The organism is Pseudomonas sp. BF-R-26, from assembly GCF_019947395.1.
GTDB classification, from domain to species: domain Bacteria; phylum Pseudomonadota; class Gammaproteobacteria; order Pseudomonadales; family Pseudomonadaceae; genus Aquipseudomonas; species Aquipseudomonas farris.
In genome coordinates, this window is record NZ_JAGYGK010000006.1 from 229749 (window position 1) to 342225 (window position 112477).

Consider the following 112477-nt stretch of genomic DNA (forward strand, 5'->3'; position numbering starts at 1 on the left):
TCGGCCAAGTCGCGCCAGACCACCACGTTGACGTTGCCGAACTCGTCTTCAAGCGTCACGAAGGTCACGCCGCTGGCGGTACCCGGGCGTTGCCGGCCGGTGACCAATCCGGCGACGCTGACCGGTCGGCCGTGCTCGACATCCATAAGTTCTTTCGAGCTGCGACAACGCCGGGCTTTCAATTCACCCCGCAGCAATGCCAGCGGATGCGGGCCGAGGGTGGTGCCGACACTGTTGTAATCGGCTTGCAGGTCTTCGCCCACGGTGGGTTTGGGCAGAGACACCGCCGGCTCTTCCTGGCTCGGCAAACCGGCAAACAAGCCGAGCTGCTTCTGTACCCCCGCCACTTCCCAGCGCGCCCGATGCCGGTCACCGGCCAGCCCGCGCAACGCTCCGGCATCGGCCAGTTGCTCCTGGGCGCGAGCATCGAGTCGCGCCCGTTCGCCAAGGTCGGCGATGTCGGCAAACGCCCCTTTCGACCGTGCGACTTCAATGCGCCTGGCATCGTCCTCGCGAAAGCCTTTGATCATCCGCAACCCCATGCGAATGGCCGGCTGCGCGCCGGTGATCGGTTCCAGGCTGCAATCCCAGTCACTGGCCCGCACGTCCACCGGACGAATCTGCAAATGATGCCGGCGGGCGTCCTGAAGAATCTGGTCCGGGCTGTAGAAACCCATGGGCCAGCTGTTGATCAGCGCACAGGCGAAGGCCGCCGGCTCGTGGCATTTCAACCAGCAACTGGCATAGGTCAGCAAGGCGAAACTGGCGGCGTGGGATTCGGGAAAACCGTAATTGCCGAAGCCTTTGATCTGCTCGAAGATCTGCGCGGCGAACTCCGCCGTGTAGCCGTTTTTCTTCATTCCGTCCGCCAATCGCTCCTTATGCGGTTCCAGTCCGCCGTGGCGTTTCCAGGCGGCCATGGAACGGCGCAATTGATCGGCCTCGCCGGGGCTGTAGTCGGCGGCAACAATCGCTATCTGCATCACCTGTTCCTGGAACAGCGGCACGCCCAACGTACGCTTCAGCACCGCTTCAAGTTCTTTCGACGGGTAGATCACCTCTTCTTCGCCCTTACGCCGCCGCAGATAGGGATGCACCATCCCGCCCTGAATCGGCCCCGGACGAACGATCGCCACCTCGATCACCAGATCGTAGAAATTCTTGGGCTTGAGCCTCGGCAACATCGACATCTGTGCCCGGGATTCGATCTGGAACACCCCGATGGTGTCCGCATGGCCAATCATTTCGTAGGTTTGCGGATCTTCGGCCGGCACCGTCGCCAGGCTCAGGTCACGGCCACGGTGCCGACGCAGCAGATCGAAACAACGACGAATCGCGCTGAGCATGCCCAGCGCGAGGATATCGACCTTGAGCAACCCGACCGCGTCCAGATCGTCCTTGTCCCACTGGATGATGGTGCGCTCGGCCATGGCGGCGTTTTCCACCGGTACCAGGCTGTCCAGGGGCTGTTCGGAAATCACGAAACCGCCAGGGTGCTGGGACAGGTGCCGGGGGAAACCGATCAACTGCCCCGTCAGGCTCAGCACCCGGCGCAACACCGGGCTGTCGGGATCGAAGCCTCCTTCACGCAGGCGCTCTACGGGCGGCGCCTGATCACTCCAGTGACCGCAACAGTCGGCCAGGGCGTTGACCTGATCCGGCGGCAAACCCAGTGCCTTGGCCACATCGCGCACGGCGCCGGCACCATGGTAAGTGCTGACCACCGCCGTCAGTGCCGCACGGGCGCGACCATAACGCTGGAATACGTACTGCAGGACTTCTTCACGCCGTTCGTGTTCGAAGTCCACGTCGATGTCCGGCGGCTCGTTGCGCTCTTTGGAGAGAAAACGCTCGAACAGCAGCGTGCTCCGCTCCGGGTCAATCTCCGTGATGCCCAGCACGTAGCACACCGCCGAATTGGCGGCAGAACCGCGCCCCTGACAGAGAATGTGTTGCTTGCGGGCGAAATTCACAATGTCGTGAACCGTCAGGAAATAACTTTCGTACCCCAACTCGGCAATCAGCTGCAGTTCCTTGTCGATCTGCGCCAACACCTCGGCTTTAGGACCTTTTTCCCAGCGCCACCGAACACCCTTTCCTGCCAACTCCCGCAGCCAGGACGTGGCCGTGTGACCTTCAGGCACCAGCTCCCGGGGATATTGATAACGCAACTGACCGAGGTCGAACGTGCAGCGCCGGGCGATGCTCAGCGTTTCGTCGAGCAGTGCCTGCGGATAGAGATCGCGCAAGGCGTCGAGGCTGCGCAAATGCCGTTCGCCGTTAGGGTGCAGACGCAACCCGGCCTCGGCCACCGATAGGTGATGGCGGATCGCGGTCATGGTGTCCTGCAAGGCACGCCGGCCGCGGGCGTGCATGTGCACATCGCCGCTGGCCACCGCCGGGATTCGCAGTTCCCGCGCCAGGGTCAGCAGCGCCGCCAGTCGCCGGATGTCATCCTGCCCGCGATGTAACTGAACGCTCAGCCACAGGCGCTCGGCGAAAGCCTGCTTCAGCCAGTGACCCTGCTCAAAGTCATCGACGGCGTCCGGCACCCACAACGCCAACAGCCCCGGCAACGGCTCGCCGAAATCCTCCCGCAGCACCTGATACTGGCCTTTCTGCGTGCGGCGTCTGGCGCGAGTAATCAGGCGACACAGGGTTTGGTAACCCTCGAGGTTTTCCACCAGCAGCACCAGTTTCGGGCCGTCTTCGATGCGTATTTCACTGCCGATGATCAGCGGCAATTCCACGGCCTTGGCCGCCTGCCAAGCGCGGACGATGCCCGCCAGGGTGCATTCGTCGGTGATCGCCAACGCTTGATAGCCCTGCTTTTTCGCCCGTTGAAAAAGCTCAAGCGCACTGGAAGCACCGCGCTGGAAACTGAAGTTCGACAGGCAGTGCAGTTCGGCATAATCGACACTCATGCGAACCAGCCTTGCAGCCACAACGGACCGCCCTCACCCACCGCCCGATAGGCCCAGCCCTGCTGACCGGAGCGAGTTTCGATCAGGTAGTAATCGCGGCGCACGTCGTCGCCGTCCCACCAGCCCGACTCGATGCGTTCCGGCCCCATGAGGATGCGCGTCGAACCTTCGTGTACTGCCTGCGGTTCAGTCAGTAACCAGCCCGGACGTTGCACGGCAGGCAGCACCCCACAGGCCTGGCTGTCGACACTGGCCTGCCACGCGCATTCCGGCCGGTGATCGGCCTGGAACCGCAAGCCTTGCACCGCGTCATCTCCCAATCGCGCGCGCAAGCGTTCGCGCAGTTGCTCCCAAGGCAAGGATTGCTGCGGACGATCATCGAACAGTTCCTGGTACTGGGGCACAAAGGCCGGTAGCTCTTCGGCGCGCAGACGAAAACCGCGTACCGGCGCCTCCACCTGAACTTGCTCCAGCCTCCCTCGGGCCAGTTCGAACAGCATCGCCGGATCGCGCTCGGCGCTGAGCAGGCCGACCTTGATCAGCGTGTCTGGCAACCCGGCGTGCTCCAGGTGCAGGTCAAACCGCTGCACACCGCTGTCCCGCCCGCAGAGGAAGGCCGCCAGATCGCCGGTCAGCCTGCGCAACGGAAACAGCAATGCCTGATGGGATTGCACATCGAAATTAAGCTCGATGCGCACATCGAAACGGTCCGGCGGCAGGTAAAACGCCAGCGCCAGCCGTCGCTCGCCGAACAGGGTGTCCAGATGCTTGAGCACCTGAGCCTCGAAACGCCGGGCCAGGCTATGTCGTGGCAGCGCCTGCACCTGACTCAAGGTGCGCAGCCCCATGCGCGACAATGCCGTGGCAACGCTTGGCTCCAGAGCGATCCGGTCGACGGGCAACTGCCCAAGGTGGTACTGCAAGGCTGCATTGTCCGGCACCACCAGACCGTCATAAACGTTGGCCAGCACCCGCGCCGCCACCGGATTGGGCGCGGCGACAATCCGGTGACGAAACCCCAGCTCGCCAAGTTCGGCCCGCAACCGCGTCTCGAACTGCGGCCAGGGCCCGAACAAGCCCAGGCTGGATTCGATTTCAAACACCACGGCTCGCGGGTAATGCACGCTGACCTGGGAACTGAACCGATAGGCCCAGGCAGCCAGGAACTGCTGCCAGTGTTCGATCTCCGTTGCGTCGTATTCGGCGGTGACAAAACCTTTGCTCAAGGCCTGAGCGGCGGTCATCGACTGGCCGGGCCGCAAGCCCAGCGCCCGCGCCGAACCGTTGACCGCTTGCAGCACCCGACGCTGGGCCGGGCCAGTCAGCAGCGCCAGCGGTTCGTCGGGGTCGGGGCGCTGGCGCAGTACCGCGTCCAGTGCCAATTGCGGGAAGAGAATGCAAACCCAGCGCATGGCAACCTCAATGCCCGACGGCAAAGGCAATCGGCGCCGAACGGGCCAGCCCGCCCCGGCACTTGAGCACCCGCAATTGCGCAGGTTTGGCGTCGATGGCGATGCGCAGGGCCGCTGGCGACGGGTTGATGGCTTCACTGATCGAGCGATAGGCGAACGCCAGGGTCTGACCCGTTTCCGCTGCCACCTGCAAACGTCGCAACGCCCGATCGTCGGCCTTGTGCGGCCAGCACAACACCGCCCCGCAACTGCCCGAACGCAGGCATTGTTCCGCCGCCCACAGCGCATCACGCTCGCTGGCCTGGATGATCGACAGTTGCCGCAGATCGACCCCGGCATTCTGCCAGGCCTGGGGATACGGCACGTAAGGCGGCGCCACCAGCACGATGCGCTCCCCCGCCGCCGACAGCCGCGCCAGCGCCGGCCACACCAGTTGCAACTCACCCACACCCTGCCCGGCCAGCAGAATTTCAGTCAGCGCCGCTTCCGGCCAGCCGCCCGTGGGCAATGCCGCATCCAGCGCCGCATGCCCGGTGGGTTGCGGGCTGACGGCCGGTGGCGCAGGCCGGCCCTTCCAGACCTGGCCGCCATTGAACAGCGTATCCAACGCAACGACGGCGCCCATCACCCTTGCCTCACCAGACCGCAGAACACGCCTTCGATGGCCAGATCCTGATCGGCTCGAACAATGATCGGCTTGTAAGCCGGATTGCGTGGTAACAGACGAACAGAATCGCCGACCCGCTCGAAACGCTTGATGGTGACTTCGCCGTCAAGTCGCGCCACAACGATCTGGCCGTTGACCGCTTCGGGATTGCGCCGCACGCCCACCAGATCACCGTCGAGAATGCCGTCCTCAATCATCGAATCGCCCTGCACCCGCAGCATGTAATCCGGCACCCGCGAGAAGATCGACGGATCAAGCAGCAAACGGCTGTGGACCTCGGCATCGGCACCGATCGGCGCACCGGCCGCCACTCGACCGAGTACCGGAACGTCCAGCAACTCGGGTCGCGGCGGTTGATTCAACAGCCGGATACCTCGCGCCTGATGCGGATTGACCTCGATAAAACCGGCCTCGGTCAGCGCCAACACGTGCTTGCGCGCCACGCTGCGGGAGGCGAAGCCAAAGGCCTCGCTGATTTCAGCGAGGCTCGGAGGCTGACCGTGTTCGGCGATTCGATCGCGGATGAAGGTCAGGATGGCGGTACGGCGGGGAGTTAAAGTCGTCATGGAGTACATTTGTACTCTTTTGGGTTTTTCCTGACAAGGACCGCCAGTCAGCTCAACCCGCGGCAGGGGCGCTAAGTGTCAGCAATCCTCTGACCGCTATTGCTTCCTGTGGGAGCGGGCTTGCCCGCTCCCACAGGGATATCAGTCGTTTTCGGGGGCGAGGTTTGCCAAGTAGGGCCACGGGTAGATGCCGCGTTCTATTTCTTCAATCGCGCTTGAGGATCTGGTCCATCACCCAATCGGTTTTCAACGCCTGTTCGGCCAGCGCCGGGTGCTGAGCCTCACCACGGATGTGGGCGTTCATGCCCAGCACGTGGTGCCACTGGATGTGTTCGTGATGTTCGATGTGCAGGCTGAGGTGTTCATCGGCTTCCAGCTGTACCGGGTGTTCGTCGAACACCGAAAAGCTGATCCGGCCTTGGCTGCCGATTACTTCGACCCGGTCCTCACGACGGTCTGCCACGAAATTCCAGCAGCCCATGCCCAGCGCCCCCGACGCAAATCGCCAACTGGCGCTGACGGCGTCTTCAGCGGCGTACAACCCAGCCTGATGCGCGGTGAAACCGGCGACCTCAACGATGTCACCCAGCAGGTACTGGAACAGGTCGAAGCCATGGCTGGCGAGGTCGGCGAAGTAACCACCGCCGGCAATCGCCGGGTCGGTTCGCCAGTTGTCTGTGCCGCCAAGGTCGCTCGATGAAGGCGCTTTGGTCAGCGTCCAGGTCAGGTGCCGGACTTCGCCGATCCGCCCTTCCGCAAGCCATTGCCGCACCTGCTGGAAGCGCGGCAACGAGCGTCGATAATAAGAAACGAACAGGTGCAGTCCGGCCTCGGCAAAGACCTTTTGCATCTCACGGCTTTGCCCGGCATTCAGCGACATCGGTTTTTCGACGCAGCAATGTTTGCCGGCGGCAGCCACTTGCAGGCTGTAAGCGTGATGGCTGTCGGGAGGCGTGGCGATGTACACCGCGTCCACCTCAGGGTCATTGATCAGCGCTTCGGCGTCGGTGTAGGCCCGGGCAATGCCGTGGCGCGCGGCGTAATCACTCACCGCTTCCAGTCGCCGCCCCATCACCGCCACCAGCGCCGAGCCGGGCGCCTTGTAGAACGCCGGCCCGCTCTTGCGCTCGGCCACACTGCCGCACCCAATCATGCCCCAGCGCACCACGCTCATAGACACTGCGGTTCAACCGATGCGCAGTGCGCGCAGGTCGAGGCGACCGTCCTTGAGCGGTGGGCACCAGTAGTAGCCGCCGGTGATCGGTCGGCTGATGCGATACAGACCGTCGGTGATGCCGTCTTCCAGACCGCTCATGCGCCGCAGCTGGGATTCGAACGCGTCGAGGGAAAAACCGAAAGCCAGGAACATCAGGCCGGCACGATCGCCTTCGATCCACGGCATCGAGCGACGGACCACGAAGGCTTCCGGTGTGAAGCTTTCCTGGGCGGTGCGTTTGACGTGGGCAGAGATTGGCGCGTCGTCGAGTTCTTCGTTGTCGCTCAGGCGACGGCCCATGATGTTGTCTTTCTCATGGGACGGCATCGCGTGAAAGCCTTTCAAGTCATGCTGCCATTGCTGGATCGCGGCGAAGCTGCCACCGACCAGACCCTCAGCGCCCTCGCCCAACAACGCGGCGGCCACAGCAGCTTCATCGTGAGGGTTTTCGGTGCCGTCTTCGTAACCGGTCAGGTCATGGCCGCTCATGTGGCGGAAGGTTTCGTTCATCTGCACCAGTCGCAGGGCCGGTGCCAGCGCGGCTTCGATCGCATGACTGCGATTGAGCAGTTCGCCACGGTCAACACCGTGCAGCCAGCACCAGAGCGCGTGTTGGGTCGACGGGTTGTCGACGCCGACACCGACCAGCGCAGGAAAGGCACGCAGCCCGTCGATCTGCGCGTGCAGCGCCTTGACCAGGGATTCACCGAAACCGACGACCGCCGACTTTCCGTCCACCAGGCGCATCAGGTTATCCAGCGCAGCCGGCAGTGCCTCGGCGGATTCAAGGGCGAAGAACATATGACGAGCTTGAGGCGGAACAGGGGTGGCGAGAATGCCCGGCTGGTAATAACTCATATGAACTCCTTCAGAAAGAGCGTGAAGTTTAACCGGGGGATGCTCAGTTGTGTGCGCTCAGGTCAAAAGATCAGCGGGTCATGACAATGTGTTGCGATCTTGGTAAAACGATTCAGCTATGCTGATCAGGCCTTGACCTAATAACGGAACGTAGCGATAACACCTTATCCGCATCACCCAATCCAGACGGGGTAGCGACATGACCACAGCACAAATCCTTGGCAACCTGTTTCCCACCGCCGACAACGTCCCGGAAAAGTACCGCCTCAACGGCCAGACCGAACAGCGCGAATATCTGGTCGACGGTGAACTGAAAACCTGGTCCGGGCCCCTCGCCCAAGTCCGCAGCCCGGTGTACCTGAGCGGCGCGAATGGCGACGAACAAGTGATCCTCGGCAGCACGCCGCTGCTCGATGCCGAGACCGCATTGACCGCTCTCGACGCCGCCGTCCGCGCCTATGATCGCGGCCAGGGCCTGTGGCCGACCATGCGCGTGGCCGAGCGTATCCAGCACGTCGAAACCTTCCTGGCTCGCATGCGCGAACAGCGCGAGGCGGTGGTCAAGTTGCTGATGTGGGAGATCGGCAAAAACCTCAAAGACTCGGAAAAAGAATTCGACCGCACCTGCGACTACATCGTCGACACCATCAATGCCCTCAAGGAGCTCGACCGCCGCTCCAGCCGCTTCGAACTGGAACAGGACACCCTCGGCCAGATCCGCCGCGTTCCGTTGGGCGTCGCGTTGTGCATGGGGCCTTACAATTACCCGCTGAACGAAACCTTCACCACGCTGATTCCGGCGCTGATCATGGGCAACACTGTGGTGTTCAAACCGGCCAAGCTTGGCGTGCTGTTGATTCGCCCTCTGCTCGAAGCGTTCCGCGACAGCTTCCCGGCCGGAGTGATCAACGTCATTTACGGCAGCGGCCGCGAAACCGTCAGTGCGCTGATGGCCAGCGGCAAGATCGATATCTTTGCGTTCATCGGCACCAACAAGGCCGCCAGCGACCTGAAAAAACTCCACCCAAGGCCTCACCGCCTGCGCGCGGCGCTGGGCCTGGATGCGAAGAACCCCGGCATCGTTCTGCCGGAGGTCGATCTGGACAACGCGGTCAATGAAGCCGTCACCGGTTCCCTGTCGTTCAACGGTCAGCGCTGCACCGCTCTGAAAATCCTCTTCGTCCACGAAGATGTGGTCGAGGCGTTCATCGAGAAATTCAACGCCAAACTCGCCAGCCTCAAACCCGGCATGCCGTGGGACAGCGGCGTGGCCCTGACGCCATTGCCGGAATCAGGCAAGGTCGATTACCTGCACACGCTGGTGGCGGACGCGGTCAGCAAAGGTGCAGCCGTGGTTAACCCCAACGGCGGTGAATCCCGCGCATCGTTCTTCTACCCGGCCGTGTTGTACCCGGTGACACCGCAGATGCGCGTCTACCAGGAAGAACAGTTCGGCCCGGTCGTACCGATCGTGCCTTACCGTCATCTGGACACCGTGATCGATTACGTCCTGGAATCCGATTTCGGCCAGCAACTGAGCATCTTCGGCACCAACCCGGTGGCGGTCGGCAGACTGGTGGATACCTTCGCCAATCAGGTCGGCCGGATCAACCTCAACGCCCAGTGCCAGCGCGGTCCGGACACCTATCCGTTCAACGGCCGCAAGAACTCCGCCGAGGGCACGCTGTCGGTACATGATGCGCTGCGAGTGTTTTCGATTCGGACCCTGGTGGCGACCAAATTCCAGGAGAGCAGCAAAGAGCTTCTCAGCGAGATCATCAGCGGACGAAACTCGAGTTTTCTGACCACCGACTACATCTTCTGAGGACACCGAGCCTGAGCATCATCAGAAGCCTTCGACTGCCACCGCTGTTGCGCCGGATACTGCGTCCGTTGCTGGACCCGTACCGGCGCTACCGCCACGCCAAACTGATCCATGCGGTGCGGGTTTCGTTGGGATTGCTGGCGACGATCCTGCTGACCACGGGTATCAACCTGCCCCACGGCGAATGGGCGTCGGTGACCATGCTGGTGGTGATCGGTGGCTTGCAACACCACGGTAATATCGGCAAAAAAGCCGCCGAGCGGGCCATCGGCACCTTGATCGGGGCCGGAGTCGGCTTGTTGCTGGTGGCGCAACAGGCCTGGCTCGGGATGCCGTGGCTGACCTATTTCGCGATGTCGGTGGTGTGCGGATTCTTCTCGTACCACGCCATCGGCAAGGGCGGTTACACGGCGCTGCTGTCGGCGATCACCGTGTTTATCGTCGCAGGACACGGTGACAACCCGGTCACCGATGGCCTGTGGCGCGGGGTGGATATTCTGATCGGCATCGCCTTGGCGCTGGCCTTCTCCTTCGCCCTGCCGCTCTATGCGGTGTACTCCTGGCGCTACAACCTGGCCGATGCGTTGCGCGACTGCGCGGCAATCTACGGCCGCATTATCAAGGGTGAGTCCGTCACCGCTGACGAACACCTGAAACTGATGAATCGCTTGAACACGGTAATGGTGCAACTGCGCTCACTGATGCCCTCGGTATCCAAGGAAGTGCGAGTTTCCATGACCGAACTCGATGCAATTCAGCGCAATCTGCGGATGTGCGTGAGCATCCTGGAAATCCTCGGCAATAGCCGACCGAATGCCGATGACTCCGAGGCAATGGCCCATCTGCAATCGGCATTGAAAGCCGAACACCGACAGATTCGGGTGCAACTGATCGGTATGGCTCGGGCGTTGAAATCGGGCGCTTCGCAACGGCTCAGCCGGCCAGCCGAATCGCCATCGGACTCAACGCTCGATGCGTCGGTCTACAGTCCGCTGGATGCCTATCGATTGCTGACCCGACAATTGACCGCGAACATCGGCGAGATGCGCCAGCGTTTGGCGAAGACCGCACCGCGCTGGAACATCTGAGCCGCTGTTTATTGTGTAGCCACCCGCCGAAGCTTCAAGCCCCAACCCTGTTGCATCCCGGCGGCGGCCAACAGAATCGCGGCAACACCGATCCATTGCAGCGGCTCCAGGCGATGGCCGAAGGCGAACCAGTCAACGAAAATCGCCGCAATCGGGTAGATGAACGACAGCGCGCCGGTCAGCGCTGTCGGCAGTTTTTGAATCGCGCCGTAGAGCAACACATACATCAGACCGGTATGCACGATGCCCAGGGTCACCAGGCTGGCCCAGGCATCGGGCGTTTGCGGTATCGCCGAGAAATGCGCAAAGGGCGCGAGCAACAGCACGCCGGTGCAGACCTGGATCAACGCAATCAGATGCGGTGGCGTACCGGTCAGGCGTTTGATGATCAGCGCGGCAATCGCATACAGAAAGGCAGCCCCCAGCGCCAGACCAATCCCCATCAGGTAATCGTTGCCGCCCTCGCCCTGCCCGCCATGTGCGCTGACAATCGCCAGCATCCCGATAAACGAAATGCCCAGCCAGAACAGTTTTTGCAGGGTGATCTTCTCTCCCAGAAACAGCGCGGCCAACCCCACCAGCATGAACGGCTGGACGTTATAAACCGCCGTGCCAATGGCAATCGAGGCGCGGGAGTAAGACGCGAATAACAGCACCCAGTTACCGACAATCGCCACGCCGCTCAGCACGGCCAGGAGGAAAGTGGTGGACGTCAAAATGCCAGGGCGCAGAAAGCCGAACGCTGCGCAGATCAGCAATAAGGTGGCGGCACCGAACACGCAGCGCCAGAACACCACGTCCAGCACCGGTTGCCCGGACACGAGCACGAACCAACCAATGGTCCCGGAAATCAGCATGGCGGCGGTCATCTCGAATGAGCCGCGACGTAGTGTTTTGTCCATCATCAACCTCCTGTGTTTGAGCCCAAAGTATGCCAATCCACCTGGGGGCTTCTCCAGCGCAAAAAGCAGGCTAAACTCGGCTTCTGCCTTTTTTATCAAGGCTTATTCAGCCGATTGCCTAACAGGGGATTCGCCATGACCGACGACATCGACCAAGTGCTGATCAGCGCGTTGATGGAAGACTCACGCCGCTCGCTCAAGGCCCTGGCACAGATCAGCGGCCTGTCCTCACCCAGTGTCGCCGAGCGCCTGCGCCGCCTCGAAGAACGTGGCGTGCTCAAGGGCTATACCGTCGAGATCGACCCCAAATGCTTCGGTTATCAACTCCAGGCCATCGTCCGCATTCGCCCGCTGCCGGGCCAGTTGCAGGAAGTAGAGCGACAGATTCAGGCCATCCCCGAATTCACCGAGTGCGACAAAGTCACCGGCGACGACTGTTTCATCGCCCGCCTGCATGTGCGCTCGATGGAACAACTGGACACCCTCCTCGATCGCCTTAACAGCCACGCCGAAACCAACACCGCCATCGTCAAGAAGACCCCGGTCAAACGCCGGCTGCCGCCGATGGCGTGAGTGCTGTTTTTGTTGAAACCAACGAGCTGAGCCAAATCACAGACAATAAAAAACCCGCCGAAGCGGGTTTTTTACTCAGGGCTGGCGATCAATCATCGCGGCTCATGATGCCGAACAGTTGCAACAAGCTGACGAACAGGTTGTAGATCGATACATACAGGCTGATGGTCGCCATGATGTAGTTGCGCTCACCGCCGTGAATGATGGCGCTGGTCTGGAACAGAATGCACACCGACGAGAACAGCACGAAACCTGCGCTGATCGCCAGTTGCAGACCGCTGATCTGGAAGAACAAGCTCGCCAGAGTCGCGCCCAGCAGCACAAAGAAACCGGCTGTGATGAAACCACCGAGGAAGCTCATGTCCTTGCGGGTGATCAGCACATAAGCCGACAGGCCACCGAACACCAGCGCGGTCATCGCGAAGGCCGAACTGACCACTTCCGCGCCGCCCTGCATACCCAGGTAACGGTTGAGGATCGGGCCGAGCAGGAAACCCATGAAACCGGTCAGCGCGAACGCAGACACCAGGCCCCACGCCGAGTCACGGAGTTTGTTGGTGAGAAAGAAAAGGCCGTAGAAGCCGATCAGCACCACGAAGATATTCGGGTAGCCGACACGCATCTGCTGCGCGACAAACGCCATCACGCCGCTGAATGCGAGGGTGAGAGCGAGTAAGCCATAAGTGTTGCGCAGGACGCGGCTAACCTCTAGCTGCTCAGCCTGCACGCTGTTATTAACTGCGTAATCCTGTTCGCGCATGGCGACACTCCTGTTGGGTTTGAAACGTTCAGTCGCAAAGATCATAACAGACGCTCTGTAACAAGCCATGCAGAGAGTTTGACAGTGTGTTTCATTCAGGTATTATGGCGCCCGCAACGCAAACGGAGGTGTGGCCGAGTGGTTTAAGGCAACGGTCTTGAAAACCGTCGACTGTAACAGGTCCATGAGTTCGAATCCCATCGCCTCCGCCATATTTGTACCGACAAAGCCCTGATTATTCAGGGCTTTGTCGTTTCTGGCTTTTGGCAAAACCTGCCAGCCCACACTTCAGCCCACACCCTGGATGAAGTATTGCTTTTCGACCGGCCGTTAGTTTTTCGAATGGCCTATTGCCTACACCTACATTCCTGAAAAACAGGCTCAGGGGGTAGTTTTCGCAGAAAACGCCGGAACGAATGTAGAGATCGCGACTTCTCCTCGACGCAGCCCAACAAATTACACACAAACAAAAACGCCGCTCCGTGCAGACTGTGTGAAAACCTAGCAATCTGCTGGCCGGTTAAAGAAAATGCCCGTATCGCAAGATACGGGCATTTTTCATGCGCTATATCCAAGGTGAAAACCGCTCCCAGACCGCGCTGTTTCCACTCTCGCTGGACGAACTCATTCCCGGGGATCATCTGGTTCGGGTCACCGAAGCCTAATTTCCCTTCTGGACTTTGAGCAGTTGGGCTTCGACAAAGCCAGATCCAAGGCCACGGGACGCCCTTCGTACGATCCCGCCGACCATTGATAATAATTGGGCGGAGAACCAGATCCGGCCTTGAGCTCTTGGACGCAAGAACTGGCTCTTCGCAGGATCGCTACGCAGCGGAAAACGGGCGGCGGCGATCATGAGCTTGATCCAGTCTGCGCGGCTGAATGGTCATGATCCGTATGCCTACCTCAAAGAGGTTCTGACGCGGCTGCCGACGCAGCGGGCGAATGAGATTGAGCAGTTGCTGCCGCACCGGTGGCAAAGTTCCCCCCCCCTTCTTGCCCACAGCCGGTCTATTGCCTAACTCGTTTGCTCGCATAGCAATTTTCTGCCACTCCGTTTGGCTAGAACCATAAGCGTCAGCCCGACGAGAATAGGCGGAATGCTCAATAGTTGGCCAACGTTTAGTGACAAGGAATAGTCATAGCTGGCTTGGGGCATCTTGGTGAATTCAAGCAGGAATCTCGCCGAGAAGACTGCTGACAAAAACAACCCGCTCAGGAACCCCGGTTCCAGGGGGGGGCGGCGTTTCTGGTACAGCAAGAACATCAGCAAAAACATTGCTAGATAGACGCATGCTTCATAGAGTTGTGTGGGGTGCCTAGGCAGCGTATCAATTCGGGAAAATACAATTGCCCACGGAATATCGGTCGGAACACCGGCGATCTCAGAATTGAAGAAATTGCCCACTCTGATCAGGCAGCCGCCCAAAAGAGCAACTATGGCAATCCTGTCCAGCAGCCAGAGATAGCCAATGTCGGAACGACGTCGGCAGAATAGATAGAGGCTAAGGGCGAGTCCAATAGCGCCGCCGTGGCTTGCTAGCCCGCCTTTCCAGATGGCTAGGATTTCCGCAGGATTGCTGAAGTAAAACGCTGGATCGTAAAACAGCACGTGCCCAAGTCGGGCGCCGAGCACTGTACCCAAGCCGAGATAGATCAACAGAGCGTCCAGGTCACCCTCAGGCTTACCTTCTCGTTTGAAGATAAACCTCATGATTGCCATACCGAAGCCAAACGCGGCTGCGAACAGGACACCGTACCAATGGATATCGAGCACTCCGAACCGCATCAGTACAGGGTCGGTGTTCCATACAAAATACTGCTCCATCGCGCAATCTCTCCTTGTCTAGCAGACGCTTCCACTTGCAGTTATCCCTTTCCCTGTAAATCAATGCGCTACAGATGAAGCCTCGTTGCCGCAGGCTCTGTCACAGGAATCAGTTCGCAACCATATCAGTTCATCGGCCATGGAGCTTAGCCGCAGGGATCAGGGCATATGGCATAGAGGTGATTGATAGCTCTGAGTCACGCGATGCGAGTTGGGCGGACGATACGTTTTTCGAAACGGTTTTTACCACAATAACGTCAGTTTGCAGCCCGTAGCCTAGCAATAGGTGATGGAAGTGACGGCACCGATGCCTGACAGCAAAGGCATCGGTGTCTCTTGCCTGCTCTGGCAGTCCGTCGGGGTCAACTCATCTCTGGAACGAGGTGACTCATGAACGTCAGGTTTTCAATAGCGTACATATACTCAGAGAATCTCGGATCTCCATCGTTGAACGCCTTTGCCACTTTTTGTGCGTTCTCAAGACTGTCCCACATTGCTAAATCCGCGAAGATTCGGTCGTCACTCATAGGGCAGTACGCGTGGTATTCGATCAAACCAGGAAAGGTCTTTAACGTTTCACGAAGCCCTGCGCGGAGCACAGGTACTTGCGCAACGCATTCCTGTTTGACCTTGAAAATGGCTAATTCGAGTACATGAGATGAGCGCTGCATAGGGATGACCTGCTGTGTGTTAGGAAGTCCCAATTATCAATAGCTCATACTGACAGCGTAGTGTCAGTAGCAGTGATCGCTTTCCACTGGTTTGCCTGGTGCTTCATATACGCTTGGAGATCAAGGGCAGGATTGTCGGGTGATGGTTGTTGAGCAATAGCGATGGAGGCTATGCGATCGACCCGAAAATCGCGGTAAGCCGCCCTGGTACTACACCAGCTTCCAACCGTCCACTTTCCTCCCCAGTAGAAAAGGCCAAGGGGAGAAATGAGACGTTGCGAAACCATACCGTCCAGGCTGGTATAAATTATCTTCAGCGCCTGGGTGTTTTCGATGGCATTTCGAAGGGTTGCCAGATGGCCTCGCGTCGAGGAAGGTGTTGTTCCAAGTGCCCTGATTTTTGCCGCGCCGGGGTCAACCTTGTGATGGACTATGGACGCTGAGATTTTGCTCAACAACATCCTCGCAGCTGCACTTAGATCGTTATCGGCGGAAGCTGACAGCATTTCCATCCCGAGCATCAATGCATCCAGTTCGAGCCTGTTCAACGTTAAAGGCGGCATCTCAAAATCGGCATCCAAGGCATACCCCACGCCAGCGGTACCATAGATTGGGATTCCACTGAAGGAAAGGTCGTCGATGTATCGATAGATTGAGCGAACGGAAACGCCAATTCGGCTAGCCAGTCGTTCAGCAGAGATTGGCTGATGGACACGAATCAGATTTACCAATTGAAATAAGCGATCAGCTTTACGCACTAGGTGTGCTCAACTGAGAGTCCTTTGCAAGCTCAATGGCCGCGTTAATGGCGGCCCGAGCTTGGGGGCTATTCTTCCAGCAAGTTGATCCCACCGCTGCCGATGCCTGAGCCAGGATGTCACAGGCATTCGCTTTGCTGAGCACAACTAGCGAGTCAATGCCCATCTGCTCAAGGCGAGCGATGACGGCTGGCCCTACGCCCTTTAAGGCCAACAAGGCATTATGTTCCGTCAGTGGAAATGGCATCCGTAAACTCCTGTTATCGGCCAATGAAGCAATCGGAGTTTGCCCGACGGGAGAGAGCATCTCAAGATATGGACTCCATCGCCCTAAGCGTAGGCATCAGGAAGATGGGTTCGGCAGACGCTTACCGAGATCGTGCATACGGTGCTAAAGCGCCCCGCTTTCACCCTAACCGAATCCGATCACTGCGGCGCTCGAAGAAAATCGTCTGCTACGCTCAGCGTCGGCTCGATAAGCATTGGAATTGCTTGAAAGCACGTGTTCATGAATGAGCCATCCCATCACTACAGGCCATACAAGGATGACAGCATGACCGACAGACGACCGTTCGCTAATAGCCGAACCTTCGGGCACGAGGATGGTAGTTTTGAGTACATTGCTGGCACAGAGGTGTCCAGCGTCGACAGTCTTCCTTCAGCTTTTAGGTACTTCAAAGTGCCTCAGCAAAACTATGTCGTGTTTCGACACCTGGGCCATATCTCGACAATCCATCAGACATTCTTCACCATTTTCAATCACTGGTTGCCTGAATCTGAATATGAGCTTGCCGACGCTGCTGAATTCGAGCAGTACAGCTCTGATTTCGAACCATCCCGAGGTAAGGGTTACGTGGATGTGTGGATACCGCTTGCAAGAGCCCAAGCATCCTAATTGTGGGATCGAAGCCTGCTATAAATCTATAAATCAGACCACTAGCTATGGAGTCTGCCCAATGAGTTTTAACTGGCACAGTGATCAGCTCACTAGAAATACGACAGTTTGCAAGAGTTATCGAAATACACAGAATGTTCGCAGATTCATGGTGGAGCACTGCGGCGTGGACTTTAAATTTGACAGGGATTTTATGGCCTGGATACGTAATGACGTGCCTAAAACTCTCGGAGAAGTCGTCGATGAGTGGTTGCACCAACATCGCGATACCAATTGAGCGAGCGGCAAGCATCAGGCCAACAACTCTTCAAACGGGTGCCTATTTGTGCGGCAACAAATCGCTAATCGCGTTCGCCCAATGAGTCGGCAATCGAGTCATCGAGTCAGCACGTCCTTTAAATAAACATGCGGATCATGTCTGTTGAGCCGTGCTGACTGGATCAAACTCATGATCGCCGCCACCCGTTTTCCGCTTCGTAGCGATCCAGCAAATAACCAGTTCGAGCGTCCAAGTGCCCAAGGCCGTATCTGGTATTCGACTTGGTTGTTGTCGATGGGTAAGTGTCCGGCAAACACGCCTTCCTGACGCCATCGCTTAGGCCGATGGTGTCCACCTATACGCGGACACCATCGCCCTTAATGCTGGTGTTCGGAAGGTGTGTTGGCTGGACGCTTACCCGCGACCGGCTGTCTATTTGGATCAATTGGTCACCGCAACGCACCCCGCCTGCACCGCAGGATGCGGCAATTACCATTTAGATGACTACAACTCTAACTAAATAGATTATTAGGTCACTGAGGGTGGTCAGAGCATCACTCACCATGCCAAAAAACCGACAAACGCAGACTCTTAGATAAAAACCTTATTAACTTCTTGTTAAAACGTGCAGGACAACTCTGCGCTAATAACAAGCGCAAAAAAGCATAAGCCGGCACCTTGCCACTATACTAAAGCATGCTTAACTGTGCTGCACCCGCAGCGCTAGCTCTTCGCATATTTGCGCCGGCTGCCTGAGGTTACGAAGGAGCGATTACTCAAGGATTAATCGTTCGTTCTATGCAGTTCCCCAATTGGTAACATCAGGAGATTTCACATGGACGCGCAAAAAAAGCTATTTTTCCCCTTCGCTCTGAAACCTGTACCGAACGTCACCAGTATCGCAAGTTTACTGAGCACGCCGGCTACTTTTACTGCCGGATCCAACGACCCGTTGCCGATCGATCAACAGCTTGCCAATGCTTTCAATGCCAATAATGCCGTCATGGCGTATGTGTTAGGTATCGGTAATACAAGACTACCGACTATCTCTCCTTCGCCAACGTGGTACAGCGCTTTCCAAACAGCTTTCAGCAACGCCCAGATCCATGCCAACGGGTGGTATCCGATTGCGGCTAACTTGGTCAGCATACCCAACTCCATTGCAGGATATGGCATTGCTTTCAATGTCAGCATGTCGACAATCAATTCATTGGTCACAGTGTTGCAGTCTGATCCCACCAACGCCAGTGCGATTGCAGCGTTGAAATCACAGTTCAGTGGCCTGATCTCTCAGATTCGTTCTTACACGCAGAGCGCTGTGACGGTCCAGCAGACCATTACCGATTTCAGCAATACCTTGGCATCTGATGCAACGGTGCTTTCAAAGGCAGTAAGTGACTCGACTAAGGAGCAGCAAGTAGATCAACAAAAAATCGCAGACTTCAAGGCACATATCGCTTCGCTACAGTCTGAAATCAGTCACTGGCAAACTGTTGAGACGGCAGCAGCAATCGCTGCTGGCGTTGCATTCTTTGCCGGTGCCGTTATCGCAATATTTACGTTTGGGATTGGGCTAGCCTTTGGAATCGTTTCTGCCGCAGCTTTGATTACAACGATGGTGATCGCTTCAAATAAAGTTCAAGCATTGAAGAGTCAGGTGGAAGCTGACAATAGCAATATGAATGCTGTGACGCAGCAGGCTGCAAGCCTAGCTGTGCTGAACGATCAAATCAATGCGTTGATCGCACTTTCCAAGGCCGCAAGTACCCAGATTGCTCTCGTTCTGCAGGTCTGGCAAGAGCTGGAAGCCGAGTTGAACACAGTACTGACGGATCTGAACAAGTGCAGCGGCAACGTCACTGACTTGAATCTCAGCGAGCTTCAGCAGAATCTGAACTCGGCCAATCAGGATTGGCAGACATTGGTCGGACTCTGCAATACGATTGCCTCTATCACCTACAATCAGGCAACTCCGCCCACCGCCAATATCTAACCAAATGCAAACGACAATGGATGATATAGAGCACTTTGTATAGCGATGTCCGGCTGGCTGCCGTGATCAGCAATTAATATACTCGGGCCGTTGAACAGAAGCTATTTATAGTCTTTTTAGCGGTCCGGCATATTACGAAACCTGATGAACACAAGCGCTCAGCTGCACGGAGCTTTCCCAGTCGTAAAATGAATACGGCCACTCCCCACGAAGTGGATGAGTGGCCGCAAAATAATTAAATCAACCAAACCATATTGAGACAATTGTGTCGTCACTGTTCAGTTCAATATTGCAACGTTCCGGCCTCCAATCTTTCGTCAGCCCGCCACCTGTTTTATATACTCGAAGAGAGTGGCCAACCAATTGAGCAACTGTGTGTGGTTGCGCCGAGGTGAGTGAGCCAATCAGCTGACCTATATTCAACTCCTCCGGCGACATTGATCTTACACACCCCTCTTCTAGTCGAAGAAACCCTTCTGACCCACGAAAACCATGTTGTAGTATGTACCAGCCCTCGGCCGTAATTTCAAAAGCGTTGTAACCTCCAGTAGGAAAATAGCATACTTCCGGAACGACCCTACTCCCGATTTTTCCCCCAATTATTTTGTTGGAACCGATCAAGCTACTTAGCTCGGCTCTCGCTTCGTCAAGTGGGATTTTCCGAGCTTCCTTATCGCATTGAATCGTGCCATCAAGCTTATAAACCCATAGGCTAGACATTACTTTCTCCTTCCCTAAGTTTGCTCCCTCATGAGAACACTTACCAAATAGCACACTATTAGGCTGCTAATGAAAAATGCAACACCAGCATGCTATTCAGCTGATTTAGCATAGCTGAAGAAATTCCGGGTTAAACTAACCATCAAGAATCAATCGATATAGCAGCAAGCACGAAGTCCTGCCTGTAGAAACTGAAATGGCGCCGGAACAAATCATTATCGTAAATGGCCAGTCGTATCACCGGCTGCAGGTGACCAAATACCAGCATGTATCCGCCTTATGTCTACCTTTGTGGCGAGCGAGCTTGCTCGCGCTGGGCTGCAGGTGGCTTGATGTGGTTACAGGCGTAATCGAAGCAGTACTCACCGTCGAGTGGAAGCCCTCAAATGCCCAGATTTGGATAGATACAGGGTTTGGCCGAAGCAAGTGGAAGGAGGGAGCCTTTGGGTTCGCAAACTCCAAGATTGCGGGCTACGGCTTACACGAGCGTTAGAGCGGGGCTTTTGAAGGCATGGAGCTTCGTGATCACGCACCTGTTGCTACGAAACCCACTGCCCCGAGGTCAACGAAAAACAGAGCCATTTCTCCAGAGCGACTCAATCCCATTGAAGTTATTGGAGCACCAACGGCCGGGCCAAAAGCTGGAGTTGTTTATGTCCTTAAGTCAGCCTACGGTTATACGGTGGGCAGAACCCGAAATGTGCCTGCTCGTATGAGAGCCTTTGGGGTTCACCTACCCATTACCTATACCATCCCGTTGTGTGCATGGTTTGAAGACTGCCACGTAGCGGAGCAACGCTACCACGACATGTTTGTGCACAAGCGGATCAATGGCGAATGGTTCGACCTCACAGACCAAGACGTGAAAAAATAAGGATGAGGGCCTAAAAGGCTCGCAACGCATCCGACGCCGGGAATGCAAGAACAAAATATTTGGTTACAGTTGCGATAATTGATACGTCAGATCCCGAATTACTGCGGGTTCAGCTTTGCTCCTGATATCAAAGACGACCTCCAGTCCCACCGTAAAATTCATGAGCAATTTCATGAAGCATGCGACTTTCTGGGTTACCGCCCTGGTAACTACACGCAGCGCGAGATTATGAAGCGCGACGGTCGGGAGCAGGCTGACAAAGGCGCTTCTAAGGAAGTTAAGATTGAGGGTGTCCTGATGTTGCTGCGCGGCTGGTTCGATCGTTCCTTGGTAGACGCCATTTATGGCAAATACTGGCGCAAGCACCCAACCTTCGAATCTTACGTGGCGATGATCCAGGATACTCTCGGAGGTAGCTACCAGGAGTTGCAAACTACGTTGAAGGAGCGTTACGGATACCTTCCCGGCGAAATTGAGCGTGGCAATAGCTATTGGTATCCAAAGCGCAACTAGTCAGTTGCTAGGGCGGTAGTGACTCTTAGGCTCTCGTCAGCTGTCTAGCTGAAAAATGGTGCTTCGTCGTTGCGATGGAGCTCCAAACCATTCAGCCAGCTTACGCCATCAGCTTCGATAGTCCTGAAGACTTGGGCCTCCAGGGCTATGGCGGATGATCAACCTGATGCAATCGGGTAAGCACCTAGCGAAGACACCTCCCTGATGCGTCAGCGGCGGTGCCCTTTTCGGCTTGTTAAATTATTCGAGGTGGTAATTCAACCAAATATGGTGCGTTCCATCGATGTCAATTGTGATCCCTCCTGACCCTGATATCCCTTTCAAACCATCCGTACCACTGCCTCCGACTATGCAGAAAAACTCATCTGCACGATCAATTCCGGTAGTGGAGGCGGAATGAATGAAGTTAAAGGAACCCTCTACCCCATTCACCGTACCCTTGAAGCTCTCCATCGCGATGTAGCTGCCCCTTCTTGACGCTTGGTCGAACGCCGCAGTAAAAGCTGTTGAAGAAATACCATCGATAGCCCCTGTATAGGACTTTTCCATAGAGCTGATCGACACTGGTAAGCCTGTTGTAATTTCGGGCGTGGGAGTCAGGTCAGTTGGTTTGAAATTCTTGGAGGAAAAAGTGGCTCGCGCTTCCATTCGGATCAGTCCTGTTCCATATGAGTTGAGGGGTCATTCTAATGCAAGAGCACCCTCACGTTGAGAACGTCAGGCCGAGACCCAATGCTGTGGCAGCAGTTGATCGATCTCACTCACTCACTCACTCACTCACTCACTCACTCACTCACTCACTCACTCACTCACTCACTCACTCACTCACTCACTCACTCACTCACTCACTCACTCACTCACTCACTCACTCGCTCGCTGCGTCGGCAGGCGCGTCAGCACATCTTTGAGAAACGCATAAGGATCATGCCCATTCATGCGGGCTGACTGAATCAAGCTCATGATCGCAGCTGCCCGCTTACCGCTGCGTAGCGACCCGGCGAACAACCAGTTCGAGCGTCCAAGTGCCCACGGCCCTGCTGCAGCCCAAATGAGCGAATTTACCCCTTACCTCAGCATAACCCCCAAGAGATCCAGCGGCTTGCCAAACGAAAAGTCAGGCACTAAGGTAGCGCCCTCTAACGACTGGCCCCGGACTTTGGGTGAGCGGTAGCGGCTACAGACAAAAAATCAGATGGCAGCGCACCCTCCTTTGGCGAGTAATTCACCGCACAAAGATAGCGCTGTCTCACTATCAAGGTGCCTGAGGCTCGATAGAGCTTTCCTTGAAAGTAACAATCACAAGAAAGAGGAAGCCCGTGATGACGAACGCTAGTGCTAGCGCGACTGTCACCAACAGTTTGGCAACACCCCACGCCCAACGGATGAGCACCTACGTGTTCGCGCTGTTTTTCATCCTCGGCAGCATCACCAGCCTTAACGATGTCCTGGTGCCAAAACTCAAGCACCTCTTCAGCCTCAGCTATACCGAGGCCATGCTTGTGCAGTCGTCATTCTTTTTTGCCTATTTCATTTTCGCCATACCCGCAGGCTTGCTCATTTCGCGAATCGGCTACATGAGAGCGGCCGTCCTCGGGTTGCTGCTGATGGCTGGTGGATGCCTGCTCTTCATTCCTGCCACCCAGTCCGCATTGTTTCCAGCCTTCCTCGGCGCCCTCTTTGTGCTTGCGATTGGCGTGACAACCGTTCAGGTCGTTGCGAACCCGCTGCTTTCACTACTCGGAACCGCCGCAATGGCCCCCAGCCGCCTCACCCTCGGCCATGCGTTCAATTCGCTGGGAACCACGGTCGCACCCTACCTGGGTGCCATACTGATCCTGGGCTCCCTCAATACGGTAGATACCTCCGCATTGTCGCCAGCAGAACTGACGTCCTTCCTGTCGCAGGAAGCCAGCGTGATCAGCAACACCTATGCAAGCATTACGCTTTTCATCTGCATCGTCGCCTTGATCGTCTGGCTGAAAAGAAATGAGCTGCAACCGTCAACAAGACCTGAACGTCTCAATCCACTCGCTGCGCTCGACCTTCTAAAGCAGCCGCGCTTTGCACTCGGCACCGTTTGCATATTTCTCTATGTCGGCGCCGAAGTCACGATTGGCAGCCTCATCACCGACTACCTCATGCTGCCGACAACCCTGGCCCTTCCCGCCGAAGCCGCAGGCAAGCATGTTGCCTTCTATTGGGGTGGCGCCCTGGTTGGCCGCTTTATCGGCTCGGCGCTGATGCGCACTTTCGCGCCCGGGAAACTGCTGGCCTTTGCCGCCACGGCAGTCATTGTGCTGTTGACGATCTCTGCCACCACACAAGGCGTTGTTGCCGGATGGTCGCTGCTGGCCGTCGGGCTGTTCAACTCCATCATGTTTCCGACGATCTTTACCCTTGCGACCGCAGGGCTCGGTCATCGCGCGGCGGAAGGTTCGGGCCTGTTCTGTTGCGCCATTGTTGGCGGGGCATTTATTCCTCCATTGACAGGGTATGCGGCCGACCTCTCGACGCTCGCGATGGCATTGAGCGTGCCAGCGACCTGTTATGCCGGCATCGCAATCTACGGTTGGTATGCCCGCGCTCCGAAGCACTAGCATTCCCTGGCGCGGCTAGCCCATTGGTAGAAGCTAACGATCAGATTCAACCGTTTGTTCGCCGTGCCAGGATCGAGCCCCAGCTCGCCTTGAGACCAGTCCCGGTAACGAGATAGGACGCTCAGACCGTTAGCAGGGCTCTCTTCATCCCGGGCCATTGGCTTCCAAGAAGGCGAAGTAGTCGTACAGACGACGTCCGTAGGCTTCCCAAGTCAGTTCGCTTCGTGCCTCACCGGACTCCACGAGAATATGCCTGAGGAAGGATTGCACGGGCTCAACAGGCCAGCCATCTGAGCCAACCAACAGCGGAAAACCTTCGAAAGATCGACCTGCTAACGACAGGTCTTTTGTTGCGAATATCAGTCTCATTCCACAGCCTTCAAACACCTTCCAGCGGACTCCCCATCAGTGGCCAGGATGGGAAAGGGGCCGGTGGCTGTGCCCTGAACGTTTACAGTCCCTAGGATTAGGGTTGAATTTTCGGTTTTGCTGGCTTCGACCAATGCCAAGTACATCGGGCTTATCGCAAACAGACCAATCGACAACAGGGGCCAGAGGGGAAAACACAAGTTCACATATCTACGGAGGGTGATCAAAGCAGTGCAGGAAGCGCTACACCAGGAAAAGCAGCAGGTGGCAACCTGACCAATCCTTCTTTTTCACACACTCTCCACAATCAGTTGATGCTTCGTAGTCTCGATACGCGTAATCGCAGGCACTTGGCCCGGCTGAGAATGGATCATTAAGTACTGTTGGGTACGCTCGGTGTCAAAGACCTGACCTGCTGCCTCCATCTCGTCAATCAGCTGCCGATCGACTGAGTAGTAGCCACAGTTCGAACATTTAAACTCATCAAAACTGCCTACTGGATAAGCTTTCTCGGCGCTATCGCCACATACGACGCAGACAGTGATGCTCATACGCACCTCCTTTTGAATCATCTATCAACTGTAGCTGATCTCGCCTCTATCAACCCTTCCACCGCCCGGGCATGACCCGGCATAGGACGCCCCATTACGAGTGCAGACCAGGCCGCGTGGAATACATACCAACTGGATCGCGCCGCATGAAACGCATCTACTTCAGTGCCGCCATGACCGGCTTCACCGATCTGAACTTCCCCACCTTCAAAGCTAGCGGCTAATCCCGGCACTCGTCATCACCTTTGCCTGAACCGCTTGCACGACTGCGAACCAGAAGAATCTGTTGCATTGCCAGTTGTGCATCAGGATCTCCGCATTCAGCCATGCACTCAAGACAATCGCCTCCGCAATCTTCGAGCTCTGGCGCGGTATCGAGAGGACGCTTGCAAATATTGCATGTACGCATTCTGGGCTCCTGCCTCAGTGTTCAGGCAAATCAGCAGTGCGGATGAGCAGCTATGACGGAAAGATTAAACACCAACCGAGCAGCCAAAGGTAACCGCAACCCGGCTACTGCTGCTCCCTCTTCCTTCAAAGTCAGCCGCTATAGCGGTAACGATCCAATGGCATCAGGGATAAGGGACAAAATCCCCTAAGCGTTCTCGGGCGATCGGGACAGCGTATTCAAGCAGCTCAAGCGCTAGGCCAACCACCGCCCCATGGCCTTCAAACTTGAGTCTGACCTTGGTCAGCATGGTTGATCTGGTTGGCATCGCAGGAACCTCTTTGATCGGTCCTGCTTGATCAGGGCCTTCGTGCAGCGATGAGTTTTGGGCCAAGGCAGCAGGACTTATCGATGCACAGATTACAATCATCGAGAGGCTCAACCACACAGTCGATCGAGCGTTTCTTTTTCTCATGTCGATACCCCATGCGCCGAGCCCTTCCTGATTTTGTCAGGCAGTCGCGTTCGACTCGGCAAGATGAACTTCAGTGGCATTGCGACCCGCTAACCAAGCGAGCGCAGACGCGGCGACCAATACGGCTGCGCTGAGCTCGAATGTGGCTTTGTAACCACTTAGATCAAATGCCAAGCCGCCGATAATTGCGCCGCCTGCGATAGCCAGTTGGACAATGGCCACAAGCAAGCCCCCTCCGGTTTCCGCATCATCAGGAAGAGTTTGAGCCAGCCATGTCCACCATCCAACGGGAGCAGCAGTAGCGACCAGCCCCCATAGACCGAGCAACACTGCGGTCAGCCACGGCGATGCGCCGAAGTTCACTAAAGCCAGCGCTATGACAGCCATTATCAGAGGGATAACCGTCAGCGTGCGGTAGAGGCTATTCCCGATGAATCTTTCGATCAGAAAGGTCCCGATCAAACCTGAAAGTCCCAGCCCCAGCAGCATGAAAGACAATGTTGAGACGCTAACACCGGTCACGACCTCAAGAAACGGGCGCAGGTAAGTGAACAGCATGAACTGCCCCATAAAAAATACGCTGACGGCGACCATCCCCAATGCGACTGGCAACTGCTTCATCAGCCGCAGAGCGTTGCCGCTACCTGTTTGGCGCTCGGCCTTGAAGGACGGAAGACTTATCAGCAGCCACACGGCCGCAAGTGCTGCGACAGGTACAACACAGAAGAATGCGCCGCGCCAACCTATCAGCGAGCCAAGGAAGCTGCCCGCCGGAGCTGCGATTACCGTAGCGAGAGCGTTACCACCATTGACGATGGCCAGCGCTCGGGAAACTTGATCAGCCGGCACCAGGCGCATTGCGGTCGCCGCCGACAATGACCAGAAACCACCGATGGCTATCCCGATCAAGGCACGCCCAAGCATGAATGAGGGGTAGCCCGGCGCGAGCGCGACGATCGTACCTGACCCGATCATTAGCAAGGTCAGACACAGCAGCAACTTCTTGCGTTCGACGCGAGCGGCGATCGATGCAATGACCAGGCTTGTGATCAATGCAAATGCACCGGACACCGAAATGCCCTGCCCTGCCTGGCCTTCCGTGATGTGCAGGTCTGCCGCAATGGGAGTCAGCAGGCTGACAGGCATGAATTCTGATGCGACCAAGGCGAATGCGGCCAACGACATGGCCAGCACGGCACTCCAGCCGCGTTTTTCTGTAGAAGGAAAAGTCATGGAAATTACCTGTGGTGCGAAAAGCGTGTTGGTGTGATGCGCAGGGGGGTCGAGCAGTTTGTCGCCCGCGTGGGCACTCCCCCTGTAACAGATCGACACATTCTCCCGGTCGATCTGCTTGAGCCCTAGTGCATTCCTCTTGAATGCTTGCCTGATCCTCTGAGGCTGCAGGGTGATGGATAGGAAACGTCTGTTCAGCGGATTAGAGTTCGGACAACAGGAGCGACCAACCATGATTCATATACCCCAGCGCCATGAATCACCTTTGGCGTTGAACATTGACCCGCGCGTGAGCGTACCGGGTGACTTCGCGACATCTATTCCCGGCCTGTCGCTGTTTCGTCGCGATCTGCCGGCGCCCCCCGCCGTGTGCATGATCGAGCCGAGCCTGACTCTGGTGGGCCGTGGTGAAAAACGGTTGCGGGTGGGTGGTGAGGGTTACAGCTACGGCCCTTCGCGTTTTCTGGTCACGTCACTGGATCTGCCAGCCAACTCCGAAGTGATTCTTGCCAGTCCCGAAAAGCCCTGTGTCGGCCTCGTACTGAAACTGGATGTCAGCATGCTCGCCGAGGTAATCACCAAAAGTGGCTTGCCTGCGAAGCGACATCAATCAACGGGTACGGGCGCTGGCATTGGCAACATGTCGTCCTCACTGCAAGGGGCGCTCGATCGCCTGCTGGCATTGCTCGATGAACCCGAGGTGATCCCGGTGCTGGCGCCGCTGATTCTGGCCGCCTGTTCGGTACCACGCCCAGTCGTGACATTGCGCTGCTGCGTGGACAGCCACTCGAAACAGAAGCGCTCGGCAACGCGGCAAGTTGAACGAAAGACAAGCTTTTCCGGTGATGCGCCTCGCAGCGTTTCACTACTAATAACAATGCAAGTCAACCGATGATCAAGCGGGTGAGCCATGGAACTACGAATCAACCAGAAGACCTATCAAGTCGATGCCGACGCCGATACGCCCTTGCTGTGGGTGATCCGCGATGATCTGGGCATGACCGGTACCAAGTACGGCTGCGGACTGGCGCAGTGTGGTGCCTGCTCCGTACTGGTGGACGGCAATGTGGTGCGCTCGTGCGTCACGCCGGTGGCTGGTGTGGTCGGCCGGGAGGTCACCACCATTGAGGCCATCGAGGCCGATGAAGTGGGCAAGCGGGTCGTCTCCACCTGGGTCGATCTTCAGGTCGCCCAATGCGGTTACTGCCAGTCCGGGCAGGTGATGGCAGCCACTGCACTGCTCAAACAAAACCCCAAGCCGAGTGACGCACAGATCGAGGCCGCGATGGTCAATCTGTGCCGCTGCGGCACTTACAACGCCATTCATGCCGCCATGCATGAGCTTGCCGGCAAGGGAGACGCATGATGAACGTTCGTATCGACCCGTCCCAGGAAGCATCAGCGCTTGATCTGCACGAACCGGTCAATTTGTCGCGCAGACGTTTTCTGACCGGTACCGCCGTGGGCGCACTGGTGCTCGGCTTCGGCCTGCCGCTCGGTTCGACACGCGTGCAAGCGGCGGCAGCTGCGACCGCCGAGCGTGGCACGCAGGTGCCGGCGTTTCTGGAAATTCGCCCAGACAACCGCGTGCGTCTGCTGTGCCCGTTCATGGAAGGTGGGCAAGGTACGTTCACCGCGATGGCGCAGATCGTCGGTGAAGAACTGGATGCCGACCCGGCGACCTTCCTGGTCGAAGCCGCGCCGCCCGGCGAGGCCTATGTGGTCATGGACAACGGCATGCGCATCACCGGCGGCAGCATGTCGGTGCGCATGAGTTACCCGGTCATGCGCCGCCTCGGCGCGCTTGCCCGCGCCATGCTGCTGCAGGCGGGCGCGGAGAAGCTTGGGGTGCCGGTGGGCGAATTGACCACCGAACCTGGCAAAGTGGTGCATGCCGCGTCGGGCCGTTCGTTGGCGTACGGTGAATTGGCCGAGCGCGCGATGGATCTGCCGGTTCCCGCCCCTGACACAGTGCAACTTCGTGATCCGAGCCAGTTCCGCTGGATCGGTAAGCCCGTGAAGCGCGTCGATGCCTATGACAAGTCCACGGGCAAGGCGCTCTACAGCATCGATCTGAAGGTCGAAGGCATGCTGCACGCCGCCGTTCAGCATGCCCCACGCTTGGGTATGACAGTGGGCAACGTGCGCAACGAAGACCAGGTCAAGGCCATGAAAGGCGTTCACTCCGTGCATCGTCTGCCGGGTGCCGTGGCAGTGGTCGCCGAGCGCTGGTGGCACGCAAAACGTGCGGTAGAAGCGATTCAGGTCGACTGGCAAGAGCCAACGGTCGACAGCAAAGTGCGGCCGATGCCCGCAGATTTTTCCAGCGATGACTGGCTCAAGCGACTCGCTGAAGAAAAGGGCCCAGCCAGGGATGACGAGAATGAAGGGAACGTTGCTTCGATTCTCAGTGATGCCAAGTCTCGAGTCGACGCCACCTATCACAACCAATATCTGAACCACGGGCAATTGGAACCGCCTTCTGCGCTGGCCAGATTCAATCCGGACGGTTCGCTGGAAGTCTGGCTGCCTAATCAGGCGCCGGACATGTTCCGTGCGGATATCGCCAAACGCACGGGGCTGGATCCGTCGCGCATCACATTGCATTCACCACTGCTGGGTGGATTCTTCGGTCGGCATTTCCTGTACGACTCAGCCAGTCCTTATCCCCAGGCGATCGAGCTGTCCAAGGCGGTTGGCCGCCCGGTCAAACTGATCTGGAGTCGAGAGGAGGAGTTCCTGCGTGACGTGCTCCGTCCCGTTGCAGCGGTGAATTTCCGAGCCGCGCTGGATAACGACGGCTGGCCGCTGGCAATCGAAGCGATCAGTGCCACCGAAGGTCCTACTGAGGCCATCGCCGGCAAACAGGGTGAAAAGCTAGACCCCACAGCACTTGAAGGGTTGTCGGGCAAGTCCTATGCGATCCCCAACAAGCGGATCGCGCAGATCTATGTCAAAGGTCCGGCGATGTTGGGGTACTGGCGTTCGGTGGGCAATTCGCTCAACGACTTCTTCTATGAATCGTTCCTTGACGAACTGGCCGACAAAGGCGGCAAGGACCCGTTCGAACTGCGCCTGCATTTGCTGCGTGACAACAAGCGCCTGACCACACTGCTGCAGGCGGTGGGTGAGCTGTCGGGAGGCTGGAAGCGTGGGCCGTTTACAGCCGAGGACGGCACCAAACGCGCGCGAGGCGTGGCGATGGCTTCGCCGTTCGGTACACAGACGGCGGTGATCGCCGAGGTATCCATCGAGAACGGTCAGGTCAAGGTGCACGACATCTGGCAGGCGATTGACCCCGGCAGCATCGTCAATCCGGCGATTGTCGAGGCTCAGGTTAATGGCGCCGTTGCGCTGGGGCTGTCTCAGACACTGGTAGAGGAGTCAGTGTGGGTTGATGGCAAACCTCGGGCTCGCAACTACGACCTGTATCCGATCCTGCCGCCTGCGCGGATGGCACGGGTACACGTTCGTGTCGTCGAGAGCGGGGAAAAAATGGGTGGCATCGGCGAACCGCCGTTGCCGGCCGTGGCGCCAGCCGTCGCGAACGCGGTGGCAACGCTGACCGGGCAACGGGTTCGAAGCCTGCCCATGAGCCGACACACCTTCACCTGATCAACGCCGGAGCGTCCATGAATAACAGCCGATTCGCAAGAACCGCTGGCTGGCTGGCGGTGCCGTGCCTGGTAGCGGCAGGCCTGCTGGCCTGGTATGTCACTCGCGAGCCCGCCTCGCCTTTTGAAAACCACCACATAGCCGTGGCCGACATCGACCCTGCGCTGGTCGCCCGTGGCGAATACGTCGCCAGGCTCAGCGATTGCGTGGCTTGCCACAGCGTGCCAGGCGGAGCACCGTTCGCCGGCGGCCTGGAAATGGCCACACCGCTGGGAGCGATCCATGCGACCAATATCACACCGGACACTGAAACCGGCATCGGCCATTACAGCCTGACGGATTTCGACCGTGCCGTCCGCCACGGTGTGGCACCCGATAGCCGCCGTTTGTACCCGGCAATGCCCTACCCGTCTTACGCAAAGCTCAGTGATGACGACGTGCGTGCGCTGTATGCGTTCTTCATGAAAGGCGTGGCGCCGGTCAAACAGGCGAACATCCAGAGTGGAATTCCCTGGCCACTGAACCTGCGCTGGCCGATTGCACTGTGGAACGGTGTGTTTGTTGACGCCGAGCCCTATGTTGCAAGACCTTCGCAGGATGAAATGTGGAACCGCGGTGCTTACCTGGTTCAGGGCGCCGGGCACTGCGGCAGTTGCCATACGCCACGCGGCCTGGCGTTCAATGAGAAGGCACTCGACGAATCCGGTGCGCCGTTCCTCGCCGGCGCCTTGCTGGATGGCTGGTATGCGCCGAGCCTGCGTGATGACCACAACACGGGTCTGGGCAGATGGAGCGAGCCGGAGATCGTGCAGTTTCTCAAGACTGGGCGCAACAGACACGCGGTGGTCTACGGCTCGATGACCGAGGCGTTCAACAACTCCACGCAGTTCATGACCGATGACGATCTGACGGCCATTGCCCACTACCTGAAATCGCTGCCCGGGGACCCTCAGCGCGATGGAGCGCCCTGGCAGTATCAGAAGGCATCTGCCGCTGAGTCTCTGGACACTGCCGGTGCCCACACCTACGTGACGCGGTGTGCGTCATGCCATGGTCTGGACGGCAAAGGGCAGCCCGAATGGATGCCGCCACTGGCCGGAGCGACCTCCGCATTGGCCAAAGAGAGTGCATCGGCGATCAACATCACCCTCAACGGCTCGCAGCGTGTCGTGGCCGCCGGCGTGCCGGACGCCTATCGCATGCCCGCCTTCCGCGAGCAGCTGTCGGATCAACATATCGCCGAGGTCCTGACATTCATGCGCAGCGCCTGGGGCAATCAGGGTAGTGCTGTCGATGCGCAGGCGGTTGGCAAGCTGCGTGAACACACCGATCCGGCTAGCAGCAGCCCGACCATCCTCCACATGCGCTAGAGGAGAGTTTGATGGAAAGCATCGATTTGCTGGTACTGCGCACGGCGCGGGACTGGCTCGCGGCCGGAGAGCGCGTGCTACTGGCCACCGTGGCGCGAACCTGGGGCTCCTCACCGCGCCCGACAGGGTCGATGATGGCCTTGCGTAACGACGGTCGGGTGGTCGGCAGCGTGTCCGGTGGTTGCATTGAGGATGACCTGATCCATCGCTACACCACGGCCTATGGTGGGAGTGGCTTGAAGGACGGCGCACCGGAAGTGGTGCGCTATGGCGTCAGCGCCGATGATGCGCATCGATTCGGCTTGCCCTGCGGCGGTACGCTTGAGCTGATTCTCGAGTTCAACCCGTCTTGGCAGTCGCTTGATGAACTGCTGGCCCATCTGGATGACGGGCGGCTGGTGCGCCGCTGCCTGGCAGTAGCGTCCGGTCAAGTCACGCTCCAACCCACCGCGACACCGGAGCAATTCAGTTTCGACGGCAAGCATATGCTCAATACCTTGGGGCCAGGGTATCGAATGCTCATGATAGGTGCCGGCGCACTGGCCGAGTATCTAGCCACCATGGCGTTGTTCAACGGCTTCAAGGTATCGGTTTGCGATCCACGTCCGGAATACATCGAGACTTGGGCGGTGACCGGCGTGGAGCGAATCGTCGGCATGCCCGATGATGTTGTCCGCGACTTCGCGGTCGATCTGAGAACCTGCATCGTCGCCTTGAGTCATGATCCCAAACTCGACGATCTCGCATTGCTCGAAGCCCTCCATAGCCCGGCGTTTTACATCGGCGCAATCGGCTCGCGGCGCAACAGCCAGCTGCGCCGCGAACGCCTGATTGAGCATTTTGGTGAGACCCAGGCGTCACTTCAGCGTCTGCACGGGCCGATCGGCATCTACATCGGCAGTAAGACGCCTGCAGAAATCGCCGTCAGTGTGATGGCCGAGATCCTTGCGGCCAAGAATGGTGCCAGCTTGCCGAGTGAGTTCAGTGTCGCCCAAGCTAAACACTCCATTGAATCTGTGCCCTCATCACCGTAGACCTATGCTTGGTTGAAAACCTCCAGGGGCCCCGCCGGTTGTCAGCTCTTCCCCGAATACGGTTCTTCCAGTAACGGCCTCCGCACCCTACTGCCTTCGTGTAGGTCGCGGACTTAAGCGATCCGGATTTCATTTTGGCTGGCCGACAAGCACTCCCAGCTCGGAGCAATGGGTGTGGTGCCCAATGGGTGTTCATCGAAAGCCGAGGCCAGCGCCCGCTAGTTGGCCGGATGTACGCCCAATACAGGAATACCCATACAGCACGGTTATGGGAATACCGACTTGCAAGGGTATGGGAGCGCCCGTAATACTTCGCGGATGGAATTTAAAGAAAGACTCAAAGCCGCCCGTCGCCATGCAGGTCTAAACCAGACCGAGCGTGCTGAGCCCGCAGGTCTCACGCAGACGATATCGTCGACGGCGACATGTACGCGATCAACCACAACGGCCAGCTCCGCGTGAAGCTGGTCTACCTGAAGAAGGGTTGATCAATGCCAAAGAAACATCAGGAAAGCAAAGCAGCGACGGCTGCTGACATTGAGCGCTCTATCCAGGCGCTGAACAAAATGGCTGAACGCCTCTGGGGCGATGGCCGGGAAGCTGAGGCGAAAGCCCTCCTCGATGCCTTGGATGCGTTAAACAGGGCACTCGATCGGATCAGGATTGGAGAGAGCCGCAGGGTTCTTCATTGAAACGTACACGTCCCGGCTGAAGGCTGGGAGTATAAACAGCAAGGTAGATGGCTGATGGGGCTGCTCGAGTTTCCACCGGCAACCAGCGGAACGGAGTGCAGCCGAGTGATTTTGGATCAGGTCACGATCTGAATGCACGACTGGAAATGCTGACATTATTTTGGTCTGGATCTTTGGCATTGGAAAAACTGTATCCCTCTGCCTCGTGTGTCGGGCCAAAAAGCAGCCCCTTTTCTGCAGAGGTCTCCTTGAAAACCTGAACGTCATCCACGTCAAAAACGATTTTGACGCATGCCTGACCGTTCTTTAGGCCTTTGGCCGCCTTGTGCAGAAGTAGCTTGGCGCCACCTGCTGACGAAGTCAGTTCCGTGATGCCATTGAGCTCCGGCAATGCGGAAAACCCAAAATGCCGAGTGTAGAAATCAGATGTCTTCGCGACATCCTTCGCATAAATGATCACCGCATTGATTGCTGGCTTCATATCACCCTCCCTGGTTGGTCACTCAAATCAGCTAGCCATCTTAGACGTAAATCCTCAACACGCCACATCCAACTCATCCCGCCACCCTGGAGGCGCCCATGTCAGCATAATGCAAGGCTCAGTTCCAATTCTGCCGCCTCCGGTGAGCCAAGACGACCTGACTGAGGTTGATTGGCTGGAAGCGAAGGCGGAAAACCTGATGCGGCTTCGTCGTCAGTTGGGGTATCCGTGCAGATGAGCGTCCAAGCCTATAAAGTAGCCACCTCCAAACAAGGAGGATGGAATATTGCTCATCAAAATTGAGCTGCTGGACGAGCTGCTTCAGCGCTATGCCGGATACCTCGGCAATGACTTCACCGGATACCGGAATCATGTGTACCGAGTCATCAACTTTTGTTGCTCGCTCAACGTGCTGGATGCTGTAGGCCTGGAAAAAATAGTTGTGGCCGGGGTATTTCATGACCTTGGCATATGGACGGCCAGGACGTTTGATTATTTGCCCCCGTCAGAGCAATTGGCAAAAGACTTCCTTCGGGAAATCGATAAGCTGGGTTGGACGGAAGAGATTATCTCGATCATTCACAACCACCATAAAATAACTCGGTCTCATACCGATCCACAGAACCTTGCAGAGGTTTTTCGGAAAGCCGATTGGATCGACGTATCCCACGGAGCGGTTACTTTTGGACTCTCACGACAGAAGCGACGTGAGGTGTTTTCGACCTTTCCTGATGCAGGATTTCACTTTCGCTTAGTTCAGCTTTCGCTCAAGCGACTGCTGACGAACCCGCTGAGTCCACTGCCAATGATGCGGCTCTGAATGTAGTAATTCACTCGTCACCCACCCTTGATAGCAGCAGAGCTGCTTTATTGGCCAAAAATTACTAGCAGCGCTATTTGCTGAAATATCATACTCTTGTCGCCATGAAAACACGCCGCCCCCTTACCCCTGAAGAAGTCGCCGAAAGCACCAGGCTCAAGGCTATTTACGACCAGCGAAAGTCTGCTGCCAAAGCGGCTGGATCAAATCTCACTCAAGCGGATGTGGCTGAGGCCTGCGGATGGTCAGGCCAAAGCGCCTTCAGTCAGTACGCAACCGGCAAGGTTCCACTGAACGTCGAGGCACTCCTGAAACTGGCAAAAGCCTTGCGCTTCGATGCCAATGAAGTGAGCCAGCGCCTGATGTCGACCGTTGCCAGCGTCCAGTCTTCCGAGCGCATCCAGCCCAGCGTATTGATGTCGGACATCCAGCCTTGGGATGACGACACGCCCCTGGATGACGATGAGGTCTACGTTCCCTTCTTGCGCGAAGTGGAACTGGCGGCCGGATCAGGCCGTTTCGTGATTGAGGAAAGCGACAGTGCCCGGCTGCGCTTTTTCAAGAAGGACCTTCGCCATAACGGCGTTCAGTTCAGCAACGCGAAGTGCGTGGTTGTCAGCGGCAACAGCATGCTGCCAGTGCTGCGTGACGGCGCAACCGTGGGCATCAACGTCGGCAAGAGCTCACTGGGCGATATCGTTGACGGCGACATGTACGCCATCAACCACAACGGTCAGCTACGGGTGAAGCAGGTTTACCGCCTACCGACGGGCATCCGCCTGCGCAGCTTCAATCGCGACGAACATCCGGATGAGGACTACACCTTTGCCGAGATCCAGGAACAGCAGATCGTGATCCTCGGCCATGTGTTCTGGTGGGGGATGTTTGCCCGCTGATTGAGTCAAACCGTAGACCCGTTTTTTACCAAATGAAGCCCGCCTGGCGCGGGCTTTCTTATGTCCGCGGAAAATATTATTAGCAGCGCTATTTACTTAAAATATAAGCACTGCTACTTTTACCTCGAGCCAAGACAACACCACCCGCATCAAAAGTCGCGGCGCGAGCAATAACGAAAGCATCACTTCTGCCCATTCATCGAGTGGGCAGTGGGATGTAGGCCTACATCAAAAGCGAAAGGCTCAATGGAGCAAAAGGTGACATCAATGAACTGAGGTAAATAACCATGACCGTAGACATCAGCAACTACACAATCGCTACACCGCTTCCTATCTCCGACACCAACCCCATTGCACTAGAGCTCATCGGCTGGCGGGCACTGCTTGAATGCCCGGAAGTCGTTACGATGCTTCCAGATGGCTCGCTGCAAATGACGGCGCCGACGCTCGGCGCTTCGAGCAAAAGCACGCACCGCACCCGCTGCGAGTGGAAGGAGCCGGGTTATTGGCTGTTCGCCAGCGCTGCCGACCACTGGAACCGACAAGAAATGCGGCTGACGAAAGTCAACTCGCTGCAGAAGGTCGTGATCAGCCAGATTCATGTGCAGGGTTCAGAGCGACCACCTGTAAAGGTGTTTTGGAACAAAGGCCGGATCACCATGGGGTTCCGGTCGAGTTATCTTCAAGAAGACCCGGTGAACACGACGGTTCTGGAAGACGTGCCGCTCGGGGCACTTTTCAAAATCAACATTCACGCCAATTCGAGCGGCGCCGTCTCCGTTTCGGCGAGCTGTAACGGCGTCAAATCGACCTCCGCAATCATGCGCCTCGACAACACCTGGGACACGAAAACGCTGGCCTTCCACGGCGGTGTGTACAACCAGATTGATTACTCCGACACCACCGACCCCGAAGACGGTTCGGTGTGCATCATCAGCGACCTTTCCATCACCCACGCTTGATATCGCCTGAGTAAAACGGACCTGTAGGAGCCAGGCTTGCCGGCGAAGGCGTCCTTACGCGCGCCTTCGCCGGCAAGCCTGGCTCCTACAAAAGCGCATCATCGGGCAGCGATTGGAAGTCATCCACCACCTTGTCTGTCGTAATGACCGCATCAAGGCCCCAGTCGCCAGGCACGTGCCAATCCTCTCCAAACATCTCCGCCGGATGCATCGTCCGTTCGGAACCATTGCCGCACGCCAGGGACTTCGCCGGACAATACAGGTCACATCCCCAACAGATCCGTTCGGGGTGCTTGGGGTTGACGGGGAAGTTCTTGGCCATGAAGATCTCCGATCATTGAGTGGCGTCGTTCCAACCTACAGCCCTTGCGCAACGCCAGCCTTGATACATATCAAGAATCGACATCAAGCGACTTCCCTCCCCCATCGCGATCCTGCAGCTAAGCTTCTAACGGCTGAACAGACTTGGAGACGTCGCTCATGCTCAATAAAAATCCTTTCCCAAGCGTTGGGGTCCCGGACCATCCAACCCTGTCGACATGGGACGATCAAAACGCCGCAACATCCATCGATGGCGACGCGTTTACCGCCCCGCCCGCCTTGACCAACGCCGAACTGGTTCACTTGCGTGTCCGGGTAATTGCCTTGGAAAACCTGGTCATCGCGCTGCTGGCAGAAGGTTCGGAACGTCAGCTCGCCATTGCCCGGGAAATGGCCGACTACATAACCCCCAGACCCGGTTTTACCCAGCATCCCTTGACCGTTCATGCGGCGGCACAGATGACCCACAGCGTTGAGCGCGCCCAGCGATTTCGCCAACGTGACGAGCCATCCGTTTAATTGCGCAAAACTTGATAACAATCATTATTGTTCGCAGCAAAGCTTCCTAGACTCGGGCTCCTACTCGTCAGTGTTCAGGAAGCTATTATGCGTACCCCTTTTTCGCTATCACTCGCCCTGCTCTTGCTCACACCTCTGGCTCACGCCAAGGAATACCCGATCGGGGAACCACAGTTGTGTCCCGGGCTGGAAGTCGGGGCGGTGTATTTGCAGCCGATAGAAATGGCACCTGCGGGGATGATGCGCGCCACTGCGGATTCCGACGTCCACCTGGAAGCTGACATTCGGGCCACCGCGGACAATCGGCAGGGCTTTCAGGAAGGTAGTTTCGTGCCCTACCTGAACGTCTCTTTCAACCTGAAAAAACACGGCAGCGACCCCGAGATCAAAGGCGATTTCCACGCCATGGTGGCCAATGACGGTCCGCACTATGGCGACAATGTGAAGCTGCTTGGCCCCGGAAAATATCAGCTGACGTTCACCGTCCTGCCACCCGGCGGCCATGGCTCCCTCGGGCGCCACACCGATAAGGAAACCGGTGTCGCTCCCTGGTTCGAACGCTGCGAACTGCACTACGAATTCATCTACGCCGGCATCGGTAAAAAAGGCGGCTATTGAATGAAGCGCCTGCATCTTGCCTGGCTGATTGTGGCCGGAACAGTTGCACCGTTGACGGCCCATGCCGAGTTGCCGAGCTTTGAGCTGATCCTGCGCGATGGCCACTTCACACCGGCCTTGCTGGAGGTGCCGGCCGGACAGCGCTTCAAGATTGTTCTGAAGAACGTCGGCCAAGGACCGGCCGAGTTCGAGAGCACGCCGTTGCGGGTTGAAAAAGTCCTGTCGCCGGGCGTGACGACCTTCGTGGTCATTCACCCCCTGAGGCCCGGTCACCACCCCTTTTTCGACGAGTTCAATCCGCAATTGCCCGAAGGCGGCATCCTCGCGAAATAACCTGTTAGCGCACGGAGCTTCCATGAATCAATCAATGTTCATCGTCTGGCGCGAAAGCGTCGAGGCGTTGCTGGTGATCGGTATTCTCCAGGCCTGGGCCAGCCAGCAAGGCCAACGTAATCGTCTGGTCAAATTCCTCTGGGCGGGTGTGGTGCTGGGGTTGATGCTCTCGGGCCTGCTGGCGGTGTTGATTCTGTTTGCCGGTGAGGCCATGAGCGGGTCGGCCAGCGAATGGTTCCAGGCTGCACTCGCGCTGGTTGCAAGCCTGTTGATGGTGCAAATGGTGGGCTGGATGCATCGCCACGGACGCAGCCTCAACCACGATTTGCGACGACACGCCGATAGCCACCTGGCTCGACAAGGTGGCGCTGGTCTATTACTGCTGGCAATGCTCGCGATCAGCCGCGAAGGCAGTGAAACCGTGGTCTTTCTCTATGGCGCCGGCGCCCGGTTGCGAGGTCCGCAGCTCGGTTTGTTTGCTGTTGGCGGCGTATTGGGACTGGTGCTGTCGGCGCTGACCATTACGCTGCTGCACAGCAGTCGCCGATTCATTTCATGGCAACGATTTTTTGCCATCAGCGAAGTCATCTTGCTCATGCTCGGCGCGGCGTTGCTGGTCAGCGGCACCGAGCGAATCGGCGGCCAATTGCTCGCTCTGGATTTGCCGGACGTGGTTTACAGCCTCTTTGGCGAAGCGCTTTGGGACAGCAGCACGTTGCTGAACGACAGCCACGGATTGGGTGGCTTTCTTGCCGGGTTCGCCGGTTATCGGGCAAGCCCCAGTGGCCTGACCTTGTTGGTGTGGATCGGTTATTGGCTCGCCGTCGGCGGCTGGCTGCGGCAACGAACTGCGGAAAACCTGCCATGCCCGACCTGAGCCGGTGCAATCGATGGCTCCAACGACTGGGTGAGGGGATGCGTCGTCATGCGCCCGTCATCCGTGCGGTGCAGTGGGCTGTTGTAGTGTTTTATGCGGTGCTGTTGGTGACCCCGGCGCTGTTGCCGCTACCGCACAGCCAGGCACGGATACTCGACAACCTGACCTTGCTCGCGCAGTTTCTATTCTGGGGGATCTGGTGGCCGTTCGTGTTGCTGTCGATGGTGTTCTTCGGTCGACTCTGGTGCGGCGTACTGTGCCCGGAAGGCTCGCTCAGCGAATGGGCCAGCCATTACGGTAAAGGCCTGGGTGTGCCGCGCTGGTTGCGCTGGGGCGGCTGGCCAACCTTGGCGTTCTGCCTGACGACCCTCTACGGCCAGTTGATCAGCGTCTATGACTACGCCCAGGCCGCTCTGTTGATTCTGGGCGGTTCGACGGTGGTAGCGGTTATCGTCGGGTTGTTGTTCGCCCGAGGCAAGCGGGTCTGGTGCCGTTACCTGTGCCCGGTCAGCGGCGTTTTCGCCCTGCTCGCCCGGCTTGCCCCTGTGCACTTTCAGGTCGATGAACAACGCTGGCTAGAAAATGCCGCACCGCGCCTGCCGCCGCCCAACTGCGCTCCCCTGCTCGATATCCGCCGCCTGCAAGGCGCCAGTGATTGCCACGCCTGCGGACGCTGCAGCGGGCAACGCGGTGCCGTTCAACTGATCGCCCGCTCCAGCAATCAGGAGATTCTTCACGCGACGGCGCAGACGCTGTCCCCTTGGGATACGCGCTTGCTGCTATTCGGCGTGATCGGCTTGGCCATGGGCGCATTTCAGTGGACGGTCAGCCCATGGTTTGTCGCCCTCAAACAACACCTGGCCGAGTGGCTGGTCGAACACAACCGACTCTGGGCCCTGCAGGACAATGCTCCCTGGTGGCTGCTGACCCATTACCCGCAGCTCAACGACAGCTTCAGCTGGCTCGACGGTTTCAGCATCGTCGCTTACCTGAGTTTGAGTTCAATCGTGTTCGGCACGGCGTTGATGCTGCTTCTGCGTCTGACGGCCCGACTGGCGCGAGATCGCACTTTGTATCAGCCCTTGGCGCTGACACTCACGCCTCTGGGGGCTGCCGGACTGTTTCTCGGGCTGTCGGCCACCACCGTCAAATTACTGCGTTATGAAGGTCTGCTGCTGGAATGGGTGCAACCGGCCAGGGCCTGTCTGTTATTGGCGGCGATGAGCTGGAGCCTGCTACTGGGTTGGAAACGGCTGAGTCGCGAAGGTCTTTCCCGAGTGCGACGCGGGTCCGCTATCGCTTGCCTGCTCCTGGCCGAAGGTATGGTGGGATTTGGCTGGTGGTTGCAATTCTGGGGCTGGGCTTGAGTTCCCCAGCCCCCGTTACCCTCGCAACACGAAGGCTGGAAACAACTCGCGCATGGCCTCCCACAACTCTGGCAGCAAGGCTTGTGCGGAAACGCTCGGCAACAGCGGATCGAACATCCGCTCGGTGCGAACCAGTTGCACGGCGAAGCGTTTCACGCCAAGCGCATTCAAGCGTTTGGCCAGGATCAGAAGACGCGCCGGTTCGAACAGATGCCAATGCACGGTGGTGCGACATTCGTAGTCGACACCACTGGCCAGCAGATGCTCGAGACTGCGCCAGTTGGCGGTCCCGCTGCCTTCGACCCGGGTGATGGCCTGGCAATCCTCGGGCAACGCCTTGACATCGAAACCGACCCAATCCGCGCCGGTCAGTGCCTTGGCGAATGCAGCAGGCTTGATGCCGGCGCTGTGCAAGCCGATGCGAAATCCCATGTCCCGCACTTCGTCCATGGCGCTAAGCAAGCCGTCCTGCAGAGTCGGTTCACCGCCGCTGAACACCACGGCATCAAGCAGATCCTGACGACGTTGCAGAAACGCCAACACCCGCCGCCAATCCACTTCCTCACTGCCACGAGGGGGAATCAGCTGCGGGTTATGACAGTAACGACAACGCCAGGCGCAACCCTGGCAAAACAGCACGCAGGCGAGCTGTCCCGGATAGTCGATAGTGGTCAGGGGCACCATGCCCCCGACCCGAAGCATTCGACTCATTGGCGTCCGGCCAGTGCCGCGCTTTCAGTGAAGTGCACCCGCTCACGGTGCTCCGACTGTTTACCCGGATTGAACGCCGACACAGGACGGTGATAGCCCATCACCCGGGTCCAGACTTCGCAGCGTTGACGTTGAGCCTGGGGCAGTGTTTGCGATGCAGTCATGGTGAAGCTCCTTGCGGTTGAGTGGATCGAAATCAATGAACGGCGCCGGCTTTCTGTTCTTGCAGCAGCAGGACCTCGTCGCATTTGGGGCAGAACTCATGTTCGCCATCGAGGTAGCCGTGCACCGGGCAGATGGAGAACGTCGGGGTCACGGTCAGGTACGGCAGGCGGAAACGTCCAAGGGCTTTTCGCACCAGTTGCTTGCAGGCCTGGGTCGAGGAAATTCGCTCGGCCATGTACAGGTGCAGGACCGTGCCGCCGGTGTATTTGCATTGCAGTTCGTCTTGAAGTTCCAGGGCTTCGAAGGGGTCTTCGGTGTAGCCCACGGGCAGTTGCGAGGAGTTGGTGTAATACGGCGCCTGCACACTGCCGGCCTGGAGAATGTCCGGATAGCGCTTGAGGTCTTCCTTGGCGAAGCGGTACGTGGTGCCTTCTGCCGGTGTCGCTTCCAAGTTGTAGAGATGACCGGTTTCCTCCTGGAAACGCAGCAACGTGGCGCGCACGTGGTCCAGCATATTCAAGGCAAACTGCCGGCCATGCTCGGTGTGCATGCCCTCCTTGTCGCCGGTGAAATTGCGCAGCATTTCATGCAGGCCGTTGAGGCCGATGGTGGAGAAATGGTTGCGCAAGGTGCCCAGGTAACGCTTGGTGTACGGGTACAAACCGGCGTCCATGTGGTGCTGAATGACTTTGCGCTTGACCTCCAGGCTCTCCATCGCCAGTTCCATCAGCGTGTCCAGGCGCTGCAACAAACCACTGGTGTTGCCCTTGAACACATAGCCCAGACGCGCGCAGTTGATGGTCACCACGCCGAGCGACCCAGTCTGTTCCGCCGAGCCGAACAAACCGCCGCCGCGCTTGAGCAACTCGCGCACATCCAGCTGCAAACGGCAGCACATCGAGCGCACCTGATTGGGCTGCAGATCCGAATTGAGGAAGTTCTGGAAGTACGGCAAACCGTAGCGCGCCGTCATCTCGAACAGACGGTCGGCGTTTTCACTGTCCCACGGAAAATCATGGGTGATGTTGTAGGTCGGGATCGGAAAGGTGAACACTCGCCCTTTCGCATCGCCAGCCTGCATCACCTCGATGTAGGCGCGGTTGAGCAGGTCCATTTCGACTTGCAGGTCGCCATAGGCAAACGGCATTTCCTCCCCGCCGATGACGGGTATCTGCTCACGCAAATCCTGCGGGCAAACCCAGTCGAAGGTCAGGTTGGTGAACGGCGTCTGAGTACCCCAGCGTGACGGCACGTTGAGGTTGTAGATGAACTCCTGAATCGCCTGGCGCACCTCTTGATAACTCAACTGGTCCTTGCGCACATAGGGCGCGAGGTAGGTGTCGAACGAGCTGAACGCCTGGGCACCGGCCCATTCGTTTTGCAGGGTGCCGAGGAAATTCACCATCTGCCCCAAAGCGCTGCTCAAGTGCTTCGGCGGACCGGCTTCGACACGCCCCGGCACACCGTTGAGCCCCTCGTGCAACAGGGTGCGCAGCGACCAGCCGGCGCAGTAGCCGGCGAGCATGTCGAGGTCATGCACATGCAAATCCGCCTCGCGGTGGGCCTGGCCGATGGCCTCGCTGTACACCTCGTCCAGCCAGTAGTTGGCAGTGACCTTGCCCGACACGTTCAACACCAGCCCGCCCAGTGAGTAGCCTTGATTGGCGTTGGCCTGAACCCGCCAGTCTTCACGGTCCAGGTACTCGTTCATCGAGGTCGCCACTTCGACCATGGTCCGGCGGTCACGACGCAAACGCCCGTGTTGTTCGCGGTAGACGATGTAGGCGCGCATGGCGAAGAAGAAACCGGCGTCCATCAACACCCGTTCGACACGATCCTGGATCTGCTCGACATGCAGCCTTGGCAGTCCGTCCAGACGAGCGAGTACCGCCTGAAGCAAACCTTCAACCTCAACCTCGGTGTACTCCCCCGTAGCCTTGCCGGCAGCGATCAACGCCTGACGGATTTTGTCCGCATCGAAGGCGACCAGACTGCCATCGCGCTTGTGCAAGCGGTTACATCCTACTGAGATCAGCGTGCTCTGCATTCGGCCTCCAGATACTACATATAGATGTTTATAGACAAACAAACACAACATGCAGTGAAGACTACGGACAAAGGGCTGATCTGCAATTGATCGATATCAAGATTTGGCGGTGAATCTGTGACAAGCGCGGGTCCCATGTGGGAGCGGGCTTGCCCGCGATGGCGGTCTATCAGTCAACATTGATGTTGGATGTGATGGCCTCTTCGCGGGCAAGCCCGCTCCCACATGGATTGGTTGTATTTTTTGAATCGTGCAAGACAGCTCAACCGCCACTCATGTTCATGAACCGCACTATCTGCACCTCCCCTTCGGGGCTGAAATCGTGGCGCAACGGCTTGCCGCGCAAGGCCTTCTGCACGGCATTGATCACGGGCTGATCATCCAGCGGATAACGCCGCAGCAATCCTCTTAAATCCAGCGCGTCCTCCTGCCCCAGACAAAGCAACAGCTTCCCTTCAACAGTCATCCGCACCCGATTACAGCTGCCACAAAAGTTGTGACTGTTGGGCGAAATGAAACCGATCCGGGTATCGGAATGGCGCTCCAGGCGCACGTAGCGCGCCGGTCCGCCGCTGTTCTCAGTGCTGTCGAGTAATCGATGCTGGCTGGCGATCAGCGCCCGCACTTCGTCGCTGGAACAAAACGATTCGCCCCGGGAACGCCCGACGTCGCCCAACGGCATTTCTTCGATAAAGCTGATATCGATGCGCTGATCGATGGCGTATTGCACCAGCGCCGGGACTTCATCGAAGTTGCGCCCTTTCATCACCACGCAGTTGAGTTTGATCCGTTCAAACCCCGCGTCCCGTGCTGCCTCAATGCCGTTGAGCACCTGATCGAGATCGCCGATGCGGGTGATCGCGCGAAATTTCTGCCCGTCCAGGCTATCGAGGCTGATGTTCATCCGCTTGACCCCCGCCTCCGCCAATGGCCGGGCCAGACGGCTCAGTTGCGAGCCGTTGCTGGTCATCACCAGTTCGCGCAAACCGGGCAGCGCGGCGATGTTGCGGCACAGTTCGACAATGCCCGGACGAATCAGCGGCTCGCCGCCGGTCAGGCGAATTTTGCGTACGCCCAACCCGACGAACAGCGTTGCCAGACGCTGCAACTCTTCCAGCGTGAGCACCTGCTGACGCGGCAGGAAGGTCATGTTTTTCGCCATGCAATACACACAGCGAAAATCACAACGATCCGTCACCGACATCCGCAGATAATCGATCTGCCGTCCAAAGCCATCCTGCATTACAGCGTTCATCACATCTCCCGGTTTGCCTCGATGCTCACTGCACCAGCGGTGAGTCGGCGCCCTGCAAGTGGATGCCGCGAATATCCGCCGCACCAATCAGGGTTTGCAGGTACTGCACCAGCGCTTTTTGCCAGACGCCTTGCTGCAACTGCGTGCGGATCGCCGTAGACACCACTTCATAGGGCAACGGCATGCCTTCGATCCGCTGATCGACACTGACCACATGCCAGCCGTAGCGACTTTCCAGCGGTTTGCTGGCCAGGCCCGGCGCCAGAGTGAACAGCTGACGTTCCAGTTCGGGCACCGTCTGGCCCTTGCTGATTTGCCCCAGAGAACCGCCCTGAGCCTTCGACGGGCAGGCAGAATACTTCACAGCCAGCTCGGCGAAACTGCCGGGAAAGTCTTCCAGACGTTGCAGCAGAACCTCCGCCTGATCATGCGCAATGGCGCGTGCCTCGACATCATCCGGCGCGCATTCGAGCAGGATGTGCCGAACCGCCAGCAACGGTGCGCTGTGGAAACGCCCGCGATTGTTTTCGTAGTAACGAAGACTGGTTTCCTCGTCGCATTGAGGCACGTGCACCTCACGTTCAAGCAACAAGCGCGTGGCCGCTTCTTCTTCGTTCTCGCCGGCACCGATCTCCATCGACACGCCGAGTTCGGCGATGCGCTGCTGCAACAACTCGCGGATCACCAGCGCCCGGGCGGCCAGATAGACCGCCTCTTCGCGGCTTTCGGCCGGATGATATTGCAGCTCCTGGGCCATCGCTTCCGGGGTGATCGACACCTCGTTGACGCTGATGATCGGCCACTCCTGCTCGCTGCTGGCGATCAACTGCGCCGGGGCGTCATCGGCAGCCGCCGGCTCAACCGGGAGTGCTTCAAACTGCGCCTCTGCGACTGGCGCGATGTCGAGAACGTCCTCGGCTTTTTTGGAAGACCCGCAGCCACCGCTGCCGCCGTTACCACCACCACATCCACATCCACCTGACATGATTGCCTCCTCAGTACTTCTGACGAACGATTTGATAACGACGCCCCAGGTACCAGATCGGTGCGCTGATCATGTGTACGAGACGGGTGAAGGGGAACAGCACAAACAGGGTCAAACCGAGAAACACGTGCAGCTTGTAGGTCAGCCCGACCGGCGCGATGGCCGCCTCCGCTTCCATCGGCCGCAACAGCACGGTGTTCTGCGCCCAATCAGCGAGCATCACCATCACCGAGCCGTCCATATGCGAGGTGGACGCGACGATGGTCAGCAGACCGAGCAGCAACTGCGCCAGCAGCACCAGCAGAATCAGGATGTCCGAAGGGCTGGAGGTGGCACGTACCCGAGGATCGGTGAGCCGCCGATTGACCAGCATCAGCAAGCCGATCAAGCACAGCAGGCCAAAGAATCCGCCGGAGACCATGGCCAGCAACTGCTTGTTCTCAGTGCTGATGACATGGTGATAAACCGACGCAGGCGTCAGCAGGCCAACGAAGTGCCCGGCCAGCACGAACAGCACACCGATATGGAACAAGTTGCTCGCCACGCGCATGCCGCGTTGGTTGAGCATCTGGCTCGAACCTGCTTTCCAGCTGTATTGCGACAGGTCGAAGCGTGCCCAACTGCCGATCAGGCAAATGGCTAAAGCGACGTAGGGATAGATCCCGAATAACAACAGATTCCATTTAGACATTACCGACCTCCTTGGCTGGCGCGGCGGCCAACCCTTCATGCTGAAAATCCACCCAGTGCAACGGCACCGCGCTTTCTTCCCGAGCCTTGCCCGGTGCGCTTGGCAGTCCACTGCAACGGTCCTGCTGTTCGGCCTGGAGAAAGTCCACGGCCTCCTCTTCCCAGATCTTGTCGAGGGCTTCGAGGGAGTCGTCGCGCGGTTCCGCAGCCACCTGCGCTCGCAGGTCGGCCACCGCCTGATGCGGTTCGGCCCCGGCGATTTGCAGCAGCGCCCGGAAGCAACTGGCATAGGCGCTTTCGCGCTCTTCCAGACGTGCGGCGAGCAAGGCCAGCAAGTGCGAAACATCCGCCAGGCCCTCGCGGGCCTCGATGTCTTCGCGGGTGGACAAGAACTCCAGGTACAGCGGGATATAGTCCGGCAGCTCTTTGACGCCGATGGCAAAACCGGCTTCTTCGTATTGCGCCATCATGTCGACCATGGCTTGGCCACGGTCGCGGGACTCGCCGTGCACATGTTCAAACAACAGCAGCGACAGCGAGCGACCTCGGCCGAACAGCGCCCCGTAGTGCTCCTGCCCATCCATCAGGTCATTGGCGCAGATCAGCTCGAGCAACTCGAACAACGCGCCGCGTTGCTTGGGGCTGATTTCCCGTGACTGGATAATCGCCTGCTCCAGTTCGTCGCGACCGCCAATCAGCGTCTCGGTCGGGTAATCGAGCAGCAGCGAAATCACTTTGAGAATTTGCATGCTCATTCCTCCCACAACTGGACGGTTTTCAGGATGTCGCGGCGGTTGGCTTTCTTCGCACCGAACATGTTGGTGTCGGAGCTACCGCTGCAGCCGCTGCCGAAACTGAAGCCGCAACCGGAGCGTTCGGCAAAGGCGTCGCTCATGGCGTCTTCACGGTGCGCGCTCGGTACCACAAAGCGGTCTTCATAGTTGGCAATCGCCAGGTAGCGATACATCTCCTCGACCTGCGCCACGCTCAAACCGACATCCTTCAGTACTTGCAGGTCCTGAACGCCATCGACTTGCTCGGAACGTTTGTAGGCGCGCATCGCCAGCAAGCGTTTAAGCGCACGCTTGACCGGTTTTTCATCGCCGGCGGTCAGCAAGTTCGCCAGGTACTTCAGTGGAATACGCAGGCTGTCGACGTCCGGGATCACCCCGTTCATACCAACGGTGCCGGCAGTGGCAGCGTTCTGAATCGGCGACAGCGGCGGTACGTACCAGACCATCGGCAAGGTGCGGTATTCCGGGTGCAGCGGCAGTGCCAGTTTCCAGTCGACGGCCATTTTGTAGACCGGCGAACGCTGGGCTGAATCGATCACCGACTGCGGTACGCCATCGGCCAGAGCCTGACGAATCACTGCGGGGTCGTTCGGATCGAGGAAGATCTCCAGTTGTTTCTCGTACAGGTCCTGCTCATTGGAGGTGCTCGCCACTTCGCTGATGCGGTCGGCGTCATACAGCAGCACCCCGAGGTAACGAATGCGCCCGACGCAGGTTTCCGCGCAAACAGTCGGCATCCCGGCTTCGATCCGTGGGTAGCAGAAGATGCATTTCTCGGACTTGCCGCTCTTCCAGTTGAAGTAGATTTTCTTGTACGGGCAGCCGCTGATGCACATCCGCCAGCCACGGCATTTTTCCTGGTCGATCAGGACGATGCCGTCTTCTTCACGCTTGTAGATCGCCCCGCTCGGGCACGACGCCGCGCACGTCGGGTTGAGGCAGTGCTCGCACAGGCGCGGCAAATACATCATGAAAGTGTTCTCGTATTCGCCGTAAATGTCCGCCTGAATCTTGTCGAAGTTCTTGTCCTTGCGACGCTTGGCGAATTCGGTGCCGAGGATTTCTTCCCAGTTCGGGCCCCACTCGATTTTTTCCATGCGTTTGCCGGAGATCAGCGAGCGCGGACGCGCAGTGGGCTGATGCTCGCCCAGCGGCGCGGTGTGCAGGTGCTGGTAATCGAAGTCGAACGGTTCGTAGTAATCGTCGAGGCTCGGCAGATCCGGGTTGGCGAAAATGTTCGCCAACACACGGAATTTACCGCCGATGCGCGGGTTGATCGTGCCGTTGGCGTTGCGGATCCAGCCGCCCTTCCACTTGTCCTGGTTTTCCCATTCTTTCGGGTAGCCGATCCCGGGTTTCGATTCGACGTTGTTGAACCAGGCGTATTCCATGCCTTCGCGGCTGGTCCAGACGTTTTTGCAGGTGATCGAACAGGTGTGGCAACCGATGCACTTGTCCAGGTTCAGAACCATGCCGATTTGTGAGCGAATCTTCATCTCAGTTCTCCTCGATATCGGTCGGCAGCGGACGTGGCAGGTCATCGCCACTTGAACCATCGAGCCAGTCGACTTTGGACATTTTGCGCACCACGACGAATTCGTCGCGGTTGCAACCGACCGTGCCGTAATAGTTGAAACCGTAAGCCTGCTGGGCATAGCCGCCGATCATGTGGGTCGGCTTGAGCACGACGCGGGTGACCGAGTTGTGGTGGCCGCCACGGGTCTTGGTGGTTTCCGACCCTGGCACGTTCACGATCCGTTCCTGTGCGTGATACATCATCACCATGCCGTCCTTGACGCGCTGGCTGACCACCGCCCGGGCGGTCAGTGCACCGTTGACGTTGAAGCATTCGATCCAGTCGTTGTCCTCGATGCCGGCGCGTTTCGCGTCGTTCTCCGAGAGCCACACGATCGGCCCGCCACGGCTGAGGGTCAGCATCAGCAGGTTGTCGCTGTAGGTGCTGTGGATGCCCCATTTCTGGTGCGGAGTAATCCAGTTCAAGACGATTTCGATCTCGCCGTTGCTGCGCTTGCCTTTCACCCCTTCGATGGTGCGGGTGTTGACGGGCGGGCGATAACTCATCAATTGCTCGCCGAACGCCTGCATCCACGGGTGATCCTGGTAGAACTGCTGGCGACCGGTGATGGTGCGCCATGGGATCCCCTCGTGAACGTTGGTGTAGCCGGCGTTGTAGCTGACGTGATCGTCTTCGAGACCCGACCAGGTCGGGCTGGAAATGATCTTGCGCGGCTGTGCCTGAATGTCGCGAAAACGAATCGCCTCGTGGGCCTTGGACAGCGCCAGGTGGCTGTGGTCGATACCGGTGAATTCCGACAACGCGGCCCAGGCCTTGACGGCGACTTGGCCGTTGGTTTCCGGCGCCAGGGACAGAATCACTTCGGCGGCGTCGATGGCCGTGTCGATTTTCGGACGGCCGTGACTGATACCGGCATCGCCTTCTTTGTGATTGAGTTCACCGAGGAATTTCACTTCGTCTTCGGTGTTCCAGTTGATGCCCTTGCCACCGTTGCCGTTTTTCTCCAGCAATGGCCCGAGGGACGAGAACTGCTTGTAGATGTTCGGGTAGTCACGCTCCACCACGTGCAGGTTCGGCGCGTTCTTGCCCGGCTCCGGGGCCACACCGGCGCTTTTCCAGTCGGTGCCGCCAAACGGTTGAGCCAATTCGCCGACGCTGTCGTGCATCAGCGGGATGGTCACCAGATCCTTCTCAACGCCCAGGTGCCCTTCGGACATGCTGGAAAACGCCTTGGCGATGCCTTTGTAGATTTCCCAGTCGGAACGCGATTCCCACGCAGGGTCGATGGCGGCCGACAACGGGTGAATGAACGGGTGCATATCCGAGGTGTTCATGTCGTCTTTTTCGTACCAGGTTGCGGTCGGCAACACGATGTCGGAATAGACGCAGGTCGAGGACATGCGGAAGTCCAGCGTGGTGACCAGATCGAGCTTGCCGATGGCGCCCTCGTCCACCCATTCGGCTTCTTCGGGCTTGCAGTCGCCGACCTGACCGATGTCTTCGTTCATCACTCCGTTCTTGGTGCCGAGCAGGTACTTGAGCATGTACTCGTGGCCCTTGCCCGAGGAGCCCAGCAGGTTCGAACGCCAGATGAACATGTTGCGCGGGAAGTTGACCGGACTGTCCGGCTGTTCGCAGGAGAAGCGCAGCGAACCGTCCTGCAGCGACTTGACCACATAGTCTTTCGGGTCCATGCCGGCCGCAGCAGCGTCGCGGCAAATGTGCAAAGGGTTAGTGTTGAGTTGCGGTGCGCTGGGCAACCAACCGGCGCGTTCGGCGCGGATGTTGTAATCCAGGGCATGCTCGGGAAATTGTGATTTATCGGCCAATGGCGAGAGCACGTCGTGCATGCTCATCTTCTCGTGGCGCCATTGCGAACTGTGGGCGTAGAAGAAGCTGGTGCCGTTCATTTGGCGAGGCGGACGGTTCCAGTCCAGACCGAACGCCAAGGGCAGCCAGCCGCATTGCGGACGGAGTTTTTCCTGACCCACGTAGTGCGCCCAACCGCCACCGGTCTGGCCGACACACCCGCAGAGCATGAGCATGTTGATCAGCCCACGGTAGTTCATGTCCATGTGGTACCAGTGGTTCATCGCCGCGCCGACGATGATCATCGAGCGCCCCTTGGTCTTGTCGGCGTTATCGGCGAACTCACGGGCAATCTGGATGGCTTTCTCGCGGCTGACGCCGGTGATCTGCTCCTGCCACGCTGGGGTGCCAGGCACCGAGGCGTCGTCGTAATCCTTGGCCACGTTAGCGCCGCCGAGGCCGCGATCAATCGCCAAGTTGGCAGCCGACAGGTCGAACACGGTGGCGACTTTGGCCACGCTGCCGTCCGCCAGCACCACGTTATGCACCGGCACGCGGCGGTATTGCACGGCATCGCCGGCCACGTGCTGGAAATGCTCGTGGGATTCGCCGGCAAAATACGGGAACGCCACTTCGGCAACGTCATCGCCGATCAGGCTCAGTTTCAGATCGATCTCACGGCCTTCGCCGCCTTCACGGGACAGGATGTTCCACTTGCCCTTCTCACCCCAGCGATAGCCGATGGAACCCTGAGGGGACACCAGTTCGCCGCTGACATCAAGGGCGATGGTTTTCCATTCCGGGTTGTTTTCCTGGCCGAGGTTGTCAGTCAGGTCGCTGGCGCGCAGGAAGCGGTCCGGTTGGTAACCGGCGCCCGGTGCCTTGTCGACCATTTGCTTGAGCAGCACCAGCACTGGCAAATCGGTGAAGCGCTTGGCGTAGTCAGTGAAATAAGCGCTCGGTTTGTCCAGGTGGAATTCTTTGAAGATCACATGGTTGAACGCCTGGGCCAGCGCCGCGTCGGTGCCCTGCTTAGGGTTCAGCCACAGGTCGGTGAGCTTGGCGACTTCCGAGTAGTCCGGGGTAATCGCCACAGTCTTGGTGCCCTTGTAGCGGACTTCGGTAAAGAAGTGCGCGTCCGGGGTACGGGTCTGCGGAACGTTGGAGCCCCAGGCAATGATGTAGTTGGAGTTGTACCAGTCGGCCGATTCCGGCACGTCGGTCTGCTCGCCCCAGACCATCGGCGAGGCCGGTGGCAAGTCGCAGTACCAGTCGTAGAAACTCAGGCAGGCGCCGCCGATCAGCGACAGGTAACGCGAACCGGCCGCATAGCTGACCATCGACATGGCCGGAATCGGCGAGAAGCCGACGATCCGGTCCGGGCCGTATTGCTTGATGGTGTAGACGTTGGCCGCGGCAATGATCTCGTTGACTTCTTCCCAGTTGGAACGAATGAAGCCACCCATGCCGCGTTTGCTTTTATAGGAATCGGCCTTGACCTTGTCCTCGACGATGCTGGCCCAAGCTTCGACCGGCGCCATGGTCTGCCGCGCATCACGCCAGAGTTTGAGCAACGGCTTGCGGATTTTTGGGTACTTGAGGCGGTTGGCGCTGTAGATGTACCAGCTGTAACTGGCACCACGCGGGCAGCCACGGGGCTCGTGATTGGGCAGATCGTTACGGGTACGCGGGTAGTCGGTCTGCTGGGTTTCCCAGGTGATCAGGCCGTTCTTGACGTAAATTTTCCACGAGCAGGAGCCGGTGCAGTTCACCCCGTGGGTGGACCGTACGATCTTGTCGTACTGCCAGCGCGAACGGTAGACGTTCTCCCAATCGCGAGACTCTTTGCGGGTCTCTCCATGACCGTCGGAAAACTCGTTTTGCTTACGGTTGAAAAACCGCAATTGATCCAGTAAATGACTCACGGTGTAGTCCTCTCAGGCTTTGTCGCGGAGTCTGTGCCCCGCCCACGCAATGGTTGGATGCAGCTCGGCTCAGCAGGGTGTCGCGGCGCCTTTGCGCGCGTACCACCACCAGGTCACCACGATGCAGCTCAGGTAAAAGCCGACGAACATGTAGAAGGCCATCTCCGGGCCGCCGGTCTGGGCCATCGAAGTGCCGAAGGATTTGGGAATAAAGAACGCGCCGAAGGCGCCCATGGCCGAACTGAAGCCCAGGACCGCAGCTGATTCTTTGCCGGCATCCTTGAGCGCTTGTTCGCGCACGGCGGCTGGTTTGCCGGCCGAGGCTTTTTCATGTTGGGTGCGGAAGATCACCGGGATCATGCGGAAGGTGGAACCGTTGCCGACGCCGGTGGTGATGAACAGCAGCATGAACATACCGAGGAAGCCGTAGAAGTTACCGCCCTGGCCGCTTTGCGGCAGAAAGTGCAGAACACCGAACACCATCACGATCATCAGCACGAAGTTCCACAAGGTCACTTTCGCGCCACCGAGCTTGTCGGCCAGCCAGCCACCCAATGGCCGTACCAGAGCGCCAACCAGTGGACCGAGAAAGGCAAACTTCAAGGCAATCACGTCAGGGAAGGAGGTTTTGATCAGCAGCGGAAACGCGGCGGAGAAACCAATGAACGAACCGAAGGTCGCCAGGTACAACCAGCACATCAGCCAGTTGTGTTTGCGTTTGAAGATCACCGCCTGTTCGCTGAAAGAAGCGCGGGCACTGGACAGGTCATTCATGCCGAACCAGGCCAACACCGTCACCAGGACAATAAAGGGCACCCAGATGAAACCGGCGTTCTGCAGCCACAACTGGCCACCGTCCGGCAGTGCTTGCGGCGAGCCGCCCATGAAGCCGAACACCCCGAAAGTAATCACCAGCGGCACACAGAACTGCATCACCGAGACGCCCAGGTTACCCAACCCGGCATTGAGGCCCAGGGCCGTGCCCTGCTGCGACTTGGGGTAGAAGAAGCTGATGTTGGACATGCTCGAGGCAAAGTTGCCGCCACCAAAACCGCAGAGCAAGGCAATCAACACGAACACGCTGTACGAGGTGCTCGGGTCCTGCACGGCGAAGCCCATCCAGATCGATGGCAACAACAGCGACGCGGTGCTCAGGGCGGTCCAGCGACGGCCACCGAAGATCGGCACCATAAAGGAATAGAAGACGCGCAAGGTTGCACCGGACAGTCCCGGCAATGCCGCCAACCAGAACAGCTGGTCAGTGGTGAAGGTGAAGCCGATGGCGTTCAAACGCACAATCACCGTGCTCCAGACCATCCACACCGCGAAGGCCAACAACAGCGCAGGAATGGAAATCCACAAGTTGCGAGTGGCGGTCTGTTTGCCGCTACTTCCCCAGAACGCGGGGTCCTCGGGGCGCCAGTCATGAATGACCGGGCCTTTGTCAGGCTTTTGCAGAACGGACATGTTCTTCTCCTAGGGCAATGCGGGAAATCGGGGACGGGGTCAGCAGCGGCGCTTTACCCAGCACCGGGCTTTTGCGTATTTCGCTGAAGTACATCCAGGTGAGGGAGACCCAGACCACGCCGTACATCAACATGAAGCAGGAAGAGCGCACGCCGGTGAGGTCCACCAGGGCGCCGAACAGGATCGGCAGCACGAAGCCACCCAGACCACCGGCGAGGCCCACGATGCCGGACACCGCGCCCATGTTTTTCGGGTAGTCATTGGCGATGTATTTGAAGACCGAGGCCTTGCCGAACGCGAAGGCGATGCCCATGACGAACAGCAGCACGGTGAACAACGCAGGGCTCAGGCCGATGTGGAAATCCACCGGGCCGTTGATGGTCTGCACTTGCAGTTGGGTCTGGGGATACGAGAGCAGGAACAGGCAGATCCAGCTGACCCACAACACCCACCAGGTCACGCTTTGCGCACCCCAGCGATCCGACATCCAACCGCCGACGGCGCGCAGCACGCCACCGGGCAGGGAAAAACAGGCCGCCAGCAGCGCCGCACTTTGCAGGCTGAAACCGTATTCCTGCACGTAGTACTTGGTCATCCACAGTGCCAGGGCGACGTAGCCACCGAAGACGATCGAGTAGTACTGGCAGTAGCGCCACACCGCAGGGTCTTTCAGCGAGCGCAGTTGCTCACGCAAGGTGGCGCCGGTGGCACTGTGGTGGTCCTTGTTTTCGGCACTCAGAAACCAGAACAGCAGCGCGGTAATAAAGAGGATCGCGCTGAAGACTTTCGGCACCAGCTGCCAGCTGCCGGCTGCGATCAGTGCCGGAGCGAGAAACTTGGTCACCGCAGCCCCGGCGTTACCGGCGCCGAAGATGCCCATGGCGAAGCCTTGATTCTCCTTGTCGAACCATTTGGCGACGTAGGCAATCCCGACCGAGAACGAGCCGCCTGCCAGGCCGACGAACAAGCCCAGCACCAGGAACTGCCAGTAGGCGGTGGCGTGACTGATCAAATACAGCGGCGCGACGCAGGCCAACATCAGCAGGAAGAACACGCTGCGCCCGCCAAAACGGTCGGTCAGCAAACCCAGCGGCAAACGCACCAGCGAGCCGGTCAGCACCGGGGTCGCGGCCAGCAGGCCGAATTGGGTTTCGTTGAGCTGGAGAAGGTCCTTGATCGGCACCCCGAGCACGGCAAACATCATCCAGACCATAAAGCACACAGTGAAGGCCAGCGTGCTCATGCCCAGCACCAAGCCTTGTCGTACACGCGGTTGGGTCACAATGCTCTCCAGTCAGTTAGCCATGGCGGCAGACTAGAGAGGCCAACCCCGCAAAAACTTGACCCATGTCAACGAAGCCCTAGGGGGCATAGGCCTATGCTTGTGCGGTCTACCTCTAAGGAGGTAGTGCAAGACAACCTTAAAACCCTTTATTTATCAGCCTGTTGAGGGTTTTAACCGACGCTTTTGCTGACAAGGAACAGTCGACAACTCTTTAGAGGTAGCGCGCCCGGGATCGGCGGCAAAACCACACGCTGGAACTTTTCATGCTCTGTTTTCTGATTTTTTTCCCGGACCGGACCCGATGATGCGCTGGTTGCGCAGCTCCCTGCCCGCTCGCGCCGGGCTGGCGGTGATCCTGATCGCCGTGCTGGCGCTCGCCAGTTCGTTGAGCGCCGGGTTGATCGCCTGGTTCAGCCAGGGCGATGCCGCCGCCATCAACACCGCAGGCTCGGTGCGCATGGAGACTTACCACCTGAGCTGGAAACTGGCCGCGGGTGCAACGCCCTCAGAAATCGCTGCCATCACCGACAGCCTGCAAACCCGTCTCACCAGCCAGTCACTCAAGGCCGTGCTGGAAGATGGCCCGACCGCCGCCCTGCAAGTCAGCTATGGGCAAATCCAGCAACAATGGAACGAGGATTTACGCCCGGCACTTGAGCGCGGCGATGCGGCTGCTTTTCAAGTCCAGGCTCATTCCTTCGTTGAGCAACTGAACCAGTTCGTCAATCTGTTGCAGCGTCAGAGTGAACAAAAGCAGGGCTGGCAACAGGCGATCCAGGGCATGGCCTTGTTTACCACCATGATTGTCCTGCTGATCGGGTTGTACGAGTTGCAGTACGGTGTCGTCACGCCCCTCAAGGAGTTGGTGGACGCGACCCAGCGCTTTCGTCGCGGCGACTTCAAGGTGCGGGTCAACCATCAGTCCCAGGACGAACTGGGCCAGTTGGCCACGAGTTTCAACACCATGGCCGAAACGATCGAAGAGTCGCATCGCACCCTGGAAAGTCAGGTCCGGCAAAAAACCCTGAACCTGCAACAAGCCAATGCCGCCCTGGAGCTTCTGTATCAAAGCAGCCGAAGCCTGGCCACACGCCTGGCCAATGCCGAAGGCCTCGATGAATTGATTCGACGCTTCCAGCAACGCCTGCCCGGCTTGCGCCTGTCGCTGTGCTTGCAAGGCCAACTGCAGGCACCGGCCCAACAGCTACTGGCCCTGCACGGCGCGAACATCCGCGAAGTCTGCGCCAGTACCGACTGCGCCACTTGCCAGAAGCACCACAAAGCCAATCCGCAAGCCTTCAGCATCAGCAACCAGGGCAGTGAACTGGGTGAGCTGAAGGCGCACTTTGTCGATGGCCATCCCATGCAAGCCTGGGAAACCCAACTGATCCAGGCCCTGGCCAACCTGATCGGCACCTCACTCTCGCTCAAGCGTCAACGGGAACAGGATCATCGCCTGCTGCTGCTCGAAGAACGCACGATCATCGCCCGCGAGCTGCACGACTCACTGGCCCAGGCCCTGTCCTACATGAAGCTGCAAGTCAGCCGCATGCAAACCCTGATGCGTCGGGGCGAACCGGTCCAGACCCTGGAAACCGTCACCGCCGAATTGCGCGAGGGACTGAACAATGCCTATCGCCAGTTACGCGAGTTGCTGACGACTTTTCGTTTGCAGATTCACGATGCGGGACTGGTGCAGGAACTCAAGGACACCGCCGAGGAATTTTCTCGTCGCGGGGAGTTTCAGGTGCATCTGCACGTCGACACGCTGGCCTTTCAGCTAACGGCCAGCGAACAAATCCACATTCTGCAGATCACCCGCGAGGCGCTCTCCAACTGCTTGCGCCACGCCCATGCGCAAAACGCCTGGCTACAACTGCGCCAAGACGGCGAGACAGTCAGGTTGTCGGTCGAAGACGACGGTCGCGGCTTCAGCGGCAACGTCGACCAACGCGAACACCACGGCCTGAACATCATGGATGAGCGGGCTCGCAGCTTGCACGGCCAGCTGCAGATCATCTCCAGGGAACCCCAAGGCACCCGTGTCCAACTGGAATTCCATCCGGAATTTCTCGGGCAGCAAACAGAAGGTAGCGTCACATGACCCCGTCCCCGCAACACAGAATCCTGCTGGTAGACGACCACCCGATGATGCGTCATGGCATACGCCAGATGCTCGAACTCGAAGATGATTTCCTGATCGTCGGCGAAGCCAGCCAGGGTGAAGAAGCACTCGGCCTGATTGAGCCGCTTCGACCGGATCTGGTCTTGCTCGACAACAACATGCCGCAAATGAATGGCATCGAAACCCTGCGCCGATTACGGGCGATGAACTACACCGGCAAAGTGCTGCTGTTCACCGTGTCGGACGCCGAAGACGATATTCGCGATGCACTACGGCTGGATGCCGACGGTTATCTGCTCAAGGACATGGAACCGGAACTGTTGATCCAGTACATCCGCGATGCCTTGAACGGCGCCTTGGTGATTAGCCCCGGCCTGACTCAAGTCATGGCCCAGGCGCTGCGCTCGCCGCCGCGCCAGGCCGTGGTGGAATTGACCGAGCGTGAACGCCAAGTATTGAAAACCATCGCCAGCGGCTTCAGCAACAAGGTCATCGGGCACAAGCTGGGCATCACCGAAGGGACGGTCAAGGTCCACGTGAAAAACCTGCTGCACAAACTCGGTTTGCGCTCGCGGGTAGAAGCGGCAGTGTGGGCCATGGAGCATCTGCGCAGTGCGGGCTGAGGGGCATGCCTCCTTGGAGGTAGGCCTGCAGAGGCATAGGTCATTTGGCCTGCGCTCTCTACTATGACGGTCAGCGGAGGTACGCCATGCTGACCCACCCTTCCATCGTTTTAACGTTGCGCCGTCATCATCTGTTCAGCCAGCTCCCGGAGAAAGTCTTCGAGGAAGTCTGCAGCCTGGCCATGCTCAAGCGCCTGGCCTGTCACAGCACCCTCATGCACCAAGGGGATCCGGCCAGGCGTTTTTTCCTGCTGGTCAGCGGCCAAGTCAAGCTGTACCGGCTCACCGGCGAAGGCCAGGAAAACCTGGTGGAGATCATCCAGCCCGGCCAGACCTTTGCCGAAGCCTTGCTGTTCAGCCAGGCCCGTCTCTACCCGGTGAGCGCCACGGCCCTGAAGGACAGCGTGCTGGTGAGTATCGAGGGCAACCATTACCGCAATGCCCTGGAGGACCAGCCGAAAGTCTGTCTGGCGATCCTCGCGAGCATGAGCGTTCACCTGCACCTGCGTCTGCGTGACATCGATACCTTGACCATGGCCAGCGCGAGCCGTCGGGTGATCAATTTTCTGTTCCAGGAACGCCACCCGGTTACCGGCCAGATTGTCTTGCAGGTGTCCAAACGTCTGGTGGCGTCGAAGCTGGGGATTCAGCCGGAAACCTTCTCGCGGATTTTGCATCGCCTGGTGGAGTGCGGCCTGATCGCCATGGAGCGTCGCCATATCAGCATTCTCGCCGAGGAGGAGCTGGCGGCTTTCCAATAGCCGGAATTGACCGTCATCAAGGCGCAATGCCACGCGCCTTGCACACTGGCAGCGTCCATCCACGGAGAGTGCAAATGCCCCGTTCAACCCTGCCTTTGGTTTACTCCTGCTCAGGTTGCTCCAACGTCGCCCAACTGGCCAACACCCTGGCCGTGCGACTGGACCGCAGCGGCCTGGCTGAAATGTCCTGCATCGTCGGTGTCGGCGGGCATGTGGCGGCGCTGGTCAACAAGGCACGCTCGGGGCGCCGGATCTTCGCGCTGGATGGCTGCCCGTTGCAATGCGTTGAAAACTGCCTCAAGCAACATGGTCTGCATGCTGATGTGCATCTGATTCTCAGCCACTATGGGCTGCGCAAACGCCATGGTGAGGATTGCACGCAGGCGCAGAGTGATGAGTTGTTTGAAGGGATCAGGCAGTTGATTGTCAGTGATGCTCGGCAGCATGAAAGCCGGCAGGAAACGATGGCCTGAGGGCCAACGAAAATCCAAATGTAGGAGCGGGCTTGCTCGCGAAAGCGGACTGACCGCTGACTTATAATTTTGGTCGGAGTACATATCCATTCCTGCGGTAACGGCTTCTAATGGTTTCGCTTTTACAGCGAGTCACTTTCGAAAAGCGCGAAAGTAACCAAAGCGCTTCTGCCCCTTTCGATCGGTGGCTCGCCTAGGCTCGCCATGCCCTCGCTCCGGTCCTGCTCCGTGGGCCCGCCGCCATCGGCCATCCATGGCCGGGGGCGGCTAACCCGGCATCCATGCCGGGTTGCCCACTGCGCAGAACCTGCGCTCGGCCTCTCGAGGGGGCGACTACCGCAAAAGCAGCGCGAGGCGGCCTACCGGCCGGCCTGTCTCCTCAACACCTGTGCGTACTGATCGTTCCCACGCTCCGCGTGGGAATGCCGCCGGGGACGCTCCGCGTTCCGCTGTCGACGCAAGACTTGAGTCCTGCGCAATGGTGACGCAGAGCGTCACGGGATGCATTCCCACGCAGAGCGTGGGAACGATCAGTGTGGGGACGGCTCCTGTGGCTTTGCTTTGGCTTTGGCTTTGGCTTTGGCTTTGGCTTTGGCTTTGGCTTTGGCTTTGGCTTTTGATCTTGATCTTGATCTGCCCCGTCGGAAGGCCGAGCGCAGGTTCTGCGCAGTGGGCACCGCGGCAAGGATGCCGCGGTAGCCGCCCCCGGCCATGGATGGCCGATGGCGGCGGGCCCACGGAGCAGGACCGGAGCGAGGGCATGCCGAGCCTAGGCGAGGCACCGGACGTCAGGGGCCAAAGCGTTTTGGTTACTTTGGCGCTTTTCCAAAGTGACCCGCCGTAAGGGCGGAACCCTAAGCGGCCATTACCGCAGGAATGGATATGTACCCCGACCAAAAACACAGCCCGGCTAACCGGCCGCCAACCCCTTCCCCGCCCGTTCCAGATTGCGCCACAACCAAACAGGCAACACATCAGGATCCAGACTGTCGATCAGATTCTTCAACGCCAACCCCAACTCCGTATCCCCCTCAATCACCAAACGCCGGCGAAAAAACAACGTGTCCGGATCTTCCTGACGACTCGCCAGCAGCAAAAACTCCCGCCAGTTACCACTGATCGTCACATGCGCAGTAGCGTGCTCAGCAATCCGCAACCCTTTACCACTGAGCGTCAAATACCAGGACAACCCCAGATCCGGAATCCGCAAACACAACCAACGCCCACGCAAAACCTCGAACTCACCATCGCGTAACGGCTCGGCGAGGCAGCGATTCAGCGCCTGTTGCAACGCCAGGCGCTGCACGGCAAAAGGCACCCGGCGCACCAACGGCAACAACCGGTCGGCACCTTTCAACAGCCACTTTTTTCGATTCAACACAGGCCGACCTCCTCGACGCGCAGCATGCCGGCCTGGCCATGCCAATAACCATTGCACCCTTCGACGAACAGCGGCGGTGTCTCGCCCAGACGAACCCGTTGATAGGCCGCGACCACTTCGGCCATGCCCTGAGCACGAGGACTCAAGCGCAACAGATCGGCCCCGCAGGCCACCAGCCCGGAGTAATCGGCCAACAGATTGGTCACCTCGGCCGACATTGTCTGAATACCGTTGATGGTGAACAGCGCCTGCCCTTCCTGGCTGGTCAGCGCCAGGCCGTCGGGGTAGTTGATGCAGCAAAACTGGCAGTCGTCCTTGGGCCGGTTTTCCGCACGGGCGGTGAAGCAGCGTGCGGAATAGGCCAACGGCAGATGCCCATAGGCAAAGATTTCAACTTCCGGCACTGCACGGCCCAGTTCGCGTACCTGTTCGATCACGTCACCAATCAGCGCCGCCGAACATTCCACGGGCGGCACCCAGCGGGTCATTCCGCTGTCGAGCAGTTGCGCCAGCGCATGACCGTTGTACAGATTAAGGGCCGGGCCGCCCACGAACGGCAGCTTGCGCTCGGCCAGGAACTGCACCGCGCCCATGTCGTTGGCTTCCACCAGCAATTGGCCGTTGTCGCACAGCCGGCGCAGGCTAGAGAGTTCGGACGCCGCTTCGATCAGCGTCAGGCTGGAAAGCACCAATTGCGCCTGGCTGCATTCCTGCAACTCACGGCCCAACCCCAGCCATTGATCCAGTGAAAATGCCCGGCGTTTCGAGCACACGGTTTCCCCCAGGTAAATCACATCCAGGGGCAAGGCCGACATCTCGGCGTAAAAGTTGCTGAGTTGCTCTTTGTCCCAATAAAACAGGACCGGTCCCAGGCTGAGTTTCATGTCGAATCCCTCATTGCCATGATCGATGATAAGCACCCAGGGTGGTCTGGCTGCCTTCGGACAAACCGGCCAGCACCTGACGCCATTCCTCCTTGACCCGAAAATTGCCCGGTGCGCCACGATGGGCGTCCAGTGCCGCGCGCCAGACGCGGGTGACTTGTTCGACGTAGGCCGGGCTGCGTTGGCGACCCTCGATTTTCACGGCTTCGACGCCGATGGCCGTCAGTTCCGGCAGCAAGTCCAGGGTGTCGAGGCTGGTGGGCTCCTCCAGCGCATGAAAGCGTTTGCCGCCGACCAGGAAACGGCCCTTGCACAAGGTCGGGTAACCAGCCGGTTCGTCAGGGGTGTAGCGATCGATCAGGACTTCGCTGAGGCGCGCACTCAAGCCTTCGGCGTCCTCGCTCCAGCGCACCGCCTTGGCTGGCGAACAGACACCGCACAGGTTCGGCGACTCGCCGGTGATGTAGGAAGACAGATGGCAACGCCCTTCGGCCATGATGCACAAGCTGCCGAAGCCAAACACTTCGATGGGCACCGGGCTGCTGGCGGCAACCTGGCGTACTTGCGCCAACGACAACACTCGCGGCAGCACCGCGCGTCGAATGCCGTAGCGCTGCGCATAAAACTCCAGCGCGGCGGCATGGGTCGCCGAGCCCTGGACCGACAGGTGCAACGCCAGTTGCGGATGCCGCTGACTGGCGTAGTTGAGCACCCCGGGGTCGGCGGCGATCAGCGCATCGACGCCGAAATCGGCGGCACGATCCACCGCCCGCTGCCAGCGCTCCCAGCCCTTGGGTTGCGGGTACGTGTTGACCGCGACGTAGAGTTTGCGTTGATGCTGGCGAATGTGGGCGACCGCGGCGTCGAACTGTTTGTCGTCCATGTTCAGCCCCGCGAAATGCCGGGCGTTGGTGTCATCGCGAAAGCCGACATAGACAGCATCGGCGCCTTGGCGCACCGCCGCTTTAAGCGCAGGCAGGTTCCCTGCCGGGCAGACCAGTTGCATGGGTAATCCTCATGAAAAAACGCGTCTGGGCCATCGCCTGATGCCCATGACGCGAAGGTCCGGGGCGATCGAAAAAGGCGCTGCCAGTCTAGCGAGACCGGCAGGCACGGCCTTGACGGCAATCAATTGCCATCAATGCATCAGGTCGGCGAAGGACAGGAACATCACGTTGTCGTGCTTGAGCACTTGCTGCTCGCACTCGATCACCGCCAGCCCATCGGCCCAGCACGCGGCGGTCAACATGGCCGAGCTTTGCTGAGGGTGCAGTTCCACGCTCAACTGGCCGTCAGCTCCGGGCGTCAATCTGGCCCGCAGGTACTGCCGACGCTTGTTACGCTGCAACCAGTCGAACCCGGCTGGCACGGCTAACGGCACCGGCAGTACGTCAGTCACGCCTTGGGCCCTGAGCAGGAACGGACGCACCACCACCAACGCGGTAATCAGCGCCGCCGACGGATTTCCCGGCATGCCGATCCACGGTTTGCCGGCCACTTCACCAAAGGCCAGTGGCTTGCCCGGCTGGATGGCCAGCCGCCAGAAATCGACGTTGCCCAGTTCCTCGATCGCCTGTTTGAGGTGATCTTCCTCGCCCACCGACACGCCACCGGAACTCAACAGCAAGTCGCATTCCGAAGACGCCAGGCTCAAGGCATGCCGGCTGGCCGCCAACTCATCGACCATGACGCCATAGTCGTGCACCTCAACGCCCCAGCCGCGCAACAACGCGGCGAGGCAATACCGGTTGCTGTTGTAAATCTGCCCCGGCGCCAAAGGATCGCCCGGCTCACGCAGTTCATTACCGCTGCTGAGCAGGCACACCTGCAACGGCTGATAGACCTCGACCCGCGCGATACCAGCGCCAGCCAATAACCCCAGTTCTTGTGCGCGCAGGCGTTTACCGGCCTTGAGCAACAGATCCCCGCGGCGAACTTCCTCACCCTCCTTGCGCACATGGTCGCCAACGGATACAGGCGGGAACCAGACGCGCTCGCCCTCGACCCGACAGCGCTCTTGCGGCACGACGGTATCGGCACCCGGTGGCAATGGCGCGCCGGTAAAGATCTGCACCGCCTGCTGCGCGAGCAAGGGCGAGCACGCTTGGTCCCCCGCCGCAATGCGCCCGCCAATCGATAAACAGCCACCCGCCTGGGGCAGGTCAGCTGCCCTGAGGGCATAGCCGTCCATGGCACTGTTGTCCCAGGCCGGCAGGTTCACCGGGGAATGAATGTCCGCCGCCAGCACCCGCCCCATGGCTTGATCCAGACGAACCATTTGCGCCAGGGGCGGCGGCGGTGCCTGATCCAGCAGACGGCTGATGGCCTCGTCCACGGGCATCAGGTTGCCGATGTCGCACACCCGGCCGGTCATGTGCGCGTCCCGCAGGCGTCGATGATCCGCTGCGCTTGCGGTTTCAAATGCGGGGCGAAATTGCACGGGCCGGTGCGACTGTCCAATTGTTCGAGCAGGATCTTGTTCCAGGCAGTCCGGCAGGCACCCGGCGAGCCTGGAACGCAGCACACCAGTACGCCGTTACTCATGCCGGCCAGTGCCCGGGACTGCAGGCTGGACATGCCGATTTCCTCCAGAGACACCTGACGGAACAATTCGCCGAAGCCTTCCACATGTTTGTCCAACAGCGGCAGCACCGCTTGCGGTGTGTTGTCGCGAGCGGTGAAACCGGTGCCGCCGGTCATCAAAACCACTTGCACTTTGGGGTCGGCGATCCACCGGGAAACGGTTGCGCGGATCTGATAAATGTCGTCCTTGACCAGATCACGATCGATCAACACATGCCCGGCTGTTTGCAGCAAATCCGTCAGGGTCTGCCCCGAAGTATCGGTGTCAAAGGTGCGCGTATCGCTGATGGTCAGTACGGCAATGTTCAGGGGTTCAAACGTGCGTTGCGCCAGATGGGCCATATCCAGGTCTTCCCGTAGATGAGGGTATGGCCCGAAGCCTGAACCGGAATAGCGAGCGAGCCAATTCCTCCAAGGAGGTACCTCGTCGGGGACATAAGTAGAATGCTCAGGCACAAAAACCTGTGGGAGCGGGCTTGCCCGCGATGGCGATATTCGACTCAACACATGTATTGACTGAAATGACGCCTTCGCGGGCAAGCCCGCTCCCACACTGTCCCCCATCGCTTTCAAGGTGCCAACCGGCTCCGTTTCCACAGACCATCGCGCAACCGGTAATCAAGTCGATCATGCAAGCGGTCGGCCCGTCCCTGCCAGAACTCCAGACGTTCAGGGTGCAGGCAATAGCCGCCCCAATGCTCGGGACGCGACACGGTCTGGCCAACGAAGCGCTTGATGGTTTCAGCCAGCATGGATTCCAGCGCTGCGCGACTGGTCAGCGGACGGCTTTGCGGTGAAGCCCAGGCACCCAGGCGACTGGCCATGGAACGAGAATCGAAGTACGCATCCGACAACGCCGGATCGAGCCTGGACACCTGCCCTTCGATACGCACCTGACGCTCCAGTCCCGGCCAGAAAAACGTCATCGCGGCATAGGGATTGGCGGCCAGTTGCTGACCCTTGTCGCTCTGGTAGTTGCCGAAAAAAGTAAAGCCTTCATCGCTCAATCCCTTGAGCAGCAGAACCCGACAGTGCGGCCGTCCTTCAGGGTCGACCGTCGCCAGCACCATGCTATTGGCCTCGACAGGTGCGCACTCGGTGTCGCGAGCCTGTTGCAGCCACTGCCGGAACATCGCCAGCGGATCGTCCAGCGCCGCCTCATCTTGCAGGCCATTAAGGGTGTAGTTACGGCGCATCTGAGCCAGGGAAAGCGGCATGACGGTGATCTCCGGAAGGTTTTACGCAGTGTGCGAGGCACTGCGCGATACCACCTTGACCGCCATCAACACTGTCGCCTACTTGAGACGCAGCCGCCGCGCCAGTTTGTGCAGGTTGCTGGGATCGACTTCGAGGATTCGCGCGGCGCTGGCCCAGTTTTCCCCGGACAGGCTCAGGGCCTGGAGAATTTTCTTGCGCTGGTAATCGTCGACGGCTTCACCCAAGGGCTGGAACGGCAGATCAGCCGTAACGTCCGGGGATGGTTCGACCACCGTCCCCGATGCCGCCATCGCGCTGTCGAGATCGAGAATTTCAGGCTCCAGCGTCATGATCAACGCGCGACTCGTACCGCGACTGAGCTGCTTCAACGCAGCCCGACTGATCACATGCTCCAGTTCGCGCACATTGCCCGGCCAGGTATAAAGCAGCAGCGCGCGTTCGGCCGCCGGCGACAGGCGCAAGCCGCGCAGGCCGAGCCGCGCCCGATTGAGTTCAAGGAAATGCCCGGCCAACATCAACACATCGTTACCGCGCTCGCGCAGGGGCGGAATCGGCACTGGATACACCGAGAGCCGGTGATACAGATCGGCGCGAAAAAAGCCGTCGCGGATACTGTCCGGCAGATGCCTGTTAGTGGCGGCGATGATGCGCACATCGACGTGCAGCGGCTTGTCGGCGCCGAGGCGCTGGATTTCGCCGTTCTGCAGGGTGCGCAGCAACTTCGCTTGCACGGCCAATGGCAATTCACCGACTTCATCGAGAAACAGCGTGCCTCCGTTGGCGGCATCGAAGCGTCCGGCACGGTCACTGGTGGCGCCGGAAAAGGCGCCTTTGACATGCCCGAACAACTCACTCTCTGCCAGCGACTCCGGCAAAGCGGCGCAGTTAACGTGGATCAGCGGTTTGTGATGGCGCCTTGAAAGACGATGCAAGCGCCGGGCGAACAACTCTTTGCCGACGCCAGTCTCGCCCAACAGCAACACCGGCAGATCGGAGTCGGCCAGTACATCCAGCTCATTGAGCAATTGATGCAGCACCTCACTCTGCCCGAGGATCTCGCCCTCCTCGACCGGCATTCGCAAGTCCTGGGGATCGCTGCGGGACAGACGCAAGCTGCGGTTTTCCTGTTCCAGTCGGGTGACCCGCACGGCGGCTTCGATCTGTAAGGTGCAACGCTTGAGCTCTTCCCGCGCCCGGCTGTCGAAGGTCCCGGCGTGCAGCGCATCGAGGGTGATCGCGCCCCAGATCCGTCCTTCGACATACAGGCTCACGCCCATGCAGTCATGCACCGGCAGCGGTTCGCCGACGTGATTGTCGAGCAAGCCGTCGTAGGGGTCCGGCAGGCGACTGTCGGGTTCGAACCAGGTCGGCTCGCGCGACGCCATGATTGCCGCCAGCCGGGGATGCTGGGCGATGACGAACCGGCGCCCCAACGCTTCATGAACCAGCCCCACCGTCGCCACGGGCCTGAGGCTATCGTCATCCAGACGCAGCAAACCCACGGCGCCACTGTTGAAGTATTCGCGCAGGGTCTGGACCAATCGTTGCAACCGCACGGCATTGGGCAACTCGACGATCAGGTCGGCTGCCAGGCTTTCTCGCAGCATGGTAGTAATCACCCTCTATGGTTGGATTCACCCTAAAGCGTCAGGGTGCCTATCACCACAACTAAAAATAAATTCATATTTTTCAATCATTTAAATATGGCATGCCGGATGCAATGAGCCTGGGGAACCGTTGAAACCCAAACAAGGAACCCTGATGAGCCAGACCCTATTGGAACAAAGCCTCGGCCAACTGGCCTGCGACATTCCCGGTGCCACCCGGATCTTTCATACCTTCAAACTGGACTTCTGTTGCGGCGGGCATAAGAGCCTGCGTGAAGCGGCCCTTGGCAAAAACCTCGATCCGGTCCTCATTGCCGACGCGCTGAACATTCTGCAAGACGCCGGCGAAACCCAGCACGACTGGCGCAACGAACCTTTGGAACTGTTGATCGCCCACCTTCTGGCGCGCTACCACGCCCGCCACCGCGAGCAATTGCCGGAACTGATCCGCCTGGCCCGCCGCGTCGAGCAGGTCCATGGCGCGCGCAGCAGCTGCCCCAACGGCCTGGCCGATCTTCTGACCGACATGCAACAAGAACTCGAAGGCCACATGCTCAAGGAAGAACAGGTGCTGTTCCCGATGCTGCAACAAGGCATCGGTGCTCAAGCGGCGCCGCCGATCCAGGTGCTGCGCTTCGAACATGATCAACATGGTGAAGCCCTGGAGAAGATGCTCGCCCTGACCAATCACATCATCCCGCCTGCCGATGCCTGTAACACCTGGCGTGCCCTCTATCGCGGGCTGCTGGAATTCAAAGACGACCTGATGCAACACATTCATCTGGAAAACAACGTGTTGTTCATCAATGCCCTGAACCCTCGTCACTGATCGATTTTCGGAGGCCGCTTTCGCGAGCAGGCTCGCTCCCACATGGGATGGTATTCCAATGTGGGAGCGAGCCTGCTCGCGAATGGCGTCACCACGGATTTATGGGTTTTCCAGCACGATCAACCGTGCCAATAGAACATCGCCTTGGCCAGGATCACGATTAACACCATGTGCCCGAGGATGCTGCGGCGAATCCAGGTGGCGCGAGTCGTGGTCAGGCGCGCATGGGTCAGCCAATAGGCCAACAGCAAGTAATGACCGATGATGCTCAGGGCCAGGATGATCTTCAGGCTCAGCAACGTACCAAAGCTGCTGGCCAGCGGCTGACTCAATGCGCCCCGGTACTGCCACGCCAGGCCGATGCCGGCGCCATACAACAGCAACACCACGCCATGCAGTACCTTGCGCGAACGCACGGCAATCGCCTGATCCGCCGTGGTTTGCGCGGGATCCGCCAACTGCTGGCGCGCGCGATGCCAGATGACCACCTCGAAAAACAGTGTGCCGATGAAGGCAATCGCTGCCAGCAAATGCGTGACCAGTAAAAAGGGATACATCAGCGCCAGCCTCTGTCAGTTCGCGTGCTCATCCCGGATGACCGTCCACCCGGGCGCGCAGCAGCATCGGCCCATAACGCCAGGCATACAGCGCAAACGCCAGCGCCCAGCACACACCGGCCAACCACAATGCCGGCAAGGGAAAAAACTCGATCAACATGACCCGGCTCAGACACGCCAGGTTGAGCAAGATGAACGCCAGGGTCATGCCCGACGGCGGCTCCAGTGCGCGGCCGGTGTGGCCCAGGCTGACTCGGGCGATCATCGCCAGCACCAGGCCGCCCATGGCCCCGATGGTCAGGCAATGCACCGCCAGGCTCGGATTGATCGGCACGCCGAAATGCCACAGCGCCATCCCGAGACACGCCACCGCCAACCAGCCATAAGCCAGGTGCAGCGACCACAGCAACGGTACGTGCCACAGTGCCCGGTCATGCCAGCGCACCAGTCGCACCAGATGTCCCGCCGCCAGCACCGCGAACAGCAGGCCCACCCAGACATTGGGATTGAGCGCAGGTCCTGCGGCATACAACAACGCCACCAGTGGCGAACCTACCAACAGCAGTCGATCCAGCCAGGGCCAGGCGGCAACGCCTTCCACCCGACCAAGGCCACGCTGGGTGAAGAACGGAATCACCCGCCCGCCAATCAACCCCATCATCGCCGCCACCAGCCAGATACCGGTCAGCACGCCTTGGCGCTGCCAGCCTTCATGCCCCTCGACCAAGCCATACAGGGACAACCCGTCGGCCACGGCCAACAACAGCAGAACCACCACAATCGGGTAGTTACGTTTCTGCCGCACCTTCCACAAGGTGAAGCCCATGAGCACCGCCACCGCCAACGGGAACGCCAGTTCCAGCACCGCGAGCAACGGCCACGGCACATTGGCCAGCCAGGCCACTCGCGCCAATAACCACAGCAGCGCCAGAGCGGCCAACGGTTTGCCGCTGAGACCGGGGCGACCGGTCCAGGTCTGCACGGCCGTCAGCAGAAAGCCCGCGATAATCGCCAAGCCGAACCCGAACAGCAATTCATGCCGATGCCAGCCCAGCCAACCGCCTGCCGGCTGCCAGTCGGACATCGAACCATTAAAAGCCGCCAGCCACAGCGGAATGGCCAGCACCGCCAACAGGCAGCCGGCGAGGAAAAACGGCCGGAAGGCCAGCCGTAACAGCGGCGCGATTGCCATCGCTTTACGGCGGTCAAGCACTTGCATAAAGCCACTCCTCTACCTGTTTGCTGACCTGGCGCCAACCCGCACGCGCCGAGGTAAATCCAGGGGCAATCATCGGGTATTACCGATCCATTGCCTTTGTCACAGATCAAGTGTGCAAGGGACGTGCCCCGATGCTCATTCGAACCTGTCTGGACTAGGAGAATGGTGGCCCCTGTGGCGAGGGGGCTTGCCCCCGTTGGAGTGCGAGGCGCTCCTGAAACCGGCATCCGCGGCGCGTCAGATAGAACCCCTCAGCCGGTTTTACGACTGCTGCGCAGCCGAACGGGGGCAAGCCCCCTCGCCACAAAGGTGATCGGTCGTCAGGGTAAAAATGACCATTTGAGGGTTATTTAAACCCTACACAGCATAGTCTTTTTTACCCTCACGCCTGAGAACCCCAATAAGCAGGGCCCTCCAAGCCTGGCCCGCGTCTTGCTCTGCATGGGCAACCTTTTAGAAATCCTGGATCCCTCTCGATTACCCGGAGTCGTCATGAAAAAAGTCATCCAGCCACTGGCCTGGTTTGTTGTGTTGACCTCAATCCTGGCCCTGGCCAGCGGCGTTTCTCTAGGTCTCGTCTGACCGTATCCCCCTTCTCTATCTTCAGGATGAATTCTCATGGTGCTTCATCGCGTCCATCACCAGATTCTGCGCAGTCATCACTTGTTCGAGCCGTTGAACGAAGAACAGCTGGATGAACTGATGAGTACCAGCCACTTGCTGAGCATCGACAAAGGCGAGCCGTTGTTCCGTCAGGGTGAGCCGGCCGATTCGTTCTATTTCATCATTGCCGGCGCGGTGAAAATCTACCGGCTGACACCCGATGGGCAGGAGAAAGTGTTCGAGGTCATCAGCGATCGGCAAACCTTCGCCGAGGCGATGATGCTGATGGACACCCCGAACTATGTGGCCTCGGCCGAAGCGATCTGCCCCACCCAGCTCTACCGGTTATCCAACAGCACCTACATGCGCCTGCTGCAGAGCAACAGCCGGCTGACCTTTGCACTGCTGGGCAAGCTCTGCGTTCGCTTGCATCAACGGGTCAACGAAATCGAGACCCTGTCATTGAAAAACGCCACCCACCGGGTCGTGCGTTATCTGCTGACGCAACTGGTGCGCCAGCAAACCGTTGACAGCCAATTCGAGCTGCCGATGGCCAAGCAACTGATTGCCGGGCATCTGTCGATCCAGCCAGAAACCTTCTCGCGGATCATTCGCCGCTTGATCGATGAAAACATCATCACTCAGGACGGCCGTCAGATCGCCATTCTTGATCGTCTGCGCCTGGAACAGTTCGAGTGAGCACCATGCCCGTCTGCCTGTATTGCCAACATGCCAACCCACCACAAAAAGTCGAGTGCCGCCAATGCGGCATGCCCCTGCCGGCACTGGCCGAACACGCGGTGCAACGTCGGTTGCGTCGATTCAAGTGGTTCTGCATCGGCCTGACAATCTTCTGCGTGACGATGTTTTTCTGGCTGCCGCGCAGCTGAAGACCGCACATATCCCCTGTAGCAGCTGCCGAAGGCTGCGTTCGGCTGCGCAGCAGTCGTAAATCCTGAGCCCTCGGTATTTCTGAAACACCGCGTTGTATGGTTTTACGACTGCTTCGCAGCCGAACGCAGGCTGCGCCAGCTGCTACAAGGACGCAGGTGGTCAAGGACATCACGGTTGAGTCAACTGACGATACAACTGCGGCAAGCGCAGCGGTAACTGCTCAGGCTGACGGATCAAGGTGTAGCCATTGGCGCCAAACATGTACGGCAGGTAATCCCCGGCCTCGCGATCAATCGTGATGCAGAACGGCGTCAACCCCTGGCGCCGCGCCTCCAGCACCGCCTCGCGGGTGTCTTCAACACCGTAGCGTCCTTCGTACAGATCCAGATCATTGGGTTTGCCATCCGTGAGCAGCAGCAACAGTTTGCTGCGCCGCTTGCTCGTACCCAATAGTTGCGTGGCCTGGCGAATGGCGGCTCCCATGCGCGTGTAATACCCTGGTTTGAGACCTTGAATGCGACCTCGGGTGGTGTCGTCATAGCGCTGGGTGAACGCCTTGAGTTCCTGCATGCGCACTTGCTGACGACGCAGCGAGGAAAACCCGTACAGGGCGAAATCATCACCCAGCACCGACAAGGTTTCGCCGAACAGCAGCAGGCTGTCGCGGATGACATCGATGACGCGGTGCTCATCGTTCAGGTGGGCGTCGGTGGACATCGACACGTCGGCCAGCAACAGGCAGGCCAGGTCGCGGCGGGTCTGCCGCTGCTCCATGAACAGACCGCGTTCGGCACACTGGCCATGCTCGCGCTCAACGTGAAAATCCAGCCAGGCCTGCATGTCCAGCTCAGAGCCCTGGGGTTGCTGGCGTAACCATTGACGATCATTACGCAGGTGCTCGAACTGGCGCCGCAAGCGGTGCGCCGAGGCCTTTAACCGTAATGGCAGCGGCTGTGCTTCACAGTCGCGGGGCACCATCATTTGCAGATTGACGAAGCTGTCCTGCATCTGTTGTTTGCGGTAGTCCCACTCCGGCAACTTGATGCCCTCGCCGAGGGGAATATCGTCGACATCGGCCGGTGGCAAATCCAGGTGCAGCTTGAGGCCGCCGCCCTTGCGCAGACGGGTGCGCGACAGCGTCAGTTCATCCAGGTCGTCGGCGACTCGGGCGGCGTCCGGGTCCTCGCTGTCGTCCGACCAGCGATCCAGGTCGACGTGCTCGGTCCAGCTGAACAGGTTCTCCAGACGCACCACCAACAGCCCGCCCTCACGGGTGCTTTCATCGATCCGCGTCGCGCGTTTACGCCCGCTTTTCTGTTCGCCGGGCGGCGTGGTCAAAGACTCTTCGGATTCATCGCCCAGATCGGCAGCCTGCGGGCTGGCGAGGTTTTGCGGCGGGTACAGCCACAGCGGCAGCGGCCACGCGGCCCGTTCGCTGCGGGGGAAATGCTCAACACTGCCGGGCTCGCGCAACGCCTGGCATAACGCCCGTTCCAGTGCCGCTTCGCTGGCGTTCAACAAGGCCGGATCGGGGCGCAATTGCAGATGAGCATCGACCAGTCGTTTGTAACGAGCACGCAGCGCGGGATAGCGTCGCAGCAGCTGTTGCGTCCAGCGTTGATTGTCCCGTCCCCAGTGACGCATCTGCCCGGCCTGTGCCGCCAGCAACGCGAGCCAGCGATAGAGTTCCTCGTTCAGTGCGACTTCAGGGAAGACTGCCAGGCTCGATGGCAGCCGCAAATTACTCGCGTCACACCATGCCAACGGCACTTGTTTGCAGGTGCCGGCGATTTGCTGCAACACGTTTCGGCGCAGCAGCAGATCGCGGTCGCTGGCGGCTTCCACACCGATGCCATTGGCGCCGCCCATGGCACGAAACAACAGCGCCAGCGGGCGTTGCTGGCTGACCAGTTCAACCCGTGCTTCAGGGAAGTCCGGGCTGGCACGCCGGGTGATGAAACGATGCCAGACACTGCCTACCCACTCTTCCAGTTCGACGGTAAACGCCATGATGCTTGCCCTTCCTGGAAACCAAAAAAACGGCCCGCTGTATCAGCCGGGCCGACCTTTTCTAGCCGTTACACAGGCTCATGAAGGAACCACCGCAGCCGGGGCGCGCAAGGCTGCGCGGCTACGCTGCTTGAAGCTGAACAGGTAACACGCGAGCCCGGCGAAGAACCCGAGACCGGCGCCCAGACGCGCCCAGAACAGCACCTGCAGATGTTCGACCGTGGCCATGAATGGCAACGCGATCCCGTCGGCCTGCCAGCGTTGCAGGTAAACCTGGACGACACCGGCAGCGGTCAGGAACAGCGTGATCATCACCATCGACAGGGTCATCAACCAGAAGCCCCAGATTTCGTAGGTCTGCGAACGCTCATCAGCGGCTTCACCCAACCCGCGCAATCGCGGCATGGCGTAGCTGATCAAGGTCATCACGATCATCGCGTAAGCACCGTAGAAGGCCAGGTGACCGTGAGCCGCCGTCAGTTGCGAACCGTGGGTGTAGAAGTTGACTGGTGCCAGGGTGTGCAGAAAACCCCAGACGCCCGCACCGAAGAACGCGGTGACCGTGGTGCCCTTGGCCCACAGTGTGGCAGCGCGGTTCGGGTGTTGCCGGCGACGGTTCTTCACCATGCTGAAAGCGAAGATCACCATGGCCAGGAACGGTAGCGGTTCGAGTGCCGAGAAGATCGAGCCGACCCACAACCAGACCTCAGGCGCACCGATCCAGAAGAAGTGGTGACCGGTGCCGATGATCCCGGTAATCAGCGCCATGGCGATGATCACGTACAGCCATTTCTCCACGACTTCCCGGTCGACACCGGTGATCTTGATCAGGACAAAAGCGAGCATCGACCCCATGATCAGTTCCCACACGCCTTCCACCCAAAGATGCACCACCCACCACCAGTAGAACTTGTCGCGGGCCAGGTTGCCGGGGTTATAGAAGGAGAACAGGAAGAACACCGCAAGGCCGATCAGCCCGGTCATCATCACCATGCTGACGGTGGTCTTGCGACCTTTGAGCAGGGTCATGCCGATGTTGTAGAGAAAGCCCAGGCACACCACCACAATGCCCATCTTGGTGATGGTCGGCTGCTCCAGAAACTCCCGGCCCATGGTCGGCAGCAACTCGTTGTGGGTCAGTTTGGCCAGGCCCGCATAAGGCACCAGCAGATAGCCGAGGATCGTCAGCACGCCCGCGGCGGCGAATACCCAAAACAGGATGATCGCCAACTTCGGACTGTGCAGTTCGCGGTCGGCCTCTTCCGGAATCAGGTAGTAGGCAGCGCCCATGAAGCCGAACAGCAGCCAGACGATCAGCAGGTTGGTGTGCACCATCCGCGCCACGTTGAAGGGAATGATCGGGAACAGAAAGTCTCCCACCACGTATTGCACCCCCATGATCAAACCGAACAGCACCTGACCGAGAAACAGCATCAGGGCAAATACGAAGTACGGTTTGGCCACGGCTTGCGAGGCGAATTTCAGATGCGGATTAGCAATGCTCATCTCTTAGCCCTCCTTGTTTGGCGGCCAGCCATTGGTGTTGATGTTCGAGCTCCATTTGAGGAACTCGGCGATGTCATCCACCTCCTGCTCGCTCAACTTGAACTGAGGCATCGCGCGCCGGCCCGGTACGCCCAGCGGCTGCATTTTCATCCAGGCATGCAGAAAGGGTTTGAAGCCCGCCTCCCCGCCGCGCCGCTGAAACACGTTGCCCAGCTCGGGCGCAAAGTAGGCGCCCTCGCCCAGCAGCGTGTGGCAGCCGATGCAGTTGTTTTGCTCCCAGACCGTCTTGCCGCGGATCACTGATTCAGTTAACTGCGCTTCATTGCTGCGCTCTGGAAAGGTCTGTTCCGTGTGATAGGTCAAGGCCAGGAATATCAGGAAGAAGAAGATGCTTCCCCCGAAGTAGATATTCCTGGCCATGCCTTTGGTGAAGGTCTCTGACATGGTCGCTTCCTCTTTGCTTGGCGTGCCCATGATAGGAAGCGAAGGGTTGAAACCTGCTTGATGGCGATCAAGAAAGGCAGATGGTTTTGGTCGGGTATTGGCGCCAGAAAGCTCACCGGTGGCGAGGCCTGCTCGCGACTTTACTTTGTTTCCTACAGAGCTTTCCTCGTCAGGTCGGAGCCTTCGACAACGATCCGGCTTAACGGAAGCGTCCTACGCTAAACATGGACTCGTCTGACATCACCAATTTGTCGATCCACGCACAGTTCCGTGTATTCAAATAGATACAGGGACATGTGGATGTTCAGCGCCGTCGAACCCGTCGTTTTCACACTCGACATTGAAGGTTTTCCCCACGACCTTCAGGTACTCGAGTTCCGCGCCAAGGAAGCGCTCAACCAGCCCTACGAAGTCAATCTCGAACTGGTCAGCGAACGCCCCGACCTCGACCTCGACACCCTGATGCATCGCTCGGCTTTTTTGCGCTTCGGCCCTGACGGCGCTGGCATTCACGGGCAGGTCTATCAAATCGCCCAAGGCGATTCAGGCAAACGCCTGACCCGCTATCAGATGACCCTGGTGCCCCACCTCGCCTATCTCACCCACTGCCACAACCAGCGTATTTTTCAGCACCAGAGCGTGCCGCAAATCATTGCCAGCGTGCTGAAAGACCAAGGAATGCAGGCCGATACCTGGCGCTTTCAGTTGAGCGCCGAGTACCGGCCACGGCTGTATTGCGTTCAGTACGAGACGGCCCTGCACTTCGTTCAAAGGCTGTGTGAGGAAGAAGGTTTGCACTTTCACTTTCAGCACAGCGCTAATGGGCATGTGCTGGTGTTCGGCGACGATCAGACCAGCTTTTCGAAACCAGACCAGTCAACCGCGTACAGGCAAGACAGCGGTATGGTCGCCGAAGCGCCGGTGATTGACCAATTCAAGCTGCGCCTGAATACCCGCCCGACCCATATCAGCCGGCGTGATTACGACTTCGAAAAACCGCGCCTGCAACTGGACAGCGAAACTGAAGTCCCGCTGCAGCCACACCTTGAGGACTACACCTTTCCAGGCCAGTTCACCCATCGAGACCGTGGTAAACATCTGGCCAATCGGGCATTGGAGCGCCACCGCGCCGATTACCGGCGAGCCGATGGGCGCAGTGATCAAAGCGCTATGCGCAGCGGCCATTTTGTCGAAATGACCGAGCACCCACGCGCTGACCGCAATGGCCTGTGGTTGTTGACTGAAGTCGAGCATGTCGGCTTACAACCCCAGGTGCTGGAAGAGTCGATGCCTGACGCTAGTCCGGAAGATGGCTTCAGTCAGGGCTACCGTAACCACTTTGTCGCCACACCGTGGGACGTGATATTCCGACCAGCCCTTGAACACCCCAAGCCTCGGATAACGGGCAATCAGCATGCAGTCGTCACGGGGCCGCCCGGTGAAGAGATTTATTGTGATCAGTACGGTCGGGTCAAAGTCCAGTTGCTCTGGGACCGCGACGGCCGGCACAACGAGCAATCGAGTTGCTGGCTGCGAGTCGCCACTGGCTGGGCCCATGACCGTTACGGCAGCGTACAGATCCCGCGAGTCGGCATGGAAGTGCTGGTGGGCTTCACTGATGGCGATCCAGACAAACCCGTCGTCGTTGCCTGCCTGCCCAACGCCGCGACACCGGTACCACTGGATTTGCCGGCCGAGCATACCCGTAGCATTTTTCGCAGTCAGAGCAGCCCCGGTGGGGGCGGTTACAACGAGTTGCGCATCGAGGACCGAAAAGGCGCCGAAGAGATTGCCCTGCGAGCCCAGCGCGATTTCGTGCAGTTGGTCCTCAATGACGAACGCATTCAAGTCGACAACCAACGCACCGTGGTTATCGGCGGCCTCGCCAGCCACGACCTGCGCGGCGAAGAACATCACCTGACCCATGGCAACCGCCTGACCGAACTCAAACAGGACGACCACCTGTTGGTCCAGGGCGATCAACAGATTCGCGGTCGCCAGTCAGCGACTGAGCGCCCTGCAGCAGATTCACCTCAGCGCCGGACAACAAGTCGTCATCAATGGCGGAACGCGCCTGGCGCTCATGGGTGGCGGTCAATGGCTGACGCTGGGGCCGGAAGGCATTTTCAGCAGCGTGCCGATTCTGCAGGGTGGTTCCCCGCCTATGAGCATGCCGGCGGAGCCTCTGATGCCGGGCGCCTTGCCACTGCTGACAGTCACGTTCGATGCGGCGCGGCAACGCCATGCGCTGATTTCAACCCGCGCCTCGCGCTGCCTGATTTGTGAGGCCGCCCAAGCATGAGCCTCTCGACTTCCCTGCCTGAAGACCTGCCCTGGAGCGAGCAACAGGCTTTCCTGTTGCTGGACGGCACGACCTTCAGCGATTTGCCGCAGCGCTTGAAACAATTGAGTCCCGGCGCCAGTACCGTCGCGCTGTATGACTGCCCGTCGTTTACTGCGCTGCGGGATATCTCGCCGCTGTTGGTAGCCGTTCAACAACCTGACGAGCCCCTTGTCCAGTTTTATCTGGAGCACGCACACGAGGAATCGAGCGTACTGTTGTTCAGCCGGGACTCGGCGCACGCCGTCGCTGAGCACTTGCGCAAACTGCTGACGGTTGAATTGCCAGAGGGGATGCCGGTCTTGCTGCGACTGGCAGACGCCGCCGTGGCGCGAATCCTGTTCGGTAGCGGCGATCAGCGATTGTTTGGGCCTCTGTCCTGTGTGGTAACCGCCGATGGTGTCGAGGTTAATTGGCAACAGCACCAACCCCGGCTGGCCGAGTGCCCTGAATTGCTGATGCCCTATCGCCTGAGCGCTGAACAGAATTCGGCGTTTGACCGCGCTGATTGGCGCCGCGTATTGCTCGAACTCGACGTTCATCTGCTCACGCACTTCCCCGAACGCCATGGCAGCGAAACCGTGGCCGAACGCTGGCCAATGCTCGAGCAACTGGAGGCTGAGGCCAGCACGCTGGGTTTGAGCAGCCAGTCCGAATTGTTTTATTACGCCAACGTCATCGCCTCGCTGGATGGCTCACCGCTCGATCAGCACCCGCACATCAACCGATTGCTGCATACGCCGTCGCTGCAATCCCCCGGCGAGCGCGTGGCGCTGGCCGCTGACCTCGCCCACCAGTGGGCCAGCCAACGAGGCCACCCATGACTTCACCCGCCAACCTCGCCGCAGCGGCGGCCTCCAAATCCCCCATCGGCTCTCTGGGTGCCTGCCCGCTGCGGCAAACCCACGTGCAGTTGTTGCCCTTGCGTTACGGGCTGGTGGAAAAGCCCCTCGATCCGAGTGCCGAACTGAAGCTGCCGTATGCCCTGACGACCCGTCCGCTGGGCATTCGCATGCTGCGCGATGGCTGGTTGTACGTCATCGACAGCGTGACCAGCCACCTGCACGAGTATCAGGTGCTCGACGGACTGGTCAGCGCCTTGCTGCACAAGGGCGCCAAGGTCGACAGCGATCAGCGCACGCCCATCGAAGAGCGTCCGGCGTTAGTGTTTTCAAGGCGCAGCACCCTGCATGTGACCTTCGCCGAAGTGCAGTGGACGGCGGCCAAATGCGCGCAAGTGCTCGACAGCCGTGAGGAACGCGAATACTTCATGCAGGCCGTCGATCTCGGCCCGGTGCATTGCCAAACCGGCGGCGAGCATCTGTTGACGGCCGCGCAAGGCAAGCAGTGGCTGGCGGAGATTGCGACCGATCCGGTCCTGCAGGCCCAAGCCGCACAAGACCGTGCGGAACAGGAAGCCGAGTCACCGCCGGACGCCGTTCTATTGCCGACGGTGCACGTCAGCGATGCCCCCGCGCACGAACGTGAACCGTATCTGTGGGAACAGCCTCGGCGCTTTCGCGAGGCACACATTGGCGAGTTTCTCGGGCGGGTGCGCCCGGCTTATCAGGATGACACGCTGTTCCTCGTGGTGCAGGACGACCTCGGCGTTCTGCGCGATCTTGCGGAGTATCAGGACACCGTGGTCGGTTGGGTCGACGACTGGAGCAATGCCGACCACAACGAACGCGATTACTTGCTGGCTTGTTACATCGAATCCCTGAGCCAGCTCAGTCCGGTGGATGTCAGCAAACTGGCCGACGCCAGCGACGATCCACGCGTTAAAGCATTGTTCGCCGATCTGGAGCAGTTGCCCGAACCGGAGCGGGAAAACACCCGCAATGCCTTGCTCGACTACCTGAACAAGGGTGGCAACATCGAGCCTTCGAATGTACCGGCAACGCCGGAATTGGAGCAGTTGCGCGATAAAGCCATAGACCACGCGCGCGAGATCAGCAGGTTCGACAGCCTCGCCCCCGATTTCACGGCCGAAAACCGCGCCATTGCAGAAGCGGACCGGCGTTATTACACGCGCCAGCATTTCGAAGCCGCCCCCGCCGACTTCGTCGACCGCCACCTGCAAACCCTGATCAACCTCGGCCAGGAGAATAACCGGCGCATCCGGGACGTGCTCGAAGGCCCGGTGTTGAGCGGAAAGCGCGGGGTCAATGATTTCATTGACCGCCCGACCATGGACGCCGCGTTGTTTCAGCATCGCGACGACCTTGGCCGCTGGAACCGGATGCTCGAGCGCATCACCGCCGACCGCACGATGCTGGTGTGTGCCGGGCGTTACCACCGTTCGGCCTGGTATTACGATGCGCACGAGCCAAAACAACTGGGGCAGGCCTTCAGCGCCGAATACGCCTGCCTCAAGGACATCTGCCGCAGTGACCACGCCAGCGAAGCCCTCCTCGATTATCTGGAGAAACACCCCGAGCTGACCCGGCCACTGTTCTACACCTTGCCCCTTCGCTTACAACCTGAACAAGCCGCGCAATACACGACGTTGTTCAACGCCGGCATGGGCATGTTCAACAACCTGCCGCACTGGTTGGGCGAGTTGCAGAAAATCGAACAGCCGTACCTGCCGGCCCTCGACGACTTGCCCGAACACACCCGCGCCGTCGCGGACGCAGCCCAGCACAGCCTGAGCCCCGCGCTGAACCTGGGCTTGAGCCGCGCATTGGAAGGTTTCGATCTGGCGGGAGGGAAAATCCCCGACCTTGACGAACTGTTTCGGCGCCTGCCCAAAGCCTTGTCGCCACGGATACTCGACGCCGCAAAAACCACCGGCGTGACCTTCACCGTCGCCAGCCCGGCAGAACACGCGGCGTTGCAAACCAACCTCAAGGAACTGCTCAGGGAGCGCGATTACCTGAAGACCCTGACCCGTGAACGTAATCAGCTCACCCACAACAAAAACCGCCAGGGGCACAAGACGCCACGGGCGGTGGAGTTGCAGGGCGAGATCGTGCGGGTGCGTGGGCAGTTGACGCAACTTGAAGGCCGGTTGGCCGGGGCGTTGAGCCCGATTGCGGAGCTGCCGGATCAGTCGGTTCGGCTGTACGGCGCGACGCCGGCTCGGGCGGGGGTGACGGTAGTGTTTCCGCCGGCGCAGCAGTTGGAGGTGCGGAGTTTGCTGAAGGACATTCGGCTGGGGGTTAGCTCGGTGCCGAATGGGACGTTGATTCGGAGCGAGGGGATGGGGTTGTTGGTGTTTTTGGTGCAGGGGGTGAATTTGGTTTCGGTGTATCGGGAGATGATGAATCAGACCAGAAATCCCAAGAAACGGGCCGAGTTCTTTGCCGCGTTTGCCGCTACGGGTGCCGCGGGATTTACGGCTGCGCAAAGTCTGGCGGATACCGCTCTGAAGGCGCGTAGCACGGAACTCGTTGCTGGACTTCAACACCATGCTTTACAGAATGTGCAGGTGCAGATGGGCAAGATGCATGTTGGACTGGGTTTCTTTACCTACCTTTTTGGTTTTGTGTCATCTCTGTCCAGCCTCAATTCCCAACAGCAGAAATGGCAGCAGGCGACGCGCAGTGGGGATCATTTGGCACAGGGTAGTGCGGCGCTTGCCACACTGGGTGCGGGGGGCATGACGGCGGCTAATGCCTATGGTTTGGGTCACACCTTGCACGCGGGGTATACCGTAGCGATTGCCAGAAACGCTGCGGCAAGAACGGCTGCTTGGGCTGCTGCGGGGACAAGGCTATCCACCGTATTTTTCCGCTTCAATCTGGCCGGTGCCCTGTTCACCATTTTGGAATTGGGCGGAACCTGGCTGTACAACCGCTACAACATCAGTGCCCATGATAAGTGGCTGAAAACCACACCCTGGAGCTTGGACGCCGATCATCGCGGCGACCACACCCTGGATGAATATCGGCGTTATCTGGCCTATTTGCTGAACGCCCCGTATACGCAACTGGGCCCGAATGAGCATGACTTCTGGCTGAAAACCTTGCTGCTAAAAGCCAAGCCCAGCGACATTCACTTGGTGCTGCCAAGGCTCAAGCTCAATGATTTCCAGCCACCGTTGAGTGGACAACCGGCTCATCGTCTGGGGATCGGCGCCCACCGTCTTTCCGTTCCCCTCCACAATCGTGGTGTACCGCGCGAGCGCAAGGACGTCATCAGTGAGGAAGTCGCAAACAGCCTGCGCATCGTGCAAACAGGACCCGACCGGCTGGTGTTATGCCTGCAATATCCCGTGGATCCTGACAGCGAATTTACCCCGGCTTCCGAAACACTGGAGCTGGCCGTTTGCATACAGACCTTGAACGCCAAAGGGGTGTGGGAGTCGCTGACTGACGTTATTCACCTCAACCCGCGCGGTAAGGGACATTTTCCTTCGTTGCCCCGTCAATCCGTTACCGAGCATCCACCGTTGTTGCTGGTTGAAACCCATCTGCTGGAGCTGGCCGACCATGCCCACCAAGATTGATATGCCTCTACCTTCCCCGCACCTTGAGCAGTCCCGCAAAGCCGGCGATGTCGAACCGTTTCCCAGCGGGAGAATCACCTATCTCGCGCCATTGCCATTGCCGACACCGCTACCGCCGCTTGGCCCTCATATCGGGGAATTAAATGAGGTGTACATGGACTTTGGGGTGGGTTCACCTCAGGTGTTTATGTGGCAAGTAACATTGGGCGGGCCATTCAGCGGCACTTTGATGCTCGCTTTTCTACCTCCAATGCTTGCTGCGTTCCTCGGGGTTGTGTTCGGTTACAGCCAAGTAGAAATCTGGGACTCGGTACTCGGCGTGTTTGATGAAAGCTATGGCTACGCGCTAGTAAGTGGCTTTTGCTCTCTACTCATCGGCCTCGCCGTCTGGCACCACAACCACAAAAAACGCCTCCACATCATCCCCACCCGCTTCAATCGTCAACGCCGCGAAATCTGCTTCATGCCCGAAGACGCCACCGAACCGCTCTTCGTCCCCTGGGAATCCCTATCCGCCTGGGTCATCGAAGCCCAGGGCGCGACCCAATACGGCATCCACCGTCAATACGGCATGGGCATCGGCTTCCAGCACGGCGAGACCCTGACCAGCGTCGAATTTCCCTGCTTCGGTCTTTCCCTGGCAATCAGCCACTGGGAAGCGATTCGCGGTTACATGGAATACGAAGTCAACGACCTCAAATCCATCCAGGACCCGCAAGACCTGCAAGGCCCGGATGACCCGCCCCACGAAGGCCTGCACACTTTCCACAACGCCCGCACGCGCCTGCACCAGCAGATTCGCGACGGCCAGCGCAGCCGGGTGTCCGGGTTCTTCTGGTACCTGTACCACGTGATGACACTCTGGACGATTCCCAACCACCTGACCGAATGGGAAGTCCGCCGCCTCCAGAAACTGGCTCCGCAGGCCATGCCCGAAGTGATGCGCCAATGGTCCAAACCGCTGCCGAAAGAGCAATGGGCCAAGCCGAGCGAAGAACTGCTGCGCCTTAGCGAACAGGTCCGACAGCTGCATAAACGCCAACCTCGTCGACCGATTACCGAGATCTTTGCTGAAGTGCAGCGCTTGAGTCCGACGGACAAACGGCGGGCATGAGCTGTTACAGCCGTAAAACCCTGCTCGACTATCAGGAAAAACATCCGGAACTGATCCGGAGTGACAAAGCGGCTCATCGTCTGGGGATCGGCGCCCACCGCATTGCCATTCCTCTCCACAGCCGTGGCACGCCGCGAGAACGCAAGGACGTCATCAGTGAGGAAGTGGCGAACAGCCTACACATCGTACAAACAGGACCCGACCGGCTGGTGCTGTGCCTGCAATATCCCGTGAATCCTGACAGCGAATTTACCCCGGCCTCCGAGACGCTGGAGTTGGCCGTCTGTATCCAGACCTTGAACGCCAAGGGCGCGTGGGTTTCTCACATTCGGGTCATTCGTCTGAACCCTCGGGGTGAGGGCCGTTTTCCGGCGTTGGCCCCTCAATCCGTTACCGAGCATCCACCGTTGTTGCTGGTTGAAACCCATCTGCTGGAGCTGGCCGACCATGCTCACCAAGATTAAAAGCACCCTGCCTGGACCGCACCTTGAGCAGTCCCGCAAAGCCGGAGATGTCGAACCGTTTCCCAGTGGGAGAATCACCTATCTCGCACCGTTGCCATTGCCGACGCCGCTGCCGCCGCATGGTCCTCATATCGGGGAGTTAAATAATGTGTACATGGACTTTGGGCTGGGATCGCCACAGATATTTTCATGGCAGGTCATTTTGGGTGGGCCATTCACCGGTGCCTTTATGATTGCATTCATTTTCCCGCCAATGATTGGCTGCCTCGGTCTCATGTTCGGATATGACCTTGCATACACATGGGAGTTTGTCGTTGACTTTTTTTTTGCCATATCCGAATACGCCATATTAGGAGGGGTTTCTAGCTTATTAATCGGCCTCGGTGTCTGGCACCACAACCACAAAAAACGCCTCCACATCATCCCAACCCGCTTCAACCGCCAACGCCGCGAAGTCTGCTTCATGCCCGAAGACGCCACCGAACCGCTCTTCGTCCCCTGGGAATCCCTTTCGGCCTGGGTCATCGAAGCCCAAGGCGCCACCCAATACGGCATCCATCGCCAGTACGGCATGGGCATCGGTTTCCAGCACGGCGAGACCCTCACCAGCGTCGAATTCCCCTGTTTCGGTCTTTCCCTGGCCATCAGCCACTGGGAAGCCATTCGCGGTTACATGGAATACGAAATCCACGACCTCAAAGCCATCCAGGACCCGCTAGACCTGCAAGCCCCCGACGACCCGCCCCACGAAGGCCTGCACACTTTCCGCAACGCCCGCGCGCGTATGCACCAGCAGATTCGCGACGGCCAACGTGGTCGAGTCTCCGGCTTCTTCTGGTACCTGTACCACGTGATGACGCTGTGGACGATTCCCAACCACCTGACCGAATGGGAAGTCCGCCGCCTCCAGAAAATGGCCCCGCACGCCTTGCCCGAAGTGATGCGCCAATGGTCCGAACCGCTGCCGAAAGAGCAATGGGCCAAGCCGAGCGAAGAACTGCTGCGCCTTAGCGATCAGGTCCGACAGCTGCACAAACGCCAACCTCGTCGACCGATTACCGAGATCTTTGCTGAAGTGCAGCGCTTGAACCCGACCGACAAACGTCGGGCGTGAGTTGTTTCAGGTTAATCAACCGACCAACACCAGCGTCAGCCCTACAACGGCTGCCAACACCAACGCCCAGCTCACCATCAACCGCCGCCACAATCGCGGGGCATGGCGCATTTCCATAAAGCCATCGGCAATCAGCCAGGCCTTGCCAACCGCCACCAGCAAAATGGCCACCGACAGCAGCCACGTCGCGCCCATCTGTGCCAGCACCACCGTGCACACGCTTAACGTGGCCAGCGCGGCCCAGCAGACCAGCAAAAACCTGGAAGCGGACATCAGAACCTCCGTCAATTCAGAACGTAGACCAGCGGAAACAGCACGACCCAGATCAGATCGACCATGTGCCAATACAGCACACCCGATTCAAGCCCACTGCGGTTGGCCGCGTTGTACAGGCCACGACGGCAACGCTCGGCCAGCCATCCGAGGATGACCATGCCGAGCAGTACATGGAGAAAATGAAAACCGGTGAGGATCCAGTAGAGGGTGAAAAACGTGTTGTGCTCCATGCCCAGCCCCGAGGCCAGCAAGTGTCGGTATTCCGTGATTTTCAACACCACGTAGACACTGGCGGCGAGTAACGCTGCCAGCAGGTAGACAGCGCCGGGGCGAGACCGGGAGCGCTTGACCTGCTCCTGAGCCAGCGCGGCGAACAGCCCGGCGGTGAGCAGGCTCAGGGTCATCGCCAGGCCGGTAGAGGTGTTGAGCAACTGACGGCTTTCGCCGAACAGCTGCGGTTTGAGTGCCTGGGTCACGGCGAACGTCAGAATCAGGATGGCGAACACCGACAGCTCAGCCAGAATGAAAAACCACATCGCCAGATCACCCGGCAAGTGACCCGACGCAACGCGTCTGGCCTCAGCCGAAGTGGACATCAACCACGTCCATCAGCGCCGCAACCGTCAGCGGATCATCGCTCAGCGGCTCGGCCAGGCAGGCCATGCAAGCCTCACGCGGGCTCATGCCGGAGCGGATCATTCGCGCGGTGAAAATCAGCAGTCGCGTTGAGGCGACCTCCTCCAGGTCATGTTGATCGAGCCGGCGCAGTGCCTGTCCCAACCTGACCACTTGCGCCGCCAGCGCGCTGTCTACCTGCGCCTCCCGGGCGACAATGCGCTCTTCATCGGCCACCGGTGGATAGCCGAAACGCATCGCCACGAAGCGTTGTCGGGTGCTGGGTTTCATGCCTTTGAGCAGGTTCTGGTAGCCGGGGTTGTACGACACCACGAGCATGAATGACGGCGGCGCCTGCAGCACTTCGCCGGTGCGTTCCAGGAACAACTCGCGACGATCATCAGCCAGTGGATGCAGTACGACCACGGTGTCCTGGCGCGCTTCGACCACTTCGTCCAGATAACAAATGCCGCCTTCACGCACCGCACGGGTCAGTGGCCCGTCCTGCCACCAAGTGCCCTGGGCACCGATCAAGTGACGGCCGATCAAGTCGGCGGCGCTCAGATCGTCATGGCAAGCCACGGTGTACAGCGGCAGTTTCAGCCGATGGGCCATGTGCTGGACAAAGCGGGTCTTGCCGCATCCCGTCGGGCCTTTGATCAGCACCGGCATGCCGTGTCGCCAGGCTTGCTCGAACAGCACCTCCTCATTGTTGAGCGGTTGATAGAAGGGTTCGCAAGACTGGATTCGGTCCATGGGCTGTCTGTTCCAAAAGCGGATTCAAGCCACACGCTACGGGCCCCTGCGACAACCTGGCAAGTGACATGGCCGGCAAACTTGATCGCGGTCAAGCGAGCATTGGCCTGCTCGGGCATAGCCTTGCACGGCACTAAGAACCTGCGTTCTGCGCTGCCGTTTCAGCACATCGCAAAGGTCTTGCCTGAGGAGAAATGGAATGCTGATCAGCAATAGAAAAACGTTTGCTCTGACTGTCGCCACATTGTGTTCGGCGCTGGCCCTTGCGGTGACTCACGCGGCTAGAGCCAACGAGCCCGCTGCCGCTGCGACTAGCCCGCTGATGGTCAAATCCGCCGGAGCGCCCGACATGAGTCAGGCCGAGTTCGACTCGTCCAAGGAAATTTACTTCCAGCGCTGCGCCGGCTGCCATGGCGTACTGCGCAAAGGCGCCACCGGCAAACCGCTGACACCGGACATCACCCAGTCCCGCGGGCAACCGTTTCTGGAAGCATTGATTACCTACGGTTCACCGGCGGGCATGCCGAACTGGGGAACGTCGAATGCGCTGACCAAGGATCAGATCACGTCAATGGCCAAGTTCATTCAGCACGCGCCGCCGACGCCGCCGGAATGGGGCATGGCCGAGACGCTGAAAACCTGGAAAGTGCTGGTCAAGCCTGAGGATCGTCCGAAGAAGCAACTGAGCAAACTCAACCTGCCGAACCTGTTTTCGGTGACGTTGCGCGATGACGGCAAGATTGCCCTGATCGACGGTGACAGCAAGAAAATCGTCAAGCTGATCGAGACCGGTTATGCGGTGCACATCTCGCGAATCTCCGCCTCCGGTCGCTACCTGCTGGTGATTGGTCGAGACGCACGGATCGACATGATCGACCTGTGGCCGGTGGAGCCGACCAAGGTCGCCGAAGTCAAAGTGGGCATCGAGGCGCGCTCGGTGGAGACCTCCAAGTTCAAGGGCTACGAAGACAAATACACCGTCGCCGGCTCCTATTGGCCACCGCAATTCACCATCATGGATGGCGAAACCCTGGAGCCCAAACAGATCGTCTCGACCCGCGGCATGACCGTCGACAAGCAGGAATACCATCCAGAACCCCGGGTCGCGGCGATCATCGCCTCCCATGAATGGCCGGAGTTCATCGTCAACGTCAAGGAAACCGGCAAGGTCATGCTGGTCAATTACCAGGACATCAAAAACCTCACCATCACCTACATCGATGCCGCGCCGTTCCTGCATGACGGCGGTTGGGACAGCACGCACCGCTACTTCATGACCGCCGCCAACAACTCCAACAAAGTCGCCGTGATCGACTCCAAAGATCGCAAATTGGCAGCCCTGGTGGAGGTCGGCAAAACCCCTCACCCGGGGCGCGGCGCCAACTTCAACCACCCGACCTACGGCCCGGTCTGGGCCACCAGCCATCTGGGTGATGACGGCATCTCCTTGATCGGCACCGACCCGGTCAAACACCCGCAATACGCCTGGAAACAGGTTGCCTCACTCAAGGGCCAGGGCGGCGGATCGCTGTTTATCAAAACCCACCCTGACTCCCGTCACCTGTATGTCGACACCACCCTCAACCCCGACGCCAAGCTGAGCCAGTCGGTGGCGGTGTTCAACATCGACAAACTCGACGCCGGCTACACCGTGCTGCCCATCGCCGAGTACGCCGGCATCAAGCAAGGCGCGATGCGGGTGGTACAGCCGGAATACAACAAGGCCGGCGATGAAGTCTGGTTCTCCGTGTGGAGCGGTCAGTCAGAGGAATCGGCGCTGGTAGTGATCGACGACAAAACGCTGAAGCTCAAATCAGTCATAAAAGACAAACGACTGATCACTCCCACCGGAAAATTCAACGTCTACAACACCCAACACGACATCTATTGAGCTCCATCAATGCAAGGAACCATCATGAAAAATACTCTGTTTTCACTGTTCGCCCTGACCGCTGCGCTGAGCGTGCAGCCGGCCATGGCTGCCGAGGACGGGCCGGCGCTGTTCAAGAGCAAACCCTGCGCCGCCTGCCATTCCATCGACACCAAGATTGTCGGCCCGGCGCTCAAGGATGTCGCGGCCAAGAACGCTGGCGTGGCCGGGGCCGTGGACACCCTGGCCAGCCACATCAAGAACGGCACACAAGGCAACTGGGGCCCGATGCCAATGCCGGCCAACCCGGTGACGGATGAAGAAGCGAAGACACTTGCAACCTGGGTCCTGAGTCTCAAATAGCCAACTGGAGGGCGTCATGAAGGTTTATCGACACGCTGCGATTCTGGCGGCCCTCCTCCTCATTTGCGCAACCTCGGTTGCCGCGCCCGACGCCAAGCGTCAGGCACAACTCGAACACCTGCTGGCCCAGGACTGCGGCGCCTGCCATGGCCTGCACATGACCGGCGGGCTGGGTCCCGACCTGACCCGCGCAACGCTGGCGGGCAAATCCAGGGACAGCCTGATAGCCACCGTCAGCCAAGGCCGGCCCGGCACCGCGATGCCCGGTTGGGCCCCGCTGCTCAGCCCGGATGACATCCGTTGGCTGGTCGATCTTCTACTCCAGGGATATCCCGCACCATGATCCGTTCAACCCTGCTTTTAGCGGCGACCGGGCTGTTGTTGTCCGCGTGTGTTCAGCCACCGTTGCGTGGTACCGGCGATCTGGGCGTGGTGGTGGAGCGCGCCACCGGTAGCGTGCAAATCATCGAAAGCGACACCCGCACGGCACTGGTCCGACTCGAGGGTTTGGGCGATCTGTCCCATGCCTCGGTGGTGTTTTCCCGCGACCAGCGTTATGCCTATGTGTTCGGTCGCGACGGTGGGCTGAGCAAGATCGACCTGCTGACCCAACGCATCGATCAACGGGTGATACAGGGCGGCAACAGCATCGGCGGCGCGATCAGTCAGGACGGCAAACTCATCGCCGTGTCCAACTACGTGCCCGGCGGGGTCAAGGTGTTCGATGCCGAAACCCTGCAACTGGTGGCCGACATTCCGGCCACGCCCCTGGCCGATGGCAGCAAGCGCTCACGGGTGGTCGGCCTGGTCGACGCGCCCGGTCAGCGTTTTGTATTCAGCCTGTTCGATACCGGCGAGATCTGGGCCGCCGATTTCAGTCAGGGCAACACGCCGCGGATCAGCCGATTCACCGACATCGGCCAGCAACCCTACGACGCGTTGGTCACCCCGGATGGTCGCTATTACATGGCGGGACTGTTCGGCGAAGACGGCATGGCGCAACTCGATCTCTGGCATCCGGAGCGCGGGGTGCAACGAGTGCTCGGTGGTTACGGGCGCGGCCAGGCGAAATTGCCTGTCTACAAAATGCCGCATCTGGAGGGCTGGGCCGTCGCCGATCACCAGGCCTTCGTGCCCGCCGTTGGCCGTCACCAGGTGCTGGTGATGGATTCGCGCACGTGGAAGCAGACCGCTGCCATCCCGGTGGCCGGCCAACCGGTGTTCGTCACGTCGCGGCCGGACGGTCGGCAGCTGTGGGTCAATTTCGCCTACCCGGACAACGATCGGGTTCAAGTCATCGACAGCGAAACCCATGCCGTGGTCGCCGATCTGCGGCCAGGGCCGGCGGTGCTGCACATGGAATTCACCGCTCGCGGCGATCAGTTGTGGCTGTCGTTACGCGATGGCGATCAGGTTCAGGTCTGGGACCCGTACAGCCTGAAGCAGCTGAGCACCCTACCCGCCACCGCGCCAAGCGGCATCTTCTTCAGCAGTCGCGCGCAAAAAATGGGCTATTGAAATGAACCTGGACCTGCTCAGCCGCCAACTGATCGACCGCTTCCAGCATGGCATGCCGCTGTGCGCGGAACCTTACAAAGAGATGGCGCGGATTCTCGGTTGCCGCGTGGCCCAGGTGATGGCTTGCCTGGAAGAAATGGATCAGGCCGGCACCCTCTCACGGATCGGCCCGGTGTTCGAACACAGTCGCGCCGGGGCCAGCACCCTCGCCGCGCTCGCCGTGCCCGCCGAACGCTTGCAACAGGTCGCCGAGCACGTCAGCCAGTATCCCGAGGTCAACCATAACTATGCGCGGGAGCATTTCTACAACCTGTGGTTTGTGCTGACCGGCCCTGATCGCCAACACATCGATCGCGTTCTCGAACAACTTGAGAAAGACACCGGCCTCATGCCGCTGGATCTGCCGATGTTGACCGCTTACCGCATCGACCTCGGTTTTGCCCTGGGAGAAAGCTCATGACACCGGGGTTGAGTTCCAAACAGGCACTGGCGCTGCGTCGGCATCTGGAAGGCGGATTGCCGCGGGTATCGCGCCCCTATCAGGCCCTCGCCGAACGGATAGACGCCGACGAAAACCAGGTGCTCGCGCAAATGCATCAGTGGCTCGAGCAAGGGCTGTTTCGCCGGATCGGCCTGGTGCTCAACCATCGCGCGCTGGGTTTTACTGCCAACGCCATGCTGGTGCTGGATGTTCCGGACGCGCTGATCGACGAAGTCGGCCAGCGCCTGGGGCGAGCGCCCGGCATTACCCTCTGCTATCAACGGCCACGGCGTTTGCCGCAGTGGCGCTACAACCTCTTTTGCATGGTTCATGGGCGCCAACGTGAGCGGGTCGAAGCGCAGATCCAGGCGTTGTTGGAAAAACACCTGCTGAGCGACCTGCCCCACCAACTGCTGTTCAGCACTCACGCGTTCAAACAGTGCGGCGGACGCTTTACCCCCTCACCAACCGGAGCCCCCAACCATGGATGACCTCGACCGTCGGCTGATCAACCGCCTGCAACTGGGCCTGCCGCTGGTGCGCCACCCGTGGCAGGCACTGGCCGCCGAACTGGAGAGCAGCAGCACCGAATTGCTCGACCGCCTCCATGAACTGCTGGAAGACGGCATGCTCACGCGCTTCGGCCCGATGTTCGACATCGAACGCCTCGGCGGCGCCTTCACCCTCGCTGCGCTGGCGGTGCCGGAGGAGCGTTTCGAAGACGTCGCCGAGCAACTGCAGGCCCTGCCTGAAGTGGCGCACAACTACCGCCGCGAACACGCCTGGAACATGTGGTTCGTGCTCGGCTGCCCGACCGAACAAGGCATCGCCGAGACCCTGCAGCACATCGAAACCCTGACCGGTCTGCCGCTGCTCAACTTGCCCAAAGAGGAGACCTACCATGTCGGTCTGTACTTCCCGGTCTGAAGACACCCTGGCTCAGCGTCTGATCGAGCTGACCCAGGCCGGCCTGCCATTGCTGGACGATCCGTGGGCCTGGCTCGCCGAACAGCTGGGGCTGAGCATCGAATCCACCCTGGACTTGCTCAAGCGTTTGCAGGCCGAGGGCGCCATCCGGCGCATCGCCGCCGTCCCCAACCACTATCGCCTGGGCTATCGCTACAACGGCATGACGGTCTGGGATGTGCGCGACACGGACATGCCGCGCCTCGGGGCGCTGATCGGTGCGCAGCCTTTTGTCAGCCACTGCTATCGACGCCCGCGCAAAACCGCGTGGCGCTACAACCTGTTCGCCATGGTCCACGGCCGCAGCCGCGAGGAAATCGACAGCTACCGCGAACACCTGCGCTACTTGCTGGGCGACGCCTGCGTCGCCGACGAGATGCTGGTGAGCAGCCGCATCCTGAAGAAAACCGGTTTGCGGCTGCCGCCAGTGCCACGCTGAACACGCGCTTGTTCAAGGAGATTTGCATGTTGAGGATCAGCCAATACCTGCGTGCCCTGACCGGCCAGGCGCCTGCCCCCAGAACCAGCCCACCGGGCAGCAACCGTCCGCCGGTGGTGATCTGGAATCTGCTCAGGCGCTGCAACCTGACCTGCAAACACTGTTACGCCACGTCCGCCGACAGCGTCTTTCACGACGAACTCGATACGCCCGCCGCACTGACCGTGATCGACGATCTGCACGACGCCGGGGTGAAGGTGCTGATTCTTTCCGGCGGTGAACCGCTGTTGCGCGACGATCTGTTTGTGCTCAGCGCCTACGCCCGCACCAAGGGTTTCTTTGTCGCGTTGTCCACCAACGGCACACTGATCAATGAGCAAAACATCGCGCAGATCCGCGCAGCGAATTTCGACTATGTCGGGATCAGCATCGATGGCCTGGAAGCCACCCATGATGCGTTCCGCCAACTCAAGGGCAGTTTCGCCAGTTCCATGCGGGCGATCCGCCTATGTCGCGAACAAGGCATTCGCGTCGGTCTGCGCACCACCCTGACCCAAGAGAACCATCAACAACTGCCCCAATTACTGGCGCTGATGCGCGAGTACGACGTGCAGAAGTTTTATCTGTCGCACCTCAACTATAGCGGTCGTGGCAAACGCAGCCGCAAGCTCGACGCCCGGCAGCAGATGAGCCGCGAAGCGATGACGTTGATCTTCGAACGGGCCTGGGAAGACATCGAGCACGGTCGCGACAGCGATTTTGTCAGCGGCAACAACGATGCCGACGCGATTCTCTTGCTGCAATGGGTGGGCCTGCGTTTACCCGAACATCAGCCGCGCCTGGAAAACATGCTCCGGGCCTGGGGCGGCAACGCCTCGGGCAGCGGCATCGCCAACATCGACAACACCGGCGAAGTGCACCCCGACACCTATTGGTGGCAGCACTCGGTGGGCAATGTCCGGCATACGCCGTTTCGCACGCTCTGGCTGGACCAGCCAGACGCCTTGTTGCAGCAGCTACGTGTGCATCCGCGCGGCGTCGGTGGCCGTTGTGGTCAATGCCGCTGGTTGAACATCTGCAACGGCAATACCCGCACCCGCGCCTGGGCCGAAGGCGACCTCTGGGGCCAGGACCCCGGTTGCCACCTCAGCGATGAAGAAATCGGTATGCCGCCATTAATGACCATTCCTTGCGTCATGCACTGAAGCACCCGCCTGGCGAGCCATCTTGCAAAGGATGGGGCCGGCCCACCTGATGAAGAACCAAGGACGTCCCATGCACCCATCGATTGTTTTACCGGCCGCACTTGCGTCCCCGTTCAGACCGGGCGAAGTGGCCCTGGTCGGCGCGGGGCCCGGCGATCCACGCTTGCTGACCCTGCGTGCCTGGAGCCTGTTGATGCAGGCCGACGCCGTGGTTTACGACCGCCTGATCAGCCCCGAGCTGCTGACGTTGATCCCCCTCACCTGCGCCCGGCATTACGTCGGCAAGGCCAGCGGCTGCCATAGCCTGCCCCAGGAACAAATCAACGAACTGCTCGCCGATCTCGCCGATTCGGGGCAGCGCGTGGTCCGGCTCAAGGGTGGCGACCCGTTCATATTCGGCCGTGGCGCCGAGGAGCTGGAGTATCTGCTGCAACGCAACATTGACTGCCAGGTGGTCCCGGGCATCACCGCCGCTTCCGGCTGCAGTGCTTACGCGGGCATTCCGCTGACCCACCGGGATCTGGTCAACTCCTGCCGCTTCATTACCGGGCATTTGCAGCGCGATGGTGAGTTGTCACTGCCCTGGAGCAGCCTCGCCGACAGCAGCCAGACCCTGGTGTTTTACATGGGGTTATCGAACCTCGGAATTATCGCCCAGCGCTTGATCGAAGCCGGAATGGCCGCCGATACACCGGCGGCGCTGATCAGCAATGGCACACGCCCCGACCAGCACGTCGCCCGAGGCAAGTTGCACCAGTTGCCGACCCTGGCGCTGGATTGCCCACCGGGCATTCCGACGCTGACGGTGATCGGCAAAGTGGTCGATCTGTTCGCTACCCAACAGCAGGAATACCCGGCGCGCTTTTACTCCGCTCCCGTATTGCAACGCCACGGTAAGGTGGCGATATGAGGCGCATGCTGCTTGCCCCATTGTTATGGATCGGCGCGGCCCATGCCGGCGCAACGGTTCCATCCTCCGACGCGGCTGCCGACCTCTACCAACAGCATTGTCAAAGCTGCCATGGCGCCAAACGTTTCGGCGGTACGGGGCCGGCCTTGCTGCCGGAGAGTCTGAGCCGGATCAAACCCGATGAAATCCGCAGCGTCATTCAGAACGGTCGGCCCGCGAGTCAGATGACTGGGTATGCCAACGTATTCAGTCCGGCACAGATCGACGCGCTGGTTGATTACCTTCAGCAACCACCCGCCACCCCACCCACCTGGAGTAACGATGACATTCGCGGCAGTCATTCCATTCTCGCCGACATCAGCAAACTGCCCGACACGCCCCAGCATGGCGCCGACCCGCTGAACCTGTTTGTGGTGGTCGAAGCCGGCGACCATCACATCGACATCCTCGACGGCGATCGTTTCGACGTGCTGGAGCGGTTTGCTTCACACTTTGCGGTGCATGGCGGGCCGAAGTTCTCACCGGATGGACGCTTCGTCTACGTGGCCTCACGCGATGGTTGGGTCAGCCTGTACGACTTGCACAACCTGAAGCTGATCGCCGAGGTCCGCGCCGGGCTCAATACCCGCAACCTGGCGGTGAGCAAGGATGGCCGCTGGGTGCTGGTGGGCAACTATCTACCCGGCAATCTGGTGGTGCTCGATGCCCGCGATCTGTCGCTGGTCAAAACCATCCCCGCAATCGGCCAGGACGGCACCGCGTCACGGGTCAGCGCGGTCTACACCGCTCCGCCACGAGACAGTTTCATCGTGGCGCTCAAGGATGTGAAGGAAGTCTGGGAGCTGTCGAGCGCCGGCACACCGGACTTCGAACCACGACGGATCCAGGCCGAAGACGTGCTGGACGACTTTTCCTTTTCACCGGACTACAAGCAACTGCTGGCCACATCGCGCAAGGCCAAGGGCGGCCAGGTGATCGACCTCGACAGTGGCAAGGTGGTCACCGATATACCGCTGCCGGGCATGCCGCACCTGGGGTCCGGGACCTACTGGAAACGTAACGGTGAGTGGGTGTTCGCCACGCCGAATATCAGCAAGGGACTGATCTCGGTCATCGACTTCAAGACCTGGAAACTGATCAAGGAAATTCCGACCCTGGGGCCGGGGTTCTTCATGCGCAGTCATGTCAACTCGCGGTATGCCTGGACTGACGTGTTCTTCGGGCCGGACAACGATGCGATCCACTTGATTGACAAACAGACCCTCGAAATCGCTCACACCTTGCGCCCAATGCCTGGCAAGACGGCTGCCCACGTTGAATTCACTCGCGATGGCCGCTACTTGTTGCTGAGCATCTGGGCCAGCGATGGCGCACTGATTGTGTATGACAGTAATACCCTTAAGGAGATCAAGCGACTGCCGATGAACAAGCCGTCGGGTAAGTACAACGTGGGCAATAAGATTGAGTTTGTGGAGGGGACTTCGCATTAGGTCTTGGTGTACATATCCGTTTCTGCGGTCACGGCGGCTATTGGTTCCGCTCTTACAGCGGGTCACTTTCGAAAAGCGCGAAAGTAACCAAAGCGCTTTTGCCCCTTTCGTTCGGTGCCTCGCCTAGGCTCGGCATGCCCTCGCTCCGGTCCTGCTCCGTGGGCCCGCCGCGATCGGCCATCCATGGCCGTGCGCGGCTAACCCGGCATCCATGCCGGGTTGCCCACTGCGCAGAACCTCCACTCGGCCTCTCGAGGGGGCGAGTACCGCAAAAGCACCGCGAGGCGGCCTACCGGCCGGCCTTATTTCGGGTTGTGTACACCCTGATGATCGTTCCCACGCTCCGCGTGGGAATGCATCCCGTGACGCTCTGCGTCACCATTGCGCAGGACTCAAGCCTTGCGTCGACAGCGGGACGCGGAGCGTCCCCGGCGGCATTCCCACGCGGAGCGTGGGAACGATCAGTGTGGGAACGGCTCCTGTTGTTTTGTTTTGCTTTGCTTTGCTTTGCTTTGGCTTTTGATGTTGATCTTGACCTGCCCCGTCGGAAGGCCGAGCGCAGGTTCTGCGCAGTGGGCACCGCGGCAAGGATGCCGCGGTAGCCGCCCCCGGCCATGGATGGCCGATGGCGGCGGGCCCACGGAGCAGGACCGGAGTGAGGGTACCCTGAGCCTAGGCGAAGGGCCGTACGTCAGGGGCGAAAGCGTTTTGGTTACTTTGGCGCTTTTCCAAAGTGACCCGCCGTAAGGGCGGAACCAATAGTAGTCGTTACCGCAGCAACGGATATGTACACCATCAAAACCTACGTCACCCGACACGCCGCCATCGCAGGCAAGCCCGCTCCCACAAGGGTCCGGGAACATCCGCAAAATTGTGAGTTCCCCCATCACCCCAAGGTATAACCATTATCAACCTTCCAATCCTGCCCATAGACACCCCGGGCGCCTTGGGACAGTTGAAAAACAATCACATTGGCCACCGCTGACGCATCGAGAAAATGACCAGGCAGCAGACGCTTGCCAAGGGTATCAGCGACGTCATCGAGCTCCCCATCGCTCAACCCCAGGTTGTCCCACATCGAGGTCGCGGTCGGCCCCGGCGAGACCAGATTGATGCGCACGTCATAACGCGCAAACTCCACCGCCAATGTGCGTGCCTGAGCCGCCAGCGCGGCCTTGCTGGCAATACAGGCAGCCAGACCGGGAAAGCTCGAACCGGTCAGAAAACTACCGACAAACACCACCGAAGCCGGGTTCGCCAACTCACCGCGCAACGCCGCCAGGGTGTTCAACGCCCCGGCACCGTTGACCGCCCATTGGCGCTGGAAGGCCGGCATGTCCAGGCTGTCGGCCATTTCGGCAATGCCCGCGTTGGGCACCAGATAATCCACCGGCCCCAACGCCGCAGCCCGACGGGCCAGCTCGTGAAGATTGTCCTGGCAAGTGACATCCCCGGCGCACCATTGCAGCCGTTCACCGTAGATCTGCTGCAAGACTGGCAATTCACCGACAGTGCGTGACATCGCCAGCACCTTGACCCCGCGCGGCAACAGCGCGGCGCACAACGCCAGGCCAATCCCGGAGCTGGCGCCGGTGATCACCGCCAGACGATCCTGAAACTCGGTTTGCATCATGTTCTCCTGGGCATCGTTAATGCCAAGCACTGGGGACGTTGTGAGCCCCTATCTTTGAACAGACGCAGAAATATCGACTTGACGGCGATCACTTTTCTCGATGGCTCGCCGATCAATGAGTCGAGTGCGACATCGCTGTCTGCTGCTGAAGCACCGCCTGATCGATCTCGCTGAACCGCAGCACACGACCGCCCTGCTCGGCGGCCAGTTTTTCCGCAGCCTGCTGGCTGGAGAAGGACGCCAGCACTACACCCATGGCGCCTTTGAGTTGGGTGCCGACCACGTAAAACGCATCCTTGGCATCGATCAGATGGGCGTCATTGGGTGCGTTCCACGGGCTGCGGCCCATGTCGTGAACATACAACCGGGCCTCGCCATGATGATTTTCCGGTTGCAGCCACCAACCGATCATCTCCGCCGTGGAGCAGAATTTCTTGATGCCGCTGCGCTCGACCACTTCGCCCTTGGGCCCGGGGAAGCCGTCGATGATCATGCCGCAAACATGGCATTCATCACTGGGATGAAAAGCAGCGGCGGCATCGTTGTAGGTGGCTTGCACGGGTTTGTCACAGGCCGCCAGCAGCAGACAAACCATCAGGCCCGCCACGGCGCGTGCCGTCGTCGAATACAGATTACTCATCGTCAGATGCTCCAAAAACCAAGGTGTGAATTCATGTCGCCCGTCGACGGAACAGCAGCCAGGCCAAGCCCAAAGGCACCGCCACCCACAGCAACAGGCACAACCAGAGCATCGAGCCCGGCACAGGCAAATCGCTGCCCAGGGTCAGCACGCCAGCACTGCCGGCGCCGGGCTCGAAACCGGAGAGATTGATCAGGCGATAGATGTCGGCGGGGTTGAGCAGCAGTAACCAGGGCAGCACCTTCGGGTTGAACTGCCCTTCGCTGAGCACCAGCAATGCCAGCAGCGCCAGGTCGAACACCAGCACGAAGAAGAACCAGACCCCCAGCGCCAGCCCGGCGGCGGTGGATTTCTCGGCAGACACACTGCTCAGCACATAGGCCAGCCCAAGAAAGCCCCAGCCCAGTAACGTCGACGACAGCATGAATCGTCCAAACGCCCAGAGCAGCAGGTTCAGTTCGACGTCCTCCACCAGCACCGCAATCGCGAGCATCGCGCAGCCAAAACCGATGAGGGTCGCCAGCGCCAGGATCAATCCGTGACCGACGAACTTGCCGAGCAGGATGTGCCCGCGTCCCAGCGGGTAGGTCAGCAACAGCAACAACGTGCCGCTTTCGTCTTCGCCAACGATGGCGTCATAGGCCAGCAGCAAGGCAATCAGCGGCATCAGGAATGTCGCCAGGCTGGCGAGGCTAGCGATGGTGGCGGGCACCGAGGTGAAGCCCAATTGCCCGGAAGCCGCCGCACCCAACCAGGCGATGCCGGTCGCCAACACGGCGAACAACAGGCTGATCGCCAACAACCAGCGGTTGCGCAAACCGTCATTGAATTCCTTGCGGGCCATGTTCCAGATCGGGTTCATACAGTCTCTCCACTGGGGGTCGCACCGGCCCGGCCCATGTAATAGCGGTAGATGTCCTCCAGGGACGGCGGGTCGATTTCCACATCAGCTGGCTCGTGTTCATTAAGCAGTTCGCGCAACAGGTCCAATTTGTTGCCATTGAGCGCAGCCACTTCAAGGCCCTCCACGCCCCAGCGCTGGGTGACGTGCCCGGCGTTGTTCCAGGATCGCTGCAATGGCTCGGTGTGCTTGAGGCCATTGGCGCGAATCAGCGTCGGCAACCCGGCTTCCTCGCGCAAACTGCGCAGACTGCCGAGGGCCAGCAGGCGCCCCTGGGTCAGAATCGCTGCACGGTTGATATGCGCCTCGACTCCCGGCAATACGTGGGAACAGAGAATGATGCTGGTGCCCTGGCTGCGCAGCCGATCGAGTAACCGATAGAGGTCTTGAGTGGCGATGGGATCGAGGCCGACGGTCGGCTCGTCGAGCAGTAACAAACGCGGCTCGCCGAGCAAGGCTTGCGCCAGTCCCAGGCGCTGGCGCATGCCTTTGGAATAGGTCTTGACCCGTCGATGCGCCGCGCCCGCCAGGCCGACTTCCTCCAGCAGCACGTCCACCTGCGCGAGCGCTGCGCCTTTGAGTCGGGCGAAATGACGCAAAGTCTCCAGGCCGCTCATCTGCGGATAGAAGGTCACGTTCTCCGGCAAATAGCCCAGCAAACGCCGAACGTGCGGATCACTGGGCATGCGACCGAACACCCTGACCGATCCTTCACTGGCCTGGAGCAGACCGAGCACCAGTTTCATGCTGGTGGTCTTGCCCGCGCCGTTGTGCCCGAACAAGCCCAGCACTTCGCCTTCGCCCAGGCTCAGGTTCAACTGATGCAACACGGTGGTGTACCCATAGCGCTGGCTGACGCCTTCCATGTCGATGACGTTCATGCGGTGGGCTCCTGGGTCAGGGGTCGTGTGGTGGGATTCATCAGTGGATGGCTGTCCAGGACGCCCGGCGATTTCATCACCGGAAAGGCCCGTTGCACCCAACGCAGCAATTCGATCCCCGGGCTGTTCATCAACAGCCGCACCTGCGGGTACAGCCACAGCAAGCGGTCGACGTTGTCGTTGGGTTCGTAGGCGATATCGCCCAGGCCATCGTTGTTGCGATCCCAGCCCAGGTAATCACTCCAGTAATTACCCCGGCCATCCGCCGACCATTCCTGCAAGCGGGTGGCGACGTATTTGACCTGGCGTTGGTTGCCGATAAACGCGTTGTCGGCGATGCGGTTGTCTTCGGAGCCGGCGGTGAGGTGAATGCCCACGGCGCTGTGCTCGAAGTGGTTGTGTTCGATGGTATTGAACAGCGAGTTGTAGATGAACAGCGCCTTGCCCTCGGCGCCGCTGATCATGCTGTCGCCGGTCGAGCCGTCGCGCACGTCCGTGACGAAATTGTCGCGCAAGGTTGAATAGGTGATGTAGTTCATCAGGATGCCGTAGTTCTGATCCTGTTCGGAGCGGTTGCCGATCACCGTGAGCTTGCGGCTTTGCATCAAGGCGTAGCCGGTGCGGGTGCGGCGGGTGGTGTTGCCGATCAGCCGGTTGTCGTTGGCAAACATGTAATGCACGCCGTAACGCAGGTCTTCCAGGGTATTGCCCTGCAGCAGGTTGCCGTTGGAGGTGTCGATGTAGATGCCATCGCGGGTGTCGTGCACCTGGTTGCCGATGACCCGGGCGCCATGCACCGCGTACAGATGAATACCGTTGCCACGATCCTGGGAGCGCAGCGCCGGATCCCCCTGAATGTGGTTGTCGATCAGGCTCACATCCTGCGTGCTGTCGACCCAAATACCGAAGCCCTGGCCCTGCAGGCGATTGCCTTTAATCACCGCGCCACGGGCCTGTGGCTGGAGGAACACCGCCGCATTCATGGCCGTGAGGTCGCGCCCCCAATCCAGAAAGGTACAGCCCTCAATCCGCACATCGGGCGCGCTGACAATCACGCCGTTGCCCTGCCCTTGCGCCTGAAACACCGCGCCGGGGTCGCAAACAATCTGCATCGGTTCATCGACGCTGAACGAGCCACGGTACTCGCCCGCCGGCAAGTGCCAGCGTTGTTCAGCGTCAACCCACAACGGCAACGTGGTGATGGGTTGCACCGCCGCCAGTGCCCCGCCTGACATCAACAGGAGCACAAGGGCAATGGCCTTTACCGGACTTTCCTTGATTTCGGTCATCGGCCCGCTCCCGTCGAATGCCAACCGTCAGGCCCGCTCGACCTTCATCCGACCGACCATTTCCATGTGCAGTGCATGGCAGAACCAGCTGCAGTAGTACCAATGCAGGCCGGCCTTGTCGGCGGTGAAGGTGATGGAAGACGTTTGCTGCGGGCTGATCTCCATGCTGGCGCCATGGTTGGTCATGACAAAACCGTGGGTCACGTCTTCAATCTGGTCGATGTTGGTGATGATCACGGTGACCTCGTTGCCCTGCTTGACGGTGAACTCGGTCAGACCATAGGCCGGCGCCATGGAGGTCATGTAGACCCGCACATGATTGCCGTCGCGGATGACCTTGTTGTCGGTCTCCAGGTTGATCCCGTCTTTCTTGGCCAGCTCCACAGTGGCGGCGAAAAACGGGTCGTTGCGGTTCCAGATTTTTTGGGTCTTGATCTGATCCCGGCGCGCCAGGATGCAATCGTGAGGTTCGGCAAACGCAGGACCGTCGTGCACCAGCTTCATCTCTTCGCCAGAAATATCGATCAACTGGTCGTTTTCCGGGTGCAGTGGCCCGGTCGGCAGGAAGCGGTCCTTGGAGAATTTGCACAACACCACCAGCCACTTGCCATCCGCTTCACTGGTTTCGGTCAGCGAAGCATGGTTATGGCCAGGCTGGTACTGCACGTCGAGCTTCTGCTTGATGTAATTGACCTTCTCGCCCTTGTAGGCGCGTATCGCTTCCTCCATGTTCCACTTCACCACCTGGCTGTCGATGAACAACGTGGTGTAGGCATTGCCGCGACCATCGAAGGTGGTGTGCAAAGGCCCCAGGCCCAGTTCCGGCTCGGCAACGATAACTTCGCGCGGGTCCTTGAATTTATCGGCGAACAGGTCGTCCAGCCGGTCGATGGCAATCATCGAGACCGTTGGCGACAGCTTGCCGTTGGCAATGAAGTACTTGCCATCGGATGAGGTGTTGAGGCCGTGGGGGTTCTTCGGCACCGGGATGTAGCGAGTGAATTCGGAGTCCTTGCCATCGGTTTTACGACCGTCGACCACCGGCACTTTCGAGTCTTCCAGGGTGATGAATTTGCCGGCCTTGATCGCAGCCTCGATGCGCGGGATGTTGAACACCACGACCCAGTCGCGCTCGTTGCGCATCATGCCGCCAAGGTCGTAAGCCTTCTCCGAGTTGTAGCAGGTGGACGCGGCGTACTTGCCGGTGTAATCGGCGTCGGAGTTGTCCAGGTTGCCGTCGACGATCACCTGGAACGCCATCTCCATTTTCTCGGCATCGATGGCGTTGAACATGGTGAAGCTGTTCTTGTCTTGCAGGTCGAAGGTGCTGCCGTCATTGGGGTGCGGGATGACGAATTCGGCATTGGCGAACACGTACTTGGTGTAAGGCACTTTTTGCAGACGCAGGCCGTGGATGGCCTGCACGTTCGGCACGGTGAGGATCTTGTCGCACTTCATGATGTCCAGGCGGATGCGCGCGACCCGGGAGTTGGCCTTGTCGTTGATGAACAGGTATTTGCCGTCGTACTTGCCATCGGTCATGGAGATATGCGGGTGATGGCAATCGCCATTCTGGAACTTTGCACTGTCGCCCAGAATCCGTTTGCTTTCGTTGGTCAGGCCCCAACCGGTGGCCGAGTCGACGTTGAACACCGGAATACGCATCAACTCACGCATAGACGGCACGCCCAGCACCCGCACTTCGCCCTGATGACCACCGCTCCAGAAGCCGTAGTATTCGTCCAGCTCACCGGGGCCGACATGGATTTTCGCCTGCGCATCCTTGACTGCGGCCGCCCACGACTCGCGGCTGAACACTGCGCCGCCCAACGTCGTGGCGCCCGCCAGCACCGCACCGGTGACGGCACTGCTGCCCAGAAAACCGCGACGACTGAGTCCCGCGCGTTCTTCTTCCTGCACGGGTTTTGTGGATTCTGTGTCAGTCATGTTGCGTACTCCTTGAAGGGATAAAACGGTCACTGCGGACGTGCGCTCGCGAGCTTCATTCAGCAGCCGGCACTTCCACGACAGGTATCAGCTGCACCGCCACGGGGGCCGGTTTGCCGCGCTTCTTGCGCTTGTTGATCAGCGGCGGGCATTTGTCTTCGTTGTGGTAGGTCATCTGGCAATCGAGGCAGTAGTGGCACTCGTTGGCATTGATCCGGCCATCGGGATGGATCGCCTGGATCTCGCATTCCTTGGCGCACAACTGGCAGGGGCTGCCGCATTCCTTGCGGCGCTTGAGCCAGTCGAACAGGCGTAATTTGGTCGGGATCGCCAGCGCCGCACCCAAGGGGCAGATGTAGCGGCAATAGACCTTGCGCGTGAAAATGTTGATCACCAGCAGCCCCACCGCGTAGAGCACGAACCACCACTGGCGGTCGAACTTGAGGGTAATGGCGGTCTTGAACGGTTCCACCTCGGCGAACAGTTCGGCGGTGGACATCGATTCCAGGGAGATGCCGAAAAGCAGCAGCAAGATGATGTATTTGATCGCCCACAGCCGCTCATGCACCGCAAAGGGCAATTCGTACTGGGGAATTTTCAACTTGCGCGCGGCTTCGTTGATCAACTCTTGCAAGGCGCCAAACGGGCACAGCCAGCCGCAGAACACGCCACGGCCCCACAGCAGGATGCTCGCGGCGGTAAAGACCCAGAGCATGAAGATCAGCGGATCGGTGAGAAACAGCTCCCAGCGAAATTGCTCGAACAGCGCATGCACAAAGGTCAGGACATTGACCACCGACAACTGCCCCAGGGCATACCAGCCCAGAAAGACCACGGTAAAAAGCAAGTAACCACGACGCAGCCAGTGCAGAAAACGTGGCCGGCGGGTGAGTTTGTCTTGCAGGAACAGGATGGCCGTCAGCAGCAACAACGCGCTCGCGAGGACGGCGATCTGGAAGTGTTTCTGGTACCAGATGTTCAACCACATCGGCCGGCTGGCTTCCTCGATGGCCACCTGTTCTTCGGCACTGGGCGCGGGTCGCTCAAGGTAGGGCTCGGGCAGTTGATAAGGCAGTTCGAAGCTGCTGAAGGTGCCGCTGACCGGTCCCGTCTGACGCCGCACCAGGAGCTCCAGCGACCAGGGCGATCCCGGGTCGAATCCGGCCGGTTTGCGGACAATGAAAATCGACATTTCATTGAACTCGGGCATGCCCTCGGCAAATACATCGGAGAGTCGCTGATGGTCCATGTCGCGAAAGCTGATGACGTTGCCGAACTGGCGCAATTGCACCCGATCGAAAATCCCGCCGCGCACATAACCCGAGCCTTTATAGGAAAACAGCCCACGCCCCAGCACCACGATGGCCTGCTCGCCGGGTTTGAGTTCCTGCATGAGAAAGCGATATTGGTTATCGCCCAGCAACGCGCGGCCAATGGTCGGCGGGTTCAAGTCGGCGGTGTACAGCTCGATAAAGGTGTCATCGACTTGATCCGGGCCAGCGTTGTCGACGCCTTCGGCTTCGGTGCCCTTGAAGGCGGCATCGACCTGCCCACGGGTCAGGTTCAACCGGCGAATGGCGCCGTTACCGGTCAGTTGCTCCCAGGTAGCAGGCTCGAAAAAATCCTGGCGCACGATGGCGGGCTTGTTCACCACCCCGCCCCTGTCCTCGATCAGCTTCAACGATACGGCCACCTCATGGGCGGCACGCATGATGACCTCATTGACCACCATGGCGGTGACGGTTGCGCCGGCGATGGCATCCACGGTGACCGCGCTCGGGTCGCTGGAATGGCCGACCACCACCCGCTGACTGACCTTGATCCCTTTGTATCGGGCGCTGAAACCGTGGAGTTTTTCCTCGGGAATGCCGATCAGCAGAATCGGTTCGTGGTGCTCCAGCACATAGGCGTCCTGAATCACCCCGGCGGTGTCGAGGATCACTTGGGTGTTGATGGGTTTGCCCGAGTAGGCCGGAATATCCACCACATCCAGGCTCTGGAACACATAACCGATGACCTTGCCGGCGGCGGACAGCGTGCGCACCTTGAACTTGCCTTCGGCTGCGGACACCGAATCGGTTTGAGGGAAAACCTTCTCGATGCGCTGCTGCTCGATGTCGCCGTATGACTTGGCCTGCACCGTCGCGAGCGCTGCGATCATCAGCAAGACCATCACCACCAGCCCGACGCTCCAGATGCGCAGGTTGCCATGTATCGAAGGCTGATGGATTGTCATGAGCTCGCAGATTTCAAAGGGGCTTGCGGCAATGTTAGGGAGCGCTGTGTGCCCCGCCCTTGATTGAAATCAACTCGATAAAATTCCTCGCGCCAGAGCGCCAGAAGCCTCAAACGGTGCGGGAAAACCGGCCTTTTTGCTCCCCTCCCAGATAGGCGTCAAATGCCATCGCGGCACTGCGCATCATCAAATGCCCTTGCGGCAACAGCACCAACTCGTCGCCGTGAATCTGCAACAGTCCGTCACGCACCTGCTCGTCCAGTTGCGTCAGCGCATCGGCAAAATACTCGGTGAAGCAAATGCCATGACCGGCTTCGAACTTGGCGAAATCGATCCTGCCGTGGCACATCAGGTCGCTGATCACTTCGCGGCGCAGCAAGTCATCAGCGCTCAAGCGATAACCACGATGCACCGGCAACAAACCTTGATCGATACGGGCGTAGTACTGCGAAAGCTCCTTGACGCTCTGGCTGTAGCTGTCGCCGACCTTACCGATCGAAGACACTCCCAGGCCGATCAAGTCGCAGTCGGCATGGGTCGAGTAGCCCTGAAAATTGCGTTGCAGGGTGCCATGGGTGCGGGCCAGCGCCAGCTCGTCGTCCGGCAAGGCGAAATGATCCATGCCGATATAGACATAACCGGCTTCGGTCAGACGGCGGATCGTCAGCTCGAGCAACTCCAGCTTGCGCTCCGGTGGCGGCATGTCCGCCGGGCGAATCAGCCGTTGCGCGCGCACCAGCTCCGGTAAATGGGCGTAGCTGTAAGCGGCAATCCGGTCCGGACGCAGGGCGATGATCTTGCCGAGGGTGACGTCGAAACTCTGCACCGTTTGCAGTGGCAGGCCGTAAATCAGATCGACGCTGATCGACTTGAATTGCGCCTCGCGCGCCGCCGCGACCAGCGCGTAGATCTGTTCTTCACTTTGCTGGCGATTGACCGCGGTTTGTACGTCGGGATCGAAGTCCTGTACGCCGAAGCTCAGACGATTGAACCCCAGTTGGCGCAGCGACTGGATTTGCTCGGTGTTGATGGTGCGCGGATCGACCTCGATGGAAAACTCATGATCATCGCTGTCGTCCATGTCGAACGCCTGGTGCAGGCAGTCCATCAGGTCCGCCAGCTGTTCACTGGTCAAATACGTCGGCGTGCCCCCGCCCAGGTGCAGTTGCGTGAGTTTGCGCGAGCTGTCGAACAAGGCGGCCTGCATCACGATTTCACGCTTGAGGTACGTCAGGTATTCGACGGCCCGATGGGTTTTCTGGGTAATGATTTTGTTGCAGGCGCAGTAGTAGCAAAGGCTCTTGCAGAACGGAATGTGGATATACACCGACAACGGCTTGGGCACCGCCGCCAGGTTGCTGTCGGAGGCGGCACGCTGGTAGTCGTCAACGGCAAACGCCTGATGAAACTGCGGCGCCGTGGGATAAGAGGTATAGCGCGGCCCGGGACGGTCATACTTTTCGACCAGGGCTCGATCGAAATCGAATGCAGGTTTCATGATCAATCGACTCGCAGGTGGGTTAATGCCTTGCACTGTCCGAATCCTTTTCAAACAGGTTGCAGATGGCATCCACTTCCGGCCGGCCGGCGGGAAGAATGCTGATGAAACGGTCCGACAATTCAATCAACCCGTCGCGACTCAATTGCTCCAGCAATGGCCAGACAGATGCAAAGTACTTGGAGAAAATCAGCCCATAGCGCCGCTCGATGACGCGGATATCCAGCTCTTGATCACACGCCAGTCGCTCCATGACCATGTGTCGTATCTGATCCCCCGCCTCGAAACGCCAGCCACGAGACGTCGGCAATTGGCCCCGGTCCAGTTGCTGCTGATAACGCTCGATGGCGTCGGTGTTTTGCGTATACAAATCGTCGATCTGACTGATAGCCCCCAAACCGAAGCCGATATGGTCGCAATAGCCGTGACGGGTAAAACCGTCACACGTGCGACGTAACCGGCCCCGCTCCTGAGCGATCGCCAGATCATCGTCGGGCCGCACAAACTGCCCCATACCGATGTAGTGATAGCCCACGGCGATCAACTGTTCGAAGGCGATCTGGCGCATCGCGCCTTTATCGTCCTGACTGCACAGTTCCCTGACCTTGTCGCCGAGCCTTGGCCGATAGCGGCGTGGTGGTCGGGCATAGTCGAACACCATCAGCCTGTCCGGCTCCAGCTCAATGATCGCCGCCAGCTTCAGCGCGAAGCTTTCTGGCGTTTGCCAGGCATGACCAAAACCCAGATCGACATTGATCGATCGATAACCAAAGGTGCGGGCGGCATCAATCAGTGAATGAATAGGGGCCGGGTTCTGGTAGCAGGCCACCGACATATCACAGTCGGTGTCGATATCCGGAACGCCAATGCTGACATGATTGAATCCCTGGTTGCGCAACGCGCCCATGGTCGACCAATCGGTATGGTGAAGGTCGACATCGACACTGTAGTCGCCGCACTCATGCTCGAGAAAGTTGAATCGATCACGCAGGTGATTCATCAGGCGTTCGAGATGAGCGATGGTGGGTGTTCCGCCGCTCAGATGAAATTGTTCGACCCGTTGCTCCGCTCCCAGATGACAACCGACGAGGTCGATCTCCTGTTCCAGGCGTTGAAGGTACTGTTCGATTTCGCCGTGCTCGCAGGCGACATCGCGCGGGGAACAAAAGGATGGCTTGAGGCTGGAAGGCAGCTGCACGTTCAGGGCGATCGGGCGTCGTTTCTGGCGGCTGACGCGCAAGGCACGAAGCAAATCCAGAGAGCCGATGCCGTCATGAAACTTTTGCGTGTCGGCATGGCAGTTGGGGTCGAGTACGCCCTGATCGCACCGAGCGATCAGATCGCCGGGGGCGTGAGAAAAATCGAGCATGACAGGTCTCCGAGACTGGCTGCGGATCAACAGTGTCCGGGATAGGCGATCAATGCTCCTTGACTTGTATCAAGCGCAAGCCAAGTGCTTGCAGGACAGACCTTGGGGCAAGGCCGCTCACCACGTCAGGTAAAACATCCCCTTGGCCAGCAGCACAATGACGACCATATGGCAGAACACACTGCCATGGATGAAATGCAGGTATCGAGCGTTCATTCGGCCGCTTTTGAACAGAAACATGGCGGCCAGGAAATGCAGCAACACGCTCACGGCGACCATGATTTTCAACAGCAACAAGGTGCTGAACGATGAGGCCATTGGCGTTGCAAGGACGGGCAAATAGCGCAGCCAGACCATGCCCAGCCCCGCGCCGAACAATACCAGTAGCACCCACGGCATCAGGGTGCGGGCTCGGCGACCAATACCCTCCTCGACCAGCAGCATCACTTTGGCGGGCAACTGTTTGCGGATGCTCTCCAGGAACAGGACTTCGAAGAACACCGTGCCGATAAAGATCAAAGCGGCAAACAGATGAAAGGTTAGAAACAGCGGATAGAGCATGAATGTTCGCCCTCAATTCAGCTGTCGGTTTCTCCAGAGAATACAGAGCAGCTCGACTCAGGCGATTGACATCAATCAAGAAACCCCCGAATCCGCGCCGCCAGGGGCCGCGCGACACCGATCCTGTGCGGCGCGATCGGCCAGGCTATCGAACACAAGTTCGACTTCGCGCCGTTCATCGACAATACTCAATAGTCGAAAGTACCTGCCGATAGTCAAAACAATGCCCCGGCATTAGGGGATTTCAGAACGTGTAGTAGTGGGTTCAAGCTTATGAAAGATATCTATCTGCTGATCGAGCATGGAATGGATCAGGGCGAGGTTTATGTACTTGGCTGGTTCGATGATGAGAAAAGGGCCAAGGAAGTGGCCGAGGAGAAGGAGTGGGAGGTGTACCGCGCCAGCTTGAAAACTGAGCATCCCTGGTCAAATCACAAACCGCTGGCGCCAGACCAGACTAAATATCGTCGTTTCTGGATCAAAGAGATTTCCAGATTTGATCACGTCCCGGTTCCCAGGTCCTCAGCGGTTCATTGACCCCCATCCGACTTCGGCTGTTCGGGGTACGCCCCACCCTGAAACTATTGTCTAAGCTCAGGAATAGCATGAGGGCTCAGCCATGTGCGGACGACTTTCGCAGTATCGAGGTGTTCACGAGTTCGTGGCGGCGTTGAGTATGCCCAACGCCCTGGTCAACAATGCTGGCGATCAGCCGCTCGAATTCTACAACGCCGCGCCGTCGACTCAGCTCGCCTTGTTCCACGAGGAAAGCGGCATGCTGCACGCCGACAGGGTTCGTTGGGGCTGGCGACCGCACTGGGCCAGGGATCACGCGACACCGATCAACGCCCGGGTTGAGAAAGTCGCCCACGATCCATTCTTCAAGGAGATATGGCCGCACCGGGCAATTATTGCCATCGACAACTGGTTTGAATGGGTTTACGAGGGCGGTCCGAAGAAACAGCCTTACCTGATCCGTCGCAAGGATCACGCGCCGATCCTGTGCGCCGCAATTGGTCAGTATCCAAGGTACGAAAAGGAGCCGGACGAGCATGACGGCTTCGTGATCATCACCGCGGACAGTGAGGGTGGCATGGTGGATATTCACGACCGTCGGCCTGTGACGCTCAGTCCCGAACTGGCGCGGGAATGGATTGATCCCTACACGCCCAAGGAGCGCGCCGAGCAGATACTCCTGCAGCAACGCGAACCTTGCGATGCCTTCGAATGGTTCAAAGTGGACATGGCCGTGGGCAATGTGAAGAACCAGGGCTCAGAATTGATAGAGCCTATCTAGGGCCTGAGCACCATGACCCGCCCCAATCAATCCGTCACCATGACGAGTGGGGATAAAACAATCTGAACCCGCCCTTCCCCTCCAAAGTCAAAAAAACTGGCAGCCCTTAATTACTGAAGCAGCACTTTAAAGGAGTCTTTTCATGAAGATTTCGGAAGTTATGACGAAAGATGTTTTAACAGCCAAGCCAAGCCAGACGATCCAGGAGGCCGCGAACATGATGGCCAGGATCGATAGCGGCGCCATCATGGTTGAGGAGCAAGAGCGTCTGATTGGCATGATCACGGACCGGGATATAGCCATCAGAGCTGTAGCCGAAGGACTCCCTGGCAAAACCCCTATCAGTAAAGTAATGACTGGCGGCATCCGCTATTGCTTTGAGGATGAAGACATAGAGCATGTGGCAAAAAACATGGCGGACGTGCAACTGCGTCGCCTGCCCGTGCTCAACCGAGACAAGCGTCTGGTTGGCGTCGTGTCGCTGGGAAACATTGCCAGCACTCGATCTCAATCCGCCGCTGCGACGGTTTTGCGCGGAGTGGCACAGGCTCATCATTAACCGGGCCGCTTAAGCGTTCTCAGGATTAAAACTCGCATGGATCTGGCACGCTCGCCTGGCCTGAAATCCCGTTCGAAACCCGGCTTCAGGGTCAGGCGAGTCCTTGTGTGCGCATCTACCGCAATCGCCTCGCAGAGATAACCTTCCCACACCCAGCGCGTCGTTCGCTGGGGCGCATGCTTATTGCGCGACACATCAGTTTGGCTCGACGAGCAGGTCTTTGTCCTCCGCGCCTAGCGCCGGCTCTTGGTCTTCCAATTTGTCGGTTTCACGCTTCTTTTTCAGTCGGGCTCGAGTGCGCTCGGTGTCATAGGTTTTTCCGTCGGCCAAGGCATTCAGGGTTGTTGAAATCCGATAGAAACCACCACACGGCTCACAATAAATGCGCAAGCCACCCCCGAACGAAAGATCTTCCAGCGCATTAGTGTTTCCACACAGCGGACAGCTCATAGCCACCTCCTGATCATTCAGTTAGCCGCTTTCAGCCCGCCATAAATGCTGACAACCTGGGTAGGGTGTGATGACGAATAGCGGGGACATGTTGATATCGACAGGGGCTATCCATGGAGGTTGCTTGTTTTTTGTCGATAGATCGAGCAATACCTGCGTGAGCCCCTGCAGGAGCTGCCGAAGGCTGCGATCTTTTGATCTTTCAGGAGCCGCTGAAGGTCAAAAGATCGCAGCCTTCGGCAGCTCCTACGGGGGGACAGGGTTACAGCCAGGACAGACGGATTCTAATCCGAAGTCAGCGGCTGCCTGGAGCGAATCGGCGCGATGACCGACCTTTCCTCGGTGTCGCGATGCAATAGGGAAACGAAGTAGTCATAGGTGGATATCAACGGCACCGGATCGTCATTGCGCGCCATCTCAAGCCATCGTCTTGTGCGTTCTATGTCAAAGAACTCGTTCTTGAATTTCATTTTCGCCACAAGGTTCGCCGAGACCTTGTAGCGTCCACATCCAGCCGAGCATTTGACTTCTGACCATTCTCCAGCCGCGTGAACAGTATTAGAGGCAGCCTGACAGATTAGGCACTTCATGTTCGATCTCCGTATCCATGAACTACCAACTGTAGACGATCCGCGACCAAGGAGCGTTCACTTGGAAGAAAGATAAGAACATCAAAAAGTGAAGAGCCCAGCGCAATGGCTGGGCTCCGGTTATCTTCTGTTTTCCAGCATCTTATCGGCGAGTGCTTTGGCCCTTTGGATTAACAGATTCTGCCTGTCTTCGTGGGTGGCCTCTCCAACCACCGGTGCCGTCAGATTGCTTTCCGCAATCAACGCGGCACAGAAGTATTGATCCCAAACAGCGCTTTGCTCCGACTCCTGTCTATTCATTTGGTCGGCGATCATATGCGGCTCCTTTTGATGAGGTAGCCTCTTAAGTTTACGCCCGAATCATGGACCACCCGCGTCGCGAAGGATGACCGGCACCTCATTGCAATCCGTTCACTGGCGACAAGTCGTTTCCTCAACTAGGATTTTTAGCGCACAGGACTTCGCCCACTGTGTTGTCGGGCGATTCATCAAAGGAGAGATAGATGACATCTACTCGAATTTCCGAGCAAACCTATCGTGGATGGTCCAACCCCATCTTGCTCGAACTCAAGGAGAGAGAACATCAGCTAAGCCCCTCGGCACGCCAGGCCCTGCAAAATGTCCTGGTGGAGAGGAGGCTTCTTGACACTGGCAACCCATCCGGCAGCGATCGCCGCAAGGCTGATCCGGCCGGGTAACGACAGGTATCAATAACGTTTGTCCTTCACGCTCATCATCGACGCTGCTGGCTCTCTGCCGGCAGCGCGCTCATAAGCCATTCCAAATTCCAGACAAAAAAAAAGCCCAGGCAGCTGATGGACGCCTGGGCTTTAAAAATGCATAAACCGTGGTGGTGAACGCGGGGCAATATTACCCAATCGCGCGACTTGTAACAAGATATTCTGACTCACTATCCAGTTACTAAATCTCCTAACTCATTAAATATCCACACTATTTTTAAGTCATCTACTGACTGATCCACTCCCGACACCGTCGATTGCAGCGGAAAAAGCCCCTCGCGCATCGCGCACCAGTTCACGCCAT

General features: G+C 59.2%; 107 protein-coding genes, 1 tRNA gene and 8 pseudogenes (2 of these 116 only partly in view). 55 read left to right on the plus strand and 61 right to left on the minus strand.

All coding sequences use genetic code 11. The annotated features are described in order from the left end of the window. From KGB18_RS10680 to KGB18_RS10705, 6 genes are all read right to left on the minus strand, one after another. Positions 1–2945 carry the 5' portion of an error-prone DNA polymerase gene (locus tag KGB18_RS10680; protein WP_411736814.1) on the minus strand. It extends 154 nt beyond the left edge of the window, so 2945 of the gene's 3099 nt are visible here — the first part of the coding sequence; it begins with the start codon at positions 2943–2945; its stop codon lies beyond the left edge, outside the window. Continuing rightward, positions 2921–4336 (minus strand): Y-family DNA polymerase, encoded by a 1416-nt coding sequence (locus KGB18_RS10685; protein ID WP_201062428.1) that lies wholly within the window; start codon positions 4334–4336, stop codon positions 2921–2923. The genes KGB18_RS10680 and KGB18_RS10685 overlap by 25 nt, the downstream gene beginning before the upstream one ends. Positions 4337–4343: 7 nt before the next feature. Then, a complete protein-coding gene (gene imuA / locus KGB18_RS10690; RefSeq protein ID WP_123722357.1) occupies positions 4344–4961 on the minus strand; it encodes a translesion DNA synthesis-associated protein ImuA in 618 nt (205 codons plus the stop codon). Then, positions 4961–5578 carry a transcriptional repressor LexA gene (gene lexA, locus KGB18_RS10695; RefSeq protein WP_123356666.1) on the minus strand — a complete coding sequence of 206 codons (618 nt, stop codon included), beginning with the start codon at positions 5576–5578 and terminating at the stop codon, positions 4961–4963. Before lexA ends, imuA begins: the two co-directional genes overlap by 1 nt. Before the next feature lie 196 nt (positions 5579–5774). Next, the gene (locus KGB18_RS10700; protein ID WP_123722356.1) at positions 5775–6743 is read right to left on the minus strand and encodes a Gfo/Idh/MocA family protein; all 969 of its coding nucleotides are present in this window, start codon (positions 6741–6743) and stop codon (positions 5775–5777) included. 12 nt (positions 6744–6755) lie between these two features. Beyond that, a complete protein-coding gene (locus KGB18_RS10705) occupies positions 6756–7643 on the minus strand; it encodes a Dyp-type peroxidase (protein WP_123722355.1) in 888 nt (295 codons plus the stop codon). Positions 7644–7842: 199 nt separating this feature from the next. Between KGB18_RS10705 and KGB18_RS10710 the strand changes: the two genes are divergently transcribed. Then, on the plus strand, positions 7843–9468 hold the full coding sequence (locus KGB18_RS10710) for an NADP-dependent glyceraldehyde-3-phosphate dehydrogenase (protein WP_123722354.1): 1626 nt from the start codon (positions 7843–7845) through the stop codon (positions 9466–9468). A 68-nt stretch (positions 9469–9536) separates the two neighbouring features. Beyond that, on the plus strand, positions 9537–10556 hold the full coding sequence (locus KGB18_RS10715; protein ID WP_123722353.1) for an FUSC family protein: 1020 nt from the start codon (positions 9537–9539) through the stop codon (positions 10554–10556). Positions 10557–10564: 8 nt separating this feature from the next. Here KGB18_RS10715 and KGB18_RS10720 read toward each other — a convergent pair whose 3' ends face one another. Next, a complete protein-coding gene (locus tag KGB18_RS10720) occupies positions 10565–11458 on the minus strand; it encodes a DMT family transporter (protein WP_123722352.1) in 894 nt (297 codons plus the stop codon). A 135-nt stretch (positions 11459–11593) separates the two neighbouring features. On the opposite strand from KGB18_RS10720, the gene KGB18_RS10725 reads away from it, so the two are divergent. Beyond that, a complete protein-coding gene (locus KGB18_RS10725; protein WP_008006559.1) occupies positions 11594–12031 on the plus strand; it encodes an Lrp/AsnC family transcriptional regulator in 438 nt (145 codons plus the stop codon). A gap of 88 nt (positions 12032–12119) precedes the next feature. Here the strand turns inward: KGB18_RS10725 and KGB18_RS10730 are convergent, their stop codons facing one another. Beyond that, positions 12120–12791, minus strand: coding sequence for a Bax inhibitor-1/YccA family protein (locus KGB18_RS10730; RefSeq protein WP_007898177.1), 672 nt, complete (start codon positions 12789–12791; stop codon positions 12120–12122). Positions 12792–12915: 124 nt separating this feature from the next. Here KGB18_RS10730 and KGB18_RS10735 point away from each other — a divergent pair. The 3 genes and pseudogenes from KGB18_RS10735 to KGB18_RS10745 form a co-directional block, all read left to right on the plus strand. After that, positions 12916–13003, plus strand: a tRNA-Ser gene (locus KGB18_RS10735). Between the two features lie 348 nt (positions 13004–13351). Beyond that, a pseudogene (locus KGB18_RS10740) lies at positions 13352–13539 on the plus strand (IS5/IS1182 family transposase); the annotation flags it as partial. 1 nt (position 13540) lies between these two features. Continuing rightward, positions 13541–13813 (plus strand): annotated as a pseudogene (locus tag KGB18_RS10745) (transposase domain-containing protein); the annotation flags it as partial. Here the strand turns inward: KGB18_RS10745 and lgt are convergent. The 4 genes from lgt to KGB18_RS10765 form a co-directional block, all read right to left on the minus strand. Next, positions 13810–14619, minus strand: coding sequence for a prolipoprotein diacylglyceryl transferase (gene lgt, locus KGB18_RS10750; protein ID WP_223569861.1), 810 nt, complete (start codon positions 14617–14619; stop codon positions 13810–13812). The pseudogene KGB18_RS10745 and the gene lgt overlap by 4 nt on opposite strands. Before the next feature lie 362 nt (positions 14620–14981). Further along, positions 14982–15290 carry a hypothetical protein gene (locus tag KGB18_RS10755; RefSeq protein ID WP_052964378.1) on the minus strand — a complete coding sequence of 103 codons (309 nt, stop codon included), beginning with the start codon at positions 15288–15290 and terminating at the stop codon, positions 14982–14984. A 44-nt stretch (positions 15291–15334) separates the two neighbouring features. Next, the gene (locus KGB18_RS10760) at positions 15335–16048 is read right to left on the minus strand and encodes a helix-turn-helix transcriptional regulator (RefSeq protein WP_052964379.1); all 714 of its coding nucleotides are present in this window, start codon (positions 16046–16048) and stop codon (positions 15335–15337) included. Continuing rightward, complete coding sequence (locus KGB18_RS10765; RefSeq protein WP_223569862.1) at positions 16041–16295, minus strand: helix-hairpin-helix domain-containing protein; 255 nt, start codon at positions 16293–16295, stop codon at positions 16041–16043. The genes KGB18_RS10760 and KGB18_RS10765 overlap by 8 nt, the downstream gene beginning before the upstream one ends. Positions 16296–16601: 306 nt before the next feature. Between KGB18_RS10765 and KGB18_RS10770 the strand changes: the two genes are divergently transcribed. Together KGB18_RS10770 and KGB18_RS10775 are read left to right on the plus strand one after the other, a co-directional pair. Then, positions 16602–16943 (plus strand): GyrI-like domain-containing protein, encoded by a 342-nt coding sequence (locus KGB18_RS10770; RefSeq protein ID WP_223569863.1) that lies wholly within the window; start codon positions 16602–16604, stop codon positions 16941–16943. A 61-nt stretch (positions 16944–17004) separates the two neighbouring features. After that, positions 17005–17220, plus strand: coding sequence for a DUF6434 domain-containing protein (locus tag KGB18_RS10775; RefSeq protein ID WP_052964381.1), 216 nt, complete (start codon positions 17005–17007; stop codon positions 17218–17220). 42 nt (positions 17221–17262) lie between these two features. Here the strand turns inward: KGB18_RS10775 and KGB18_RS10780 are convergent. After that, positions 17263–17510 (minus strand): annotated as a pseudogene (locus KGB18_RS10780) (transposase domain-containing protein); the annotation flags it as partial. Between the two features lie 527 nt (positions 17511–18037). Between KGB18_RS10780 and KGB18_RS10785 the strand changes: the two are divergent. Continuing rightward, the gene (locus tag KGB18_RS10785; protein ID WP_223569864.1) at positions 18038–19195 is read left to right on the plus strand and encodes an HBL/NHE enterotoxin family protein; all 1158 of its coding nucleotides are present in this window, start codon (positions 18038–18040) and stop codon (positions 19193–19195) included. 240 nt (positions 19196–19435) lie between these two features. On the opposite strand, the gene KGB18_RS10790 is transcribed toward KGB18_RS10785, so the two are convergent. Then, positions 19436–19915, minus strand: coding sequence for a hypothetical protein (locus KGB18_RS10790; RefSeq protein WP_223569865.1), 480 nt, complete (start codon positions 19913–19915; stop codon positions 19436–19438). A gap of 511 nt (positions 19916–20426) precedes the next feature. On the opposite strand from KGB18_RS10790, the gene KGB18_RS30030 reads away from it, so the two are divergent. After that, on the plus strand, positions 20427–20789 hold the full coding sequence (locus tag KGB18_RS30030) for a GIY-YIG nuclease family protein (protein WP_223569866.1): 363 nt from the start codon (positions 20427–20429) through the stop codon (positions 20787–20789). Between the two features lie 78 nt (positions 20790–20867). After that, a complete protein-coding gene (locus KGB18_RS10800) occupies positions 20868–21302 on the plus strand; it encodes a hypothetical protein (protein ID WP_223569867.1) in 435 nt (144 codons plus the stop codon). A gap of 240 nt (positions 21303–21542) precedes the next feature. Here the strand turns inward: KGB18_RS10800 and KGB18_RS10805 are convergent, their stop codons facing one another. Together KGB18_RS10805 and KGB18_RS10810 are read right to left on the minus strand one after the other, a co-directional pair. Further along, positions 21543–21950, minus strand: coding sequence for a DUF3224 domain-containing protein (locus KGB18_RS10805; RefSeq protein ID WP_030131260.1), 408 nt, complete (start codon positions 21948–21950; stop codon positions 21543–21545). A gap of 213 nt (positions 21951–22163) precedes the next feature. Beyond that, positions 22164–22334, minus strand: a pseudogene (locus KGB18_RS10810) (transposase domain-containing protein); the annotation flags it as partial. Positions 22335–22621: 287 nt separating this feature from the next. Here KGB18_RS10810 and KGB18_RS10815 point away from each other — a divergent pair. Beyond that, the gene (locus KGB18_RS10815; protein ID WP_123722350.1) at positions 22622–23899 is read left to right on the plus strand and encodes a sugar MFS transporter; all 1278 of its coding nucleotides are present in this window, start codon (positions 22622–22624) and stop codon (positions 23897–23899) included. Positions 23900–23910: 11 nt separating this feature from the next. On the opposite strand, the pseudogene KGB18_RS29895 reads toward KGB18_RS10815, so the two are convergent. The 3 genes and pseudogenes from KGB18_RS29895 to KGB18_RS10825 form a co-directional block, all read right to left on the minus strand. Next, a pseudogene (locus KGB18_RS29895) lies at positions 23911–24268 on the minus strand (site-specific integrase); the annotation flags it as partial. 290 nt (positions 24269–24558) lie between these two features. Beyond that, positions 24559–24819, minus strand: coding sequence for a hypothetical protein (locus KGB18_RS10820; RefSeq protein ID WP_123722349.1), 261 nt, complete (start codon positions 24817–24819; stop codon positions 24559–24561). 899 nt (positions 24820–25718) lie between these two features. After that, the gene (locus KGB18_RS10825; RefSeq protein WP_123722455.1) at positions 25719–26915 is read right to left on the minus strand and encodes an MFS transporter; all 1197 of its coding nucleotides are present in this window, start codon (positions 26913–26915) and stop codon (positions 25719–25721) included. 232 nt (positions 26916–27147) lie between these two features. Between KGB18_RS10825 and KGB18_RS10830 the strand changes: the two are divergent. From KGB18_RS10830 to KGB18_RS10860, 7 genes and pseudogenes are all read left to right on the plus strand, one after another. Continuing rightward, positions 27148–27645, plus strand: a pseudogene (locus KGB18_RS10830) (AraC family transcriptional regulator); the annotation flags it as partial. A 180-nt stretch (positions 27646–27825) separates the two neighbouring features. After that, entirely contained in the window at positions 27826–28281 is a 456-nt protein-coding gene (locus KGB18_RS10835) for a (2Fe-2S)-binding protein (RefSeq protein ID WP_123722348.1), read from the plus strand. After that, positions 28281–30530 (plus strand): xanthine dehydrogenase family protein molybdopterin-binding subunit, encoded by a 2250-nt coding sequence (locus KGB18_RS10840; protein ID WP_123722347.1) that lies wholly within the window; start codon positions 28281–28283, stop codon positions 30528–30530. Before KGB18_RS10835 ends, KGB18_RS10840 begins: the two co-directional genes overlap by 1 nt. A gap of 17 nt (positions 30531–30547) precedes the next feature. Beyond that, the gene (locus KGB18_RS10845; protein ID WP_123722346.1) at positions 30548–31900 is read left to right on the plus strand and encodes a c-type cytochrome; all 1353 of its coding nucleotides are present in this window, start codon (positions 30548–30550) and stop codon (positions 31898–31900) included. An 11-nt stretch (positions 31901–31911) separates the two neighbouring features. Continuing rightward, positions 31912–32934 carry an XdhC family protein gene (locus tag KGB18_RS10850; RefSeq protein WP_123722345.1) on the plus strand — a complete coding sequence of 341 codons (1023 nt, stop codon included), beginning with the start codon at positions 31912–31914 and terminating at the stop codon, positions 32932–32934. A 407-nt stretch (positions 32935–33341) separates the two neighbouring features. Beyond that, a pseudogene (locus KGB18_RS30035) lies at positions 33342–33407 on the plus strand (transcriptional regulator); the annotation flags it as partial. An 18-nt stretch (positions 33408–33425) separates the two neighbouring features. Then, positions 33426–33626 (plus strand): hypothetical protein, encoded by a 201-nt coding sequence (locus tag KGB18_RS10860; RefSeq protein WP_007895617.1) that lies wholly within the window; start codon positions 33426–33428, stop codon positions 33624–33626. A 121-nt stretch (positions 33627–33747) separates the two neighbouring features. On the opposite strand, the gene KGB18_RS10865 is transcribed toward KGB18_RS10860, so the two are convergent. Continuing rightward, on the minus strand, positions 33748–34107 hold the full coding sequence (locus KGB18_RS10865; RefSeq protein WP_123722344.1) for a VOC family protein: 360 nt from the start codon (positions 34105–34107) through the stop codon (positions 33748–33750). A gap of 286 nt (positions 34108–34393) precedes the next feature. On the opposite strand from KGB18_RS10865, the gene KGB18_RS10870 reads away from it, so the two are divergent. From KGB18_RS10870 to KGB18_RS10880, 3 genes are all read left to right on the plus strand, one after another. Beyond that, positions 34394–34927, plus strand: coding sequence for an HD domain-containing protein (locus KGB18_RS10870; RefSeq protein ID WP_201060701.1), 534 nt, complete (start codon positions 34394–34396; stop codon positions 34925–34927). Between the two features lie 104 nt (positions 34928–35031). Continuing rightward, the gene (locus KGB18_RS10875; RefSeq protein ID WP_123722342.1) at positions 35032–35823 is read left to right on the plus strand and encodes an XRE family transcriptional regulator; all 792 of its coding nucleotides are present in this window, start codon (positions 35032–35034) and stop codon (positions 35821–35823) included. A gap of 287 nt (positions 35824–36110) precedes the next feature. Beyond that, complete coding sequence (locus KGB18_RS10880) at positions 36111–36785, plus strand: polysaccharide lyase family 7 protein (protein WP_123722341.1); 675 nt, start codon at positions 36111–36113, stop codon at positions 36783–36785. An 85-nt stretch (positions 36786–36870) separates the two neighbouring features. Here KGB18_RS10880 and KGB18_RS10885 read toward each other — a convergent pair whose 3' ends face one another. Beyond that, entirely contained in the window at positions 36871–37107 is a 237-nt protein-coding gene (locus KGB18_RS10885) for a DUF3079 domain-containing protein (protein ID WP_050681133.1), read from the minus strand. 158 nt (positions 37108–37265) lie between these two features. Between KGB18_RS10885 and KGB18_RS10890 the strand changes: the two genes are divergently transcribed. The 5 genes from KGB18_RS10890 to KGB18_RS10910 all read left to right on the plus strand — a co-directional run bounded on the left by KGB18_RS10890 (position 37266) and on the right by KGB18_RS10910 (position 40820). Next, on the plus strand, positions 37266–37625 hold the full coding sequence (locus KGB18_RS10890) for a hypothetical protein (RefSeq protein ID WP_123722340.1): 360 nt from the start codon (positions 37266–37268) through the stop codon (positions 37623–37625). Between the two features lie 87 nt (positions 37626–37712). Continuing rightward, positions 37713–38243 carry an iron transporter gene (locus KGB18_RS10895; RefSeq protein ID WP_038982871.1) on the plus strand — a complete coding sequence of 177 codons (531 nt, stop codon included), beginning with the start codon at positions 37713–37715 and terminating at the stop codon, positions 38241–38243. Next, positions 38244–38576, plus strand: coding sequence for a cupredoxin domain-containing protein (locus tag KGB18_RS10900; protein ID WP_123722339.1), 333 nt, complete (start codon positions 38244–38246; stop codon positions 38574–38576). Positions 38577–38598: 22 nt separating this feature from the next. Continuing rightward, positions 38599–39453, plus strand: coding sequence for an FTR1 family protein (locus tag KGB18_RS10905; protein ID WP_123722338.1), 855 nt, complete (start codon positions 38599–38601; stop codon positions 39451–39453). Further along, entirely contained in the window at positions 39441–40820 is a 1380-nt protein-coding gene (locus KGB18_RS10910) for a 4Fe-4S binding protein (protein WP_223569868.1), read from the plus strand. Before KGB18_RS10905 ends, KGB18_RS10910 begins: the two co-directional genes overlap by 13 nt. 15 nt (positions 40821–40835) lie before the next feature. On the opposite strand, the gene KGB18_RS10915 is transcribed toward KGB18_RS10910, so the two are convergent. From KGB18_RS10915 to KGB18_RS10960, 11 genes are all read right to left on the minus strand, one after another. Next, positions 40836–41531: an anaerobic ribonucleoside-triphosphate reductase activating protein gene (locus tag KGB18_RS10915; RefSeq protein WP_187326478.1), complete on the minus strand. Its 696-nt coding sequence runs from the start codon at positions 41529–41531 to the stop codon at positions 40836–40838. After that, a complete protein-coding gene (nrdD, locus tag KGB18_RS29855) occupies positions 41528–41695 on the minus strand; it encodes an anaerobic ribonucleoside-triphosphate reductase (RefSeq protein WP_017338867.1) in 168 nt (55 codons plus the stop codon). Before nrdD ends, KGB18_RS10915 begins: the two co-directional genes overlap by 4 nt. Before the next feature lie 32 nt (positions 41696–41727). Beyond that, on the minus strand, positions 41728–43743 hold the full coding sequence (locus tag KGB18_RS10920; protein ID WP_263292355.1) for a ribonucleoside triphosphate reductase: 2016 nt from the start codon (positions 43741–43743) through the stop codon (positions 41728–41730). 262 nt (positions 43744–44005) lie between these two features. Beyond that, positions 44006–44998 (minus strand): GTP 3',8-cyclase MoaA, encoded by a 993-nt coding sequence (gene moaA / locus KGB18_RS10925; protein ID WP_223569869.1) that lies wholly within the window; start codon positions 44996–44998, stop codon positions 44006–44008. 25 nt (positions 44999–45023) lie between these two features. Continuing rightward, on the minus strand, positions 45024–45983 hold the full coding sequence (locus tag KGB18_RS10930) for a peptidylprolyl isomerase (protein ID WP_123722334.1): 960 nt from the start codon (positions 45981–45983) through the stop codon (positions 45024–45026). Between the two features lie 10 nt (positions 45984–45993). Further along, complete coding sequence (gene narI / locus KGB18_RS10935; protein ID WP_223569870.1) at positions 45994–46674, minus strand: respiratory nitrate reductase subunit gamma; 681 nt, start codon at positions 46672–46674, stop codon at positions 45994–45996. Then, positions 46667–47422, minus strand: coding sequence for a nitrate reductase molybdenum cofactor assembly chaperone (narJ, locus tag KGB18_RS10940; protein WP_038982853.1), 756 nt, complete (start codon positions 47420–47422; stop codon positions 46667–46669). Before narJ ends, narI begins: the two co-directional genes overlap by 8 nt. A gap of 2 nt (positions 47423–47424) precedes the next feature. Continuing rightward, complete coding sequence (narH, locus tag KGB18_RS10945) at positions 47425–48963, minus strand: nitrate reductase subunit beta (RefSeq protein WP_223569871.1); 1539 nt, start codon at positions 48961–48963, stop codon at positions 47425–47427. 1 nt (position 48964) lies between these two features. Beyond that, positions 48965–52738 carry a nitrate reductase subunit alpha gene (locus tag KGB18_RS10950; protein ID WP_223569872.1) on the minus strand — a complete coding sequence of 1258 codons (3774 nt, stop codon included), beginning with the start codon at positions 52736–52738 and terminating at the stop codon, positions 48965–48967. A gap of 69 nt (positions 52739–52807) precedes the next feature. Continuing rightward, entirely contained in the window at positions 52808–54205 is a 1398-nt protein-coding gene (locus tag KGB18_RS10955) for a NarK family nitrate/nitrite MFS transporter (protein ID WP_123722331.1), read from the minus strand. Beyond that, complete coding sequence (locus tag KGB18_RS10960; protein WP_123722330.1) at positions 54183–55487, minus strand: MFS transporter; 1305 nt, start codon at positions 55485–55487, stop codon at positions 54183–54185. Before KGB18_RS10960 ends, KGB18_RS10955 begins: the two co-directional genes overlap by 23 nt. A 304-nt stretch (positions 55488–55791) precedes the next feature. Between KGB18_RS10960 and KGB18_RS10965 the strand changes: the two genes are divergently transcribed. The 4 genes from KGB18_RS10965 to KGB18_RS10980 all read left to right on the plus strand — a co-directional run bounded on the left by KGB18_RS10965 (position 55792) and on the right by KGB18_RS10980 (position 59472). Further along, positions 55792–57594: a HAMP domain-containing protein gene (locus KGB18_RS10965; RefSeq protein WP_123722329.1), complete on the plus strand. Its 1803-nt coding sequence runs from the start codon at positions 55792–55794 to the stop codon at positions 57592–57594. Beyond that, positions 57591–58238 (plus strand): two-component system response regulator NarL, encoded by a 648-nt coding sequence (narL, locus tag KGB18_RS10970; RefSeq protein WP_123356592.1) that lies wholly within the window; start codon positions 57591–57593, stop codon positions 58236–58238. The genes KGB18_RS10965 and narL overlap by 4 nt, the downstream gene beginning before the upstream one ends. 86 nt (positions 58239–58324) lie before the next feature. Continuing rightward, positions 58325–58999, plus strand: coding sequence for a Crp/Fnr family transcriptional regulator (locus tag KGB18_RS10975; protein ID WP_123356590.1), 675 nt, complete (start codon positions 58325–58327; stop codon positions 58997–58999). A 74-nt stretch (positions 59000–59073) separates the two neighbouring features. Beyond that, the gene (locus tag KGB18_RS10980) at positions 59074–59472 is read left to right on the plus strand and encodes a putative zinc-binding protein (protein WP_223569873.1); all 399 of its coding nucleotides are present in this window, start codon (positions 59074–59076) and stop codon (positions 59470–59472) included. 910 nt (positions 59473–60382) lie between these two features. Here the strand turns inward: KGB18_RS10980 and KGB18_RS10985 are convergent. The 7 genes from KGB18_RS10985 to norR all read right to left on the minus strand — a co-directional run bounded on the left by KGB18_RS10985 (position 60383) and on the right by norR (position 67145). Next, positions 60383–60853, minus strand: a complete 471-nt coding sequence (locus KGB18_RS10985) for an SCP2 domain-containing protein (RefSeq protein WP_123722327.1) — start codon at positions 60851–60853, stop codon at positions 60383–60385. Next, complete coding sequence (locus tag KGB18_RS10990) at positions 60847–61737, minus strand: U32 family peptidase (protein WP_223569874.1); 891 nt, start codon at positions 61735–61737, stop codon at positions 60847–60849. The genes KGB18_RS10985 and KGB18_RS10990 overlap by 7 nt, the downstream gene beginning before the upstream one ends. A 10-nt stretch (positions 61738–61747) precedes the next feature. Continuing rightward, positions 61748–62743 carry a peptidase U32 family protein gene (locus tag KGB18_RS10995; RefSeq protein WP_123722325.1) on the minus strand — a complete coding sequence of 332 codons (996 nt, stop codon included), beginning with the start codon at positions 62741–62743 and terminating at the stop codon, positions 61748–61750. A gap of 132 nt (positions 62744–62875) precedes the next feature. Next, complete coding sequence (gene glp / locus KGB18_RS11000) at positions 62876–64111, minus strand: gephyrin-like molybdotransferase Glp (RefSeq protein ID WP_223569875.1); 1236 nt, start codon at positions 64109–64111, stop codon at positions 62876–62878. Then, positions 64108–64662 carry a molybdenum cofactor biosynthesis protein B gene (gene moaB / locus KGB18_RS11005; RefSeq protein WP_201060718.1) on the minus strand — a complete coding sequence of 185 codons (555 nt, stop codon included), beginning with the start codon at positions 64660–64662 and terminating at the stop codon, positions 64108–64110. Before moaB ends, glp begins: the two co-directional genes overlap by 4 nt. 227 nt (positions 64663–64889) lie before the next feature. Next, positions 64890–65537: a pyridoxamine 5'-phosphate oxidase gene (pdxH, locus tag KGB18_RS11010; protein WP_123722322.1), complete on the minus strand. Its 648-nt coding sequence runs from the start codon at positions 65535–65537 to the stop codon at positions 64890–64892. 78 nt (positions 65538–65615) lie between these two features. Continuing rightward, complete coding sequence (norR, locus tag KGB18_RS11015) at positions 65616–67145, minus strand: nitric oxide reductase transcriptional regulator NorR (protein ID WP_223569876.1); 1530 nt, start codon at positions 67143–67145, stop codon at positions 65616–65618. A gap of 154 nt (positions 67146–67299) precedes the next feature. On the opposite strand from norR, the gene ytfE reads away from it, so the two are divergent. Then, positions 67300–67974, plus strand: a complete 675-nt coding sequence (ytfE, locus tag KGB18_RS11020) for an iron-sulfur cluster repair protein YtfE (RefSeq protein WP_008075057.1) — start codon at positions 67300–67302, stop codon at positions 67972–67974. A gap of 119 nt (positions 67975–68093) precedes the next feature. On the opposite strand, the gene KGB18_RS11025 is transcribed toward ytfE, so the two are convergent. Together KGB18_RS11025 and KGB18_RS11030 are read right to left on the minus strand one after the other, a co-directional pair. Beyond that, complete coding sequence (locus KGB18_RS11025; RefSeq protein ID WP_201060720.1) at positions 68094–68531, minus strand: CopD family copper resistance protein; 438 nt, start codon at positions 68529–68531, stop codon at positions 68094–68096. 28 nt (positions 68532–68559) lie between these two features. Next, a complete protein-coding gene (locus tag KGB18_RS11030; RefSeq protein ID WP_223569877.1) occupies positions 68560–69750 on the minus strand; it encodes an NnrS family protein in 1191 nt (396 codons plus the stop codon). Between the two features lie 618 nt (positions 69751–70368). Here KGB18_RS11030 and KGB18_RS11035 point away from each other — a divergent pair. Beyond that, complete coding sequence (locus KGB18_RS11035; RefSeq protein ID WP_008075049.1) at positions 70369–71052, plus strand: Crp/Fnr family transcriptional regulator; 684 nt, start codon at positions 70369–70371, stop codon at positions 71050–71052. Beyond that, the gene (locus KGB18_RS11040; protein ID WP_123722318.1) at positions 71049–71243 is read left to right on the plus strand and encodes a protein DnrP; all 195 of its coding nucleotides are present in this window, start codon (positions 71049–71051) and stop codon (positions 71241–71243) included. Before KGB18_RS11035 ends, KGB18_RS11040 begins: the two co-directional genes overlap by 4 nt. Before the next feature lie 172 nt (positions 71244–71415). Here the strand turns inward: KGB18_RS11040 and KGB18_RS11045 are convergent, their stop codons facing one another. The 3 genes from KGB18_RS11045 to KGB18_RS11055 form a co-directional block, all read right to left on the minus strand. Continuing rightward, on the minus strand, positions 71416–73257 hold the full coding sequence (locus KGB18_RS11045; RefSeq protein ID WP_223569878.1) for a nitric oxide reductase activation protein NorD: 1842 nt from the start codon (positions 73255–73257) through the stop codon (positions 71416–71418). 78 nt (positions 73258–73335) lie between these two features. Further along, on the minus strand, positions 73336–74763 hold the full coding sequence (locus KGB18_RS11050) for a cbb3-type cytochrome c oxidase subunit I (RefSeq protein ID WP_030130715.1): 1428 nt from the start codon (positions 74761–74763) through the stop codon (positions 73336–73338). A 3-nt stretch (positions 74764–74766) separates the two neighbouring features. After that, entirely contained in the window at positions 74767–75207 is a 441-nt protein-coding gene (locus tag KGB18_RS11055) for a c-type cytochrome (RefSeq protein ID WP_038982840.1), read from the minus strand. Between the two features lie 300 nt (positions 75208–75507). On the opposite strand from KGB18_RS11055, the pseudogene KGB18_RS11060 reads away from it, so the two are divergent. From KGB18_RS11060 to KGB18_RS11085, 6 genes and pseudogenes are all read left to right on the plus strand, one after another. Next, positions 75508–77509: pseudogene (locus KGB18_RS11060) on the plus strand (type VI secretion system tip protein VgrG). Further along, positions 77506–78372, plus strand: coding sequence for a DUF4123 domain-containing protein (locus tag KGB18_RS11065; protein ID WP_123722315.1), 867 nt, complete (start codon positions 77506–77508; stop codon positions 78370–78372). Before KGB18_RS11060 ends, KGB18_RS11065 begins: the two are co-directional and overlap by 4 nt. Beyond that, positions 78369–82001 carry a toxin VasX gene (locus tag KGB18_RS11070; RefSeq protein WP_223569879.1) on the plus strand — a complete coding sequence of 1211 codons (3633 nt, stop codon included), beginning with the start codon at positions 78369–78371 and terminating at the stop codon, positions 81999–82001. The genes KGB18_RS11065 and KGB18_RS11070 overlap by 4 nt, the downstream gene beginning before the upstream one ends. Further along, positions 81985–83115, plus strand: coding sequence for a DNA-binding protein (locus KGB18_RS11075; protein WP_123722313.1), 1131 nt, complete (start codon positions 81985–81987; stop codon positions 83113–83115). The genes KGB18_RS11070 and KGB18_RS11075 overlap by 17 nt, the downstream gene beginning before the upstream one ends. Next, positions 83112–83579, plus strand: coding sequence for a hypothetical protein (locus KGB18_RS11080; RefSeq protein WP_223569880.1), 468 nt, complete (start codon positions 83112–83114; stop codon positions 83577–83579). Before KGB18_RS11075 ends, KGB18_RS11080 begins: the two co-directional genes overlap by 4 nt. A 463-nt stretch (positions 83580–84042) precedes the next feature. Next, positions 84043–84693, plus strand: coding sequence for a hypothetical protein (locus tag KGB18_RS11085; RefSeq protein WP_223569881.1), 651 nt, complete (start codon positions 84043–84045; stop codon positions 84691–84693). A gap of 15 nt (positions 84694–84708) precedes the next feature. Here KGB18_RS11085 and KGB18_RS11090 read toward each other — a convergent pair whose 3' ends face one another. The 3 genes from KGB18_RS11090 to KGB18_RS11100 are packed head-to-tail and all read right to left on the minus strand — an operon-like array spanning position 84709 to position 86340. Continuing rightward, positions 84709–84966 (minus strand): cytochrome C oxidase subunit IV family protein, encoded by a 258-nt coding sequence (locus KGB18_RS11090; RefSeq protein ID WP_038982737.1) that lies wholly within the window; start codon positions 84964–84966, stop codon positions 84709–84711. Between the two features lie 11 nt (positions 84967–84977). After that, the gene (locus KGB18_RS11095) at positions 84978–85565 is read right to left on the minus strand and encodes a cytochrome c oxidase subunit 3 (protein WP_223569882.1); all 588 of its coding nucleotides are present in this window, start codon (positions 85563–85565) and stop codon (positions 84978–84980) included. Continuing rightward, positions 85549–86340 (minus strand): CbbQ/NirQ/NorQ/GpvN family protein, encoded by a 792-nt coding sequence (locus KGB18_RS11100; RefSeq protein ID WP_223569883.1) that lies wholly within the window; start codon positions 86338–86340, stop codon positions 85549–85551. Before KGB18_RS11100 ends, KGB18_RS11095 begins: the two co-directional genes overlap by 17 nt. A 199-nt stretch (positions 86341–86539) precedes the next feature. Here KGB18_RS11100 and KGB18_RS11105 point away from each other — a divergent pair, with 199 nt between their 5' ends. The 11 genes from KGB18_RS11105 to KGB18_RS11155 all read left to right on the plus strand — a co-directional run bounded on the left by KGB18_RS11105 (position 86540) and on the right by KGB18_RS11155 (position 95582). Continuing rightward, positions 86540–88231, plus strand: a complete 1692-nt coding sequence (locus KGB18_RS11105; protein ID WP_411736815.1) for a cytochrome D1 domain-containing protein — start codon at positions 86540–86542, stop codon at positions 88229–88231. Positions 88232–88255: 24 nt separating this feature from the next. Further along, on the plus strand, positions 88256–88573 hold the full coding sequence (locus tag KGB18_RS11110) for a c-type cytochrome (RefSeq protein WP_123722309.1): 318 nt from the start codon (positions 88256–88258) through the stop codon (positions 88571–88573). A 16-nt stretch (positions 88574–88589) separates the two neighbouring features. Next, a complete protein-coding gene (locus KGB18_RS11115) occupies positions 88590–88916 on the plus strand; it encodes a c-type cytochrome (RefSeq protein WP_123722308.1) in 327 nt (108 codons plus the stop codon). Next, entirely contained in the window at positions 88913–90091 is a 1179-nt protein-coding gene (locus KGB18_RS11120) for a cytochrome D1 domain-containing protein (protein ID WP_223569884.1), read from the plus strand. The genes KGB18_RS11115 and KGB18_RS11120 overlap by 4 nt, the downstream gene beginning before the upstream one ends. Before the next feature lies 1 nt (position 90092). Then, positions 90093–90551: an Lrp/AsnC family transcriptional regulator gene (locus KGB18_RS11125; protein ID WP_123722306.1), complete on the plus strand. Its 459-nt coding sequence runs from the start codon at positions 90093–90095 to the stop codon at positions 90549–90551. After that, a complete protein-coding gene (locus KGB18_RS11130) occupies positions 90548–91063 on the plus strand; it encodes an Lrp/AsnC family transcriptional regulator (protein WP_223569885.1) in 516 nt (171 codons plus the stop codon). The genes KGB18_RS11125 and KGB18_RS11130 overlap by 4 nt, the downstream gene beginning before the upstream one ends. Then, positions 91056–91499, plus strand: a complete 444-nt coding sequence (locus KGB18_RS11135) for an Lrp/AsnC family transcriptional regulator (protein ID WP_008075024.1) — start codon at positions 91056–91058, stop codon at positions 91497–91499. The genes KGB18_RS11130 and KGB18_RS11135 overlap by 8 nt, the downstream gene beginning before the upstream one ends. Next, positions 91474–91977 carry an Lrp/AsnC family transcriptional regulator gene (locus KGB18_RS11140; RefSeq protein ID WP_223569886.1) on the plus strand — a complete coding sequence of 168 codons (504 nt, stop codon included), beginning with the start codon at positions 91474–91476 and terminating at the stop codon, positions 91975–91977. The genes KGB18_RS11135 and KGB18_RS11140 overlap by 26 nt, the downstream gene beginning before the upstream one ends. 26 nt (positions 91978–92003) lie before the next feature. Next, positions 92004–93182 (plus strand): heme d1 biosynthesis radical SAM protein NirJ, encoded by a 1179-nt coding sequence (gene nirJ, locus KGB18_RS11145; protein ID WP_223569887.1) that lies wholly within the window; start codon positions 92004–92006, stop codon positions 93180–93182. A 70-nt stretch (positions 93183–93252) separates the two neighbouring features. Beyond that, positions 93253–94092, plus strand: coding sequence for a uroporphyrinogen-III C-methyltransferase (cobA, locus tag KGB18_RS11150; protein WP_223569888.1), 840 nt, complete (start codon positions 93253–93255; stop codon positions 94090–94092). After that, positions 94089–95582, plus strand: a complete 1494-nt coding sequence (locus tag KGB18_RS11155) for a nitrite reductase (RefSeq protein ID WP_223569889.1) — start codon at positions 94089–94091, stop codon at positions 95580–95582. Before cobA ends, KGB18_RS11155 begins: the two co-directional genes overlap by 4 nt. Positions 95583–96468: 886 nt before the next feature. Here KGB18_RS11155 and KGB18_RS11160 read toward each other — a convergent pair. The 10 genes from KGB18_RS11160 to KGB18_RS11205 form a co-directional block, all read right to left on the minus strand. After that, positions 96469–97212 carry an SDR family NAD(P)-dependent oxidoreductase gene (locus KGB18_RS11160; protein WP_223569890.1) on the minus strand — a complete coding sequence of 248 codons (744 nt, stop codon included), beginning with the start codon at positions 97210–97212 and terminating at the stop codon, positions 96469–96471. Between the two features lie 115 nt (positions 97213–97327). Next, positions 97328–97855 (minus strand): nitrous oxide reductase accessory protein NosL, encoded by a 528-nt coding sequence (locus tag KGB18_RS11165; RefSeq protein ID WP_123722299.1) that lies wholly within the window; start codon positions 97853–97855, stop codon positions 97328–97330. A 31-nt stretch (positions 97856–97886) separates the two neighbouring features. Further along, positions 97887–98717 (minus strand): ABC transporter permease, encoded by an 831-nt coding sequence (locus KGB18_RS11170; RefSeq protein WP_030130697.1) that lies wholly within the window; start codon positions 98715–98717, stop codon positions 97887–97889. Beyond that, positions 98714–99637, minus strand: coding sequence for an ABC transporter ATP-binding protein (locus tag KGB18_RS11175; RefSeq protein ID WP_201060738.1), 924 nt, complete (start codon positions 99635–99637; stop codon positions 98714–98716). Before KGB18_RS11175 ends, KGB18_RS11170 begins: the two co-directional genes overlap by 4 nt. Continuing rightward, positions 99634–100926, minus strand: coding sequence for a nitrous oxide reductase family maturation protein NosD (locus tag KGB18_RS11180; protein WP_223569891.1), 1293 nt, complete (start codon positions 100924–100926; stop codon positions 99634–99636). Before KGB18_RS11180 ends, KGB18_RS11175 begins: the two co-directional genes overlap by 4 nt. A gap of 27 nt (positions 100927–100953) precedes the next feature. Further along, a complete protein-coding gene (gene nosZ / locus KGB18_RS11185; protein ID WP_223569892.1) occupies positions 100954–102873 on the minus strand; it encodes a TAT-dependent nitrous-oxide reductase in 1920 nt (639 codons plus the stop codon). Positions 102874–102928: 55 nt separating this feature from the next. After that, complete coding sequence (gene nosR / locus KGB18_RS11190) at positions 102929–105109, minus strand: transcriptional regulator NosR (protein WP_223569893.1); 2181 nt, start codon at positions 105107–105109, stop codon at positions 102929–102931. A gap of 109 nt (positions 105110–105218) precedes the next feature. After that, a complete protein-coding gene (gene hemN, locus KGB18_RS11195) occupies positions 105219–106607 on the minus strand; it encodes an oxygen-independent coproporphyrinogen III oxidase (protein ID WP_123722453.1) in 1389 nt (462 codons plus the stop codon). Positions 106608–106629: 22 nt separating this feature from the next. Next, the gene (locus tag KGB18_RS11200; protein ID WP_123722295.1) at positions 106630–107976 is read right to left on the minus strand and encodes a coproporphyrinogen III oxidase; all 1347 of its coding nucleotides are present in this window, start codon (positions 107974–107976) and stop codon (positions 106630–106632) included. Between the two features lie 117 nt (positions 107977–108093). Continuing rightward, positions 108094–108537 (minus strand): CopD family copper resistance protein, encoded by a 444-nt coding sequence (locus KGB18_RS11205; RefSeq protein ID WP_038982768.1) that lies wholly within the window; start codon positions 108535–108537, stop codon positions 108094–108096. Between the two features lie 273 nt (positions 108538–108810). Here KGB18_RS11205 and KGB18_RS11210 point away from each other — a divergent pair, with 273 nt between their 5' ends. From KGB18_RS11210 to KGB18_RS11220, 3 genes are all read left to right on the plus strand, one after another. Further along, positions 108811–109074 (plus strand): hypothetical protein, encoded by a 264-nt coding sequence (locus KGB18_RS11210; RefSeq protein WP_048396972.1) that lies wholly within the window; start codon positions 108811–108813, stop codon positions 109072–109074. 82 nt (positions 109075–109156) lie between these two features. Continuing rightward, positions 109157–109834 carry an SOS response-associated peptidase family protein gene (locus tag KGB18_RS11215; RefSeq protein ID WP_123722294.1) on the plus strand — a complete coding sequence of 226 codons (678 nt, stop codon included), beginning with the start codon at positions 109157–109159 and terminating at the stop codon, positions 109832–109834. Positions 109835–109976: 142 nt separating this feature from the next. Further along, on the plus strand, positions 109977–110393 hold the full coding sequence (locus tag KGB18_RS11220) for a CBS domain-containing protein (protein ID WP_038982771.1): 417 nt from the start codon (positions 109977–109979) through the stop codon (positions 110391–110393). Between the two features lie 195 nt (positions 110394–110588). Here the strand turns inward: KGB18_RS11220 and KGB18_RS11225 are convergent, their stop codons facing one another. The 3 genes from KGB18_RS11225 to KGB18_RS11235 all read right to left on the minus strand — a co-directional run bounded on the left by KGB18_RS11225 (position 110589) and on the right by KGB18_RS11235 (position 111748). After that, positions 110589–110843, minus strand: a complete 255-nt coding sequence (locus tag KGB18_RS11225; protein WP_038982773.1) for a hypothetical protein — start codon at positions 110841–110843, stop codon at positions 110589–110591. 284 nt (positions 110844–111127) lie between these two features. Then, complete coding sequence (locus tag KGB18_RS11230; RefSeq protein WP_123722293.1) at positions 111128–111433, minus strand: hypothetical protein; 306 nt, start codon at positions 111431–111433, stop codon at positions 111128–111130. Positions 111434–111553: 120 nt separating this feature from the next. Beyond that, entirely contained in the window at positions 111554–111748 is a 195-nt protein-coding gene (locus tag KGB18_RS11235; RefSeq protein WP_030130625.1) for a hypothetical protein, read from the minus strand. 188 nt (positions 111749–111936) lie between these two features. On the opposite strand from KGB18_RS11235, the gene KGB18_RS11240 reads away from it, so the two are divergent. Continuing rightward, positions 111937–112131 (plus strand): hypothetical protein, encoded by a 195-nt coding sequence (locus KGB18_RS11240; protein WP_008074997.1) that lies wholly within the window; start codon positions 111937–111939, stop codon positions 112129–112131. A gap of 264 nt (positions 112132–112395) precedes the next feature. Here the strand turns inward: KGB18_RS11240 and KGB18_RS11245 are convergent, their stop codons facing one another. Beyond that, positions 112396–112477: the end of a hypothetical protein gene (locus KGB18_RS11245; RefSeq protein ID WP_123722292.1), read on the minus strand. It continues 149 nt past the right edge of the window; 82 of the gene's 231 nt are visible here — the last part of the coding sequence; its start codon lies off the right edge, out of view; its stop codon occupies positions 112396–112398.

What these genes read in the sequence shown, in the direction of transcription:
- KGB18_RS10685 (WP_201062428.1), bottom strand. Translation starts at nt 4,336, where the DNA reads ATGCGCTGGGTTTGCATTCTCTTCCCGCAATTGGCACTGGACGCGGTA.
- imuA (WP_123722357.1), bottom strand. Translation starts at nt 4,961, where the DNA reads ATGGGCGCCGTCGTTGCGTTGGATACGCTGTTCAATGGCGGCCAGGTC.
- lexA (WP_123356666.1), bottom strand. Translation starts at nt 5,578, where the DNA reads ATGTACTCCATGACGACTTTAACTCCCCGCCGTACCGCCATCCTGACC.
- KGB18_RS10700 (WP_123722356.1), bottom strand. Translation starts at nt 6,743, where the DNA reads ATGAGCGTGGTGCGCTGGGGCATGATTGGGTGCGGCAGTGTGGCCGAG.
- KGB18_RS10705 (WP_123722355.1), bottom strand. Translation starts at nt 7,643, where the DNA reads ATGAGTTATTACCAGCCGGGCATTCTCGCCACCCCTGTTCCGCCTCAA.
- KGB18_RS10710 (WP_123722354.1), top strand. Translation starts at nt 7,843, where the DNA reads ATGACCACAGCACAAATCCTTGGCAACCTGTTTCCCACCGCCGACAAC.
- KGB18_RS10720 (WP_123722352.1), bottom strand. Translation starts at nt 11,458, where the DNA reads ATGGACAAAACACTACGTCGCGGCTCATTCGAGATGACCGCCGCCATG.
- KGB18_RS10725 (WP_008006559.1), top strand. Translation starts at nt 11,594, where the DNA reads ATGACCGACGACATCGACCAAGTGCTGATCAGCGCGTTGATGGAAGAC.
- KGB18_RS10730 (WP_007898177.1), bottom strand. Translation starts at nt 12,791, where the DNA reads ATGCGCGAACAGGATTACGCAGTTAATAACAGCGTGCAGGCTGAGCAG.
- lgt (WP_223569861.1), bottom strand. Translation starts at nt 14,619, where the DNA reads ATGGAGCAGTATTTTGTATGGAACACCGACCCTGTACTGATGCGGTTC.
- KGB18_RS10755 (WP_052964378.1), bottom strand. Translation starts at nt 15,290, where the DNA reads ATGCAGCGCTCATCTCATGTACTCGAATTAGCCATTTTCAAGGTCAAA.
- KGB18_RS10765 (WP_223569862.1), bottom strand. Translation starts at nt 16,295, where the DNA reads ATGCCATTTCCACTGACGGAACATAATGCCTTGTTGGCCTTAAAGGGC.
- KGB18_RS10770 (WP_223569863.1), top strand. Translation starts at nt 16,602, where the DNA reads ATGACCGACAGACGACCGTTCGCTAATAGCCGAACCTTCGGGCACGAG.
- KGB18_RS10775 (WP_052964381.1), top strand. Translation starts at nt 17,005, where the DNA reads ATGAGTTTTAACTGGCACAGTGATCAGCTCACTAGAAATACGACAGTT.
- KGB18_RS10785 (WP_223569864.1), top strand. Translation starts at nt 18,038, where the DNA reads ATGGACGCGCAAAAAAAGCTATTTTTCCCCTTCGCTCTGAAACCTGTA.
- KGB18_RS10790 (WP_223569865.1), bottom strand. Translation starts at nt 19,915, where the DNA reads ATGTCTAGCCTATGGGTTTATAAGCTTGATGGCACGATTCAATGCGAT.
- KGB18_RS30030 (WP_223569866.1), top strand. Translation starts at nt 20,427, where the DNA reads ATGGAGCTTCGTGATCACGCACCTGTTGCTACGAAACCCACTGCCCCG.
- KGB18_RS10805 (WP_030131260.1), bottom strand. Translation starts at nt 21,950, where the DNA reads ATGGAAGCGCGAGCCACTTTTTCCTCCAAGAATTTCAAACCAACTGAC.
- KGB18_RS10815 (WP_123722350.1), top strand. Translation starts at nt 22,622, where the DNA reads ATGACGAACGCTAGTGCTAGCGCGACTGTCACCAACAGTTTGGCAACA.
- KGB18_RS10820 (WP_123722349.1), bottom strand. Translation starts at nt 24,819, where the DNA reads ATGAGCATCACTGTCTGCGTCGTATGTGGCGATAGCGCCGAGAAAGCT.
- KGB18_RS10825 (WP_123722455.1), bottom strand. Translation starts at nt 26,915, where the DNA reads ATGACTTTTCCTTCTACAGAAAAACGCGGCTGGAGTGCCGTGCTGGCC.
- KGB18_RS10835 (WP_123722348.1), top strand. Translation starts at nt 27,826, where the DNA reads ATGGAACTACGAATCAACCAGAAGACCTATCAAGTCGATGCCGACGCC.
- KGB18_RS10840 (WP_123722347.1), top strand. Translation starts at nt 28,281, where the DNA reads ATGAACGTTCGTATCGACCCGTCCCAGGAAGCATCAGCGCTTGATCTG.
- KGB18_RS10845 (WP_123722346.1), top strand. Translation starts at nt 30,548, where the DNA reads ATGAATAACAGCCGATTCGCAAGAACCGCTGGCTGGCTGGCGGTGCCG.
- KGB18_RS10850 (WP_123722345.1), top strand. Translation starts at nt 31,912, where the DNA reads ATGGAAAGCATCGATTTGCTGGTACTGCGCACGGCGCGGGACTGGCTC.
- KGB18_RS10860 (WP_007895617.1), top strand. Translation starts at nt 33,426, where the DNA reads ATGCCAAAGAAACATCAGGAAAGCAAAGCAGCGACGGCTGCTGACATT.
- KGB18_RS10865 (WP_123722344.1), bottom strand. Translation starts at nt 34,107, where the DNA reads ATGAAGCCAGCAATCAATGCGGTGATCATTTATGCGAAGGATGTCGCG.
- KGB18_RS10875 (WP_123722342.1), top strand. Translation starts at nt 35,032, where the DNA reads ATGAAAACACGCCGCCCCCTTACCCCTGAAGAAGTCGCCGAAAGCACC.
- KGB18_RS10880 (WP_123722341.1), top strand. Translation starts at nt 36,111, where the DNA reads ATGACCGTAGACATCAGCAACTACACAATCGCTACACCGCTTCCTATC.
- KGB18_RS10885 (WP_050681133.1), bottom strand. Translation starts at nt 37,107, where the DNA reads ATGGCCAAGAACTTCCCCGTCAACCCCAAGCACCCCGAACGGATCTGT.
- KGB18_RS10890 (WP_123722340.1), top strand. Translation starts at nt 37,266, where the DNA reads ATGCTCAATAAAAATCCTTTCCCAAGCGTTGGGGTCCCGGACCATCCA.
- KGB18_RS10895 (WP_038982871.1), top strand. Translation starts at nt 37,713, where the DNA reads ATGCGTACCCCTTTTTCGCTATCACTCGCCCTGCTCTTGCTCACACCT.
- KGB18_RS10900 (WP_123722339.1), top strand. Translation starts at nt 38,244, where the DNA reads ATGAAGCGCCTGCATCTTGCCTGGCTGATTGTGGCCGGAACAGTTGCA.
- KGB18_RS10905 (WP_123722338.1), top strand. Translation starts at nt 38,599, where the DNA reads ATGAATCAATCAATGTTCATCGTCTGGCGCGAAAGCGTCGAGGCGTTG.
- KGB18_RS10910 (WP_223569868.1), top strand. Translation starts at nt 39,441, where the DNA reads ATGCCCGACCTGAGCCGGTGCAATCGATGGCTCCAACGACTGGGTGAG.
- KGB18_RS10915 (WP_187326478.1), bottom strand. Translation starts at nt 41,531, where the DNA reads ATGAGTCGAATGCTTCGGGTCGGGGGCATGGTGCCCCTGACCACTATC.
- nrdD (WP_017338867.1), bottom strand. Translation starts at nt 41,695, where the DNA reads ATGACTGCATCGCAAACACTGCCCCAGGCTCAACGTCAACGCTGCGAA.
- KGB18_RS10920 (WP_263292355.1), bottom strand. Translation starts at nt 43,743, where the DNA reads ATGCAGAGCACGCTGATCTCAGTAGGATGTAACCGCTTGCACAAGCGC.
- moaA (WP_223569869.1), bottom strand. Translation starts at nt 44,998, where the DNA reads ATGAACGCTGTAATGCAGGATGGCTTTGGACGGCAGATCGATTATCTG.
- KGB18_RS10930 (WP_123722334.1), bottom strand. Translation starts at nt 45,983, where the DNA reads ATGTCAGGTGGATGTGGATGTGGTGGTGGTAACGGCGGCAGCGGTGGC.
- narI (WP_223569870.1), bottom strand. Translation starts at nt 46,674, where the DNA reads ATGTCTAAATGGAATCTGTTGTTATTCGGGATCTATCCCTACGTCGCT.
- narJ (WP_038982853.1), bottom strand. Translation starts at nt 47,422, where the DNA reads ATGCAAATTCTCAAAGTGATTTCGCTGCTGCTCGATTACCCGACCGAG.
- narH (WP_223569871.1), bottom strand. Translation starts at nt 48,963, where the DNA reads ATGAAGATTCGCTCACAAATCGGCATGGTTCTGAACCTGGACAAGTGC.
- KGB18_RS10955 (WP_123722331.1), bottom strand. Translation starts at nt 54,205, where the DNA reads ATGTCCGTTCTGCAAAAGCCTGACAAAGGCCCGGTCATTCATGACTGG.
- KGB18_RS10965 (WP_123722329.1), top strand. Translation starts at nt 55,792, where the DNA reads ATGATGCGCTGGTTGCGCAGCTCCCTGCCCGCTCGCGCCGGGCTGGCG.
- narL (WP_123356592.1), top strand. Translation starts at nt 57,591, where the DNA reads ATGACCCCGTCCCCGCAACACAGAATCCTGCTGGTAGACGACCACCCG.
- KGB18_RS10975 (WP_123356590.1), top strand. Translation starts at nt 58,325, where the DNA reads ATGCTGACCCACCCTTCCATCGTTTTAACGTTGCGCCGTCATCATCTG.
- KGB18_RS10980 (WP_223569873.1), top strand. Translation starts at nt 59,074, where the DNA reads ATGCCCCGTTCAACCCTGCCTTTGGTTTACTCCTGCTCAGGTTGCTCC.
- KGB18_RS10990 (WP_223569874.1), bottom strand. Translation starts at nt 61,737, where the DNA reads ATGAAACTCAGCCTGGGACCGGTCCTGTTTTATTGGGACAAAGAGCAA.
- KGB18_RS10995 (WP_123722325.1), bottom strand. Translation starts at nt 62,743, where the DNA reads ATGCAACTGGTCTGCCCGGCAGGGAACCTGCCTGCGCTTAAAGCGGCG.
- glp (WP_223569875.1), bottom strand. Translation starts at nt 64,111, where the DNA reads ATGACCGGCCGGGTGTGCGACATCGGCAACCTGATGCCCGTGGACGAG.
- moaB (WP_201060718.1), bottom strand. Translation starts at nt 64,662, where the DNA reads ATGGCCCATCTGGCGCAACGCACGTTTGAACCCCTGAACATTGCCGTA.
- pdxH (WP_123722322.1), bottom strand. Translation starts at nt 65,537, where the DNA reads ATGCCGCTTTCCCTGGCTCAGATGCGCCGTAACTACACCCTTAATGGC.
- norR (WP_223569876.1), bottom strand. Translation starts at nt 67,145, where the DNA reads ATGCTGCGAGAAAGCCTGGCAGCCGACCTGATCGTCGAGTTGCCCAAT.
- ytfE (WP_008075057.1), top strand. Translation starts at nt 67,300, where the DNA reads ATGAGCCAGACCCTATTGGAACAAAGCCTCGGCCAACTGGCCTGCGAC.
- KGB18_RS11025 (WP_201060720.1), bottom strand. Translation starts at nt 68,531, where the DNA reads ATGTATCCCTTTTTACTGGTCACGCATTTGCTGGCAGCGATTGCCTTC.
- KGB18_RS11030 (WP_223569877.1), bottom strand. Translation starts at nt 69,750, where the DNA reads ATGCAAGTGCTTGACCGCCGTAAAGCGATGGCAATCGCGCCGCTGTTA.
- KGB18_RS11035 (WP_008075049.1), top strand. Translation starts at nt 70,369, where the DNA reads ATGGTGCTTCATCGCGTCCATCACCAGATTCTGCGCAGTCATCACTTG.
- KGB18_RS11045 (WP_223569878.1), bottom strand. Translation starts at nt 73,257, where the DNA reads ATGGCGTTTACCGTCGAACTGGAAGAGTGGGTAGGCAGTGTCTGGCAT.
- KGB18_RS11050 (WP_030130715.1), bottom strand. Translation starts at nt 74,763, where the DNA reads ATGAGCATTGCTAATCCGCATCTGAAATTCGCCTCGCAAGCCGTGGCC.
- KGB18_RS11055 (WP_038982840.1), bottom strand. Translation starts at nt 75,207, where the DNA reads ATGTCAGAGACCTTCACCAAAGGCATGGCCAGGAATATCTACTTCGGG.
- KGB18_RS11065 (WP_123722315.1), top strand. Translation starts at nt 77,506, where the DNA reads ATGAGCCTCTCGACTTCCCTGCCTGAAGACCTGCCCTGGAGCGAGCAA.
- KGB18_RS11070 (WP_223569879.1), top strand. Translation starts at nt 78,369, where the DNA reads ATGACTTCACCCGCCAACCTCGCCGCAGCGGCGGCCTCCAAATCCCCC.
- KGB18_RS11075 (WP_123722313.1), top strand. Translation starts at nt 81,985, where the DNA reads ATGCCCACCAAGATTGATATGCCTCTACCTTCCCCGCACCTTGAGCAG.
- KGB18_RS11080 (WP_223569880.1), top strand. Translation starts at nt 83,112, where the DNA reads ATGAGCTGTTACAGCCGTAAAACCCTGCTCGACTATCAGGAAAAACAT.
- KGB18_RS11085 (WP_223569881.1), top strand. Translation starts at nt 84,043, where the DNA reads ATGCCCGAAGACGCCACCGAACCGCTCTTCGTCCCCTGGGAATCCCTT.
- KGB18_RS11090 (WP_038982737.1), bottom strand. Translation starts at nt 84,966, where the DNA reads ATGTCCGCTTCCAGGTTTTTGCTGGTCTGCTGGGCCGCGCTGGCCACG.
- KGB18_RS11095 (WP_223569882.1), bottom strand. Translation starts at nt 85,565, where the DNA reads ATGTCCACTTCGGCTGAGGCCAGACGCGTTGCGTCGGGTCACTTGCCG.
- KGB18_RS11100 (WP_223569883.1), bottom strand. Translation starts at nt 86,340, where the DNA reads ATGGACCGAATCCAGTCTTGCGAACCCTTCTATCAACCGCTCAACAAT.
- KGB18_RS11105 (WP_411736815.1), top strand. Translation starts at nt 86,540, where the DNA reads ATGCTGATCAGCAATAGAAAAACGTTTGCTCTGACTGTCGCCACATTG.
- KGB18_RS11110 (WP_123722309.1), top strand. Translation starts at nt 88,256, where the DNA reads ATGAAAAATACTCTGTTTTCACTGTTCGCCCTGACCGCTGCGCTGAGC.
- KGB18_RS11115 (WP_123722308.1), top strand. Translation starts at nt 88,590, where the DNA reads ATGAAGGTTTATCGACACGCTGCGATTCTGGCGGCCCTCCTCCTCATT.
- KGB18_RS11120 (WP_223569884.1), top strand. Translation starts at nt 88,913, where the DNA reads ATGATCCGTTCAACCCTGCTTTTAGCGGCGACCGGGCTGTTGTTGTCC.
- KGB18_RS11125 (WP_123722306.1), top strand. Translation starts at nt 90,093, where the DNA reads ATGAACCTGGACCTGCTCAGCCGCCAACTGATCGACCGCTTCCAGCAT.
- KGB18_RS11130 (WP_223569885.1), top strand. Translation starts at nt 90,548, where the DNA reads ATGACACCGGGGTTGAGTTCCAAACAGGCACTGGCGCTGCGTCGGCAT.
- KGB18_RS11135 (WP_008075024.1), top strand. Translation starts at nt 91,056, where the DNA reads ATGGATGACCTCGACCGTCGGCTGATCAACCGCCTGCAACTGGGCCTG.
- KGB18_RS11140 (WP_223569886.1), top strand. Translation starts at nt 91,474, where the DNA reads ATGTCGGTCTGTACTTCCCGGTCTGAAGACACCCTGGCTCAGCGTCTG.
- nirJ (WP_223569887.1), top strand. Translation starts at nt 92,004, where the DNA reads ATGTTGAGGATCAGCCAATACCTGCGTGCCCTGACCGGCCAGGCGCCT.
- cobA (WP_223569888.1), top strand. Translation starts at nt 93,253, where the DNA reads ATGCACCCATCGATTGTTTTACCGGCCGCACTTGCGTCCCCGTTCAGA.
- KGB18_RS11155 (WP_223569889.1), top strand. Translation starts at nt 94,089, where the DNA reads ATGAGGCGCATGCTGCTTGCCCCATTGTTATGGATCGGCGCGGCCCAT.
- KGB18_RS11160 (WP_223569890.1), bottom strand. Translation starts at nt 97,212, where the DNA reads ATGCAAACCGAGTTTCAGGATCGTCTGGCGGTGATCACCGGCGCCAGC.
- KGB18_RS11165 (WP_123722299.1), bottom strand. Translation starts at nt 97,855, where the DNA reads ATGAGTAATCTGTATTCGACGACGGCACGCGCCGTGGCGGGCCTGATG.
- KGB18_RS11170 (WP_030130697.1), bottom strand. Translation starts at nt 98,717, where the DNA reads ATGAACCCGATCTGGAACATGGCCCGCAAGGAATTCAATGACGGTTTG.
- KGB18_RS11175 (WP_201060738.1), bottom strand. Translation starts at nt 99,637, where the DNA reads ATGAACGTCATCGACATGGAAGGCGTCAGCCAGCGCTATGGGTACACC.
- KGB18_RS11180 (WP_223569891.1), bottom strand. Translation starts at nt 100,926, where the DNA reads ATGACCGAAATCAAGGAAAGTCCGGTAAAGGCCATTGCCCTTGTGCTC.
- nosZ (WP_223569892.1), bottom strand. Translation starts at nt 102,873, where the DNA reads ATGACTGACACAGAATCCACAAAACCCGTGCAGGAAGAAGAACGCGCG.
- nosR (WP_223569893.1), bottom strand. Translation starts at nt 105,109, where the DNA reads ATGACAATCCATCAGCCTTCGATACATGGCAACCTGCGCATCTGGAGC.
- hemN (WP_123722453.1), bottom strand. Translation starts at nt 106,607, where the DNA reads ATGAAACCTGCATTCGATTTCGATCGAGCCCTGGTCGAAAAGTATGAC.
- KGB18_RS11200 (WP_123722295.1), bottom strand. Translation starts at nt 107,976, where the DNA reads ATGCTCGATTTTTCTCACGCCCCCGGCGATCTGATCGCTCGGTGCGAT.
- KGB18_RS11205 (WP_038982768.1), bottom strand. Translation starts at nt 108,537, where the DNA reads ATGCTCTATCCGCTGTTTCTAACCTTTCATCTGTTTGCCGCTTTGATC.
- KGB18_RS11210 (WP_048396972.1), top strand. Translation starts at nt 108,811, where the DNA reads ATGAAAGATATCTATCTGCTGATCGAGCATGGAATGGATCAGGGCGAG.
- KGB18_RS11215 (WP_123722294.1), top strand. Translation starts at nt 109,157, where the DNA reads ATGTGCGGACGACTTTCGCAGTATCGAGGTGTTCACGAGTTCGTGGCG.
- KGB18_RS11220 (WP_038982771.1), top strand. Translation starts at nt 109,977, where the DNA reads ATGAAGATTTCGGAAGTTATGACGAAAGATGTTTTAACAGCCAAGCCA.
- KGB18_RS11225 (WP_038982773.1), bottom strand. Translation starts at nt 110,843, where the DNA reads ATGAGCTGTCCGCTGTGTGGAAACACTAATGCGCTGGAAGATCTTTCG.
- KGB18_RS11230 (WP_123722293.1), bottom strand. Translation starts at nt 111,433, where the DNA reads ATGAAGTGCCTAATCTGTCAGGCTGCCTCTAATACTGTTCACGCGGCT.
- KGB18_RS11235 (WP_030130625.1), bottom strand. Translation starts at nt 111,748, where the DNA reads ATGATCGCCGACCAAATGAATAGACAGGAGTCGGAGCAAAGCGCTGTT.
- KGB18_RS11240 (WP_008074997.1), top strand. Translation starts at nt 111,937, where the DNA reads ATGACATCTACTCGAATTTCCGAGCAAACCTATCGTGGATGGTCCAAC.